Origin of the sequence: Fibrobacter sp. UWR4 (assembly GCF_003149045.1) — a bacterium.
In the GTDB taxonomy this organism is placed as follows: domain Bacteria; phylum Fibrobacterota; class Fibrobacteria; order Fibrobacterales; family Fibrobacteraceae; genus Fibrobacter.
In genome coordinates this window covers 1-115,343 of sequence record NZ_QGDU01000006.1, presented here as the reverse complement: position 1 = coordinate 115,343, position 115,343 = coordinate 1, and the positions used below count along the sequence as shown (strand labels likewise).

Here is a 115,343-nt window from a genome sequence, read left to right as displayed (position 1 = left end):
ACCGTATTCGACATGAACGGCAACATGGTCAAGTCCGCAAATGTTTCTGCCGGTTCTTCCATGGATGTCTGGAACCGTGTAAATGGCAGCCTTTCCGCAGGTATGTACATCATGCGCTTCGGTCAGGGCAAGTCCTTGCAGACAGTTCGCGTTCGCAAGTAATAAACGATCTTCTCTCTCTATATCCTCCTATGAAAAACTTCCGGGTTTTAGGACCCGGAAGCTTTTTTATAAGAATTTTTGTAATTTATGCGGGATTTTTTAAAGAAGGTTAAGATTATGAAAAAATTTGCAGTTGCAGCCTTATTTGCGTTGAGCGTATTTGCGCAGAGTTTTGCCACCACATCCGTTTCTGTGGGCACGGGCTTTTCCGGCCGTGGTATGGTGAATGTTGAACAAACATTTATGAATGATCATCTTTCTGTAGGGGCGGGCTGGAATGGCTATTCGGATGATTTCCTGCTTTTAGGTGTTAATGTGGCGTGGCATCCTATGGGCTTTAATGGTCCTTACTTGTATCATTCTTCCCAGTGGGTCCACGGAATGGATAATATCTGGAATAAGCACCACGGACATTACGAAGACCATCCTAACTATTGGCGTCTTATGTTCGGTGCAGGCTTTCAGCAGAGGTTCTTTACTCACTTCGGTGCGTATGCTGAACTGGGCTTCCAGTTTTACGCAGGGCAGGGCGGCTACTACACCAACCTGGACTTGGACCACGCGAACTTGGACAACGATTACATCGAATTACCCATCGGGGTTGGCCTGATGTTCCCGTTCTAAAAAGAGTGCTGCCTGAGCTTCTGTTCTTTGGGGGATTTGTCTTGAAGAAAATTTTGGTTTTGTTGTTTGTCGCGGTAAGTCTGTGCTGTGCACAGCTGATGCCTGCGAGTTCCGCCGGCGTAAAATCCTCTGCACAAACATCTGGTATCTCTAAGACAATGAACGCAAAAGATTCCCTGAAAGCAGTTAAAGTCAAGGCTCCCGTAGATTACAGTATGGCGGTGCCGGCAGAAGGCAAACAGGCTGAATCCCGTAGCCATGCTATGAGTCCGGATGCTATGGGGCCTAATAAGCGGGATCTTTTCTCCATCAAGAATTCTCTTATAGCGACAGGAACTGTGTTTGGGATGGCTGCATTGGCTGTCATGACGGGGACAACATATATTCCTCCCCTGAATATAGGGCCAGTGATTCTCCTAGAGGAGGAAGAGCAGGTTCAAGATGCTGTGAAAAAGGAATTCCTGAGTCCCAAGGAACAGCGTTTGCTGGAAATGCAGAAAACTGAAATGGGATCGTACGAACCATAACGGTACAAATAAAAAAGGCACGGTTTAACGCCGTGCCTTTTTTAGCGATGCTGACCTACGTCAGCATGACTGCTGTAAATTAACCGAGAATGTACTTCGGCGCTTTCAGCGCGAAGTATATCGCCTCGGTAATGCCCGAACGTAAACGTTCTGGCGCTACACTCGGCTCAGATACTTCTCGCCGCTTTCCACGCTCTGGTAGATGAGGGTGTTGATGGTCATGGGGCCAACGCCGCCCGGAACCGGGGTGTATGCGCTGGAAACTTCTTCCATGCCCTTTTCGCAGTCGCCAACGCCACCCGGATGGTAACCGGCATCAACCACAACTGCACCCTGCTTGATCCATTCCTTCTTGATGAATTCCGGCTTGCCGACAGCGCCCACGACGATGTCTGCCTGCTTCACCAGTTCCGGAACGTTGGGAGTCTTGGAGTGGCAAATGGTAACGGTGCAGTTGGCGTTCAGCAGCATCATGGCCATGGGCTTGCCGAGGATTGCGGAGCGGCCAACCACTACGGCGTGCTTGCCGGAGAGTTCGATGTTGTAAGCCTTCAAGAGGCGCATGATGCCCTGCGGGGTAGCGCAGCCATAGGCCTTTTCGCCCATGGACATACGGCCGAAACCGAGGCAGGTCACGCCGTCAACGTCCTTGCGGGCGTCGATAGCTTCGAAAGCGGCACGTTCGTCGATCTGGCGCGGAACCGGGTGCTGCAAGAGGATGCCGTGAACGTCCGGATTGTTGTTCAGTTCCTGGATCTTGGCCAACAGCTGTTCGGTGGTGGTGTCCTGGGGCATGATCACCTTGATGCTTTCCATGCCCACGCGAGCGCAGGCGTTGCCCTTCATCTTCACGTAGGTTGCGGAAGCGGGATCGTCGCCAACGAGAATGGTTGCAAGGATCGGGGTCTTGCCGGTCTTTTCTTTAAGCTTAGCCACGCGTGCGCTGAGTTCTTCTTCGGTAGTCTTGGCAAGAGCCTTGCCATCCAGAACGAGAGCTGCCATATTTATCTCCAGGTTTGATTTTTATGGCCTAAATTTAAAAAATGGACACGGGCTTTTAAATAGTGAAGCAAAAAAATAAAAAGCTCGTAAGGGAATAAAAAAAGCCGCCTTTTACACGGGCGGTTTCATTTTCATTAGATGAAAAAGGCGGAAGTTAACCCGCGATTTCCTAGAAGACTTCCTTGATTGCCGGGACGATGCTGCAGATCAGTACCCAGGGGTAGGAAAGGCTGCCCTTGAGCCAACCAGTCTTGGGGGAGGGGGCCACGAAGACTTCTTCGGAACTGTTCACGGACTGGCTGAGACTTACCTTCAGGCTGTTCAGATCGGAATCGAACTTTTCCTTGTTTGCGGCTGCTTCAGCGACCATGTTCATGAAGTGTTTCATTGTTTTTTCTCCATTTCTCTTTCTTGAGCCCAAAGTTAATAACTTTTGTTTACAAATCAAAGGGCTATTTGGGAGGTTCTTACAAAAATCTTATTTTTCTATGAGCTGAATCACAAATGGCGTTTTTGGGCAAAAAAAGCCGTTTTTCTCTATAGAATTTCCAAAAAAGAGTGGTCTTCTGGCCATTTTTTCGCTATTTTGGGGCTAAAGATGCGTCAAAAAGAGTTCTCCAGGTGTTCTTTTGGGGCGCAAAAACCTATTTTAGGGGCAAAAATTTGACCCCGAAGGATAAAAAAATGGCTATTAAGTTGACAGTCAAGCAGTTAGCTTTGTTTTCCACTCTGGCTCTGACCGGTTTCCTGGTCGCCTGCAGCGGCTCTCCCAAGCCGGCTGTGGAACCTGCGGCCGCTCCCGCGGCCCCTGCGGCTCCCGCCCGCGTTGTTGCCGACATGAACGATCCGGTAAACCGCTATAGCTATGCCCTGGGTATGGATCTGGGTAAGGCTGTGGCCAATATCAATGTCCCGCTGAACATGAAACTGGTGATGGATGCCATTAGCGACCAGGTGGATTCCACCCGCCCTGCATTGCTGACGGATTCCGTCGCTGAATCCGCCCTGCAGGAACTTCTCCTGAAGATGCAGGCCAAGAAGGATGCGGATGCCAAGGCTGCCGCCCAGAAGACTCTGGATGAACAGGCCCAGTTCCTGGCAAAGAACATTATGGACACTACCGTGAAGGTGACTCCCAAGGGAGTCCAGTACAAGATCCTGAAGGATGCCGAAGGTATTTCTCCCAAGGCCGACGACAAGGTGCTGGTCCATTACGTTGGCGCCCTGCTGGATGGTACCGAATTTGACAACAGCGTCAAGCGTGGTGAACCGCAGGAATTCCCCGTAGGTGCGGTCATCGAAGGGTGGCAGGACCTGCTCCAGGTCATGAAGGAAGGCCAGAAGGTGAAGGCCTGGATTCCTAGCGCTCTCGCTTATGGTGAAGAAGGTGTTTCCTCCATCATTCCTGCAAACTCCATGCTGGTCTTTGAAGTGGAACTGCTGAAGGTAAATGTGACCAATCCGGAACCTGCTCCTGAAGCAGCCCCTGCCGAAGCCCCGTCAGAAGCCCCGAAGGCAGAAGCCGCCCCGCAGAAGTAATCAAAATCAAAAACTTTTCAAAGAAGGTGCTGTCCCACGGATGGCACCTTTTTCTTTCCCCTTCCTACTGTCTACTTCCTACTACCTACTACCTACTAATATCCCCCATTTCCCCCTGTCTACTTCCTACTTCCTACTTCCTACTAACATCTCATTATCTATCTTTTTCCCCATGAACCCAAATGATTTTACATCCCAGCATTTTGAAGTTGCAGGTTTCATTCGCGAAGTGTTCGGCTATATGGAACGCTTCAAGGGCCAGCTGTTTGTCCTGAAGATCGAAGACGACCTGATGAGTCACCCGCTTTTCCCGGTGCTCATGCGAGATATCGGACTTCTGCACAAGTCCGGGATTAAGATCATTATCGTGCCCGGCACCCGTAAATCCATTGACGACCAGCTGAAAGCCTGGGGCCTGGAATCCAAGTTCCATGACGGTGTTCGTCTTACTTGCGAAGAGGCCCTGCCCCATGTGGAACAGGCTTCCTTGGGTGCCGCCCAGCATATCATGAGCCACTTGACAGCTAGCGGCCTCCGTGGTATTCAGGGCAACTGGATTTTGGCCCGCAGCATGGGTGTGGTGAACGGTGTGGACTATATGCGCACCGGCCGCATCGAACGAATTCAGAAGGATATCCTGGAACAGCTGCTGGATGAGAATTTCGTGCCTATCATTCCGCCTATCGGCTGGAACAAGATCGGCCACGCCTATAACATCAGTTCCACGGAACTTGCCACTGAACTTTGCAAGTACATGAAGGTGGGCAAGCTGTTCTTCATCGGTAACCAGGACGGTATCAAGCTGGAAGGCCTGGTGACGGGCAAGAACACCAAGTACCTGGAACCGACAGACAACGGCCTGATTTCCGCTATGGATGTGGACCAGGCCCAGGAACTTCTGGAACTGAATTCCGACACGCTGAACTTTGCCCAGATGGACTACCTGATGAACGCCATTCACGCCTGCAAGGCGGGTGCCAACCGTGTGCATTTGCTTAGCGGTGAATTCCAGGGTAGCCTGCTTCAGGAAGTGTTCTCCGCCCGCGGTGACGGTACCATGGTGTACGCCAACCAGTACTCCAGTATCAGGCCTGCCAACATGGAAGACATTCCCGATATCCTGCGCATTATGCAGGACTACATCGACCAGGGCTTCCTTGTGGCGAGAACTCAGGAAAGCATTTCCGAAAAGCTCAAGGACTATGTGGTGTACAGCATCGATAACAGCATTCACGGCTGCGGCGCCCTTCACGAGTTCGAGGACGGCATGGCGGAAATCGCAGGCATCGCTGTCAGCGCCAACTACCGCAAGTCCGGCATCGGCGATGCTATCGTGCGTCACTTGATTGACGTGGGTCGCATGAAGGGCTACAAGAAGTTGTTCCTATTGACTACCCAGGCTCTGGACTGGTTCTACCATTTCGGCTTCGTGGATGGTACCATCGAGCAGTTGCCCAAGACCAAGCGCGACCATTACAACTATAGCCGCAAATCCCGCGTGCTCATGCTTCCGCTGGAAAAGTAACGTACCTTTGGTACGTCATCCTGAACGAAGTGAAGGATCCAGCCCTGCGAATCAACGCGTCATCCTGAAATTTCTTTATCTCATCGTCTGGTCTCGGCCAGACGTTTGTTTTGATGGATTGAAAATTATATTTTTGATACAAGAACTTAATTGTTCAGGGGTGAAGAGATGAAACTGTATTTTAGATCGTTCGTAATTTTTTTAGTGGCTCTGTCCCTATCGTTCCTTTTTTCATCCTGTTCCGATGAAGAAAGTGGAACAGTTGTAGGAAGCTATACTTCTGATGGGAGGTTGTTTTCCCCCAATACGGTGCAAGTTGAAGTCATGCTTCCGTATTTAAAAGATCTAAAGGTAAAGGTTGTTCGCCTGAATTACGGTTTTGAACCTATGGACACCTTGGAGGCTAAATCTTCTCGCGAGTATCCGGAGGAACACAGCTCTTATTTCCAGACGGATAATGTGGATTTCTCATCGCCGTACGTACGGATTGTCGTGACGGGGGAAATTGAAAGTCAAAAGCAGGAAGTGACTTTTGAAAATCTCTTGGACATTTCAAGAACTAATTATCTTGTGGTGGACTTTTTTGCTGCAGTTGCGTCACTCCGTGTAGAAAAATTAATGAAGAGCGGCGTTTCGTGGGCTGATGCTTTCGAGCGGACGAAATCGCGGATGGCTCAGCAAGTGAAACCTCTGAGTTTGGACATGGATTGGGGTTTTATTCTGTGTGAAGGCTTTGTTTCGGATTCTGCCTATTACAGGAATTTTTTGGAATTGCGCGATGAGCTCGCCAAGGATTCCCTTGATTTTTCCACATTGCAGGTCCGTGCGGCAGATGCCATGCTTGAACGGTATGTGGGTTTTAAATGGACGGGTGAATTGCCTTATACCCTTTGGTCTGACGTAAGCTTTGACTTTATGAAGAACGTCTACAATTTCAAGACCTGCAATTATGAATCTAAGGGAACCTACGATACCGTTAAGGTTTCAAAAAGCAAGTTTGCGGGAACGGTTCTGATGTGTGACGCATTTGAGCTGAATTATTCCTACGAAATAAAATATGGCTATCGAAATATTCTTGAAAGAGAAAATGAACTGGCGGTCTGTTTGTATTCCGGCGTGGTTCAGGATACCTTGCTGGTAGGTGACTCCGTCTATTATTGCAGAAAGGGCGAGTGGGAATTGGAGAAGGACAAGAAGGTCGCTGATGGGGTCAGGTACAACCGCATCTTGAATGAAACTTATGGCGGTTGCGGTGATAGTGTTCGGCATGGTATTCTTCGCTTTTATAATGACACCCTGTTTAGATGTCTGGGAAAATACGGAACAGATGGTTATCGTCGAATCTGGTCTTTTGATTCTTCTGATGTAGCTTACTACGAAACGCCAGAGGGCATGAAGTCGGACTCCTACAAGGATGCACGAGCTGCCTTGGAAAATGGAACTTGCAATAAATCACGAGAAGGCGAGAAAATCAAGCTGACGGAAGATGAATTCTTTATTTGCAAATCCATGGCGTTGCTATTGGGAGGAGAATGGTCCAATGGATGGTCTCCTATAAATAGAATTGACTATTACGCGGGAACTTGCAATGAGGATAATATAGGACGTTCCGTGGATGTCCCTACGGATTCAACGACGTTGAGTCTAGTCTGCGACTATCAGCCGCCTCTGGACGTGGCCTACAATAAGTTGAATAACTATGGATGGGTGCCCCTGGAATGGTACCTGAAAGAACATGAATAAGAATATTTTTGCAATACTTGCTTTTTTAGCTGCACTACTTTTAGGGGCTTGTTCGGAGGGAACCGAAGAGGTTGTTGCCGGCTACAATAAGGATGGCATCAAGTATTCTCCTAACTCGCTGAATTTTACCGTATCCATGTATGAAAATTTGGATGCGGTTCAGATAAAAGTGATTCAACTGGACCATGGCTATGATCCTGTGGATACGGTGTCTGCGGGTCGGGATGAAAATGATGACGAATCAAGATTCGTAACGGATACATTGGAATTTCCCTCGCCCTATGTGAAGGTATTGTTGTCCATTGATGGTGATGTCAAGATGGACTTTGAGTACTACATGGATATTGCCAGGAGCAGCCGCAAACGCCTGAATCTTGTCGAGGCTATCGCTGTAGATCGCATTGAGCACTTGATGTTCGACAAGAAAAAATCTTTGTATGTGGCAGTAGATTCTGCGGTCGGTGAAGTACAAAATGCATTTGACAGTAAGGCGTCGAATGACCCCGTATTTCTCTACTGTAGGTTTGAACCTTCGGATTCCGTATTCTACGGTGATTTCATTGAACTGAAAAAAAGTTTTGCATTGGAACCGGAGATTCCTCATGAATTTTTAGTCCGTACTGCAGATGATTTACTGAAGCATTTTAATGGCTTGGAATGGACCGGTACTCGCCGGGCTGGTTCTGATGAATGGCGTGAAGATGCATTCCGCCTTGTGAAAGAGGCTTATTCTCTTGGTGCTGCAGGAAAAGGAAATATAACGACCATCAAGGACTCCCACAGCGAATTCCGTGGAGACACTCTTGTTTGCGATCAGTCTGCTGGACGTGACGGCATGATATGGGTGTGGCATCGTGTTTCTGATGATGAAGAAAAAAGTGGAGATACCGTATCCGTGGACAGTGTGCTGTTCGAATGCGATGGTAAGCAATGTGAAACGGTAACGATTGAAGATCATTACAAGGAGGGATGCAACGAAGGAAAGACTGGTCAAATGTTGAAGTTACCCAAGGCCTCTACTATGGAGTATTTCATTTGCGCCTTTGATTCCACTAAGGATGTTTATGCCTGGGATACCCTTAAAGTCTGGGAATACTATGGAGACGTTTGTAATGACAGTTCCTATTTAAAGGTGACTCAACGGGATGGCTTATCCTACCTGTGTCAGAAAGATGGGACCATGAAAATCCTGAAGGAAGATCAGCTGATTCCGCCCGTATTGAATATGGATACCTGTGATGTTGGAAATGAACTTGTAAAATACGATGATGTCTATTATGTGTGTGATAAGAACTCCATGACATGGCGAAAAGCTGAAAGTGTGGATCTTTCGCCACCTGCCCTGCAGGGATTGTATTGCAATGGCAAGAATTATAGGGAAGTCTTGAAACTTGATGATAAGTATTACTACTGCTATTCGTACGGTTGGGGAGAGGCTTCTATCGCGGACGTAGAAAACTTCCTGATGAAACAAAAGAACAAGGATTACTGTGCCAATGGTCTTGTGGGAACCTCCATATTGTTGACGGATTCTCTGAAGAGATCCTATGGTTGTCGGACCAATGTTAATGGTCCTGATACTATCGGAACTTATGGGTTTTTCTATGGAACGTATGATTCTCGATTGGCTGGTGGAATCTTTACAGAGGATACCCTCTATCAGGTGAAAATCAATAATTTTACCTATGTGTTTACGATGCCGTCAGGGGGATTCCTGTATCCGTCAAAAGTCTATGACGGTGAAGTTTTACCAGAGAACTACAAGTATGATGCTTTTTCCAATGACAATGTGCTGTACTTGCACAGCAAACGTTCCGAGAACAACGTTGCTCTGGAAACCATTGAGAATAAGTCCGAAAGTTTCGACGCCTTCTATTTTAACTGGCTGGGTAAAGTTCGAAAATCTATCGTCTGTAACGGCACTCTCGTGACCGTATCCCTTGCATCTGCAGAAACCATGTGGTATACGGATGACAGCTATATGACATGGGAGCAGGCAAGGAATTATTGTCCCAAGGGTTATCATATTCCCGATACCTCTGAATGGAATTCCACGGCTGGGCTGAAATATAAGGCCACGGCGTTGAATCGCGAATATCGAAACGATACTCCCTTGAAGTTGACTTATGATGTGATTGGAAAGTGGTATGATTGCTCTTATTATCCAACCCGCTATTACGATATTTTCTGGAGTAGTACTGAAAAAGATTCCGAGAGCCAGTATTGCCTCGAATATGGATGGACTTCTGTAAAAGGTGAGTTGTCCCGACGGATAATATCATGCCCCAAGGACCTATATCCCATGGTACAGACTATGTGTGTGGAGGATTAAGGACATGAAGAATTTGGTTGTCATTTTACTCGCTGCGCTTTTCATGGCCGGCTGCTTCTTAGAAAGTAGCTCCGGAGTTGAAGAAGTTGTCTTGGAGCGCTTTAACGAAGAAGGCGTCCGATATTCACCAGGCTCCTATCGTGGAAAGGTGAAGTTTTCCTTACCCTATAGGACCGTGAAGAAAGCGAAAATCGTTTCTCTGGATTATGGCTTGACCCCCAAGGACACTTTTGATGCTGAAATAGGCGGGTATGGTAATTCAATTAGTGTTTCCTTCAGTAACAAGGAGTTGGGTTCTCCCTATGTGGAAGTCCATCTGTTTGTTGATATGGAAAAATCCAGTAAGATGATGGAGTTTACCCACTATGTGGATATTACAAATGAGGATGATCCAGAACTTAATCTTCTCAGTGCAATTTCTGCGGAAAGAATTGAACGACTGTATAAGGAAAGTAAGGGTAGATTGAAGGACGTCCGAAGGGATGTCCTGGAAGAAATGGAAAAGGTGTTTGCCCTTAACGGTAAACTTTATAATCCTTCCTTATTCAGTGCCCTGAAAAATCAGGCGGATGACAATGCCTATCTCTATTGTCTTTGGGAAGCTCCTGATTCTGTATTCTACGATGAGTTCAAAAAATTAAGGCATTATCTCAGGAATCATGATTGCTTAAGTGATTCCATCAAGATTCGTATTGCCGATGAAATATATGATTTGTCTCGTCAAGGAAGCTTGCGATATAAGGATCCTGAAATGGCTTTTTATCAGGCTGGCTATCAGCTCCCCTTGGATACGCTCCTCAATCCTCACAAGGGAAGCGTTGTTTTCATTGACGCAAAAGAGGGAAAATTTTATGGGGAAACCTGGATTTATGATGAAGGCTGGCGAACGGTTTCCTCGCTGGAAAAATCCATTGGGGTGTGCTATAAGCTTGATGTGTCCTATGCACAAACTGACGGAAAATATTACAAGTGTAATGTGGGTTCTAGTACATGGATGGAAATAGGCGTTAGTGAATGGCTTACGACGGCGATGGGAAAATGTGAAAGAAATACAGAACGTATTAGATCTTCCAATGGTGTAGATTATCTATGCCATAATGAAACCTGGATGGATTCCTTCACGAAATCGGATTTGACCTATTGGGCAAGCCTTGAGGAAGCGGAAATTGAAAATCGGGCTACTACAGAATTTGGCCCTTGTTCCATGGATTTGTTTCCGGACAACAAGAGAATTTTAGAAGATTCCATTTTTGTGGGCTGTACTGAAATGCAAACGAAGGTTTCCAATACCCGGTGGACTGTATGGCATCGCATCAGCTATGAAGAATATTACTTGCCCAGCAGCGGCAAGGAGGATGAATATGCGGAACTTCCGGATGGAAGATTCTATGTACGCACCAAAACAAATGGTTGCTTGCCGGTTTTAAATTGCTGGCAAGAAATCCAGGCTCCTCAATATTATAATCATTCATGTATGGGTGCTAACCCGGGCGAAATAGTGCATTATGAAGTGAACGGGGGAGACCAGTATTTTCTCTGCGAGGCCTTTGGACTGACTATGGGATCGTATGGGAAATGGCGTCGTATTCCCGATGAGGATGTTCTGCCGCCTGTGAAGGATGAACAAACGTGCTTTTTGCTGTATACCCTAAAAAAATACGATGATATTTTCTATGTGTGCCTGGAAGACGGCGATACTCGTAATTGGAAGGTTGCTCCCGATAGTCTTGTGATGCCGCCGGATTCTATAGGACATTTCTGTACAAACAGTATTCAGGATTCTGTGGAAAAATTTGGTGATGACTATTATGTTTGCAGAAATCGCCGATGGCGTAAGATGTCCGCGGAAGAGATTGTAAATGGAATTCCCTGCACTAGCAAGACAAGGGATGTCCTCGAATTGCAGGACGGCGTCTATTACTTGTGCTCCTCTCGGGGCTGGCGAGAAACCGAAGAAAACGAAGTTCTTGAGGGTGCTCGTTGTTTTGATCAAGTTGTGGATGATGTCAACAAGTTGGACGATGTCTACTATGTATGTGACGGTCGCAATATGAGATGGCGCGCATTGAATGAAAACGAAGTGATTGATGGAAAGGTCTGTAATTACGGAAACCAAAGTGTAAAAGAACAGATTATCTCTAAGGGATCCGACTTCTATATGTGTGATTATCGTAATGGCTGGCGTAAAATGGATGCGGATGAGTTTATCGATGGCTTAGCTTGCGTTGCGGTAAACGTTGATTCTGTTAGACAGTTGAATGATGATTACTATGTATGTGATGGACGTAATTATAAGTGGCGAATTCTGGAGGATGTAGAAATCAAGAATGGTGTTGCCTGCAATCATGGAAACTTTAGGATGAATGGCAAAGAAATCATTGTGGATGGCGTTCATTATAAGTGTGATTATCAACTTGGCTGGCGAGAAATGACGGCTGATTAAATGAGAGGTTCTGTAGTTTATGATTAGGACGTTTTTTTTAATTATGCTCTTGTTATTCGGGCTTTGTCTTATCTCTTGTTCGGAAGGGGAGGAGACGGTTATCGCCCGCTTTGATGAAAATGGAACGGCATTTTCTCCTGCGATTGTGCAGGGGGCTGTAGAATATGCAAGCACGATGACTCCAACGGGCGTACGTCTAGTGCTGTTAAACAGTGACCTGGATTCCATTGATATGATAGAATTGCCCGTAAAGGGAGGTATAATCTCTATAGGAGGAGTGGGGAGTTCCTATAGCTATTCTTTCCGTTCGGAGCCCCTGTATTTGGAATCCCCTTTAGTGAAGGTGGTTTCCATTTTTTCTGAGGATGGGGTAGATATGGAATTTTGTCAGTATCTGAACGTCGTCGGCGGATATGCTCAGCTTCAGCATTTGGTAGGTGCACTAGCTTTTGAACGGGAAACCTATCTGATGAAAAAGGAAGGATTCAAGTATGAGGATGCGAAAACTCTTGCGGAATCGGAATTGAAAGCCGCGTTCGGGATGGTTTATGGTTCTACCGTCGATCCTCTGCTGCCCTATTTCTATTGCCGCTATTTTGAATCCGATTCTGTATTCTACAGCGATTTTGAAGAATTGAAGAAACGTTATCAAAAGGGTGAATTGCTGGACTCCGCCATAAAGCTCCATGTGGCCGATGACGCCCTCCGTTTCCAGATGAAAATTTCCGATTCTGGCGATGACTATAAGATGAGTGCCCGTGATAGCTTGATGGATAAGATCACTGACACTTATGCAATTCTATGGGATGAAGTGTATGGAACTCACATGTATCGGAATTCGGATTCCATCGGGTCTCTTCAGACAGTTCAGAACGAGAAAAGCGATTTTGATGGTAGACATTTCTTGCGGGATGGCCATAAAGAAAGGTATATTTCCTCCCTATCCTGGACCATGTGGCGCCTGGTCTCTCCTCTGGAAGATTCCATAGGTATATGTCTGTATGACAGCTCTCATATCAAGCAGTATAAGGATGATTACTATGTTTGCGCCAAGGATTCGTACATCTGGCAAAAGACCAGCGAAAGAGATACTATCCTAAGCTATCTCTACGGTGTATGCGATCGCCATAGCAATACCTCCAGAGTACGCGTCTATCAGGATACCATGTACCATTGCCACTGCGAATCGGATGCTCATTGCGGCTGGACGGAATATGAACCTACGACGGATTCGTCCAATTCAACTGCCCTCCGCGAGGAATTTGTGGCTAGAGCGGTTTATGCCTTTGGAGAATGCGAGATTGGCTCCGAGAATGAAGGCAAGAAGTTCCAGCTGGACGATTCTACTTATGTTCGTTGCAACAGCACTTGGGGTATGTGGGAATCCATCAGTTACGAAGAATTCTGGATGCCCAGTGACGCTACGGTTGGTCAGGTGGGGGTTCTTCCCGACGGAAGGTACGTGAAGTATGAAGGTTATTCCAAATGGAAGGTGGTTGATCCTCCGGAGTATTACGGGAATGTCTGTAATTCAAGCCATGGCAGAGAAGTTGTATTCTGCGATAGCACTTATTACATGTGCATACCGGGCTGTTCTGGAAATTGCTGGAGTGGTTATGGGGACTGGAAAGTCCTTTCCGAGGAAGAAGCTAACCCGCCCACCATCCAGAATATTCGCTGTGACGGGTACTATTCCGGTCTGATGAGACAGTATGACAGTACGGTGTATGTCTGCGCAGATTCCGTATGGATTGTGGCTCCCGACAGTCTCCTGACATCTCCCGTAAAGGATGGACATCTCTGCAATGCGGAATTTCATGATTCCACCCTGATTTATGACGATGGATATTTTCAGTGTGATACTGCGGCCCATTGGAGCTGGAAAATGTATACCGCTCAGCAGGAGGCTGCCTATGATGTTGCCTTGAAAGCGGGTAAATGTAGCGAGACGGTGGGAACATCCGTTTATTTAAGTGATAAGGTAGAAGGTGTAATTGGTTGTTCAAGCTGGGGCTGGAAAGAAATGAAACTTCCCATTTCTCCTTACCAGTTCCCGGAGGAATTGATCCAGGAACTGCCCAAGGGAAAATTCATTAGCAACAATACCTATCAGGTGGATATTGGGGAGATGACCTATCTCCTGAAAACCGATGGATCGAATTTGCTGAATTACAGGATGATAATAGGGGAGACGGAATATGGATCCTATTTTTATAACAATCATCTGTTTGTACATGCCCTGAAGGGTTCCGATAAGGTTAAAGTCGACTTGACTAACACAACGGAGAAAAGTGAAAGCTTTGACGATTTTTACGCTCAATGGAAGACCCGTGTTCGTGAGACGAGCCAATGCGGCGAACGCAATGAAGCTCAAATGTGGTATTTGGCGATTTATGATTTTTCTCCAGAATCCTACGTGACCTGGGAGAAGGCTAGTACCTTCTGTCCTGCGGGTTTCCATGTTCCCAGTTCCGAGGAATTCATGTTGGAGGATTACTTGCGTTATATGGGAGATCATAACACCACAGATGGAACCGTCCTTGGTTATTCTCAGAACAGAAATGATAATCCCATTACGGTTGGCCGAGGAGATCTGTATAATGATTGCCGTTCTGTGGTCAATATGTATTACAACATCTTCTGGACCAGCGACGAAAAGGATGAAACAACCCACTACTGTGCAGAGCAGGCTAATCGCACAGATGATGAATATTTCAAGATGCAGATTGTAGAATGCCCCAAGGATTTGTTCCCCATGGTGCAGGTTGTGTGCGTGAAGGATTAGTAGTTTATGTACAGGAAGTTCTTTTTTATCGCAGTTGGAATTCTCTCGCTGATTCTTGCCTCCTGCTCCGATGACGGTGAAAAGGTTGTGGGTCACTATACTGCAGACGGTAAATATTTCTCCGAAGCGGAATTTCAGGGAAACGTGTCCTATTTACGAGGCATGGTTCCAAAGCAGGTCCTTGCCATTACGCTGGATTATGACTTGAATCCTGTGGATACGTTGGAAATGGAACTGAAGGATAGTCCTTCCGTCAGTGTCAATTATAAAGCCAATACGTACTTCTATTTTGAGGGGAAAGATCTAGCTTCGCCCTACCTAAAGATTGTGACGTTGTTCCCTATGGAAGGCTCTTCCAAGACCATGGAATTTTCCCAATATGCAGATGTCACTGAACCTACAGCCACCACATTCCTCAAAGATAACGGTAGCGCCCAGGATTTAGTTGCCGCTCTCGCCTTTGATCGAATGACAATCCTGATGAAGGATAAGAAACTGTCTTTTAGGGATGCCCGCCAACAGGCTCTCCAGGAAATTTTGAAAGGCATGGGTTATGATGATGAAACGGGTTACGCTGTTTTTAATGCTGCACTCTACCAAGGTGTAGAACAGTCCTTGGAACATGGGGTACCTTACTATTTTTGCCGCTACTTTGTATCGGATTCTGTTTTCTATAGCGATTTTAAAAACTTGCGCGAACGGATTGCAAAGGGCGTCCTGATGGATTCTATTGAGCAGGCGAAATTGGCAGACGCACTGTTTAAATCCATGATTCCGGATTCCGGCTGGTCCTTTACATCAAAAGGACTGAGGGAATCCAAGTATCTGGAAACATTTGCAAGGAGAACAAAGCTCTTTAATAAGGTGTATAACGATACTCTCGGGAAAAGTGTCAGCACGGAAACCATTATTGCCCTCAGGAATAAATACAGCCAGTATGATGGAGTAAGGCTTGTCAAAGATGACGAGGCCAGCCTGTGCAGCTTGTGGGGATATTGGCGAGTCTGGAATGTCATGGAAGACACCTTGGGGATTTGTCGCAATTCGCAATCCAATCTGGCACATATAGGGGATCGCGTATTCCGTTGTGAAAGGAAATCCTCCATGTGGATTTTGTCAGAAGATGGTGCCGACAAAATGACTGTTTTCCATGGCAGATGCAGCAGGCTTCATCCTGAAAATGGAGTGCAGTGGCTTTCGTATGAGGACAGTTCCTTGTGGGCTTGCCTCTGTTCCGAAAATGATTGCGTGTGGTCCAAGGAATTTAAGGACTCCGATTTTCAGGACAAGTCCGACACTCTTTACCTTCACAAGGATTTTCTCTATAGGGATGCTAGTGCGGCTCGTGAGCTAGGACGTTGTGAAGGAACTCTGGATAAAAAACGCTTCCCGCTGGATAGTTCCTATGTTCGCTGTGAAAAATTCGGCGTGTATAGGGATGGTATTTATTTCTGGCGAGAAATTGATTCCCTATCTTATGAACTAGGTGTATGTGCAGGAAACTCTGTATACAGTTCGGATTATTCCCTGGATAAAATGGTGAAGTCTTCTGCACTTGATTATTATGTATGTACCGATAGCGGCTGGACAGAAATTCTTCCTACCACTTACTATCATACAGAATGCAATTACCTGTCTCACAACAAAATTGCGCAGTATGAGGGACTCTACTATATTTGCAAGGCGGAACAACCGTGGCTTAGCACCAGTGCGGCCTCCTGGGAAAGGCTTTCTTCTAGGGATTCCATTCCTCCGATTTTAAAGCAGGACAAGTGTACTCTTAATCAGGTGGGCACGAAAATTTCCTATGATGGAATCGTTTATTATTGCAATATCGATGGTTGGGGTGTGGCACTTGATTATTTGTTGACTCCGCCAGAAAAGGAAGATGGCCTCCTTTGTGTGGATTCCCTGATTGGAAAGGAGTTTAAGTATGGTGACGATTACTATGCCTGCGAAAAGAATGGCTGGAAAAAGCTGGATGACAAGGCTACGGCCCTGAGAGATTACGAAGCTCTGTACGGGGTTTGCGAAGATGTGAAGGGCGGTTCCATTTACTGGAATGAACGTGCCGCAGGTCTATACAGCTGTATCTACATTTTTGGGAAATACCAGTGGGTAAACCTGTTTTTCAGCGGGGACATGAAACCTCCCGAAGGCATGACAGAAAAGGATGTCGCCGGGGGAATCTACGAAAGCGATTCTCTGTATGTAAAGGAAATGGATGGCGTCGTCTATGAGTTTAAACGGCGAGCCTACGTCATCTCCGTGGAATCGGTGACGCTTAATTCCAAGAAATATGATGCCTATTTCTATTCTACAAATTTGTTCGTCCGTGAAAAGGCCTCCGGCAAGGACGTGCTGATTACAGACGTGCAAGATGCAAGCGCCTGTTTTGAAAAATTCGTTGGGGACTGGAGCGCTCTGGCTCAGCAGAATAGTGTGTGCGGTGATAGCGAGTGGACGCTTGATTTGAATAGCGTCACTCTGGTGGGTGGCCAGGAAGGATATGTCACCTGGGATGTTGCCCGCGTATCCTGCCCTTCTGGATATCACATTCCGGACACTACGGAATTTATGGGCGAAAAATATCTGGAAATCCCCGTAGACAGTCGCTACATGAATACCAATCCGATCCAATGGACCTACGAAAATCCCTCCGACGAGTGTCACGAGAAAAATACATTCCATGCAAATATTTTCTGGAGCGCCACTGAAAAGGATAGCGATACCCAGTATTGCGTTGAACTGCTATCGGGCTCTTACGGAAAACTGCGGAGTAAACGTACGGTGGAGTGCCCCAAGGACCTGTACCCTCTAGTACAATCCCTTTGTGTCCGCAATCTGTAAAAACATACGTCGGAATGAGTCGGGATGGCGAACCTCCCCACGTCATTCCGAACTCGTTTCGGAATAGACTCAAAATTATAGCGGCTGCTATTTTCTAAATTGTTCGTCGCAATAACTAGAGGGCATTTATGAACTTAAAGATGATGGAAGACGGCTTCAAGATGATTCTTGAAGGAATGGGCGAGGATGTGAACCGCGAAGGTTTGCTGGAAACTCCCAAGCGTGTGGCCAAGATGTACGCCGAAGTCATGAGTAGCCTTTCTGGCGAACAGAAGGCCGAAGACATCCTCAAGACCCGCTTCCACGAAATCTACGACGAAATGATTGTGGTTCCTAACATTCCCTTCGCCAGCATGTGCGAACATCATTTCTTGCCTTTTACTGGTAAGGCTCACATTGCCTACATTCCTGGGGATTGTGTAGTGGGACTTTCCAAGATTCCTCGCGTGGTGGAATTCTATGCCCGCTATCCCCAGATTCAGGAACGCATGACTCGTCAGATTGCGGAACTGATCCAGAAGGAATTGCAGCCGAAGGGTGTTGCCGTTGTGCTGGAAGCAAGCCACATGTGCATGACCATGCGTGGTATCAAGAAGCCTGGCGCTACCATGGTGACGACTCAGCTTTTGGGACGTTTCAAGACCGACGAAAAGACCCGCGCTGAATTCATGGCCACTATTAATGACCGTCTTCGCTAGAATCTATAGATGAACGTTCGGTCGGCGAAGACTCTTGTAAACGCGCTCCGTTGATACGGGGCGTTTTTTTTGTTATGTTGTTGTAAAATTCAAGACCTTGAAAATTTGCGAATTTCGCCACTTTGTAAACTTTAGCCCATTGACATTTTGTCCACAGGAAGTTGTATACAGGTGTGTTTTTGACTCCTAAAACAAGGTACTTTATAGGTGTATGGGAAAAAAGAACAACAGGAGTTCAAATGAAATCACGATTCTTTAAGGGCTTTGCAGTTAAGGGGCTCATCCTCGCAAGTGCGCTTGCATTTGTTAACTGCGACGATTCCTCTAGTCCCAATACCGATAATGACCCGGTAGTTACCCCGGCTTCTTCTGCTTCTGCAGATCCGTCCGTCGATCCTACGGTTGATCCTACAATCGATCCCACGGTAGACCCGAGCATTCCCTCTGTGGATCCTATTACAGGTGAACCTGTCGTAGGCTCTTCTGCCTCTACCGATTCTTCTGTTAATCCTTCTGAGGGTACCGTAGTTGATCCTACTGTGGGCTCTTCTGCTTCCAATAATCCCGCAGAGACTCCCGCTTCCAGTGCAAGCGTAAATCCTGCCTCCAGTGCAACTGTTGCTCCGGCTTCTAGTGCTGCTGTCACTCCCGCAGTTTCTAGCTCCTCTGTAGCACAGGTTCCTTCCTCTTCTTCCGCCGCTCCTATCCAGGAAGCTCCTAAGGGTATTTTCCTGGTTACTGATACCGACGAAAACAAGAACTACATGGAAGTGGTTTACCAGACTCATACTGGCGATAACGGCGGTGGCGTCCTGGCTTACCCGAAGCGTCTTTCCGATACTCAGAAGCACGGTGTTGTGCTGTGGGGCCCCGGTGGCGGTACTGAACCTACTGCATACGAAGGTCTTATCAAGCGTCTTGCATCTCACGGTTTCGTGGTGATTGCAACCAGCGAATCTCCGGATGGTACTGGCCGCGGCAAACCCGCTCTCGATTGGCTTGAAAAGAAGAATAATACCCCGGGCGATCCTCTTTACCAGAAGCTGGACATGACCAAGGTGGGTGCATCCGGCCATTCCATGGGTGGTCTCCAGTCCGAACAGATGCTTATTAATGATTCCCGTGTGATTACTGCAGTATTGAATAACAGTGGCGCATTCAACCATGCTGAAGCAACCAAGATTTCCACTTCCAAGTCTTTCGCCATTGTCTATGGTGAAGGCGGTATGGAGCGTCCCAATGCCGAAGGCGACTACAACAACCCGAACGTCAAGGCTCCTGGATGCCTCATCAAGATGACCGGTGGTCAGGGCAATGAATGCCAGAATGGTGAATGTGGCTGGGGTCACGGTTCCGGTCCTTGGGGCGGCATGGCTGCTACCGTTGCCTGGATGCGTTGGCACCTGGGTGGCGAAGACTTCCGTAAGGCAGACTTCGTTGGCACTAGCGGCAAGTACATCAACGGTCCCATCATTGGCGAACGTGGTAACTGGAAGGGCCAGTGCAAGAACTTCTAGTCTAAAAAGATTCTCTACATAACACACTCCAAGGATTCCCCGGCGCATGTCGGGGAATCTTTTTTTCGTTTTTTTCTGTAAAAAGCGTCTTTTTAAAGGACTAAATTCGGGTTTTTCGTCATTTAGTCCTCTTTCGGCGAGACTCCGGAAGGACTATTATTCGTTTTTTCAGGAAATAGTCCTCTTTCGAAGAGAATCGCAAGGACTATTTTGGATATTTTCTGGTGTTTAGTCCTTGTCTAGGGTGTTCTAGTGAGGACTAAATTCTGTTTGCCGAGAATTTAGTCCTTTGCCGCTTCATTCCAGGCCCCATCCGTGTCTCTTTGGGCGCTGTAATCAGGGACAATTATTTTAGAGAAAGTAAAATGTGAGAAAGAGTCACGAAATTTTGTTATATATTTGGGGTGTAAGGCGGCCCAAACACCGCCTCTAGGAGACTTTTATGAACGCTGCTATCCTTACGAATGAGTTCCCGCCGGAAATTTATGGCGGTGCAGGTATCCACGTCAAGTTTTTGACTCAGGAACTGGCTAAACTTTGCCATGTGGAGGCCCGCTGCTTTGGCCCGCAGAACGAGGACGAAAATAACATCCGTGCTATCGGTTTTAACCGCAAGCTTGGCCTCTCCCCGAAGGATGACCGCTTCCAGAAGATTTTCAAGCCCCTGGACATTAACCTGCAGTGGGCTGCCACTATGGATGACATCGATGTCATTCATTGCCATACCTGGTACAGCCATTTTGGCGGCGTTCTCGCTTCCCGCCTGTTGCAGTGCCCGCTGATTCTTACCACTCACTCCCTGGAACCGCACCGCCCGTGGAAATCCGAACAGTTGGGCGATGGCGGCTATGCCATGAGCTGCTGGATTGAAAAGACCGCTTACGAAGCTGCCGACGGTGTTATCGCGGTAAGCCAGGGCATGAAGCGCGACGTGATGAAGCTTTATGGCGTTCCCGAAGATCGCGTGAAGGTGATTTACAACGGTATTGATCCGGATTTCTATAAGCCTACTTTCAGCGAAGCCATTCTCAAGAAGTGGGGCGTGGATCCTAGCAAGCCTTTCGTGCTGTTTGTGGGCCGCATTACCCGCCAGAAGGGTATCAGCCAGCTGATTCAGGCCATTCCTATGATCGACGAAGGCGCCCAGGTGGTGCTCTGCGCTGGTGCTCCCGACACTCAGGAACTTGCCGACGAATGCAAGAATCTGATTGAAGAAGTCCAGAAGACCCGCGATGGCGTAATCTGGATTCAGGAAGCGGTTCCTCACGAGGAACTGCGCGTGCTCTACAGCCATGCAACTGTCTTTGCAACGCCCTCCCTCTATGAACCTTTCGGTATCATCAACCTGGAAGCCATGAGCTGCGGTACTCCTGTGGTGGGTAGCGCCGTGGGCGGCATTCCCGAAATTATCGTGGACGGCGAAACCGGCTTCCTGGTTCCCCTGAAGCCAGTTTCCGAAACCAACTTTGAACCGGCAGACCCCAAGGCTTTCCAGACGGATTTCGCAAGCAAGCTGAATAAGATCCTGGCAAATCCTGAAATGGCAAAGAAGATGGGTGAAGTGAGCCGTAAGCGCGCTATCGATGTCTTCAGCTGGAAGGCTATTGCCCAGCAGACTTACGAATTCTACCAGGAATGCATCGAACGTTATAAACGGGAAGGCAAACGCTAATTCTCTGATGCCCCGGGCAAGTACGGGGTAATACAAAATGGAACAAAAAAAAAGAGCCTGCGGGAGGGAACCGCGGGCTCTTTTTCTGTAAAATAAAATTATCTTAAAATCAAGAAGAGAGATTTTTAAGATGAATAAGTTTCTGCTTGTATTGTTGGTGCTCTTTTTTCCGCTGTCGGTAGCGGCAACTCATGTTGCCGTGTTGGAGACTGTTGCCGCAAAGGAATCCCAGGTCAGTGTTCAGGAATGCCGTTACATGACGGATGAACTGCGAAATGCCGCCTTGAGGGTTCTTCCTGCAGAACAGAACTATACCATCATGACTCGCGAGAATATTTCCGTCATGCTTCCGCCGGGTGTAACTGTGGAAGACTGTGAAGGGGAATGCCTTGCAGAAACTGGCCGTAAGATTGCGGCCGACTATGTGGTCCAGGCCCATATTGCCGTATTTGGAACCCAGTTGACCCTTACTGCAGAACTTTATGCAACTGCTTCCGGCAAATTGGTAGGTAGCTTTACTGGCCGTGGGGATGACGTGAACGCCCTTCTCCAGGTTGTGGAATCCCAGTCCGAAGCCTTCTTCAGGAAGATCAAGCAGAATGTGAGCGGATTCGGTGGCGGTTTTGGTTTCATTCAAGACTATTCCTCCTTTGCGGTGGAAAAGAAAAAGTCCTTTATCATCAACGTGGTGACGGAACCTGCAGGGGCTGCCCTCAGTATTGATGGACGTCCTATTTCCAAGTGCACTAGTACGCCTTGTAAAATTCAGGTGGAAGAAGGTGAGCACCGCTTCCTGGCAGTAAGGGACCGTTACGATGATGCCGGGTCCGCTGTGGTTATTTCCGAAAATGACCAGACGGTCCTTCTGAAAATGTCCCCTGCATTTGGTTTCCTGAAACTGGATCCGGTCTATCCCGATTCTGCAGGAAATGATGATAACTTGAAAATCTTTGTGGGGGACTCCTTGGTTTCCAGAAATGAAATGGAACTGAATCCCGGAATTTACCCGGTCCAGATTTACCACTCCTGCTATAATCCGCTGGAATTTGAAGTGGCGGTTGCCAAGGCCCAGCATTATAATTTTGCTGAAAAGCTGGTTCGAGGCATTAGTGGTCTGTCCTTGACGGTGGAACAGGATGGTGCTCCTGCCATCGTGTCCGTTTACGTGGATGGCGTCGAAATCGGTCAGACTCCCTACGTGGGGCCGGTTCCCATGTGTTCCAAGATTTCTGTGGGGGATTCAACTCAGCAAGAAGTCCTGGATATCCCTCTGCTTTGGCACGAAACTGTGGAATACAAACATACCATGAAGCCCAAGCCCAAGCCGGCCAAGCCCGTTGTTCCTTATCCCATTCCCAAACCGTCTACCGATACCGCAAAGGTCGTGGCCCAGGATACCGTGCCTGCCAGGACCGAGGATAAGGATGATGTTGAGGAGGAACTAGAACAGGTAAAGCAGTACTTTGTAGAAAAGCAGGCCAAGGCAGAGGAACCTGTGCCTGAACCGGAACCCGAATCTGAACTGAAGACTGTCTCTGCTCGGGAAAATATGTGGCACCTGGGTATGTACGCCGCATTGACTTACAATGATTTCTGGGGAACCACCTTGGGATTGGACAAGATCGCTGGCAAGTATGATGGCTATACGATTAGGACTTCCCATGCAGAAGATTTGATGCAGAAGTTCTGGGCGATGGGCATCAATGCTGGTGTATCCTTCTTGTTGATGTTTCATCCTTATTGGGGAACCCATGTGGAACTGGGCGCATCATTCCGTCGCGGTCGTGCCAAGACGGATATGGGAATTTCCTTGATGTGGGATGATCCTTCTCTTCCAGATGAATACGACGACATTGTCATTGACTTCTACGAGAAACAGTGGAATATAGATGTGCCGCTCCTTTTGCGATTTAACGTTCCGGAATTTGCCTATGTGGAAGCGGGCCCTGTAGCTTCTTTCTGTGTAAAGTCCAGATCGGAATCCACAGTGGAAAGTGCCTGGGGAAATTCAAGTTACAGGGAAGCTAATTTTACCTCGGCAACAGAGGTGGATATGATGTTCTCTTTGGGAACCTTGCGCCAGGTCGGCTCCAATACCTTGGATTTAAGTATCCGTTTGATGTTGGGCCTTACAGCCTTGAATTTGGATGATAATGCTCCCAAGACATTCCAAATTCAGTTCCACGTAGGATATTGGTTCCTGTAAAGGCGAGGAGAATCGATGATGATTAGAAGATCTTTTTTAAGACCGCTGGTTGTTGCGCTCCTGGTATTTTTTGTACAGGAATCATTTGCCTTATGGTGTGATGGCACCATCTATATAAAAGCTCCTGCATCCTGGGACATGGTTACCCTGGAAGCGGGCGGTATGTTCCCCAAGCTTTCTGTCGGCCCTTCCGGTTGGTACGAAGCCAGGGCCATAGCTGTCGGTCAGGGCGAAACTTTCCGCGTCAACAGTGCAGGTGCTCATTATCCGGCCCAGTGGATTGATCGCAAAAAATACGATATTGGTGGTTACTCTGGAAGTTGGTCCGAAGATTCCTTTACTTGTGCTGATCTCGCTTCCGGCTCCCTGTACATTTACGAAGATCCGACCACTCCGGGTAAGACTGCTTTTGGACCCAATCCTCCCAATGCGAAATATTTCTATGTAATGATTCCGCCGGATTATGAAGAATGGATGTCGTCTGTTCCTATGATCAGCACGGATGGAGGCGTCACTGGAAAGCCTTTAATTGTGGATCCGGATAAGTGCGGATGGTATTATACGTTGTGGTTCAATGAACCTGTGCCGGAAAATGTGGTACTCTATCGTGGCGATGATATTCATCGTGAGGATATGATTGGCCTAAAGGGAAGTTGGGAAACTTCTCAAGTTGCTACGCCAATTCCGTTAAACATGATGTTTGAAGCTTTTAATACAGATTCCCTGTATTTCGTGCCGGATGAAGGCCAGCTTCTTTCTTTTGCTGATGATGGCTGGTATACGGAATATCCGGAGGGGGTTGAAGGTGCTTGTCAATATGACTTAGCCGCCATCATTTACGATACGGATGCCAGTCTCCATCCGGCATTCTCCTGCTATAGTACGTCATCACTCAGTGGAGGCGAAGGCTGTCAGCAAGGCGCTCAGGGCTTGACTGCCCAGCAAGCACAGGCCTATGTGAATAACTGTATCGGTGTGACTACAGGTATTGTTGAAAAGTATCTGGATCCGAACGTTCCCCAGAAGCAGCGTAAGCCCAAGCTTTCCGCTGCAGGTAAAAAGTGCTTTATCAACGAGTCTTTCTTCAATCAGTTGTTTAACTACACCGCAGGCGTGAACGAAAAGTCCTGCTACAATATGCCTTTTGGACGCTCTGCAGATGGTAAGTGGGAATTTGACTCTGACTTCTATCAGAGTGCAGGTACCAAGGCGCCTGGTGGCTTCTATCCTGTAGAAACCACCGACGATGCCGCAATTCTTGCGGCAGACCCCACCCAGACTCCGGTTAAGGCTGCTCGTATCAAGCGTGTTGCAGAAGGTCCTACTTTCTACGGTCCGGCTCTTCGCGAACTTGATCCTGTAGAACAGGAAGCCTTGATTGATGTGCTCTGCAATGGCCCTGGCTGGGATGGTGGTTTTGATTGTGAAGGCCAGTTTGCTAATGGAGAGAGTCTCTTCGATTTTGTTCAGGAAAAATTGAAACTAGATGGTGCTGGTTATGGTGCAATATGCGTGCTTGGCTGGTCCTGCCAGGAATTGGCTCCCAAGGGATGGACCTTCTTCAAGTCTGGTACAGAAACAATTGTTTCGTCAAATTCGTCAAGCTATGGTACGCCTCGTTGGGAAGGAGAACGCAATCAGCACTTCTGTTTTGAATCCCATGCCAAGTTTACCTATAAGCCGGGACTTACCTTTAATTTCCGTGGCGATGATGACATTTGGGTCTACATCGATAATACACTTGCGGTGGATTTGGGTGGAACTCATCTTGCAGCTCCTGCCTACGTGAAGCTGGATAATTTCAAGGGGTATGGCGAACGTAAATTGGAAGTGGGTCAGCAATACGATATTGACATTTTCTTCTGTGATAGGCGCACTACTATGTCCAATGTTCGTATAAAAACGAACATGTTCATCCAACAGAAACGTGGCTTGCAGTCAACTCCGGTTATGGATCCGAATACGGGTGCCAAGTCTTACCAGATGTGCTATACCAAAACTGGTGATGGTAGTTGCGCTAGCGCCATGACTGGTGAGGATGTAGAAATTCATTGCTGTGGAGATGAAATTCTTACTCGTTGTGGAGTGAGGATGGAGTATTTCCTTGTAAAGGGAATGTCCTTTAATTTGGACGAGGCGACTCCGTTGACCTTGGGCATGATTAATAGAGGTGGCATTGACCTTACGGACATTGCCGCTCCTAAGGTTGATCGAAAGAACATTACCATTCCTGCCGGAGTGTGGTCCCTGTTTGCTTATGTTGATGGAAAAACCAGGAGAATAACCACATTCCGTTCCCAGACAACTCCTGATGTGATGTATAGGACTCCAATAGGAGAAATGGATACCAATGGTGTAGTGGTCAATGGATCTAATTACGTTTATTCTGGCTCCGGTCTGGCAGGAGAATTGCTGCCTGTCTATATCACTTTCCTCTATCCGGATAACCAGAACCCTGAATTTGGACCTTTGTACATTTCTCCCTCCGAAGCTGCGGGAATGCCTTACACTCTCGAGACGGACGGCCTGACAATCTACGGAAATTCCGATGGCAGGTTTAAACGACTCGATCCTTCTGTTTCCCGCACGATTGGAACATCTGGTGTGGATACCCTTTACGTAATGGTGGACCCCTCCGCCCTGAAGGATGAAAAGTCCAAGATCTATTTCTTGAAGGTTGCGGGTACAACATCTGTTCCGGCGTTCTTTGAATTCTTCCTGGATCTGAAAGACTTGAATGCCGCTTTGGAGGCCGAAAAGGACTCGATTGAGGCTGCTGAAAATGGCAATGGCTCTAACGGCGAATCTGACGGCAAGCCTAATTCCTCCGGCTCTTCAGATAGGCCGAACTCCAGTAATTCTAATGGCCACGGCGTCAAGCCTAGTTTCCACATTGTAATGACCGGTCCATTCACTTTTGAAATTGTGGTGGATGGAGAGAAACCTGCGAAGCAGGCCTACGTGGTCACGGATTTAAATGGCAATGTGGTGGACCAGGGAATGCTGGGGTCTGATGATTCCCATGTATCGTTAAAGAATGCGGGTCACTACATTGTGAAAATCGGCCATAAGTATCAGATGGTGAAATTCAAGTAGCTACGGTGCAATTCTTTCCACGATTCCGCTGGTTGTCAAAAGTTCCGGCAATACAATCTGCTTGCTAGCATCGCCCTTGGGGTAGATTGCGTAGGCGGGAACGCCTGACTTGCCGAGGCTTCTTAACAGTGCGTTTACCTCAGGTGTTTCGCGGGTCCAGTCCGCTTTCACGCGGGCTACCTTTAGGCTGTCCATGGCGTGGGTAAATTCCTCACGGTTCAGGATGGCCGCTTCGTTGGCCTTGCAGGTCAGGCACCAGTCAGCGGAAACGTCCACGAAAACGGTACGTCCGGCGGCCTTGAATTCCTCCATGAGTTCCGGACTGTAGCGGTACCATCCGTCTTCCGTCATCTTTTCTGCCATGCGGGCGTCGAATCGAGCCTGCACCACGCCTTCGTACTTGGGGGCAAGAACGGCAAACCAGAGGGCTGCCATGACTGCGATGGCGCCTGCAAAAATACCCAGTTCACGACCGAAGGCGACTCCTGGCGGGGCGAACTTCCCGGCAATAAAACTGGCAGCTGCTGCAACAACTGCAACGACTGCGAAAATTCCGACGCCGGAAGTACCTGCCTGTTCGTTTACCACCCAGAGAAGCCATGCGACGGTAGCGAGCAACAGGATGCCCATGACCTTCTGGAGCTTTACCATCCAGGGGCCCGGTTTCGGGAAAACTTTCAAAACAGCGGGGAATACACTTACCAACAGGTAGGGGAGGGAAAGTCCCAAGGCCGCTGCCGTAAAGAACAGGAACAACACGGGGGCGCTTGCCGTAAAGGCGAATCCCATGGCGGTTCCCAGGAAGGGGGCGGAACAGGGTGTGCTGAGCAATACAAGGAGCGCTCCTGTAAAGAAGGCGCCAGCAATACCGGACTTACGTCCCGCTTCGTCCATCCTGGTGGTAGCACCCCACGGGAGCCATACTTCAAAGACCCCGAAGAAACTCATGGCGAATGCGGTCAGGATGACGACCATAAAGGCGATGAAGCCTGGGCTCTGGAATTGCATTCCCCAACCAGCGTTGCCCCCGCCGATCTTGACAGCGGTAATGACTGCGGCAAGAATCCAGAAACTAGCAAGAATTCCTGCAGCAGTGCTTATCCCGAGAACTATGAGGCGACCGCGGCTTTCTCCAGCCTGCTTGATCAAACTGAAAAGCTTCAACGAAAGGACCGGCAGTACACAGGGCATCAAGTTGAGAATAAGACCGCCTACGAAAGCGAAGAACAGAAGTGCCAAAGTGCCGGCAGCAGCTCCATCCTGTATTTTTTCTGCATCCGGGACGCTTACGTTCTGTGCTTCGGCTGTGACACTCGATTCTTCTGCAGGCTGTTCCGTCTTGGCGTCCTGTCCCATTACGGACGGATCCATCGGGATGGCAAAAGTTTCCTTGTTTTCCGCTGTGCCGTTGGAAGCCTGCGCGTCAGCGCCTTGTGCGCGACTCCCGTCTCCGAAAAAATCTGTGCCGTCCAGGGAAATGGTCTTTTCTGCAGGAGCAAGGCAGATGGAGTTGTCGCAGGCCTGGTAATGGAAGGTGGCCTTCGTGGTCAAGCTGTCATAATCGGCGGCGACGCTGTCGATGGGTAGTTCCACCTTGAAGGAGCCTCGGAATACGAGATTTTCCATATCCAGTGCTTCGCTATATTCCTTAATCGCCTCGGGCCACACAGGTTCCCCGAAAGTAATACCCTTTGCCGAAAGTTCTATGGAGGATGCCTTCAGAAATTCATCGGCGGCAATGTTTGCATTCACATGCCAGTTGTCTGGGATGGTGATGTGCACGGTCAGCTTGGAGCCTGTCTTCAATGCGCCTGCGGAATACTCCATGGACATGTCCGGAGGAGGCATGGAATTCATATTGAACTCTTCTGCGAAAGCCGTCAAGGGGAGCAATGTAAAAAGGGCGCAATACTTTAACGATTGCAAACACTTGATTGCAAAATTTTCAGAGGTCTTTACTTTATCAAATAAATTCATAATTTTACGCTCAACTGAAAGTCTGCTGTCAAAATTCTCGTTTAACGATATGCCTAAACAAGGAATTTTTTCAGATGGACCAAACGATTGGATTGGAAATGTCTGGTTAAAATACGCTCCTAAAATTTACAAACAATGCACCCGTCAGACAAAGTCGGAGGATGCTGCAAAGGATCTTTTTCAAGATGTCGCCTTGAAATTCTGCAGGAGTGCCCAGAACTTGGATATGGGCAGTTCCCTGGAGGGCTGGTTCCGGAGGGTGGTCCGCACTACGTATTGTGATCAGGTTCGCAAGGTTTGTGTGGAAACGCCCATGTCAAGCTTGATGGATGAACAGGGGGAGTATAGTGCCGTGCCTAACTACGCTGTTGCATTTTACAATGAAAATGCCAGACGTCAACGAATGCAGGACCTTGTTACTTTGTTCATGGAGGAACTTTCTCCTGCCGAAAGGATTGTGGTGGAGGGGTCCTTCATTGCGGGAGTGCCCCTATCAGCCATGTCCCGGGATTTTGGGATGCCACGTTGTGTTTTATGGAGAAGACGTAATGCCGCCCTAGTAAAATTGCGAAATGGTAGGAGTGCAAGGCTCCAGGATCTTGAAAATCCCGACATACCTATGTCTGTTTTAGAAAGTCCGTCCCATTTGCGTCCTTGAAATTTCGTAATTTTATGGAGTGAAGTTAAAACTCCTTACATTGCTTTCGGGTCTCATGTTGTCTGCCGCCTTTGCTGCGGACAAGTGGGAAAACTTTTCTAGCCCGCTGCCGATCTATAATGCGGTCCCTTTTGAAAACGGGGGCCTGATGGTCGCTACTGGTGGTGGGGTTCGCTATCGGTCGGTCTCCAGTGATTACGTGTACCATTCTGAACATGGTCTGGAGTCATCAGAAATTTATGCCATTGCCTCTTCTGACAAGGGCTACTTTGCGGTGTCTCGCGAAGGTATCGTTTCTGTGCTGAATGGTAATGCCTTGAGCTGGCGTGCGGTGAACAGGTCCTATGCCGCGAACAAGCGCGATGTGGTACCCGGTGCTGCAACTATGGGTAAGGACATTATGACCATCGGCTTCGAAGACCGATTGGCGTTCTTTAATGCACCTCTTTCCTATTCCGTCTTGACGATTAACCGCATTTGCGATCAGTCATTGGCTATTAACAAGGTGAACAAGGTCCTGGCGGATGGAGATACGCTTTTTGTCCAGCTGGATAAAGGCGCCTATGCCCGCAAGATGGACTGGGACCATATGGACTCCGACATTTCCCTTGTGGATCCGGATAGCTGGATCAAGCTTCCTGAAGAACGTGTCGTGAAGGGCATGGAACCTTGGGACTCCACTAAGGTGGTGGTAGACGGAAAGACCCTTGATGATCCGTCCTTGAAGGAACATATCTATGTGTTTGACGATAAGGGCCTTGTTGCGGGTGAATATGACCGTAGCATGATCAAGCAGGTTATCCCTGCAGATGGTGGTCATTATCTGGTGGGACCTAAGGCTCTGTTCTTCTACGATGGAACAACCCTTACGGACCTGGTGGATAACGCGTTCTTCCCTCTGACGGATACCTATGAGGTGGAGGCTTTCCCTGCAGGAGGCGTTTATGCCATATCCACGCAAGGTGAATTCAGTTTCTACGATGGCCACAACTGGACTAGCGAGCCCATTGCCGCGCCTGTGGGTAGCGGCTCCACAGGTTTTGCTTCTCGCTTAAAGAACTTCAGCTATCTACCGGATGGTCATGTCCTGTTCCATGCCTGGGGTATGGGCTACTATGGATATTCCGACTGGGGAACCCGCTGGGATTACGACACGAATAAGGACCGTGGCTTGTGTCTGGATCCCTATGACGGCAAGTCCTCCTACATCATTTCCCTATCCATTGTTCCCGCTCCGGACAGTTCTGGTTTCATCACGATTGCCGGCTCCTTTGAAGGGTATAGCCTTGCGTATTTCAGTAAGAGCGGAGATGTGGTCTGCGCTAATCATATAGGTAAATTCTTTAATGCGGCTCCTTTACATTCCTTTATTAACGACGATGGACGGTGGGTTGTATACGCTGCAACTCGTGGTGAAGATGGCCTTTCCTCTACGGGTAGCCTGGACATTATCACGTTCCCTTCCCCCAAGTCCAACGGCGGTGAACTTTCCCGCATCAATGTGAAGACGGTGACTAATTCCAGTATTACTGCTCCCATTGATATGGTCTATGAACCTGTCCAGAAACGTCTTTGGATGGTTACTGCGTCAAGTCTTGTGTATTACGATGAAGAACGCGATACCTTGCTTACGCCCACTTCTGTGAAGGGGCTTAGTGGAGCTGAATACACCTCCATTGACAGTGATCCTCATGGCAATCTCTGGGTGGGTACGGCTGATCATGGCGCCTATATGGTATCCCTTACCGGCAAGTCTCCCGACACCTTGAAGGCTGTAAATTTCTCTGCTCGTGCAGGCATGCTTTGCAATCGTGTGAGCGACTTGTCTGTTGACCCGGTTCAGGGTAAGGTCTGGTTCTCTCACGAAATGGGCGTAAGCTCACTGCAGCGTATGGAAGCCCGTGACGCATCCAAGTTCATGACCGACTCCGCGAAGGCCGTGAAGGCGTATCCTATGCCTTTCCGCCCCAAGGTCCATAAGAATTTCATTATTGATAACATTGCTGAAAATGCTGTAGTCAGTATCTTCAATCGCGGTGGCTCCCTCATTCGCTCTTTCTCCGGAAGCGAAATTATCGGAGGCCGTATGACCTGGGACGGCTGTGGCAAGGATGGTCGACTGGTTTCTCCAGGCGTCTATTACTATGTGGTCAAGACTTCATCCAAGGCGAAGAAGGGCAAGTTCATTATCATCCACTAAGGTTAACGATGGATAAGTTAGTCTGGTTATTTTTTGTACTGCTGGTGGCCCTGATCACCTCTTGTGCAGGTGAACGTCAGGGGCTTGTATGCGAGGAAATCGAATACCGTCTCAATACACAGACCTATTCTCCGGACCAGCGAGCCTATATCGAAGAGGAACTGCGTGTCTGCCGTGAAGAGGAGGCCCAGAAGAAGGGTGCTGATGCCCAGTCCCGCCAGAGTATTTATGATCGCTTTGCCGCAAGTGATTCCACCAAGTCTTCCAAGCAGGAAGTTTCTGTTTCCGAAGCTTTGAAGGATTCCTCCGGCCAGGAAACCGTAAGCATTCGCGACCGCTATAAAAACGTGTCGGATGAATCTTCCAAGGAACCTGAGCCAGCTGAAGAACCCACTAATGAACCTGCGGATGCATCCAGTTTCCAGTAGGTAGCGCATGGCTCAGGTGCAGACTCTTGATGGAAAGTTCTTCGAGCCGGATCTTCCCGGCCGCCTCCTGAAAATTGCAGGTGAAATTCGTGAAGCCGGCGGCCGTGCCTATCTGGTGGGCGGCTGGGTCCGAGACGCCATGTTGGGCGGCAACTGTCGCGACTATGATATCGAAGTATACGACATGGAGCAGGATTCCCTAGTGGCAATCCTCTCGAAGTATGGCCGCTGCAATCTAGTGGGCAAGGCTTTCGGTGTCATCCATCTGGCCATGAAGGGACTGTCTCTGGATTTTTCCTTCCCCCGTACAGAAAGTAAAGTGGGCTATGGCCACCGCGGGTTTGTTGTCCATACGGATGCAAAGCTGACATTCAGGGAGGCCGCCCTCCGTCGGGATTTTACCATCAATGCCATGGGCATGGAACTTCCGGATCTGACCCTCTGCGATCCCTACAATGGGGTAGAGGACCTGAAGGCAGGCCTCCTCCGTCACGTAGGTCCCGCGTTCGCCGAAGATTCCCTCCGCATCCTTCGCGGGGTGCAGTTTGCCAGCCGCTTCAAGCTGGCTCTCGCTCCCGAAACGGTGGAAATGTGCCGCACTCTTTCTTTGGATGATCTCTCCATCGAGCGTCTTTTCGAGGAATTCAAGAAGTGGCTTCTGAAACCGGGCAAGCCGTCCCTCGGGCTGAAGGCTTTCCTGGATATTAAACTGGATGAGTATTTCCCGGAAATTCGCCCCCTGTCCGTTGCCGGCGACGCCGCCAACTGGAACGCGTTGGGTGAGTTGCTGGACAACCTTTCCGCAGTCCAGGGCCTGAATGACGACGAACGTATGGTTCTCATGTTTGCTGGCCTCCTGGCAGGAAATCCTGCAGACACGTTGAAGTTCCTTGCCCGCATTACCAACGAGATTAAGCTTACCAAGGGAGTGCCCCTCCTGCTCTCTCGGATATTCAAGTATGAACCTCAGGCAAGCATTCCTACAGACGCCGAAATTCGCCGCCTGTCTGTAGAACTTTCCGGTCTCCGTCTGTACATTGCGTTCCTGCAGAGCAATCCTATGTATGCCACGGAATCTCGTACCGCATTCGCTCAGGCTTTCAAGGCCCGTGCAGAAGAACTAGGCGTCTACGAGAAGGCTCCTGCAGCCTATCTCACAGGCAAGATGCTGATGGATCTTGGAGTGAAACCTGGCAAGGAAATGGGTGAACTCATCAAGAAAAGTTTTGAACTGCAGCTGGACGGTGAAATTACCGATGCGGACACCGCCATCGTCTGGGCTCGCGGACAATTGCTGTAAGCTGCTGAACTACGTCATGCTGACGAAGGTCGGCATCAGCTGTTATTATTTCCATCTAAATGCGCCCGTGATTCCTGCAGGCACACAGAATACGATCATGGGGATCTGAATCAGTTCCGTGGGGATGAATGCAATCATCTTCTTCTTGCTGTGCAGCTTCCAGGAAGCAATACCCAGGAAAATGAAGTCGATGATAAACTTGGGCAGGATGCTGAAGGCACACCACTGCCAGGGACAGTCAAAGAATGCTACACACCAGGGACTGATGAACATCCAGATGTAGTAGGTGTAAATCAAAGTCAGTAACAGAATATAGGGCTTGCTTTCGTAACTGGTCCCGTTGCTGCTCCAGCGAGCGCGCTGGTTGAACAGTTGCTTCCAGGTGTGTACCGGTTCCGTTTCGATGACGGCGTCCTTGTCCAGGTTGTAGCAGACCTTGGTTCCTGGAATTTTCATCATCTTGTGGATGAGCATGTCGTCATCGCCGCTGCTCAGGTTGATCAGGTCGCCGAAACCGCCCACTTCAAAGAACAGGTCCTTCTTGTAGGCAAGACATGCGGCACTTGCAACAATCGGATGTCCCCAGCTGAATCCTGCGGCTTCCATGGCGGTGTAGCCCAAGGTTTCCAACTTCTGGAACAGGTGGGGCATAGTGCGGGTGCCGTTATTCTGTTTCGGTCCCTGCACGATGCAAATACCATCGGTGAATCGCCCTGCCATAGCGGTAATCCAGCTCTTGCGGGGAATGCAGTCTGCATCCATGGTCAACAGCACTTCGTTCTTGGCAATCTTGAAGGCGCTTTCCAGGGCTCGCTTCTTGGGGCTTGCAATCTGGGGGAGGTTCGGATCCAGGGAAAGCACGCGGAATTTCGGGTGGTCGGCGGCGAACTTTTCCAGAATTTCCCTGGTGGAGTCCGTGGAACGGTCATCTACGCAAATGACCTCCCATTCCCCGACATAGTCCTGGACCGCAAGCGCTTCCAGTGTACGCTGGGCGAATTCCTCTTCGTTTCGCATGGGGACCACTACCGTCACCGAGGGAGTGGCTTTGGGACCTCTGTAACGGTGCGTCCGGATAATCCCTATTATGAAAAATAGGAACAGCAAAGCATAAATCGCCGTAAGACATCCAATAATCACGCTACCCATGGTTCCGCCAAATCTAGAAAAAACAGTATACCCGTCTGTCTAAAATTGCTAATTTCGTTGCTATGATTCACCCATCTGCCTTTGTACATCCATCCGTGAACATTCCAAAGTCCGCAACTATTGGGCCCTGGTGCCTTGTGGACGAAGGCGCCGTGATTGGGGAAGGGGTCATCCTGGAAAGCAGGGTTCACATTTATGGCCATGTATGCGTCGGGTCCGGGACTCGCGTATTTGACGGAGCCGTATTAGGGGCTCCTCCTCAGGATCTTAAGTACAATGGGGAGCCCACCCGTCTTGAAGTGGGGGAGAACTGCACCATTCGGGAATACTGCACCTTAAACCGCGGGACGGTTCAAGGGGGAGGCTGCACCCGTGTGGGTAACAATGTCCTGATCATGGCATACTCTCACGTAGGGCACGATTGCCAGATTGGGGATGGAGTCGTCATCGCCAACGGCTGCCAGCTAGGCGGTCATGTGCGCATCGGGCGTTACGCTACCATCGGTGGCGTCACCGCGATCCAGCAGCGCAATCAGGTGGGCGCCTATGCCTTTGTAGGCGGTACATACAAAGTAGATAAGGACGTCCCCCCCTGTACCAAGGCCTTCGGGACGCCGATCCGCTATGGCGCATTGAATCTTCACGCTCTCCGCCTCCATCCGGAGGAATTCCCCGAGGAACGAATCCAGAACCTGGAACGCGCCTATCGGGAACTGTACCGCGGCAAACGCCCCGCTGCAGAGGTCGTCGAGGAACTTAAAAATAGCGGGGAACCTCTGTTCAGGGAGTTCTTTGATGAACATTGGGGCGGGTCGCTGGTAAGACCTTAATATGATGTAGGGGGGGGTACCCCCTAGACCCCCGAACAAGGTACTTCGTCATCACAGGCTAACGCCTGTTTGACTCGTCCCTTGTTGTTTGAGTGGAAGCGGAGCTTCCTACTCAAGTTTTTTTCATCTTAAATAAAAAAGCTCCAAGCGATGCTTGGAGCTGAATTTTTTGAGAAAGGGATTTCCTTTCGGTAAATTACAGTCCGAATGCAGCGGGGAAACCTTCCAACCAAGTATTGGTCTTCTTGTCATAGGCTTCGAAGCCACCTACGCCAGCGAGACCCCAGTAGTGCCAAGAAATGCCCAGTGCTTCGGCGGCGGCGATTACACCCTGTGCCCATCTAGCCTTGGCTGCGTTGGTAGGCGGATTTTCGCCAGACTTGCAGGAATTTCTATTTGCGGATTCTCCACCGGAAACACCGAATTCGCCCATGTTCATGGGTAGGTACAGACCTGCAACAACGTCCGGATAAAGCTTCTTGACGGTTGCTGCATAGGTCTTCAGGTCATTATTTGCCGTCATAGAGTATGCTGCATCACCTCTGCAGGCGTAGCTATGTCCCTGGTGGGTAAATCCATAAGGTTCATAGTAGTGGCCACTGTAAATGATGTTGCCATCAGCGGGCAGTTCCAAGTTGGTGATTTCAGCAAACTTTGCGGATTGCTTGGATTCAAACATGATGGTCTTGCCCGGGGCGGCTGCGCGGATGGCCTGGTAGCCTGCATTCATGACTTCGTTAAGCTTTTCTACAGAAGACATGGTGGGTTCGTTTAGAATATCGAAAACAATCATGTCGTCGGGGAAGATGTTGAGGGCTGTTGCCACTTCAGACCAAAGGCTGATGAAATGGAACAGTTCTGCCTCGTAAAGGTCCGGATGGGTCTTTGCGTGGTTGGCGGCGAACATGATTTCGTAGTACCAGTGGAAACTGACAACTACGGCCAGGCCTGCGTTAACAGCCAACTGGATGTCTTCCATGACTCCAGCCAGGCGTTCCGGGTTCACCTTGTGGGTGACTGGGTCGGAATTATGCTGCCAGCGGACCGGCAGGCGGATGGAATTGAAACCGGCTTGCTTTACCAGGGTGAAGTAGTCGTCTGGAATAGGGTTGCTCCAGCTTGCATCCAGTTTGTCTGCGCAATCGGAATTGTAACGGCTGGCGGGAAGATTGTTGAAGAACATCTGGTCGCTGGAGGCCAAAGTGATGGACTTTGATTCTCCATTCAGATTGACGTATTCCAAATCGAACCCTTCAGTAAGGGTTCCGCAGCTCCAATAGGCTGCGCCATCCCAGGCGTTGCCCAGGTTAATACCCTTGCCCAAACGTGCATTCATGGCGCGTCCCTTGGAGTAGTCCACCTTTGCGTGGGCGGAGGATGTGGCTCCGGTGGAACCCTTGTCTTCAGCCTTTGTAAGTCCGCCTCCGTCGGAGGAGCAGCTGCAGAGAAGGGCGGATGCTGCCAGGGCTGTCAAAATCTTTGAAATCTTCATAGTGAACTCGCTAAAAAAGGTTTACAAATAGAAATTTACACTTATTCTGAGAAAAATGCACGAACATAAAAAATACTTCGGTTACGTGAGTAAACGATGAAAAATGCACAAAATGGCACCTTTTGCGTTGTGCTTCTCTAAACTGAAAGGGAAAATAAGCGGGAATTTTGGTTACAATTGGAACCAATTTAAGAAAAGTACAAAACACAATAGGAAAAAAACAAGTTATATTGTATCACAATTGAATTTGGAGATTTTGTACCCTATGAAATCACATTTGCAGAACATCATCAGGACGTGTGCTGTTGGCACCCTCCTCCTTACATCTTTTTCCTTGGCGAGCTTTAGCGACTTTAGGGATAGAGATGCTTCCCGCTTCCAGACCAAGGAAGCTAAGCAGTTCCGCCCTGATAAGGACGTTGTAAGCGTCGTTATGCGTGAAGCCATCCCCCGTGGCGGTGGCTATACTTACCAGTATCCCCGTGAAAACCCCGAACCGATCCTCACCGACAAGTTCGCTATGGAAGGCGCCCTTTCCATGGAAATCGAACTTATTGCTAGCGACTACTCCGGTGTGGCTATTTGTATTGCTGGTTCTGTGGACCTGGAGCCCTACTACGAAGACGGTGTCCTGGAATTTTGGCTCAAGGGTGCTCAGGGCGGTGAAAATGCCCTGTTCGTGCTGGTGGACGACGGTGTGAAGTCTGGTGGTGAATCCATGCAGGTCAAGCTCCGTTCCAAGAGCCTTGGCGAAATTACCACCGAATGGAAGCGTTTCAGCATTCCTCTGAAGCTCTTCGGTAAGACCGGTGTGTACTGGGATGCAAAGAATACTCGCGAAGTGATGCTTCCCTTTGCATGGTCCAACTTCAAGGGCTTCCGTCTTGAAGTCCGTAAGGACGAAAACGAATCCTTCAAGGTTTGGATTGACGATATTGTGATCAAGAAGCACGGCAAGGCTTACGAAGGCCCGGCCTACTATCCGTTCCGCAACGAGATTTAAGAGGACTAGGATTATATGCGCAAATTACCTTTTATTGCAACAACCCTGCTCTGCTCCTCTCTAGCCCTTGCTCAAGAGGATGATTACAGCGAAAACAGCTACGATAGCGAAGTTGCTACCGAAGCTGCCGCTGAAGAATCTTCCTACGAAGCTCCTGCTGAGGAAGAACCTGCACCGGCAGTCGAAGAAGCTGCTGCCGAAGAAGCTCCCGCTGAAGAACCTTCTTACGAAGCTCCTGCCGAGGCCGAACAGGCTCCCGCAGTCGAGGCTCCCAAGAAGGAAATGGCAAGCGCCGCTCCTGCTGCAGTGCCTGCCGCCGTTCTTGATGCTCCCGCTACTCTGGGTGCTGAAAAGCAGCTGGAAACTATCGAAAACAATATCGATAACCTGGCAGAAAACATGGAATCTACCCTTATGGGTAAGGATGACGCACCTCTGGCTGTGTCCGGTTTCATGGCCTTCCGCTTAAAGAACTTCCACTATCCCGATGCGCCTGAACTGCTGTCTGCAGATAAGGCTCGTACCGCGGTAGATGCAGTCTTCAAGGCTAACATTGTGGCCATGCCCAACTCTTACATGACCTTGTGGACCAACATCACCATGCCGTTCGACCTGTCCGGCCTGTTTACCAACAAGCTGGGCACTAACCCGACAAGCGTTCCGACCTATAACGAACACGCTCTGTACGATCACTCCACTGACTACTACTCCACTACGATTGACGAAGAAATGAACTTCGGTGTGGATATCCGTGCTGGTGTGTTCGGTGCATACGTTACTGCTGGTGGCGTTATCTGGGCGAACTCTTCTCCCCTTACCATGTGGGAACGTGAAACCAACCCGCGTTTCGCATGGCAGTACGAATTGTTCGAAGATGAAAAGACTGTAAGTACCTACTATAAGGAAAAGGTCTTCAAGCCCGTTAAGGAAGGTGGTCGTGCATTCTGGACCAACCGCTCCTTTGGTGGTGTGTTTGTCAGTGCTTATCAGCTGCCCTGGAACTTGACCGCTCAGGCAATGGTTTCTCAGCCTGCTGATGCTGATATCGGTACCCGTGACGGTCTCCGTATGTACGGTGGCCAGCCCGGCGAACTGGAAATGTCCGGTGATTACGATTTCCGCGGCGCTATCTACCACGGTCGTTTGGCAAAGAACAAGATTGCCGACAACCTGACTGTCGGTTTGAACTACATGGGCATCACTTTTGACAATGCCCTTGTCTATGAACCTGAATTCTTCAGCCAGTACAATAAGCTGAGCGCCGATCCGACTATTGCCAACAACCATGTGGCATCTATCGACTTCAAGGGTAACATTACCCCGAAGTTCTACTTGATGACCGATGTGGCTGTAAGCATGCAGCAGAACCAGGACTACTATAAGGCCGAAGGTGCTGCAAACGAAAGTAAGTACGAAAAGGATTCCTACGAATCTTCCATGAGCACTCCGGCTGTGGGTGTTTATGTGAAGGCTCAGAGTAAGTATGTAGAAGGCTGGCCCATGACCTTGGAAGCCATCTTCCTCCAGAAGGATTTCTACTCTCCGTATTCTATGTCTAACCCCTCTCGTTTCGTTTCCTGGCGCAAGGATGAATTCGCCCTGAACTCCGGTTCTATGCGTTACACCCCGAACATGGCTGGCTTGAACCTGAAGGTGGAACCGGAATTCAACCGTGGTCACTTGGACCTGCAGTATGGCTTGCATCGCCAGGTTGAAGAAGGTATGGACGTGATTAACTTCAACTACCGCCTGAATGGTCGTAACCTTTGGGAATCCACCAATTCCTGGACCAAGCACAAGCCCCTGTTCTGGGCTGACTCCGGTAACGCAGGTTCCCGTGCAAACGGCTACGTAGAACGTGCTGGTGTGCAGAGTGCTGGCCTCGGCCTTAAGCACAACCGCCAGCAGGGTGGTCTCCGTGGCGGTACCTGGGAAATGTGGGAAACCTTCACTGCATACGAAAATGCGGGCCAGCTCAGGGACTCTGTCGTTCCGACTCACGCCAAGTGGTCTACCTACCTGTCCGTTGCAGGTGGTTATGACATCGGTCACTGGTTCGGTACCGACCGTAACATCGTGATGAGCGGTTATGCTGCTATTTCTGGTGTTTCTACCACCATCGCTCCCATCGCCTTTAGCGAATCCCAGAGCGACATGCTCATGTGGAGCTTCTACGGTCAGTTTGAACCTGCCGTGGCAATTACCCCGTCCTTCCACCTTGTGGGTATCCTCGGTCTTGAAACATTCCGTTCTGAATATGGTTATGTAATCAATGCAATGAGCAACCAGATTAGTGCTCCTACTTCCACCAAGCCCACTCATTATGGCGAAGTGAACTCCGCCCTCTATAGCAAGGCTCCCATTAACATTATGGAAACCGCAATTGGTCTTGGCTTCGATTGGGATTTCGCCGATCGCGCAGGTCTTCACTTCCGTTACAAGTGGGCAACCCACTCCGACGAAGTTCTGTCTGCTAACGACTGGACTGGCCATTACATCACCGCTGAAACTAAAGTTTGGTTCTAACGGAGGCGCGATAACAGTATGAAAATGAATAAAAGTGCTTCAAAGATGATTACTAGAACATTAGGTGCTATTGCGCTGACTTCTGGTGTGGCCGCTGCATCCGTGGCATCCAACCAGCAACTGCTTGAAAGCAAGGTCGATTCCGCAAATGCACATCGTGGCTTGGAAGTTACCGGTGCTATTCGTGGCATCGCCCAGGCATCCTATGTGAATACCGATCAGGACCCCTATGGAAAGGCTACCATGCCGGACGTGGAACGTAATGAGTTCGTTAATGCGGACTTCAACTTCGGCTTCCGTCCTTGGGAATCTGTTCGTGCAAACGCAATGCTCCGTCTTTACGCCGGTATGCAGGATTACTTCGCTGCCGCCGCAAAGATCATCGAAGTTCCTTGGTTGAATGTAGAAGGCCAGATTGGCAATAGCTTCTACTGGACTGTAGGTGACTTCCGTCAGCAGTATTCTCCGTTGACTTTGTTCAACCCGGATGTGGACGTTCTTTATGAACCCACCATTTTTGCTCGTCAGCGCCACATGGCTGAAAAGCAGCAGCTGCTTGAAGGCAACCAGCGAAACCTGCAGGGTGCTAACCTTCAGTTCCGTCATGGTTTGAACGACGTGCTTGGTGAAATTCGCGTAGAAGGTATGTTTGCTCGCGTAAATCGTGCTCAGCCCCTGGATTTCTCCGGTGCTGAAGGCAACATTCTTCCCAACGAAACAATCGCTGGTGCAACACAGGCTTCCAATACCGATAAGTTCGTCCTTGCCGGTAACCTTGAACTCTTCCCGCTGAAGAGAAATGCCTACGTTGCCGCAACTGCAATGTACATCTTCGATAACGAAGATTCCAAGACCGTAACTTACCGTCATCCTGACAACGACCCGAACGCTTCTCTGGAAGATGAAGAAGGTAACGTCATTGTTGAAACTGGTTACTACCGTCAGGAAGCCATTAACCCCTTCGATCTTTCTACCCAGAAGACTCTTATTCTTGGTGGCCGTTTCGGTGGCGATGTGGCTGGCATGATGGGTAATTCCAAGTTGATCCTGGATGCAACTGCTGAATTGGCCTTGTCTTCCAATGATGCTTATGTTATCGTTCCCATGGTTAACGAAGATGGCGATATCGATTCCTACGTCGCTATCAATGATCCTGAAAACGAAGGCGTTAGCGGTGTTGGTTTCAATGCTAACTTGAACGTGGGTTACACTGGCGATTCCTGGAAACTGAAGGTTTCCGCTGACCTGGTCTTCAATGACAGTGCTTGGTTCAACAACCTGGCTCAGTCTCCCAAGTTCTTCGCTCAGCGTGTTTTGAACTCCGACTATGATGGAAATACTGTAAAGTTTGGTATCAATTCTCCGCTTTACACTACTTTCGACGCTCTCTATAACTTCGCTCCGAAGTTCTCTCCTGTGACTGCTTCCATGAAGACCGACGATAACGGCTTCAAGAAGCACCTGGATAGCTATGACTTCGCTCCTTATAGCAAGAACTCCTACAGCTCTACCGTTTACAGTCAGGCTCAGCTGGAACTGCTTGCTGCAATGGCTGATCCGGCAATCCAGATGGTCCTCCCCAACGGTCTTGCTACTGCAAACCGTCAGGGTCTCCGTGCAAACGTGACTTTCGATCTCAGTGATTGGCTGGAAGTTCAGGGCCTCTTCGGCATGTTCTCCCAGACTAGCCCTCTGGCTGGCCTCAGTGCTGTGGATTACACCGATTTCGGTGGTGGTCTGAAGGTTGACGTGTTCAAGGCTCTTGGTTTCAGCAAGCCGCTGGAAATCTCCGGTTCTTATCGTCATACCGAACGTTCTATGGATGCCTCTGATGGCTCTGGTACTGCAGAAATGAAGACTGACTTCATTAACGCAGGCCTCTACGTTCAGTACCTGCCTCGTCTGGGCTTCACCGCTGGTTTCCAGATGGTGAACATGGAGATGAACGATATGCAGCAGCTTTACAGCGCAGCTCAGTTTGCAAATATCGCAACAACTGCTCCGATGGTTACAGGTAAGCAGATGCAGTGGATGGTCGGTCTAGACTATTCTCTGGATAAGAATGTTTGGTTGTCCCTGAACTTCGGTATGGTATCTGTGGAAAACACCTACAATACTACAATTAGCTCTATGCTAGGTGGCAACGCAGTGAACCTGCCGGTATATGCCGATGCATCTCTGGCTGAGTTTACCAGCGAGTTTACTCAAACTGTTGTAGAAGCCTCCATTAACGTGGAATTTTAATGGGAGGAATGAAAAATGAAGAATATTAAAAAGACCTCTATCATTCTGACTACCGCGCTGATGTCTGCTGCAGCAGCATTCGCTGCCGAAGACGGTGCAATTGTCGAAAAGCAGTCCTCTCTGCTCCAGAAGCTTGATTCCCTGAATCAGTCGATTCTTGGCCTTCGCCTCAGCGGTACCGCCAAGGCGGGTGGTTCTACCTCCATGGCAACTTCTGATCAGTTCGCAGAAAATTCCGCAACTCAGGAAAACCAGGCTTATACCGATGTGAATTTGAAGTTCCTCGCTCAGCCTAGCTCTGAAACTCGCATTAATGTTCAGCTCCGCCTCCATAAGGATTGGCAGAGCGGCTACGAAGAAAACAATAACCCGGCTGTGGGTCACTGGTTCTCTTACGATGGCAATATCCTGAACAAGCATGTGGACTTCAACTTGGGTTATATGCGTGTGGGTTACACTCCGCTCACCATCAATACCCCGCAGACTGAAATCCTTCAGGAACCGGAAATCTTCGCCCAGAATCGCGTAAATGCTCTTGCTGACCGCAACCTGGACACTACTTCCCGTCGTTTGATGCAGGGTCTCAATGTTGCCTACAATAGCGGCTCTGTTGGCGCTGTTGACAACATCTACGCTCAGGCTACTGGTTCTCGTATGCGTAACACCGCTAAGAAGAACGACCAGGTCTTCTTTGACTTTGACTGGTCTGACCGTTATGCATACGGCCTCCGTGCTGGTGCAGAAATGATGGGCGCTTCTGCTGGCGTGAACTTCGTGAACATCTTTGATCGTCGTTTGAGCACTCGTTCTCGCGACATCACTACTGATGATACCCTGATGTATGACGACAATTCCGTTCTGTCTGCTCAACTGTCCTTCGATTCTAAGAAGTTGATGCCGAGTCTGCCGGTTAATTTCGGCTTGAATGGTGAATTCGCCATGTCTTGGTGGGATGTTGACCGTGAATACTATGTCACTACCTATTCCAACGAGCATGCCATTAAGGAATTGCCCTACCCGGTAGATGGAAGCACCATGATTTACGTGTCTTCCTATGCCAAGCCGAACAACTCCTTGGAAACGGTTGACTATCTGGAAGAAGATGGTGTTGCTTTCAACATTCAGCCCTATGTGGAAGGTTCCTTTAGCGGTCTGAATTTCAAGTTGAATGCAATGTACCTCCAGAACGATGAAAAGTTCTGGTCTGACTTGGCATCCTCTCCGACCTACACCAACAATACTGTGGTGTTGAACTCCAATGCCCTGTATAGCAATGTGGATGACGCTCTGGTTTCTAGCTTTGCTTCTGGCAACCTGGAAAACCTGTACTTCGCAGTGTATAATACCAATATCCTGAATGCCACCAACTTGATGACTTCTGGTGAAGCTACGGTATTGACTGAGAAGTATTCTGAATCCGTCAACATGTACAACCGTCTGTTCAATAACTTCAAGCTGTCCCACTTCTACCGCAATGGTTATGATGCCAATGCAATGAAGGGTCTGGAAGCTGCAGAAGCTATGTACCTCATGGATCCGTCCGTAAATCTGGCTTTGCCCTTTGGCATCGCTACTCCGGACCGTAAGGGTTTCGCAGTTTCTCTGGATGCAGACTGGAACGAAGCTATTTCTCTGAATGTTCGTTTCTCTCAGTATGAACAGTCTGTCATGGACAACAAGTACACCACTATCGGAGCAGGCGTAGGCATTGACCTTGGCCTTCTGGTTCCTTCTCTCGGTCGCGATATCAAGATTCAGGGCTCTTTCGAAATGGCTTCCGAATCTGATTACCTGAAGCGTTCTACTCAGCGCATTGTTGCTGGCTTCAATGCTGATATCTGGGGTCCCATTGCTCTCCAGGCTGGCTTCCAGATGCTGAACAAGAAGTTTGAAGGAGATCTCTTCGGTATTGGTATCGGTGGCCTCCTGGTCGGTTCTTCCCTGGTTCAGAATGTGGACGAAATGTTGATCCTGGCTGGTCCTCGTATTCGTATCGCTCCTGAATCCTATCTCACCGTCCGCTATGGCATGCTGAACAATAGCGTCGACTACTTCAACACTGCAACCGGTGTTGCAAGCAACCTCTCCATTGACAAGTCTCTTGTCACTGCCGAAGTAACTGTTAATTTCTAGTGAGGTTTAAAATGAAGAAGCAAATTTCTCTTTTACTCTCTGCCTCTGCCCTGGCATTTATGGCATGTTCCTCTCTGGAAGTTTCTAATCCGGAAGAGGAAAACTTCCCGGCTGACTGGTCTGCCGCTGCTTATATGGCTGTGAACCCTGATCTTCGCGCTATGCAGATCATGGACCAGGTGGCAATTATGAACCTCAAGTCCGGTGTTGCCGCCGATGCTGCTGATGACGCTGCTTTTGAAGCTGTTATGGGTGATATCGCTGTGACCTATGCTGGCTTTACCGCTGCTAACTGGGATGTCGCTGATGCTTCCAAGGTTAAGCACGTGAAGTCTTACAATGTGCATGGTGTTACCAACGAAATGGAATTGTTCGCTACTATGGAATTGGATACTGCCGCTCTTGCAATGCAGTATGTTTCCTACGGCAAGCGTGAAGGTCGTCCCTATCGTGCATGCGCTGCAGGTGAAGGTTCCATTGTTAAGGGTGATTGCCAGTCTGTTGATTTGGAAGGCGCCCTGTTCCCCACAAACTTTGACAACCACCTGTACTGCAGCAGAGAAGGCGTAACCTATTGCATCGATTGCACTGCATCCGATGAATGTCCGGTTATCTCCGCTCCTGTAACCACTCCCGCCGAAGCAGAACCCGCCGCCCCGGCCGAAGGTGAATAATAAAAGGTAGGATGAATATGAATCTCAAACTTCTTGCATCTACTATGATTGTTGCCTGTGTGGCTATGTCCCAGGCTGCATCTGACAAGGTTGTTGGCTTCTATCCTTACTGGAGCCAGTACTCTCAGTTCTATCCGAAGGATATCCGCTATAATACCGTGACCGATATCCACTACGTGGGTCTCCTCCCGGCTGAAGACGGTTCTTTGGCTTTCGCAGACGAAAATGACGCTGAAAACTTCAAGACCCTGGCTCAGATGTCCAAGGAAAACAACGTGAAGTTGATTGTTTCCGTTGGTGGTATGGAAGCTGAAGGCAATCTGAAGGCTATAGCCTCCTCTGATGAATCCCTGTCTTCCTTCGTTTCCAACGTAAGTAGCTGGATTTCTGAAAACGGTGGCGATGGCATTGAACTTGACTGGCAGAATGTTACTGCCGATGACAAGGAAGCCTACGGCAAGATGGTGAACGCTCTGGTGGATGGCCTTTCCGGTTCTATCGTTACCGCTGTAGTTTATCCCTCTGCTGGCATGGATGTCTATGACGCTGAAGCCCTGAATCGCACCGCCTATGTGGATGTGTTCATGGCTGACCAGATGACCGAGGAAAGCTCCGAAGTGGTTCCTAACCAGAGCGCAAGCTTTGTTAAGAGTACTTTGGATCAGGTTTCCGGTGCTGGTATCCAGAGCGACAAGCTGGTTCCCATCATCTTTATGTATGGTAAGACCTTCTCTGGTGCACAGGGCCTTGGCACTGCTCATAAGGGTACAGGTAGCGGTAACGATGGCTACGTTCCCTACGCAGAACTGATGAGCAAGTTCGATACTCCGGATTACAAGGTGACTTTCGATGAAGGTTCCCAGTCCGAAGTCGCTGTTAGCAAGGATGAAACCATCGTGTTCATGGGTATTCCTTCTGTAAAGGCTGTTGCCCAGCAGGTTAAGAATGACGGTATGGCTGGTGTGGCCGTTTACGACCTCTCCCAGGATCATCACGAACCTATCGTTTCCCTTCTGGTCACTCTTGGCCTTGAACTGCGCCCTGGTGTAGATTTCAAGCCTAAGAAGAAGTAATTACTCGCCTATAGAGGAAACTCTTTAAAGAAGACTGCGCAAAAAGCGCGGCCTTCTTTTTTATTCCCGCAACCCTGCTGGGTCACGCTCTGCAGGCCTCGTCATGCCGAACTTGTTTACGTTGACCACTTAGTGCTTCAGCACTTACGTGGGCATGATCCCCGGAAGGGGATGGCATCAGCTATCTTATTCCGTACCCATACCCAGCAGGCAGGCCCATATCATTGCTATACTACGTCATTGTTGTACTACGTCATGCTGACGGATGTCAGCATCGGCAGTCCTGTTCCATAGCCATGCTCAGCTAGGCTACGTCCTGCAGGATTATGCCTGCTGGTGAATGTCAGTATGGCTGTACGGACTACAGGAGACAAAAAAGCCCGCCGTTACCGGTGGGCTTTTTAAAGGATTTATTTCAGCTTCTTAATTACTTCTTTTCGAGAGTGTAGAGCTGGACGTTTGCCTCCTGGCTGAGACGTACGATGTAGTGACCTGCACGGAGACCGGAAACCGGAATCCAGTTGGCGCCTGCATTGATGTTGGTCTCGATGGACCGGAGAGCCTTGCCCTTTGCGTTGAAGATTTCAACAGTAGCGAGACCACTGTTCATTGCTTCCAGGGAAATACCTCCCTTGCTGAACTGGGCCTTGAGTGCGCCTGCATTCATCTTTTGAGAGCGGATAGAAACGTTGCCGCTATTGATTGCTGCAAGGCTATCGCCAACAACCACGGTAATGGTCAAATCCAGAGGTTCGCGTTCATCGTTGCCAGCAGATGTTGCCTTGATGGTGACGATTGCATCCTGGTTACCTGCGACCAGAGCGTTGTTCACATTGCTCAGGTAGGTGGAGGTGGGCTTGCCATCAAAGGTGTAAGTCACAGGCTGCTTACTGTAATAGGTGGTGGCGGGGAAGAAGTCTGCAACCATCGCGCCCTTTGCCACGGTAGTATTCTTGAACACGTTGCCCGGCAACTTGTCGTCACCCTTCTTATAGGTGATGGTAACAGTATCGCTATAGGCGTTATAGCCGGCAATAGCGGGGGCTGTTGCAACAACCTTAGCTTCTCCAAGAGTGCCTGTGAATTCGTACATAGGAGCCTTGGTGTTCTTTGCCGCATAGCAGAACTGGCTAGTGCACATGGCTTCCTTGATAGTCAGAATTTCGGGGTTCAGGGACCTGAGAGTTACCTGTGCTCCTTCTACAGTTTTTGTGCTACCGACAATAATCACTTCCAACTTGCCATCGCCATCCATGTCCTTGAGAGCCTTGCTCTTGGTGCAGGATCCGCCGATGAAGCAGGTTACGTCAGAGAAGCCGGAGAAGGTTTGGTTTGGTTCTTCCTTGATGGTTGCAACGGACTTGGAACCGTCACTGCCAGTAAGAATTGCAAGACCGGGCTTAAGGATGGTTCCGTCGTTAGCTACGACAGTGGGATCGCTAGAGGTATAAGTACAGCCGGACTTGAATACGTTTGCCAGGGTACCTGCAGAAGCAGTGACTTCTGCCTTAAAGCCGCAGGCGCCTGCAGCACCAGCCATAAGGCTATCTGCCCAGGAACTAGCGTGACTTGTGAGGTACTTGCTTACAATCTTACCAGAGTTGGAGTAGGTTGCTCCGTTTAGCTTAGATGTAGTATTCAGGAATTCTTCGCCAGAGAAAAGTGCGGAACCTTCAGTGGACTTTTCACCGATGGTGCTGACTTCATTACGGAGACTCCAGTTGCAGTTACTGATCTTGTTGGTTTCCATGTAGGAAGTCCAATCGTTGGTATTGCCTTCGCTTGCGCCACCCTTGCCATCGGCAGTGGTGGTGCCCCATTCGGTAATGAACACGGCATTGCCTTGACTACGGCATTTGTCAATGTTTCCGCTGTAGCTGTTCTTGGTGTGGGTTGCTGCGTAGAAATGGAAAACGTAACCGACGTTGTCGCCAGAAACTCCGCCGCATTCACCCATCTGAGACCATCTGGGTGTACCCACCAGAGCCAGGTTCTTGGAACCTGCTGCGCGAATGCCGCTAATGACGGAATTTGCGTAGCTAGCGATGGTGCCCATGCTCTGGTTCACCGGTTCGTTAAACACTTCCCAGATGATGTTGGGCACATTGGCATATTTCTTAGCCATTTCGGAGAAGAAGTCAGCTGCGAGAGCCTGTTCCTTATCGGCGCGATGACTATGCCAGTCAATAATCAGATAAATATCGTTTTCGATGGCAGCTTCTACCATCTGGTCAATGATGCCTTTCTGCTTATCGGGATTACCCTTGTAAGAGTAGTTGACGTCCATTTCGCCGCTGGTACCGCCCTGGCTATCGTAATACTGGATACCCATGGCATAACGGATTACGTCTACCTTCAGATTTTCTGCAGCCCACTTCATCACGTTCTTGTTGTAGTACTGCAGGCCTGTAGCGTCAGACCAGAACATACTCATGCCACGAAGCATGACTTCTTTCTTGTTGGAAAGGCTAACGATTTTATTGCCGCTTGTTCCAAGAGTACCGTAGTTAGAAACGGGGCCGACACGGAGGGGCTTTGCGGTGGCAGCGCTTGCGTTTGCCAGGGTGGTGCCCATGAGAAGAGACCCGCCTAGGACCAGGGCCTTCATAGATTTGCTGAAAAATGTCATAAATGACTCCTTTCTAACAAAGATAATTAAAAATGGAGGTCGCAATTGTAAATATATATATAGGGGTTGTTTACGTTAGCAACCTAAGTGCGGGGATAATTTTAGATTTATGGGGATAAATATGCGGTAATTTTTTTTTTACAGTGATGATGCTAACACAAAAAGAACGCGAAAAAAACGATTTTGGGGGTTAAAGTGTCGATTTTTGTGATTTACGCCATATGGAGACGGCTGTATACGAAAAAAAAAGAAGGGGGGTTATTGCTTATTCGAAAAAAAAAGATATATTTGCAGCAAACCCTGTCCCCTTTTTGGGGATTAACAAAAAAAAGAGAGAGATACTATGAATAAGAAACTGACTCTTGCTGCTCTTGCTGCTGCTGCTGTTGCAGCATCTGCATTCACCTCTACCTCCATGTCTTGGGATGGTTCCGATACTGAAGGTAAGGTTATTACCGGTTCTGATGAAGAAACTGCCGGTTACTGGTACTTCTACGACGACAACGCTGCACCGAACAATGGTGACTCCAAGATCGTTTTCCCGTCTGACGTTGAAGAAAATACCTACGGTAACTTCTTTGGTCCCCTCTGCGAAGCTTACGGTGGTATCAAGGCTACCATTCAGATCGGTACCGCTTACGAATATCCGTTCGTAGGTTTCGGTTTCAACATCGTTTCTGAAAACCAGGAAGGTGCTGACATCTCCGCTTGGGGTGGCATCGCTCTGGCTTACAACTCCACCGGTGGTTTCGCTGTGGAACTGGGTGTTGAAGACGAAGCAAACGTTACCGAATACAACAACTACAAGGCTACCGCTGCTAAGGGTAGTCAGTCTACCTCCATCGCTTGGGCAAAGTTCAAGCAGGAAGCAGGCTGGGGCCAGAAGGTTGACCAGGACGTCGTTCTTTCCAAGACTGCAGCTATCAAGCTGAAGTTCACTGCTGATGCAGACTTCCTCCTGACTTGCATTGCTGACGCTAAAACTGGTTGCGGTACTGGTGCTATCAAGGCTGCTTCCGCACAGGGCGCTCTCAATGCTCAGCTCAACGGCCGTACCCTCTCCTTCGGTAAGACTGTTAAGGCTGAACTGGTTAACCTCCAGGGCCAGGTCATTGCTTCCGTTAACGCTTCCTCCATGGACCTCTCCAAGGTTCAGGCTGGCGTCTACATGGTCCGCGCAGAAGGCCTTTCTCAGCGCATCATGGTGAAGTAATTTTACTCCGGTAAAAAGACTTTAAAAAAGGGTTGCGGTTCACCGCAGCCTTTTTTTGTATTGTAAATCACAAACGCCCCTTGGGGGCTTTTTTTTTGGTTACGTAAGGAAAAAACCGGCTGTTTCTAAAGTATATTTAAGCAAAAATATTTAGAGGTTTTTATGATCTTGAAAAAACTACTTACTGCTGCATTGCCGCTGGGCTTTGCTTTCGGATTGAACGCCTGTAGTAGCGATGAAACTTCTTCCCCGGTGATTCCGGATACTCCGGCTCCGGTTCCTGCATCCTCTGCAGCTGCAGTGGATCCGCTTCCTTCTACTCCGGTTGTAACACCCTCTGCAAAGACCTATGGTTCTTTGCCTGCTACCGCCAATGCAGCAGGTGCTATGAATTGGTATGCCCTTTGGAAGGGTATTTACTTTAAGACTTATGAAGAAGAGGCTACAAAATATCCTGCTGCAGCCGCTTCCATGGATTGGGCCGCAATTTTTGCCCCCTATCTTGCATCTGGCTTGATGCCTGGCCGTGTGGTCTGGGATACCAATAGCGACTCCTATTGTGAAATTGAAGGTGCTACCGACTCCTATAAGAAGCGTGGCTGTACCGTCTCCGAAGGTGTGGGTTACGGCATGCTCCTTTCCTATTTCGCAGGTGACTATGCTACCCTGAATTCTCTGTGGACTTATAACAGAGGTTATCGTGCCTATCTGGGTACTTCTAATCTGATGCCCTGGAGAACGGGTACTTATTCTTACGAATCCTTGGGTTCTGCTGCTAATACCTCTTCTGCAACGGATGCGGATTTGGATATTGCAACCTCCTTGATTCTGACTTACTATGCAACTGGTAGTGAAGCATATAAGAACGATGCCTTGCTGATTGTCAATGATATGTGGGATAAGGAAATTAGCCCCACTAAGATGATCTATTCTGGTGATACCCCCACCTGGAAGAAGGAAACCAGTGCTTACAACTTGAGCTACTTCTCTCCGGTGGCCTTGAGGCTCTTTGCTTTGATCGACCCTGCCCATGACTGGACTGGTGTCCTTAACACCATGTACGATTTCATGATCAATGTTCAGGCTGCTGGTACGGGCGTGTTCCCGGACTGGGTGGATTACACGGGTAAGGCTATCAATCCTAACAACCATAGTGCCGATAAGACCTACTGGATGTTCCATCAGGAATCTGTCCGTATTCCTTGGCGTATTGCTTGGGACTACTATTGGACTCAGGATCCTCGCGCTCTGCAGGTGCTGACCACCTTGAACAACTTCATTTCTACCAAGTCCGGTGGTGATCCGGCTAACCTGGAAACGACTGGTAAGGTGATGTATTCTGCTGTGCCGGGTATGGCTGATGGTTCTGTGAACTCCCTCCATCCGCACTGGCATGGTGCATGGTGCTTGACCGGTATGGGCGCAAATCAGGCCTGGCTTGATGCTTGTACTGCAAGCTTCAACGCAAGAACCATTGCAAACTTCAACTACTTCCCCCATATTCTTCAGACGATGTATGGCGAACTGTTGAACGGTCTCTTCGTGAAGCCGGCTGGCCTGCCGTTCTAATTCAGATAAGAATTGCAATAAAGCCCGATGCCTAAGGTATCGGGCTTTTTGTATATTCAGGTCATGGAAAATGATTCTTCACTTGTTGTTCTTCCGGCTGATTCTGCTAGTAATACAAACGTAGCCATGGATACGGCTGCACCTGCAATCCAGATGCCGACTCCGGAACAGTTGGGAATAGCTGTTTCTGCTGGTGTAAAGGATGCCTCTGGTACTGTTATGCCCATTACGGTTACGGTAGGGGATACCATTCAGTTCCCCGTAACAGTAAGCTGGAGTGTGCAAGGCAGTGCCCTGTTGGTGGTTCCTACAGGAACAGCATCCGCGAAGGGCCTTACCCAGGTGGGGGTGAGTCAGGAATCTGCTCGCAGCGTGAAGGATGGTAAGGAAGTTGCTTCTATTACCTTTAATTACAAGATTGTGGCCCAGGATACGGGTAACTTGAGCATTCCCGTTATGAAATTCGAGATTCCTACCCAAATGGGACAATCCTTAACCTTGCGTACGGAAAGCGTGCCGGTCCGTGTGGACGGGCAGGTGAATGTGTTGCCTGCTATTGTAGGCGGTGCGGTTGCTGTAGTTGTGTTGTTGGCGGGCTTGTGGCGTCTAAAGCGTAGGGCTGCCGCCAAGGCTGCTACCGCCGCCAAGAATGCCGCTGTAGACGCGCTTCGCGAACAGATGCAGGTGTTGAAGCGCCGAATCAATACGGCGGATTGCCGCGAATGGTTGCTGGACCTTGAAAAGGTCTGCAAGGCCTATGCCGCGGATCGCTTTGGTCTGGATGCGGACAAGGTCAAGTTGGAAGTTCTTTTGAAGCAGGGCGACCTGGAAGGCTGGGAGTCCTTGCTGGAAAAGTTTGCCGATGCCCGCTATGGTGGCGGAAAGCGGGACGCCTTCGAAAATAAGGAAACCTGGAAGGCTGCCATGAAGCTGATGGGGATTGAGGAAGAGCTTTAGGGGCTAGAGACTAGGATCTAGAGGTTAGGGCTACAGGATGCAAGCGCCTGCTTCTTTTAAACGAATGTGATTTTTTTCCGCAGCATATTCCCGACGCCCCTAGTTTCTAATTTCTAGTTTCTAGTCTCTATTACCCCCTGTACCCTACCCCCTATCCTCTCTACAAAATGGTTTAATTGGAAAAAAATTTGTAAATTCAAGTCGTAAGTAAAACGAGGATTTAAAAATGGATATTCAGGAACTTTCTGAAAAGATTCGTCAGCAGAGTGCTTTCTGCCAAAATTTGTTGCGTGAAGTGGAAGATACCGTCATTGGCCAGAAGGGCATGGTGGAAAGTATTTTGACCGGCATCTTGGCCGATGGCCATGTTCTTCTGGAAGGTCTTCCGGGCCTTGCAAAGACTACTGCGGTGAAGGCTTTTGCCGATGCTGTTTCCCTGGACTTTAAGCGTATCCAGTTTACCCCGGACCTTTTGCCGGCTGATTTGCTGGGTACCACCATCTATAACGCCCGCGAGGCAAAGTTCGAGACCCGCAAGGGCCCGCTGTTCACCAACCTGGTGCTGGCTGACGAAATCAACCGTGCGCCTTCCAAGGTACAGAGCGCCCTCTTGGAAGCTATGCAGGAACGTCATATCACTATCGGTGACGAAACCTTTAAGCTGGACGAACCTTTCCTGGTGCTTGCAACCCAGAACCCCATCGAGCAGGAAGGTACCTACCCGCTGCCTGAAGCCCAGGTGGACCGTTTCCTCTTGAAGGTGAAGGTTAGTTACCCCAACAAGGCCGACGAAATGCGCATTCTTGACGCTGTGGCCGGTGCTGGCCTTCGTCAGCCCAATGCTGTGGCTACCAAGGAAGATATCTTGAAGGCTCGTGAACTTGTTAAGCAGGTCTACGTGGACGAACGCGTTCGCGAATATATCGTGAACCTGGTGCTGGCCACCCGCGATCCGGGCAGCATCAAGCGCGCCGACTTGGTGGGCTTTATCGAAGTGGGTGCGTCTCCCCGAGCCTCCATCGGTCTTGCCCAGGCTGCTAAGGCCCACGCATTTATCCAGGGCCGCGCCTACGTTACCCCGGAAGATGTGAAGGCTGTTGCCATGGAAGTGCTGCGTCACCGTATCATCCTGAGCTACGAAGCTGAAGCCGAGGAAATCACCGCAGAAACTGTGGTCCAGAAGATCCTGGATTCCGTGGAAGTGCCGTAAGGCGAGAGCCGCGGAAATGAACTTGTTCATTTCCATGGCCGAGCCGCCCTGTCACTGCGCTCGAAGAGCGCAAGTGCCGTAAGGCTTTATCCTTTAATTTTAAAACTCCCGGCAGTATGCTGGGAGTTTTTGCTATTTGCCGAGTGCTTTGGCCTGGATGCCGATTGCGAATGCGAATACGATCAGGCCTATGGTGATTGCGGATACGATGATTCCCTTGATGTCTCGGTTTTTGACACTCATGAGAAGGTACGCAATGGGCGTGATATAAGGGGCGAATAAGATGGAGAATATGCAACCCTCGCTGTCGTCCGATGTCTTATTCTTTCGGACTTGGTCGAGCATGTATCCCCAAAGACCCAATAAGGGAATGCCTAAAAGAAAATAGAAACCTATGAGGACATGCTGATTATTGAACATGGCGAAGTCGAGCATATGTGTACCCCCTAATATGTTTTTGAATGTAGCAATTTTTTTGGGGGAAAGGACGCGCTATGCGGCTCAAAAAATGTTAATTTATGCGAAATTTGAAGAGGGGTAAGTCTACGGAATTTTGCCGCGTATCCTGGGGCTGTTGGGGCGTTGTAGGGTGTTGGATGGGTATTTTGTCCCCAAAAAACCTCATACCTCAAAGCGTAGCGACCTCATACCTCGCTGCTCTTTATTATCTTTTAGGCGAAAAAGGGCTCAGGGAAACTCCTTGGGTAGCTTATTTCCTGTTTAACAATCAATCGATCTGCAGAACGCCTGTGAGGCTTAGTCTGCTGGATCACAAAAAACGAAGGATATATGGCAAATCGTGTTGTAATCGGCTCCCAGTGGGGTGACGAAGGTAAGGCCAAGGTAGTTGACTTCTTGACTCTGGACGCAAATATCGTTGTGCGTTTCCAGGGCGGTGCAAACGCCGGCCACACTGTGGAAGTAGGTGACAAGAAGTTCGTGTTCCACCTGATTCCGTCTGGCATCATGCACGACGACAAGATTTGTGTTATCGGTAACGGCGTTGTGCTGGATCCGATTCAGACTCTCGCAGAAATCGCTGACCTCCACACCAAGGGCATCAACCCGGAAGGTCACCTGTTCATTGCTGACAACGCTCAGGTGGTGCTGCCGTACCACTCTGCTCTTGACAAGGCCAAGGAAAAGAAGGCTGGCAAGGCTGCTATCGGTACTACCGGCCGCGGTATTGGCCCCTGCTACAGCGACAAGGTGAACCGTATCGGTGTTCGCGTTGGCGACCTCATGGACGAACGTGAACTTCGCCCCCGCGTCGAAGCTATGGCTAAGGTCCATAATGAAGAATTTAAGGTCATGTACGATGTTCCGGAAATCGATCCGGAAGTCGTCATCAAGGATTACCTGGAACTGGGCCAGAAGATCAAGCCTTTCGTTCGCGATACTTCCGCTCTCCTTTTCAAGGCTGTGAAGGAAGGCAAGAAGCTGGTGTTCGAAGGCGCTCAGGGTACCATTCTTGACGTGGACCAGGGTACCTACCCGTACGTGACCTCCAGCAACACTGTGGCTGGTTACGCAAGCTGCGGCGCAGGCATTGGCCCCACCGCTATCGACCAGGTTGTTGGTGTTGTTAAGGCTTATACCACTCGCGTTGGTAACGGTCCGTTCCCCACTGAACTTCTGGACGAAATGGGCGAAACTCTCCGTAAGATCGGTAACGAATACGGTGCGACCACCGGCCGTAACCGTCGTTGCGGTTGGTTCGATGCTCCGGTGGTCCGCAAGGCTGCTATCGTTAACGGCCTCACTCACTTGGCTATTACCAAGCTGGACGTTCTGGATACTTTCGACACCATCAAGATCTGCACTCACTACGAATGCGATGGCGAAAAGATCGAAGTGTTCCCGAACCAGCTGTCCAAGGTCGGTCGTTGCGTGCCGGTTTACGAAGAAATGCCGGGCTGGAAGTGCGATACTACCAAGTGCCGCAAGATGGAAGATCTTCCGGAAAATGCTAAGAAGTACCTGAACCGTATGGCAGAACTGGTTGGCGTGAAGATCGGTATGATTTCTATCGGTGCTAAGCGCGATCAGAGCATTATCGTTGACATGGACTAATTGAAGCGGAAGGAGAAGTTCTTATGGACAATAACGTTGTTGGTTTGTTGAAGGGTGTTGAACTCTTTTCTGAATTGAACGAGGATCAGCTGGCTATGCTGGCTAACCTGGTTGTTGTCCAAAACTTCAACCGTGATGAAACTGTGGTGCTTGAAGGTGACAGTTCCATGCAGGCTCTGTACCTGATTGCTTCCGGTTCCGTCCAGGTCTATATGACTGGTATGGATGGTCGTGAGACCATCCTCTCTTTCCTGGAACGTGGCGACTTCTTCGGTGAAATGTCCCTGATCGACGGCGAACCTAGGTCCGCCTCCGTTCGTACGGTGACCGATGCTCAGATGATGATTATTCATCGAGAATCCTTCATCCAGTTGCTTCGCCAGACTCCGGAAATTTCCATGGCTCTCTTGAGCGAGATGAGCAAGCGTTTGCGTAAGGCAAACAAACAGATTGGTTCCTTGTCCACTATGTCCGTCAGCGGCCGTGTGGCTGGTACTCTTCTGAACTTGATGGAAGAACGTGGTGTTCGTATCCATACGGATAACGGTTCCATGGTGACGGTGATTCACAATCGTCCTACTCAGCAGCAGTTGGCTGATATGTCCGGTACTACCCGCGAAACGGTGAGCCGTATTTGCTCCATGCTGGTAAAGGCTGGTGCCATTGCCATGACGGGTAAGGATATCGTTATTTTCGACGAAAACGTACTGCAGGAAAAGGCCACCAAGGGTTAGTCCTTGAGGTGATTACTTTCGTCTTATGAATAAATTAAAGAATATTTTGAATAAAGTCCGTAAAGCAGCGGCTTCCAAGGCCCTGTTGATTTGGGCTGTTTCTGTCGTGGTGCTGGTTTTTGCTGTAGACAACATTATTATGCCTGCATTCTCTGGTGCCTTTGCAAGTACGGGCGCAGTTCCTAACCTGGAAGGTATGGATCCGGCTACTGCAGAAAAAACTCTTGCCGATGCAGGATTTAAGTTTGAATGGCTGGAAGAAGGCCGTTACAATTCTACAATTCCTGCAGGAAAGGTCCTGGTGCAGATGCCTGCAGCAGGTCGCACGGCAAAACTTGGCCGTACGGTTCGCCTGACTAAGAGCTTGGGCCTTCGTGAAGTGGAAATTCCGGATCTTCGCGGAAAGAGCCAGAAACAGGCTAGCATTTCCTTGTCTCGTGCAGGCCTTGTTCAGGGGGAAACTGTTAAGGGCGCTCATGCTAGCATTCCTCGCGGCGTAGTGATTCGTACTGTTCCCGAGGCTGGCGAAAAGGTTCGCGTTGGCGATACCGTCAAGGTTGTGATTTCTGCGGGTGCTACTACGGGTAAGGTTCTCCTTCCGGATTTTGCAGGCCAGCAGCTGGATGACATTTATGCTCAACTGGAAAGCCTTGGCTTTAAACTGGGCAAGGTTACCCGTAAGAAGGATTCCGAAGGTCTTCGCCCGGGGACTATCCTTGAAACTTCTCCCAAGTCTGGCGACTACCTGACTCCTGGTTATAAGGTTAACTTCGTAGTTGTGGACTAGAATGCTGAAGGCTCGTTTTCTTTTCGTGTGCTTGATTCTTGCGGTGTTCTTTTTGAACGCCTGTAGTTCGGCGCCTGCAAAGAATGGCCTTGCTCTCACATCTGCGGATTCCATGGCTATTGCCGTTGCTGTGGCAGGCCAGAATAAAAAACTTCAGCCGGAAGTTCCTCAGTTCCCTGTCAACAAGGATGCTGCCCACGAGGCTTTTTTGCATGCGCAGGAAGCGGAGCTTCGTGGTGACAAGGCCTTGTCCGCTGAATATTGGCAGCGCGCTGCCGAATTTGATCCGTACAACCGTTATCTCGGTTTTAAAATCGTAGAAAAACTCATGGCCGAAGGTAAGGATTCCTTGGCCCTTGTTCAGGCGAAGTGGTCCAATGCCCAGAAGGGTAAGATCACTTCTTCTCAGTTGGGGTTGCTTGCTCGTCTTTACGTGCGTGAAGGCCTGGTGGATTCCTGCCGTAAGTACTTTACCGCGGCGCTGGATTCTTCCCGCAATCAGGATACGGGTCTGCTTTATGATTATAGCCTTTTCCTGGAAGCCATTAAGGACCAGAAGGAATTGGTTCGTGTCTATGACCTGCTGCTTCCTCATGTGAACTATATGCCGTCTCTTTTCCAGAGGCAGGTGTCCTTGCTGGTTGACATGCAAAGGGATTCCGCAGTGATTGAACTGTTTGGAAAGGCCCATGAAGTGACTGGGGACAAGAAGCAGCTTTCCCATCTGGTGGAAATGCTGAAATACCAGAGGCGATTTGCTGAGGCCTATGCCATTGTGGATACCTTGACGGGTTCTACGGAATTTGATGACAATATGGTTTTGAGCATGGTGCAGCACTATGCCCAGGGATCTTCCGATACGGCCTACAATTTGCTAAAGAAAAAGTATTATGAGGATGGGATCCATACGCCGATGGTTTCCAATTTCCTGGGTCATTATGAACATATGGCTGGCAATAACGATAGTGCCAAAGTTCATTTGAAGGTTGGCTTGAATCAGGTAGGCGGCCCCCAGAGTTATGTACTTGGAGCCTATCAGAGCCTGGTCAGCATCGCTATTGCAGAAGAGAATTATAATGACGCCATTAAGTATGCCGAAGCATTGGATTCCATTTCTGGAAATTCCGACCTGAATGTGATTTCCCTGGTTTACGCCATGGCTCATCAGTACAAGAAGGCTTATGCCAAGTTTGATTCTCTGATCGCTTTTTGGGATAATTGGAAGCCTATGGAAGATGTGGTTGATTCTGCTTCCATGCTGAAGATGATTCAGACTGCTGAACTGAAGAAGGTTGAAGTTCGTTTTTGGTATGGTCGAATCCTCTGCACTGAAGCTCAGGATTTGGAACATGAAGGTCCCTTTGATGCGGCGACTGTCGCCCGTGCCGAAAAGAACCGTACTCTGGCAAATCCGTATTTTGAATACGTGATGCAGCGGGCTCCTGGTTATCAAAATGTGTTGTATTATTACGCCTCCAACCTGGAAAGGTTAAAGCGTACAGATGAGTCCTTTGGCCTCTTTGAAGAATTGCTGAAGAAAGGCAATCTCCAGGGAAGCGATCTTGTGTCTGCCCTGAATTATTATGGTTATTCCTTGATCGATTTGAATAGGAATGAAGCCGAAGTGGTAAAAGGCTTGGAATTGGTGACGAAGGCTCTTGAATTGGATCCGAATAATGAAGCTATTATGGATTCCAAGGCATGGGGGCTTTATCGACTGGGTAAGTTTGAAGAGTCCATGGCCTTGATGCTTCTACTGAAGGATCCGGGCCTGCAGAAGGACCGTGTTTACTGGGAACATTTGGCCGCTCTCCAGGAAGCTTTAGGCAAGAACGCCGATGCAGCCCAGTCCTATAAGAAACTCCTGAAAATCAAGCCGAACCATCCGGAAGCCTTGCGGTTTCTGAAAAAGAAAAAGTAGGCCAGGATGTTGCGCTTGCTTTTGCTCGCTGCCTTTTGCTGCGCACTGCTGGCAGGATGCCATGGCGGTGCCAAGCCTTCCGTAGAAGTTTCCCCGAAAAAGTCTGACAATGCTGTTGTTGCTCCCCAGGATAGTCTGCGGGCGAAGTTCCTTTTGACCTTGAAGGATGCGGAAGGCAATACGCAGGAACTGGATGCGGTGCTGTTCTCCGTTCCAGGGAAACGTTACCGTATGGAACTTACTGGCCCTATGGGAATCGGCGTTGCCTCCTTATTGTGGACGGAAGAAGGCTGGACCATGACATTCCCTACGGAAAAACTTTATGTCAAGGGATATGGCTACATGGTGGGGCTTCTGATGGATAACACGATCCCGCTGGTCCATATCCATCAGGTGGCAGGTCTCTTTAATGGAGTTCTTCTTCCGGAAAAATATGAAGTGATGGACGATGGGGTGGACATTCCGGAAAACCTGATGGATTCCTCTCTCCAGGTGACTTATGCTCGTGAGGCTACCGGCAAGAACTTCGCCTTCGGGAAAAGAGGGGAAGAAATTGCGTGGCTTTGCAGGACAGGCCGTGATGGGAAACTGGAAACATTGAAATTCCAGAACTTTAAGGAATTTGAAGGGAAGACTCTTCCCGGCGAAATTGTTTTTGAAAGAGATGGAGCCACCTTCTTGAAGATTAAGATGAAAAAGGTGGCTCACAACAAGTCCTTTAGCCTGGGGACATGGCGATTGAACGTTCCCCGTAGTTTTACCCAGGTTGGAATCTAGCATAGGTCTGCATTTTTTGTAGATTGAGGATGTGATGAAAAAGTTCTTGAATTTGTTTTTGCTGATGGCTTTTTTCCTGGCTCCTGCAGCTTTTGCTGTGGATACTCTGGAAGTATTTGCCATGCGCGTACAGTTTGCTAAGGAATCTCCTGATAACTCCTTGACTACGGGCTTGGGTATTTTTGATTCGGATTCTTCTCACAAGAAGGATTATAAGCTGGATCCTACAGGCCGTCGAGGCTCCGCTTCTTACTGGAAGAAACATTTTGAGTTTGCGAATTCCTATTTCAAGACCGCAAGCCATGGCAATCTGGTCATTAAGTACAGAATTTTCCCGGAAGGGGGCAGCAATGCCTATGAATTGAAAAAGCAGATTATTGACTACAATCGTACCAGTAAGCTGAAGGGTGAAAAAACGGCTGAGTTTGATGAAGCCCGCAGTCGTGACTATTTGCAGTTTGTGTATGACGCCGTTATGGCCGCTCATAAGCCGGGTGATTCCCCCTTTGAAATTCCTCTGTCCGAAAATCCTAATACCAAGCGTGCCTTCATGATTATTCATGCAGGTGCAAGTCGACTGGTTGATGGTGGTAGCATGGGTACAAACCATGCAGATACTCCTGCAGATTTCATGGATGTGTATATCAGCAGTGATGTGTGGGAATACTTGCCTACGGATCAGGACTTTGTGCCTACAGTCCAGGATACGGTCAAGGATAGAAATGGCAGGGATTCTGTTCGCACCGTTGCCAATGGCATTGTGTTGGAAGGTGCCACTATCGATACATTACGTTCAATCATGGTCGTGAGTGAAACTGCTTCCCAGGATGGTCTGAATTGGGGCGTCAACGGAATTTTAGTGAACCAGATTGCTCGCGAGTTGGGCTTGCCCAATACCTATGATGTGGTAAAGGGAATCTCCCGCCTGGGTTATTATGATTTGATGGACTTTGCCGGCTATAACGCCGGTAACGGTTTCTTGCCCGCTATGCCTGCAGCCTGGGAGCGCGCCTATATGGGATGGTCCAAGGTGAAGGAGGTCCGTCCCACGGCAGGAAAGGCGGTGACTGTCGATGTTGTGGCCGCCGGTAGTTCCGAAGAGGGTGTGGAAATCGTAAAGGTGCCCCTGAATGCATCGGAATACTTGCTCATTGAAAACCGTCAGCGTTCCTGGAATAAGGACGGTACGGTAAGTGTTACCACTGGAGAGTCCGATGATGGTGACGAAACGGACATGACCACGGTGCCGGTGGATAGTCTGCACTTGGTATTTGAGGATAGCGTTTGCGTAAAGGGCAAGTGCTCTGTAAATAAGAACAAGGCTAGTGGTATTATTCTGGATGTCAGTTCTTTCGATGCCGGTATTCCTGCTAGCGGCATTGTGGTATGGAAGGTCAATGAATGGTTCCTGAGGGAAAACCTGCAGTATGGTGTTGCCAACTTCTGGGGGGGCGATACTCTTCGTGATCACCAGTTTGGTATTTCCATGGTGGAATCCGATGGTGTGTTGAGTATTGGCAAAACATTCAAGAATGCTCTTGGCGAAGATACCTATGATTATGGTGCTGGTACGGATTTGCTTCCTCACCAGCGCATTGCGGATAGTTCAAGTTCCAAGAAGTATGACGTGGTGGATTTCATCGGTGCTACGGGTTATGCAAATACCATGACGACGCAAGGCGGTTACACAGGAATCAAAATTTCCGTGGCTGTTCCTGAAGATGCCCGAAAGGAAAAAACGTCCAATGCTTTCTTGGGTGATAGCGTGGTCAACTATGGCGCCTTGAAGCTCTCTGTTACCATTTCCATTGATGACGGTAGCATTGACGGTAGTCAGTTCCCTCGCGAAATTGGCCTGAATTCTGCTGTACGTGGAGCTGTGTTCGTGAATCATCCTGATCAGGATGGCGAAAAGATTGTTGTGGTTGGTGCGGAAGATGGAACTTTGCAGGCCTTTAGCGCCCTGGGCGATACCCTTTTTGATGCTGATTCTGTGGTCAAGAAGATTGAACTTTCCGATAAGAAGATGGAAAAGGACATTCCTCTGTATCGCGTTGCTCCTAGTTCCGGCTCCTTGAAGGGCTTGGTTAGCGATGGCAAATATGTGTATAGTCTCCATGATGGAAAGCTGGTTCGCACGAAGTTTGAAACGGGCCTTTCTTTGCAGGAAACTCTGGACTTGCCTAAGGGTGAAAAGTCTAGCCTAATGATTGTAAATGGCAAGCTCTGGTTTGGCATTGATGCGGATGTTTATTCTGTAAGCACGGAAAAGTTTGATAAGGTTTCCAAGGAAGTTTCAATTGCTGCGGGCCACGTTTCTGATTTGGCCTATTGTGGCTCCGGTGAAGGATTCTATGGTCTTGCAATTGCTAGCGATGATGGCCATGTAATCGCCTATGATACTAAGGAAAATTCCATCGGTGTAAATGTTAAGGATCCTGTGGTTCGCCTGGCCTGCACGGACTTGGATAGGGACGGGACTTCCGAGGTGGTTGCTGTAGGAAGCCGTGGAAATGTGGCTGCCATCAGCCGAAAAGACGGTAAGGTCCTGTGGACCAAAAACTATAAGCGCGGCGCTGCTGGTTCTAGCGGCCTTAAGGATGAAACTTCCGGAATTGCCCTGGGTGACATTAACAATGACGGTTATCCCGAAATCGTATTCCTGGGCGACAACCTGGTGTACGCCCTGGATCGCTTTGGCTTGCCGCTGTCTAGTTTCCCGGCTGTGATTAGCCGCGGATCTCCTGTTTACGGATTCTTTAGCGATCCCTTGATTGTGGATGTGACTGGCGATGATGTTCCCGAGATTCTTGTCTCCAGTAGCGATGGCCTGGTGTATGCCTTTACGGGCAAAGGCAAGCAGGTGACGGAGCAGTTCCCTCTTTCTGCGGGATGCTTTGAATATGCGGAAACCGTTTCCGATTTGCAGCCCATGAGCATTTTTGTGACGGACGCTGTTCCTAGCAAGAAATCCAAAGGACCTGAAATTTATGCACTCCATCGCAGTTCCTTGACCGCACTTCGCTTGCAGAAAGCTTCTGAAGACGCTTCTGAAAGTGCTGCAGCCTGGACTCTTCCCGCTGGCGGTAACGAACGTACGGGTTATCTGGACGCATCCAAACTGAAAGCCCCGGAAGAAGTGAATGCGAAGGATGAAATTTCCGAATTCTTCATGTTCCCTAATCCGATTCGCGGTGGCATTGCCAAGGCCCGCTTTGAGGTGGGTGCCGAAGCGAAGTCTGCTGTTCTCGAATTGTTCGATATTACCGGACTTTGCGTCTTCAAGCAAAAAATGACCGATGTCGCTGCGGGACGTAATCAGTTTGAAAACCTGGATCTGACAGCCCTAGGTTCTGATGTCTATACGGCTCGCCTGCAGGTAAAGTTCAAGTCCGGAAAGACCAAGAAGAAGCTGTATCGCGTGGGTGTGGTCCGCTGATGAACTGTTTTGGTGGAAGGACGTTTCTTGCATGGACTGCCTCGTTCCTTGTTGCAGTTCTTGTGGCATGCTCTACACCGACCGATAGCTCCGTGGAGGAGAATGACGACGATGTCCCTGGCTCAGTAGTGACCCGTCCAAAATCCTCCAGTAGCGTTGAACGGTCCTGTTCCAGCGAGGCTCCCGAATCTTCATCTGCTGTGGCAGAAGACCCAATGAAGGTGCTTGAATCTCTGGTGACTTTGGTAAATGTTCCTAAACAGGAACTGAACCGCGACAAGACGGTTATGTCCGTCAGTTCTTTTTCCATTTCCAGAACGGAGGTGACTCAGGTTCTTTATAAGACCGTCATGGGGGAACTTCCTGATGTGTTAAAAATAGGGGATAGCATCGCTGTCGCCAATGTGAATTGGTTCGAAGCGGTTTTATTCTGTAACGCCTTGTCAAAACGAGCTGGCTTGGATACTGCGTACGTCTATGAAGAGATTGGCCAGTCCCGCTACCTAAAAAATTTGACGGTGAATTACGATGTGAAGGCGGTGCGCCTGCCTACTGAAACGGAATGGGAAATCGCTTGCCGTGGAGGGACCTCCACGACCTATTACTGGGATGTGGCTGTTGCGTCCAAGTATGCTTATTACGCACAAACTAAGACTAACGGTCCTACGGAAGTGGGACAGTATCTGCCCAACGCTTTTGGATTGTACGATATGAGTGGCAATGTGGCGGAATGGACCAATGATTGGTATGGTGATTATCCTGTACGAAGTACCAAGGATTATAGGGGTCCTGAAGAAGGCGAACGTCGCGTTGTTCGAGGTGGAAGTTGGTCTGACAAGGCTCCTGCCTTGGCTTCGGCGGAACGAGAGAAAAAAGATCCGCTATATCAAAGTCATATGGTGGGCTTCCGTATATCCATTACGAGGTAAATTGCTAAATTGCGGGCATGAGTATTTTTCACGCCCGTTCTTTTTTGAGTGGGGTGGCTGTCTTGATGGCTGCCCTATTTGTGTCAGCCTGTTCCGAAGAAAAAAAGGAACCTCTTCCGGATTTGCCGCCTATCGAACTTCCGAAGGATGTGCCGGCACTTTATTCGGGTTCGCTTCCTTGCGATGATTGCAAGGCCAGGATGGTGCAGATGACGTTGAAGGAAGATATGTCCGTAGTCGCTGTCCAGACGATTATCAAGGAAACTTCCGTGATGGACACCTTGAAGGGAACTTATGTAGTGACGGATTCTACAATCAAGGTTTCCCTCTCCGATAATTCCACCCATTGGGACTTTAAACGCATTGGTTCTGGAAATTTGAGCTATATGACAAGTGCCGGAACTGTTTATGAAGATGCGGACGGCATGACTGCCGATTTCATCAAGATCTATAGGCCTGTTTCCAAAAAGGTTGCTGAATAATGGGAATGCGTTGTACTGCCTTGATTGTGGATGACGAGCCGCTGGCCCGCCGTCGCCTTCGTGCTTTGTTGGAAGAAAAGTATTCCTCCGAAATTGAAATCTTGGAAGAAGCGTGCTCTGGCCAGCAGGCGATTGAGCGCATTAAGGATTACGCTCCGGACGTCGTGTTTCTGGATATCCAGATGCCGGACATGGACGCCTTTGATGTGCTGAATGCTTTGGATAAGGATGATGTCCCGCTGATCATCTTTACCACCGCCTACGATAATTTCGCTCTTCGCGCCTTTGAAGAGAATACGGTGGATTATATCCTGAAACCCATCGAGGCAGAACGTCTTGAAGTGGCTGTGGAAAAGCTTCGCAAGTTCTTCCCGGAGTCGGAAGAAACCTTGCCGGAAGGTGGCCTTACTTGGGAAAAGTTGCGTGAATTGGTTGAAGCCCATACTTCCTACTTGAATCAGATTTTTGTGAAGATCGGCGATAGGACCATTCTCGTGAAGGTGAAGGATATTATCCGTTTCCATAGCGAAGACAAGTTTACTGCGATTTATACCAAGTCTAACCAGTATTTCATTTATACATCTTTGTTGGATCTGGAAAAGCAATTGGATCCCCGTCGTTTCGTACGTATCCATCGTTCCAATATTGTGGCCTTGGACCATGTGCTGGAATTCCGTCGTTCCGCCAGCGGAAAGCTTGTGGCGATTATGGATGACGCAAACAAGACGGAATTGCTTGTAAGTAGAAACATGTTCAAGAAGATTCAGGAAACCTAATTGGAGTCCCCCATGGAGTCTCAGGAAAAGAAACCGTTTTCGTTTAAGATTTTTGCTAAGGGCCTTTTGCGGGAAATTGTAGTCCCCATTTTCCTTGCCCTCATTGTGATTCAGTATGTGATTCAGGCGTTCCAGATTCCCAGTGGATCAATGGAAGATTCCTTGAGGACTGGCGACTTCCTGCTGGGTCTGAAATTTACCTATGGGTCTCCCGTTCCTTTTAGCAATAAGAAGTTCCCTGGCTTTACTCTGCCTGAGGCGGGAGATGTGATTATCTTCCGTTATCCTGGGGAGCCTGAATACCCGGAAGGAAATCCGGAACGTTATACCCATCTATTTAATGCTCTAATGTTCGGTAACTATTACTGGGATCATGAGCCGCTGAAGGGTCAGCCTCATCTAGTGCATTTCCCGGATGGTCCCAAGGATTATATCAAACGTTGTGTCGCAGTGAGTGGTGATACGGTGGCTGTTCACCAGGGACGACTTTTCGTGAACGGACAGAAACAGGAATATCTGCCGGGAAAGGGTAAGTACACTGCCTATTATCGCACAAAGTCTCCTCGCGATGAACGTAATGAATTTGTGGTGCCATCTGTGGGTGACACCTTGTACGTGGATTCTCTTCCTCTGGAAATGGCCTGGTGGCTCCGCTCCATCATTGCTCAGGAAAATCCGGACGAAGCGGTGGAGCTGGACTTGACCCTCCTGAAGGATGGTCAGGAAGTGAACAATCACATATTTGAAGAATTCCGCATTCCCCTGGAAAATGATCGTCGCCTGCTGATTGATGAAGTCTATCGTAGAAACAATATGATTCTGCAGCACGCCACCCAGGGCGATACTATTTCTGCACCGGTGCCGTTCAGTTTCATTCGTGAATTGACCCGCATGGCATATCTCCCGCTGATTGATCCTATGGCCCCCTCCGGATTTACCCGTAAGGTCAGCTATACCGGTTTTGATGGCTCCCTCCTCCAGGACCTGGAAGGAAATGTCAATTTGCTGAATGCTCCCGAAGAAGTGGCTGCACCCGCAGATTCCGCTATCGCAGATTCCGCTATCGCTGATTCCTCTGCCCCGGCAGTGACAAAGCCGAAGTTTGAAATTCGCCGCAAGATGACCTTAGGGGGCAAACCGCTGGATTACTACGTGGTGAAAACTCCCCAGTTCTTCATGATGGGGGACAATCGCGATAACTCTCTGGATAGTCGTTACTGGGGTGTCGTTTCCCTCCGTAATATCAAGGCAAAGGCATTTGTCATTTACTTCTCCTTTGACAATGATGATGCGACCTTCGCTCTCGCCAATCCCTTCACCTGGTGGCGTCTGCCCTTGAAGATTCGCTGGAGCCGTCTGGGAAAGATTATCCATCTGATTGACTAAATCATTAGGTTGTGTTGAACTTGAAAACGGGAAGTAAAAAAACGTGGTGGCTTTTGGCGGCGATGAGCATTCTGCTTTTCGCCTGTGCCACCCAGGAAGCGCCCAAAGGTGGTCCGGAGGATAAGCATCCTCCGCGAGTAGCTGGTGTATACCCTGCTCCCAACACCACGAACCATCCCAACGAACTTTACGTCAAGCTGGAATTTGACGAATGGATCAATGGAGCCATTCCTAGAAGTGCTGTGTCCATTTCTCCACCCATTGAGAAGAAACTTCGTTTTGAAGTGACGGGAAAAACTCTTGAATTGACTTCCCGTGCAGAACTGGATACAGGTACTACTTACACGGTTACTTTTGCAGGAGGCATTAAGGACCTGCGTGGGAATGCCTTGGCCAAGCCTTTCCAGGTGGTATTTTCCACGGGTGCAGTTATTGACTCTCTGACGGTTCCTGGCCGAGTGTTGGTGACGGAAGCCATGGCCAAGAAGAAGGAGTATCCCAGTGTTGGACTTTTCCTAATGGGGGAGGAACGTAAGGGTCGCCGCTATCTGGAAAAGTACAAGGATACGACTACCAACCAGCTGGATTCCCTCCCGCAGTTGCTGAAGGAACCTCCTCTCTATGTGACTCGTGCTGATAGCGTGGGTAACTTCCTTTTGACAGGGCTTAAACCGGGTCGCTACCGTGTGGTTGCCTTTGCCGATGGAAACGGTAACCAGAAAATCGAACTTGCTACGGAACATGTGGGAATCTGGACCGGGGATCTTGTGTTGACTGAAGATTGGAAGGATACAATCTGGATTGCCATTGCCGATATGGATTCCACCCATCTGGAAATGGAATCGGTGAGCCAGCCTTATGCCAATATTCTGGAAGCGACTTTTACAAGGCCCGTGTATTTTGACTCCCTTTTTAAGGATACGTCCAACTGCTATTTGCAGGGCCCGGATAACACGGAACTATACCCCCGCCTGGTCTACAAGTCTCCTAAGTCCGAAAAGCCCCAGTTCTTCTTCGACCCCGCCCCTGTAAAGGAAACCCAGTATAAGTTTATATGCAAGTCCGCAAAGGATTCCTTGTTCCGTACGTTGGATACTTTGCGTAACGAGGCTCAGCTGGAATGGCAGGAAATGAAATCTGATACGATGCCTTCCGCCGTAAGCGAGGCTAGATTGTTGTCTTCTGCCAAGAATCCATTCCCCGATGATTCCTTGGTGGTGCTGTTCAATAAGCCTAAGCTGGACTCTGTTGAACAGACCTTCTATTTCGCCATTGGCAAGGATACTAGTCAGGTGGAAATTTCCCAGGTGGATCCTGTTCGCTTCATGATCGATAAGAAGGATCCCTGGCCTACGGACGCTGTCATAAATTTCCTGATGGGCTATAAGGATACGACTCTTGCCGCTGCCGATAGCAATGGTATCCGAGATACCGTGATAGAATTGAAGTATAGGAATCTGCTCCGTTTCGAAACTGTGAAAAAGTTGAAACAGGCGACCTTGATGGGGGCTATTCCTGCTGGCCGCCCGGGAGCTGTTGTTCGTCTTTATTCTCCTGAAACGGGTAAGTACATTGTTCGCGAGTGTACTGAGGCGGGCGGATTTATTGTGAGGGAATTGGTAGAAGGTAATTACTTTATGGATTATTTCTATCCAGAAGAGGGCAAGCTGATTCCAGATGGTGGCTCTGTAAATCCCTTTAGATTTGGTTCTGCATGGCGCGCCTATAATGATACGTTGAAGTTGAAGAATGGTGATAATAACCTAATAAGAATGAACCTGAAATTGCCGGCTTTGCCTTAAGTTTTGGTTGTGAGGATATGATGGAAAAGATTCCCAGTTTTGTGGCGATTGACTTGGAAACAACAGGCCTTGATTTTGAAAAGGATGAAATCATTGAGGTGGCCCTTGTTCGTTTTGAAAATGGCGAGCCGACAGAATCCGTGGACTATCTGGTAAAGCCGACAACAGCAACGCTTCGTCCCTTCATTGAAAATTTGACCGGAATTAGTAAGGCTGACTTGGAAACCGCCGAACCGTTTTCTGCACTGGCTGCTAAAATCTTCAATTTTATTGGAGAACTTCCCGTTGTTGCCCATAACGCCAATTTTGATTCCAAGTTTTTGACCCAGACATTCCAGAAGGTCGGCGTGTCCTTTGAGAATCACATGGTATGGGATTCCCTGACGGTTTCACGCATTGCCTATCAGAACATTCCTAACCACCGCCTGGATACCTTGGTGCAGGAATTGGATATTCCCAGAAGTCGTGCACATCGTGCCTTGCCCGATGCGGATGCCTGTGGACGTCTTTTTGTCATGTCCATCCAGAAAATCGCTGCCAGTGATGAATGGCTCCTGAATGCCTTGGGTAAAATTGCGGTTGAATCACAATGGTCTACTCTCTGGCCATCTATGGATGACGCCCAGGAAAAGCCGAACTATCGTTTCCCTGTTGTCCCTCAGGAATTGGTTCCTGTAAAGGATAAGACACCTCGCGTTGGCGAATTTTTCAAGGAAGATGGTTTCCTGGCAAAGTCCGTTCCCGGTTTTCTGGTTCGAGCAAATCAGCAGGACCTCGCCTCAGCTGTAGAACGTAACATGCACAAGGGTGGCCTTTGCGTGATGGAAGCTCCTACGGGTTCTGGCAAGTCTATGGCCTATCTGGTGGCCGCCGCGAATAAGGCTGTCTCTGGCGAGCGCGTAGTGATTAGTACCGCTACTCGCGCCCTCCAGGAACAATTGTGGAATCACGACATTCCCAAGATTTCGGGACTTTATCAGGATAAGCTTAAGCCTGCTGTATTGAAGGGCCGCGAGAATTATCTGTGCATCCGCAAGTTTGAGGAACTTCTTGCCGCCCCCAACAAGTTGCTGCTGCCGGAAGAACGAGATTCCTTTATGGCCATTGTCCCCTGGGTCTATACGTCCACGACTGGAGACATAAACGAATGCACTTCCTTTAGCCAGGGCCGTAATCGTGTGCTTTGGTCTAAAATGGCAAGTTCCGCAAAATCCTGCCTGGGGGAAAAGTGTCCCCATTATGCTCACTGCCCGGCCCTGGCAGCAAAGCGTAGGGCGATGAATTCCAACCTCCTGTTGGTAAATCATTCCCTTTTCCTGGCGGATATGTCCTTGGATTTCGCACTGCTTCCGCTGTACGAACATATTGTATTTGATGAAGCTCATCGCCTGCCGGATATCAGTACCCAGGCTTTGGGGCGTATGGTTTCCTTCTTTGGTTTGCGCAACGCCATGAAGACGGTTCTTCCGTCTCGTAACAGGCAGGACGGACTCCTGGCTGAAATTGCGTCCCAAATTCCTGTGGAAGAAACGGAACTGCACGAAACTTGCGCCAATTTGACGGAACGTCTATCCGAAACGGAAAAGAGCCTGCATCGCTTCTTTATGAAGATCGGCAAGAAATTGACGAAGCAGAAGAATGGTAAGAACGGATTTGTCTACACTTCAGGCATAGCTGCGGAATATGATGCTGATCCTTCTGCATTCCTGGATCAGAGCCTTAAGTCAGTGAAGCTTGCGGATAAGTTGCTTGAAGACATTAAGAATCTGAGGAATGAAAATCTGGTGGGCTTGGTAAGTGACCTGAGTGGTCGTATGACGGAACTTTCCAGATTTGTTTCGGATTTTGAATTTTTGACCAAGGCGTCTCGAGAAGGTTGGGTGTTCTTTATGGAAGAACCTTTCAACCCGCACACGATTAAGCTTCACGCTTATCCCCTCAGTTCTGGTAGCGTTTGGAAGGAAAAGTTCTATCCCTGGATTAAGTCTGCAACTTTCGTCTCCGCTACACTTTCTGTCCAGGGGGACCTGGGATATTTCGTCCAGAAGATGGGTATGGACTCCTTGGACGAAAAGAAACGTCCCTTCCTCAGAGTCTATAATGAATCCGCAAGCAAGGACGAACGCCAGTCTGTCATGGTGGCGAAGTATTTGCCCAAGCCGTCCGCTCCTGAATATAACGAGGCTGTGAACGAAACCTTGGCACAGGTTCTTCCGGATGTTTCCGAAAATACCATGGTCCTGTTTACCAGCATCTCTGCCATGGTCAAGGCCCAGGCTGCCTTGGCTCCGCTCTTTGCACAGAAGAATAAGCTTCTGCTTTGCCAGAATGTAGATGGCTCCCTGGATGGTCTGGTAGCCATGTTCCGTAAGGAACGTGGGGCCTGTCTTTTGGGCTGCCAGAGCTTGTGGGAGGGGGTGGACTTCCCGGGAGATGCCCTTAAGCTTCTAGTGATTCCTAAGCTGCCATTCCCCAATCCCACGGATCCGCTGGTAGCAGGTATTTCCTCCAAGATGAAGGAAGAGGGAAAGAATTCCTTTAAGGATTACTTTGTTCCGGAAGCCTACATGGAGTTGCGCCAGGGGCTTGGCCGCCTTATCCGTTCCGACGAGGATACGGGCAAGGTCCTTATTCTGGATAATCGCGTTGTTCTTGAACATTACGGCAAGACCTTCTCCAGGATCTGGAACATGAAGCAGAAGGTGGCGTCTAATGTGGATGACATCAAGAACTTCCTCTGATTTTTTCTAAATTTGTCCTCCCTAGTTGGTAGGATGCTTGTTTAGGAAATTTGATGTACGATTTAAATTCGTTTTTTGATGGAATGTCTAAACCCCTCCTCCGCAATGTGCATGCGAAGGCGTTTGGACATAAGGGCTTGTTGAACAACGCCCTGATTCAGTCCGAAGCTTTGGATTTTTACAAGGATAGGGACAGGGCTATTGACCTGTTCGTCAAGATGAATCCTTGGCAGCGTCGTTGTCTGAATCTTCTGTACCATAGCGGTTCCAGAGGCTTGACTTATAATGAACTGCGTCTGACGGTGCCCGTCAGCGAAAGTCGACAGCTTCAGGATTTTCTGCTTTCCATTTGCAAGGAATTTCTGGTCTGGCGAACTTCTTCCGCTGGCACCATGGTCTACTATGGCTTTTCGGATTTTGCCGGATGTTTTGAAATCCCCGACGAAGTAGATTCCGTCCCTAAGGCATCCAGTTTTCAGTCTTTTGGCAATCTGATTGATTGGCATATCTGCCTGGTACTTTCCTTTGCCATGCGTAAGGAATTGAAGGTTAACACCAACAATACCATCCACCGTCGCAGCTACCAGATTTGCCTGGATTGCCTTGCCGCAGCAAAGCAGCTGTCCGAAAAGGCCGCAGAAAATGAACTGTCCCTGATTTTCCTTTTCCTGACGGAAAATGGCTGGCTGGAACAGGAAGATGCTTGCCTGGTTCCTTCTGAAAAGGCTTTGGAATTTATCCGCAAGAATGGCTTTAGGCTTCACCAGGATGTTGTTTCCTGGTGGGTCAAGGAACGCTTCCGTGGAGACCGTAGCCATTGCGTTCAGTTGCTGAAGGAACTTGAATCTCCCAGGTACGCTTTGGATGCATCCTATCGTTTCTGGGTCATGGATCCTGCTTCCCGCTTGTTGGAAAAGAATAAGGAAATGGCGTGGGATTACTTGCCCCGTCCTCTCCGCGAGTTGTGGCTTCTTGGTCTTGTGAAGTTTAGTGTTGTTCGTGGAAAGGTGGAAACGGTGACGCTGGACCAGTCCGGCCTGGATTGGATTCAGAACGCCATCGCCTCTATTCCTGAACAGAACATTTCCTGCTTGCCCAACTTTGAGCTGATTGTTTCCACAGGAACGAATCCCCGTGTGCTTTTCTCCCTGGCATGCCTTGCCTCTGTAGAAAACGATGAAACCTTCCTCCGCTTCAACCTGAACCGCGAATCCTATATTCAGGGCTTGAAGAGTGGCCTTTCGGAAACGGAAATTGAACATTTCAAAACTTGGATCAAACCGCCTGTAAATGTGGCTGATACCCTCCAGGAATGGAATTCTTCCTTCTATGGAGCTCGTGTCCATACCGTCCGCTTGCTGAAGATTGAGGACTTGAAGATCCTTACGGAACTTTCCCGCTTCCCGCAGTTTACTGAATGCACTGAGGAATACATTCCTGGCTACGGCTTTATTCTGAAGCCCGAAATGGAAAAGCGGGTTTTTGAAATTTTGGAAAACTATGGTTTCAATCCCTTCGTGGAACGCCGCGATGTGGAACGTACCAAGATGTCTTCCGAAGAATGGCGTAAGGATTTTGCTGTGGCCTGGCCCGAGGCAAAGGCTCCTGATTACGAATTGAAGAACGACGCCGATGAGGGGACTATCCAGACGGCCCTCAATTCCACCAAGTATGGCAGTAACTATCAGCAGCTGGCGATGTTTGACCTGGTGAAGGTCCTGCGCTATGCAAAGACTGTCGGTACTCTGGTGGGTGCCAAGGTAAAGGATCCTGCAAAACGTTTAGCCAAGGAAGAAGAAAAGATTTTCTTCGTTCACGGCCTTCGTCTTGCAAAGCCTCCCCAGACCATTGAAATCCAGGTGTATGGACAGGAAGAGAAAACCAGTCTCGACCTTTCCTTCATCAAGGAAATCAAGGTCATCGGCAAGAAAGAACTTTAAGGATGCATAAACAAGGTGGGGTTATGAGAAATAAACTATTAGCTGTTGCGTTACTTTCTGTAATCGCTTTTGCGAGAGATGACTATGCTGAGGCTTTTAAAAACTTTAAGTCTTATCCGTCTAGTACGACTGTGGAAGTGGGGGAGTGGGTGGAACCTTATGACCAAACATTCTTGCCTTATGCCACGTGTGGGGAGGTGAAGGATTTTGAGGTTGTATCAGTTGCCGATTTAGTAAAAGATTATTATGATGACAAAGATAAATTAATAGATTATTTCACTAATGGTCACTATTTTTGTGTAGCAAGTGTTGTACGCATTACGTATCATGTGACATGCCAAAATAAGTTGAAATATAAAGGGATTTATTACCTTTTTAGTGATCCCTATAAAGAAAAAGACCCCGTGATAGGGGATAAAGAAGCTGTTGATAAAAAGTTTAAGGCATGGGCACATGACTGGAAAGAAAGAAACCTTGCATGTTTAAAAGAAGACGGTACATTTGATGAGTCGTGTTCAGAGTATAATGGTCGTACATATTCTGGATATGATGGAAAATTTGATGAGAAAAAACTGAAAGAGCAGTGGGTAAAGCAGAAAGTTGCGTATCCTGCGTGGAAAAATTTGGGTGTTCCGGGGAAAAAACTTGCTAAACCAGTTCTGTTTGTTCATGGTTTGGGGGATGACTATAGATCCTGGGGAGTTGCGTCTAGTGTAGATGCAGATGAACTGTGTGAAAAAGACGCAATCTGTTCAGGAATGAGGCCGTCCATTTGCGTAGAAAAACTTGTTCCTTCTTTTATAAAAGAGACTGTTTGTACTGAAAAATTAAAGAAAAAGCTCAATAATTATAAGGAAGCTCTATTAAGAACCAATGATGAGTTTCAAAAGGGCTTAGTGAAAAAATATAGCTCTGGATCAGCTCCCGATATTATAGTTCGCAATCAAAATATTTATATCACGGATGATAACATTAATAGTGATGGAATATATTTTTTTCAAGCTCCAGGGAAAATAAATGACGATAAAAGATGGGAAGAAGCGCCGCTGGATTGGAATGGAGTAAACGATCAAACTACTCAGTCTGGTAGATTATATAAAAAATTGGAAGAAATATTAGACGATTTTTCTAGTAGCACATCAATTAATTGGCGAGAAACACCCGAGGTGTCTGTTGATATCGTCGCTCATAGCCAGGGTGGACTTGTTGTGCGAGAAATGCTTCGCGGACTTAGGGCTGAAAATGTCTCTAAAGGTAGCGATAATCCGGCGAATCATATTGGACGAGTTATCACTGTTGATACACCTCATTTTGGGGCGGCAACTGCTGCAGAAAATTCAAAATCGGAATCCATAGCAGGATATTTCGGTTTGGGAAAAATAGTGGATGATTTAAATAATCCGAAAAAACATGGCCTAGCGAATGTCAAGGTCAATCTTGATTACACAAATTGGTTGACTGATTTGGGACTCATGGCTGTTGACGCACTCCTTGGCTGGTCAACAGCAACTCTTGTGGCAACATCTGATTATGAAGTGAACATGAAGGGACCTTACCTTGGACCTTATACGGTATCGCTAAATGTTGACCCACTTGGTCCAGGTAGTTTTGATGTTGATATTATGGATTTGGATCCACTTGAGGATTCGCGAGAACAAGCGGAAAATACAAGACGCATTGGAAAGCATCTTGAAAGAGAAAGTGATTTCCTACAAAACTTGAACTATGGAACAAATGGAAGGTCGTATCCAAAGAAACCGAATGACGAAAATCTTGAAATTGTGCCGTTGTATTCGGGAAGTACTAAAACCGTTGTTTCCGCGGCTCTAGAATCCATTGCTGATAATCTAAAGATTTCCTGTCCCGAATTAGATGATGAAGATTCAAAGGTTGCGTGTGTATCTCTTGAGTCGTACCTAGAGTCAAAATCAAACGATTTTAAGGATTCGTTGTATGGCACAATTAATATTGATGACGTAAATTTGAATCAAAATTTGTTAAGCATTTTAAATAGTTTGATGGATGATTGGCTTGCAAATAGTGATTTGATTGTGGAATCGGAGAGTCAAAGGTATGAAAGTGATGAATTTGGAATAACTAGCAGTACTATACCAGAATTAAAAGAACCTCGTAAATTTGAATTACATGATGCGCTGGCTCCATGGGAAACGGTCGCCCATCTGGATCTAAAAATGGGCAATATGGCTGCATCTGCCCGACAGGGACTAGATATTGCATGTGCATTGCATGTTTATTGTGATGAATTGCTTGTCCAAAAAGCTGGTGTGAAGTTAGTATATCTAGAGGATGGAACTGTTGGCTTAACTGGAGACTTTGATTTGTCTCCTTTGTATCTTGTAACTGGCAAGCAGGGATCTCGTGCTTCTGATGGAATAAACTATCTGGAAGCTATATATGAACCAGGTGTGGGATCTTATGTAAATTACACCGATGCGGATGGAGTATTACGACAGGATGTTGTGCTGCCTTCCAGTATTGCGACCAACCCGCGCCTTCTGAGAAACGGTTCTATTATTACGGCTAGCTTTGATAACCAATCTGGCAAGACATTCTCTAAAGATTATGCTATGCCTAATATGTCCTCACAAACAACCTTCTCCATTATTGCAGAGGAGGGGACTTTGCTTCCTAAAGTTGTTGTTGGTACAGCCACTGCTAGCGATTTAAGTTCTCAGATTGCACCAGTTTCGCCAACTGCTTGGAAAAAAAATAGAGATGTTTTCGTTATGCATCGTGAGGCGCGGGGCGATAACGAATCCAATACATCGAGACCTAGAATACTTATTGCTAATTCAACTGATAAGGATGTCGCAGGCTTTAAGGTTGCTTATTATTTCACGGCGGATCCAGCAAGGAATCCTGTAGTTGAAGTAGATTATCCCAAAACTACTGCTGTCCTTGAAAATCTTGGTGGCGACCAATGGCGATTTATGTTGGATGTAACAGATTCCGTATTGAAGGCTAAGTCCGTTTTTCCGAGTTTGGATGGATGGCAGATTCGTTTATACTATAACGATTGGACCGACTTTGATCATTTTGATGATTGGTCTGCGAATTATAATATCGGTATCCCTCAAAACAATAAGAAAATAGTTGTTTATGATGTGGAAGAGCGTATTCTGTGGGGACAAGAACCCCCTATATACAAGAGCGTAGACGATGGTGTGATTGCTTCTCCGAAGGGAGTCTTGTCCTGGAGTGATGCGGCTTCATGGGAAGACAATGCGTTTAAACCTCAGGTTTCCGTTAAAAATACAGGATCTGTTGCCTTGAAGAATTACCATGCAAAACTCTGGTTTCGTGTGCCTAATGGGAAATCGCTTTATGTTCCTGTTGATGATTGGTACACACCGGTATCTAAGCCTAGTCTTCATAGTATTGGCGAAAATGTATGGGAACTGGATATGTATTTTGATCGGTATATTCTATATCCGAACGAGTCTGTTGTTGAAGGAAACATCGGTCTTCATCTAACAGATTGGAGTACTTTTGACAAATTGGTCTGTGGAATAGCCTTATTTGATTCTGAAGATGATGTGATTTTTGGAAAGGTCCCTTCTGTTGACGAGTGCAAGACCTACAGTTTGCCCAGCCTCTTGAATGCCCAATACGTATGGAGCCTCTAGCATGAAAAAAATTTTACTCCTCTATCTTAGTTTTTTTCTGTTCGCTTGTTCCGATGAACCTTCTGTTTCGCAGTCACCTAAAAATTATGACGATCGTCCGGACTTTGGCTGGCGCAAGGGTGATTTCATTCCTGTGCTGCATGATTCCAAGATGTATGGTGGCTTAAAATCCATCTATCATGTTGGCGATAGGATTGTTCTGGTTGACAACCATTGGTCAAGCAACCAGTACACCTCCCCAGGGGCTGTGACTTACACCCCAAGGGTATTTGCCTCGAGGATTGGATCAACTCATTGGGACACTCTATCCAGTTCTGAATGGATTCGTTATGTGCATGGAGACTCCACGGGGCTTTACGCGGGAACTCAGCTTAGTGGAAAAGTCCTGAAATACGACTTCGATCACAATGCATGGAACGAAATATACGCGTTGCCGTTTGATTCACTTGGTTATTACAATGTTTATGGGATTGCAACGTACAAAGGCCGCCCTGTTGTATGTTTTGCAGGATATGAGGATAGCACGGATAGGCGTAGCGAGGTTATAAAACTTGCGTTTAAAATGCAGACGGATACCGGTTGGATCGACATTACTTACGACTACGATTCCACTAAGGAATATCCGATGCAATTCCATAAGGGTGTTGAGTTAAATGGCAAATTGTACACCATTAGCGGAGATCGTGGAATGTGGCGCTATGACGGAAGCTGGAAGAGGATGGCGAAAATTCCACATCCTGATTGGGCTACCTGGATCCCCACTTATGATACAAGTGATATTGCGTTGGACATTGTGGTTCATAAGAAAAAAATATATGTGATTGGTGAAAAATCTTCATCTGATGTGCTGGAGTATGACGAAGTTCTTGACCGTTGGAACCCTATAGACAGTGTTATTGAAACCTATGACGAAACTATTGACACGACGGATTCTTTTGCCGATTCCTCTCGCGGACACAAGACTTATCGCAATACGCCGTTTAATCGTTTTTCTCTGGCATCGGATGGAGACCATCTCTTTGTTGCTGGTAGTTTGCCCTGGCCTAGTGTCTACATGGGTGACTATGGAGCTCCGTATGGAAAGGAAGAAAAGGGCTGGCGAGAGGTTAAAGGTAACTTTTGCCCCAATTATATTTGCCTTGCCCATGGTTCGACTTATGATATGATTGCGGTAGGGGATACCCTGTATGTGGCGAACAAAGAAGCTCTTTTGAAATTTCCACTAAGAGATTTGGACGAGACCATTTCGGATCAGGATTCATATCCGTCGGTTGAGTGAAAAGTAGGGGTTCCCAGAGTCCCCGATTCAACGTATTGAATCTTTTGAGTTTTAAGGCAATGTCTGTGCGTAGCCTGCGATGTCGATCATATCCTCTAGGGGGATTTCATCGTAGTAAGCTTCCATGGAACGGCCTTCATCGCCGAAGTTCATTTGGTACCAGAAGGTTGGCATTTCTTCTCTGGCGCGCTGTCCTATGTAAGCCGGTCTCCTGCTCATGGGATTGAAATTCACTCTCATGCCGTCTTCACCGTGACAGGGCCTGCAGTTCTGGTAAAATAACTTGGCTCCCTTTTCCAGATTCGCGCCTATAATTTTTCCGTCCTTGTCCAAAAGCTTATAGACAAGAAATGCCATTCGGGCGTCTTCCCTGGTGAGAGTGTCCGCTTCGGAGCCAGGGATGGGCTTGTCTTCTTCCGACTGGGCGATGGCATTGACGCCTAGCAGTAAACCGTAGGTTACTAGGGCGAAAAGACCAAAAAATCGGAACTTGTGACTCATTGTAACGAATTTAGCATTTTTTATGGAAAGTGAGTTTTCTTTATTAATTTATTGAAAAATGTTATTAGATTTAGAACATGGGTTTTTTGAGATTTTTCGCCGTAATGGCACTGGGCGCAGTGTGCGCGGAGGCTTCCATGGGTTTGGATTCTAGCCACTTCCTTTTCAGTGGTCGTTGGGACCACACATCTTCCTTTAGTCGTACATCTGCCCCTGCGGCAATGGTCCAGTTCAATGCTGTGGCCAGTTCTTTGGATTTTGAATTGGAAGGACACGCTCGTTGGCGAGTGGATCAGGATGGTAAACAGCTCGCAATTTTTGTAACTGACGGCAAGTCCGTGGAACATGTAAAGGTGGCTGGGGATGGCAAAACCCATCTTTATCGTCTGATCAAGATTAGCGAAAGTAATCCGGGGGGAGTCATTCTCCATGGCATTTCTACGGATAAGAAGGGCAAGCTGATGGATGCGCCCAAGTTCACCAATCGTCGAATTGAGTTCATTGGGGACTCCTTTACTGTAGGGTATGGCTGTGAGGGAAATGTGGCCGACCAGGAAGATCATGTGTTCGAAACAACCAACTCTTCCAAAAGTTACGCCTTCCTGCTGGCGGATGGATTCAAGGCTGATTTCCAGATTAACGCCTTTAGCGGCCGTGGCCTTGTGAGAAATTACGACAATATTGTGCCGGAATGGAAAATTCCGCGCCTGTATAACTATACGGCCCCCGGTTTTGCTCCGGGGGATGTGACTAAAACGTCTGATGAGTCCTCCCTTCTCTGGAATTTTGACAGTTTCCATCCGCAGGTGGTGGTGATGTTCGTTGGAATTAACGATTTTCAGGGGAATCCTCCCTACGGAGATAAGCAAGAATTCAAAAAAGCCTATGCAAAAATGATAAATGACTTGCGTTCTAAGCATCCGGGTGTGAAATTCTTGCTTGTTTCTACCAAAATTTGGCCAAATGACGATTTGACTCCTACTGTAAAGTCCGTTTATGATGCCGAAATTGCCCAAGGACACCAGGATTTGGAGTTCTTGGAGGTGCATACTACCAATGAGGGGCTCCATGGACATCCTACGGAACGTTCCCAGGTGGACCTGGCCAATACTATACGCCCCATTGTAGGTCGTCTGGGCAAGTGGATGAGCCGTTAGCGCATCAAATTTTTATATTAGGGTTGTTGGATTTTTTTGCGATTGCAGGAAAAATATGTCTAGGGTTATTGAAAAACTTTACGTACTGTTTAGGATGAACATCCTTATTTTCGCGCTGTTGGCCATTACGGTCATCGCACTCTTGGCCTATAAGCACGGCCTGAACGAAAGTAGGGACATCATGTTGTCCGACTACCCCTATGTGAAGGTGGTGGGTGACTCCGCTGATGGCGGTTCCTCTGTAGTCGTGCTGAATAAGACCGACTCCTCTGTGGTCTTGGACTATGAACTGCGTGAAGGATATGCATATCCGTATGCCAGTGTGAAAATCTATCTGGGCGATGGCAAGTCCCGTGGTTGGGACCTTTCCAAGTACGACAGTATTTTCGTGTGGGTCAAGCCCCGCGGTGAAGGCTCCGTCCGTCTGTACCTTCGTGGCTTCGATAGCTCGTTCTCCCGTGCGGGTGACGAAGGCAGCTGGAAGTATAACGAAATTGAATTCTTCCCCCTGGAAGAATCCTATCCTGCGATCTTTGTCCCCCAGGAATTCCGTCTGGCAGGCTGGTGGGTCGCCCAGAACAATATTAACGTCCATCAGGCCCGTGTCGACCTGAGCAATGTCCCCCTGATTGAAATCCAGACGGGAACGAATGCCGCTTATGGTTATGGTACCTTGGAAATCAAGGGCGTACGCTTTAAGGGTAAAACCATTTCCTGGGACAACCTGGTGACCTCTCTGGTGGTCATGTGGTTTGTGACCTTCTTGATTATCCTTGTGATCCGCTTCTTTGACTATAGCCGTGAACGTGCTGCAAACAAGAAGAAGCGTGAAGAACTGGAAAAGAACTTGCTGGCTCTGGAAATTGAAAAGTCCGAATATGAAAAGTCCAGCAAGGAAGACCCGCTGACGGGCTGCCTTAACCGAGCTGGCTTCAGCAGCGTGCTTCTCCGCGAACAGGAAAACCTGAGCAAGAATGACAGCCCTGTCTCCTTCGTGATTTTGGACATCGACCACTTCAAGAAGATCAACGACGCTTATGGCCACAATGTGGGTGATGAAGTGCTGGTGAACCTGACCAAGCTTATCCAGAGCAAGATTCGTAATACGGATGCCCTGGTTCGCTGGGGTGGCGAAGAATTCGTGATTCTGTGTGGTGATACCCCCATCCAGAATGCACAGTTCTTGGCAGAAAAGTTGAGAATGGCTATTGAAAGTACTCCGCTGATCAAGCAGCAGCAGGTAACCTGCTCCTTCGGTATTGCCGAAATGATCGCGGGCGAAGACCCGAAGCGTCTGTTTGAACGCGCTGACAAGGCTCTCTACGCTTCTAAGGAAGGCGGTAGGAACCGTGTCACTAGCGCTACATTCAAGCGCAATCCGTTGAAATGAGAAAGGTCCTCTATCCATTTCTTTTTCTGACATTTATTTGCCTTTTGGCGGGATGCGCCAAAAAGGTTCAGCCGGTGGAGTTCCGTCCCTTGCAGCTCCACTGGTTTGTTGTTCCCGGACAAAACGAGGATGAACTGCCTAACAAGGACGCCTGTGTGATAAGACTCACAGGTCGGCTTATGGGCGAACCGGCGGTGCAGGCTTCCCCTGTAGAAGAACTGGAGTATCGGGTTGTCTATGGGAAATCTGCAGAAACGGCTGAAATCCTTGAATTTAAAGGGATTTGCGAGGATGAAAGCCTCCAAAAGAATCCGGAATGTAAGTGGTCCGCCACCTGCGATTCTCAGTTGAATATCGTTGTAAAGTTCCACAACGGAGAATAATGGATGCCTGTAGGAATTTCCAAGGTGTCTATGTATCTTTTTGTTTATGAAACCGATATTTGAATATACTGACTACCGCGAATGGCTGAGAGACGCTTTTGATGATTTTAAACAGCGCAAGACTGTAATCTCCTGGCGTTATATGGCTATGAAGATGGGTGCCGACCCCGGCAACCTGCTTCGCGTGTCTCAGGGTAAGATTCATTTGTCGACTGGCCTTATTCAGCCTGCTGCTGAATTTTTTGAACTGGATGAAAAGGAAGCCGCCTACTGGACTGAAATGGTTTATTTCGGTCGTGCAAAGACGGATGCGGAAGCCTTGCAGCATTACGAACGCATGCAGGCCCTGAAGGGTGTATCCCTTAAGCTGTTGGCGAAGAAGGAGCTGGAATTCTATCGCCATTGGTACTACAACGCGATTCGTTCCGTTATCGGCATCTGCAAGTTCAAGGATGACTACGAAGGCCTGGCGGAATGCTGCACTCCCCAGATTACGGTGGAAGAGGCTCGCGCCGCTGTTCAGCTCTTGCATGAACTGAACATGATTTCTGAAGACAGGGACGGCTACTGGAAAGTGAATGACACTTTCGTAAGTACCGGCGGAAACTGGCGCTCTGCCGCCGTCCGTCAGTTCCAGAAGGATACTATTGCCCTGGCTGGTGAGTCCCTGGAGCGTCATGCCCCTCATCTCCGTGATATTAGCACGGTGACCATGACTTTTAATATGGATGATATCCAGTTAATCCGTGAAAAGATTAACGAATTCCGTTCCGATTTACTACGTTTATCCCAGGATGGTTCTGGAGATAACACAGTGTTCCAACTCAATATTCAATTGTTCCCGTTGGCCTTTGTAAAGCCTTTGCAGGAGAAGAAAAAATGAAAAGATTACTTTTCCTTTTGACTCTCGCGTCGGCCTTTATTGGTTGTTCCGAGACGAATGTTGCCGGTGGACCTGGTAGCATTACGACGAATGGTCGTGCAAATGTGGATGGTGCGCCTGCTCCTTTTGCAAGTGTATCCCTTCGCGCGCTTGATCACATGGCTCTCGCAACTCAGGCTGAAAACGACGTGGTCGTTGCAGATACCTATACCGATGACCAGGGTGACTTTAAGCTGAAGATTCCCAAAGACGGCTCTTTCCGTTTGACAATCTCCTATAACGGTCATGCCTTCACTAAGGTGGTGGATGCATCCAGCAAGGAAACTCTTGAATCTGTGGACCTGGTTCCTACTGCTGTAATGCAGGGTGAACTGGACGTTCCTAAGGGATCCGAGACCGTGTGGGTCGGCGTCTATGGAACAGACATTATCGTTCCCGCAGACGAGAATGGCGTGTTTGTCATTCCTGCCCTGCCGGCGAACGACTCTCTCCAGCTGTATTTCGTAAATGAATCTCTGGAAGACGTTCTGGAATCCAAGTCTGCGTTCTTCTCTCCCACGGAATTCGTTTATGAGAACTACAAGGAGATGCCGGAAATTCCTGCCGATACGACCAAGCCGGAAGATAAGGATACTGTAGAAACTCCTGTGGATACGGTGAAGAAGGTGGTCGTCCTTCAGGAAGATGGTTCTGTTGCTGCCTATGCTGCGGTGGCTCTCCGCGAGAGTGATTACAAGGCCGAAAAGTTCGTGTTGCAGAACAGCCTGGTAAAGGCCGACTTGCGTACAGATGCCGAAGGTAAGTTTACCATGGAATGGCCTAGCTCCGGACGCTATCGACTGACTGTCCTTGCTGGTAACAATTCCTTCTCCAAGATCTACGATGCAGATAGTTTGTCTGTAATCGACACTCTAAAACTGAGCGTTTCCTCTTCTGTCGCAAGCAAGGTGACCTTGAATAGTGAAGAAACCTATGCCTGGGTGGGCGCTTACGGATTTGACATCCTGGTGAAGACGAATTCCCTGGGAGCCTATGTGCTACCTGCTGTTCCTGCGGGTGAAACTCTGGACCTGTATTTCGTTCATGCCGATAGCAGCGAGCCGTTTGTAGAATGGTCCGTGAAGTCACCTAAGGAAGGGGCGGCTTGCTTGAATCCGTCAAGGCTTCTGTTTGACTTTGAAGAGAATAGCCCGCTGTGGTATATGGATGTGGATACCTTGTACAAGGGTTCTACCTTCAAGTTCGTTAATGGAAAGGTGGATGCGAAGCATTTGTTGGCTGATCATCTGATGGCAGATGAAAGCCGCGAATCCAAGGTGTTCAGCACAAAATATGAACTAGCCAAGGATCCGTATGCTTGGGCTCTTCTGGGCAGCAAGCTGGAAGAACTAAAGAACTTTACCGCTATTGACTCCATCGAGTTCTTTGCGAAGGGGAATGGCAATGTTCGTGTCGCCCTGGAAAATTGGGAGTCCTACTCCAAGAATGCCAAGGCCGCTTCCGAATGGATGAAGGTGGATAGCGTGTGGACCAGAATGGTGGTGAAACCCTCTAACCTGTGCGTGAATAGCTCCGAAAAATGGGCCTGTGACGAGGCATGGGATGGCGTCAAGACGCAGGTCCGCCAGCTTCATTTCTTCTTTGCCGCCGGCAGTGAAATTTCCATTGATGATGTGAAAATCCACGGCGCCCTGTTCTAAGAGAAAATCCTGTTTTTTGAGCCCTTATAAGGGTATTATAAGCTTTGAGCCCCTTTATTAGGGGCTCTTTTTTAAGTATCTTTGGTCTATATGGAATCTCTTGAAAAAGAAGCGGCTCTTGCCCTAGATTATCTGTCCCGCATCTCTAAGGAAGCGGAAGCAAAATTTGACGAATTTCTCCCTCCGGTAACGGATAGGCCTGAACGCCTCCACGAGGCGATGCGCTATTCCATGTTTGCCGGTGGCAAGCGTTTGCGCCCGGCTCTGGTCCGTGCCGCATTCGATATGTTTAACGGAAAGGGTAATTCTGTGGATTACGCCATGAGCGCGTTGGAAATGCTCCATACCTTCTCCCTGATCCACGATGACCTGCCCTGCATCGACAACGACGACTTCCGTCGCGGCAAGCCCACGAACCATAAGCAGTTCGGCGAAGCCACTGCTGTGATGGCTGGTGACGCCCTATGCATTCTTGCCTTTGAACTGATGGGCAAGACGGGCAACGCCAAGGCTCTTGAAATCCTTGCTCACCTGCTCGGTACTTATGGCATGATCGGTGGCGAAATGATCGACATCGAAAGCGAAGGCAAGAAGGTGGACCTGGAACTGGTGGACTATATCCACTATCACAAGACTGCCGCCCTCATTGAAGCTTCTCTTGAAGTAGGCGCACGCCTGGCAAATGCTTCCGAAGAAGATATTAAGACCATTCGCGATTACGGCCGCTCCATTGGCCTTGCCTTCCAGATTGTGGACGATATCCTGGATATCGTTTCTACTACCGAGGAACTGGGTAAGGATGTGGGTTCCGACGTAGAACGCGGTAAGGCTACCTATCCTGCCTTGGTGGGCCTGGAAAAGTCCCGCGAATGCGCCCGTAAGCTGTACGAAGATTCCATTCGCGCTCTGGACGCCCTGAAGTGCGATACCAAGATTCTTCGCTCCATTGCTGCATTTATCATTACTAGGGTTAAATAATGGACCTTAAAGACATCAAGTCTCCCCAGGACATCAAGCATCTTTCTCTGGAAGAACTGTATCGTCTTGCTGCCCAGATCCGCGAGACCATCATTGGTCAGGTATCTAAGCACGGCGGTCACCTCGCTTCCAGTCTTGGTGTGGTTGAGTTGACTCTTGCTCTTCATTATGTGTTCAATGCTCCCGAGGACAAGATTGTTTGGGATGTGGGCCACCAGGCCTACGTACACAAGCTTCTGACCGGACGCTTTGACCGTTTCTCCACACTGCGCCAGCAGAACGGTATTTCGGGCTTCCTGAAACGCCATGAAAGTGAATACGACTGCTTTGGCGCAGGTCATGCTACCACGTCTATCTCTGCTGCCTTGGGCTTTGCTGTTGCTCGTAACCAGCTGAAGAAGAACAACAACGTGGTTGCCGTCATCGGTGATGGTTCCATGACTGGCGGTATGGCATACGAAGCCTTGAACAATGCGGGTCTTTCCAAGCAGAATATGACCATCATCTTGAACGACAACAAGATGAGCATTGCGCCTAACGTAGGTGGCTTCAGCAAGTATTTGAACCGAGTCATTTCCGACCCGGTGTACAACAAGATGCGTACGGACCTGGACCGCCTGATGAAGCGTCTTCCGGGTATTCTGGGTTCACGTTTCCGCGACTTGTTCCTGCAGGTGGAAAGTGCTGCCAAGACCGCTGTAAAGCCCGGCCAGTTCTTCGAGGACATGGGCATCCGTTACTTTGGTCCTGTGGACGGTCATGACATCAAGGAATTGATCCTCCTGATGAAACGCGTCAAGGAACAGCCGGGGCCTTGCCTGATCCATATCCTTACGGAAAAGGGTCGTGGCCTTCCGGCAGCTGTTGCGAACCCGACCAAGTTCCATGGTTGCAGCCCCTTTGATCCTGAAAGTGGCCTGCCTCTTGCTCCTGGTAGCGTAAAGCCGTCCTTGACCAGCGTGTTCGGTAAGACCTTGCTGGAAATCGCACGTAAGGACAGACGCGTGCTGGGTATTACTGCCGCTATGCCTACTGGTTGCGGTCTTGATATTGTTGCGAAGGAATTGCCCAACCAGGTGATCGACGTAGGTATCGCCGAAGAGCATGCCCTGACTTTTGCTGCAGGTCTTGCCTGTGATGGCATCGTCCCTGTGGTTGCAATTTATTCGTCCTTTATGCAGAGAGCTTACGACCAGATTTTGCACGATATCGCTTTGCAGAATCTGCACGTAGTGATGGTTCTTGACCGTGCAGGCCTTGTGGGTGCAGACGGTCCTACTCATCATGGCTCTTTTGACTTGTCTTTCCTTAGAACGGTGCCGGGTCTTACCATCATGGCTCCGTCTAACGAAAATGAACTGAGGGATATGATCCAGGCTTCTATCGGTATGGAAGGGCCTGTGGCTATCCGCTATCCCCGCGGAACCGCTCTGGCTGAAAAGCTGGAAGAACCCACTGGAACCTTCGATCCGAAGCTTCCCAAGGTCCTTCGCCAGGGTAAGGACATCCTGCTCCTTGGAGCGGGCTTCATGACAAATGAACTGAAGAAGACGGTCCAGGTTCTCTCCGAAAACGGATACGACCCCACGTTGGTGGACGCCCGTTTGATCAAGCCTCTTGATCCCGAATGCTACCGCAAGCTCTTTGAAAGCCACAAGGTGATTGTGACTTTGGAAGACAACACACTGGTGGGTGGCTTCGGCTCGGCTATCGGCGAAATGCTGATGGATTTCGGAATTACGGATAAACGCCTTATCCGCTTCGGACTTCCTGACAACTTTGTGGAACAGGGCGAGATACCTGCTCTCTATAAACTCTTGAAAATTGACGGTGAATCCGTCGCCAAGCAGATCTTGGAAAAGATCCAATAATGGGAAAACTATGAGCGAAGAAAATAACGAAAAGCGCACTGTAAAGTCCACATTGAACCGTAAGTTCGGCGTTAGCGTTGCTACTGACCGCCGTGATCCTCGTGCCGATGGCGAACGCGGCGAACGCAAATCTTTTGGCGACCGTAAGTCCTTCGGTGATCGAAAGCCCTTTGGTCGTCGTGATGACCGTCCTTTCCGTGAAGATCGTTTCCGTGGTGAACGTTCTGACCGTCGTGATGGCGAAGGCTTTAACCGTGAAGGCGGCGAACGCTCTGACCGTCCCTTTAACCGTGACCGTCGTCCCCGTAGCTTCGGCGATCGTCCCTTCCGTGGTGATCGCAAGCCCTTCGGTGATCGTCGCCCCCGTCGTGAATTTGCTCAGGCAGGTGCTCCTGTCTACCGTCAGCGTCCTGAAGAACAGCAGGTGGAAAACGTTGAAGAAGTACTAGATGAAACCGCACTGGAAGCACGCGTAGCCCAGGCGGAAGCAAACAACGATGCAGTTTCCAATCCGCCTTGGTTCAGAAAGCTTCTTGCCCTCACTACCGAAAAGGGCCGTGAACGTGAAGGCCGCTTTATTGGTGAAGGCATCCATGTCGTTCATGAACTGGTGTCCCATCATCGCGAATTGGTGATTGGTGTTTATGCTGTTGAAGGCTTCGAAGATGAAACCTTGATGGAAGCCATTAACGAAGCTGAAATCCGTCTGAACGTTTTGACTGAATCCCAGATGAAGCAGCTTTCCTCTACGGTTGCAACTCAGGGCGTGATCGCTGTAGCTCGTATTGCTAGCAAGAAGCCTGCTTACGAAGCTAGCCGCAGCATCCTCACTCTCGTGGACGCCGTGCAGGATCCGGGTAATCTGGGTACCCTCTTCCGTACCAGCCTTGGTTTCAATTCCGCTGGTATGATTCTCGGTCGTGGTACCGTGAGCCCCTTCAATCCCAAGGTTGTTCGTGGTTCATCGGGTACTTTCCTCCGCGTACCCTTCGAATTTGATGTGGATCTGATTGACCAGATCAACTTCCTCCGTAGCAAGGGCTATACCATTATCGCTACTGACCTGCATGCAAAGCAGAGCCTTCGCGAAATCCCTGCTCACAAGCTCCGCAAGATGGCCTTCCTCGTGGGTAACGAAGGTGCCGGTACCAATCCCTATTTCATTGAACTTGCCGATGAAACCGTCAAGATTCCTATGAGTAGCGATCTGGAATCCCTGAACGTCGCTGTGGCTCACGGTATCCTTTCTTACGAAGCCGCCCTGATTCAGGACGAACTGAAGTAATCGGAGGCAATGATGAATTTTCATGATCGTCTAGAACAGCGCATTGCAAAGTGTGGCAACCCGGTCTGCATGGGAATGGACCCTGTCCTGAAACTCATTGACCCTTGCTGCCCCGATGGCACTGCCGAAGATAAGATCAAGCGTTTCTATTCCGAATTGCTGGAATGCTGCCTGAAGCGTAATGTGATGCCTGCCGTGGTAAAGCCTAACAGCGCTTACTATGAATGCGTCAGCGTGCAGGCTATGCTTGTTCTTCAGCAGCTCATTGCGGATTACCGCAGCGCAGGCATTCCCGTGATTCTGGATGCAAAGCGTGGCGATATCGGTAAGTCCAGCGCCGCCTATGCCGTTGCCGCATTCGATGTCTACAAGGCTGACGTGGTGACCGTTTCTCCCTGGATGGGTTCTGATTCCGTGAATCCTTTCCTTCGCGAAAATTCCGAGAACGGTGCCTACGTGCTGCTCCGTACCAGCAACAAGGGTGCTCATGACTTCCAGGACATGCAGGTCATTGGTAGTGACGATCCCCGCGACGTAAACGAAGCCTTCTACAAGGTTGCCGACAAGATCTTTGAATGGGATGGCGACAAGGGCTTCTTCGGTGCGGTGGTTGGCGCTACCCATCCGGAAGAACTGGAAAAGATTACTGCCTACTGCGTTGCCCACCAGCATGAAATTCCCTTCCTGATTCCAGGTGTGTCCATTCCCGGTGTTCCGGGCGGTCAGGGCGGTGACGCCAAGACTGTTCTTACCGCAATCAAGAATGGTGGCGGCAAGCGTCAGTTCCATGTGCTGAACAGCTCCAGCGGTCTGAACTTCGCTTACCAGCGTAGCGGTAAGCCGGAAGCATTTGCAACTGAATGCGTTGACGCTCTGGAACGTCTGGCAGAAGCTTGCCGAATCTAAGGTAAAAAGGACGTCGAATGAAGTCTTGGCTCTATATTGCAGTACTTGCTGTTGCCGTGGCCATTGTGGCTGTGGCTTTCCGTAATGCAAAACCTCTGCCTAGCACAAACTTTGACGAATCATTTTTGCCGAAGGCTTCTTCTGTTCGCTACATTGCTGCAGGTAATGATGCCGCAGTGGCTGGATTGTTCTGGATCAAGGGCTTGACCGAATTAGGTGAAAGTTTCCTGTCGGGAAAGGAATATGGCTATCTGGGTCATGTGGCAAATCTGTCTACGGAACTGGATAGTCTTTTCTACACCCCCTACTATTTTGTAGGTGGCGTATCCGCCATTGACGCTCCTGATACTTCCGATTTCGTGGTGCTGCGTAGAGCGACCCGCATATATCCGGAACAGTGGCGCCTGGCTCTCTATTATGCCCTTCGTTTGGCAAAGGGACCTTATCCTGATAGGAAGGCTGCTGCTGAGGTGATGCGTCCTTATTTCGATAGTCCGGATACAACCATTCCGGATCACATCCGTACCATCTATCGCAGTTTTGAATTGGATACCATGCAGACGGAAGTTGCCCTGGAAGCCTTGCTGAACGACGTGATGCAGCCTCGCTTCAAGAAGTTCCGTACAGGTTTTTGTACAAAGGTGCTTCGACTCCTTGGATATCGCGGCCTGATTCCCGACTATGACAAGGACGAAAATTTCCAAAAGGTAAAGTATCTGATTGATGGCATGGCCGATGGAAAAATTCATCCTGCGATTGTGTACAATCAGTTGCTGGCCATGAAAAAGGAAGACGAACCTAAGGAAGAAGCCAAGGATTCTACAGTCGTGGATTCGCTGAAGGTCGATTCAGTTCCTGCGGATACTGTGGCGGCTGCTGTAACGGACTCTTCTGCCGCAAAATAAAAACACGGACATTTTTAAAGCCTTCCCAACGGGAAGGCTTTTTTTGTCTCAAAATGATAGAAGAAATTATTCAGCGCAGCGCTTGGCGTTGTTGGGTAGCCCCATAAGGTCGAATGCATTCTTGCAACGCATCTTCAAGTCTTCCGCTTCGTCCTTGGAGGTGGTCTTCAGGTTGGAACGGATGTAGAGAATGGTTGCGGTATTGTAGGGCTTGTTGCCTTCAATGGCTTTCTTTTCTGCAACCTTGTACAGGGAATCCGCTTCGTTCGCATTGCCGTTCAGTTCTGCAACGCGGGCTGCAGTAAATGCGTAGAAACCGCCACTCTTGTCGGATCGCTTGCCTGCCATCTTCAGGGATTCTTCGGCATCCTTGTGAGTGGCTGCCTGGGCAATGGCGCATTCGCCGTAGAATGCTGCCTGGGTGGATTCCTCCGCCTTGGAAATGACATCCTTGTCGAAGGAGGAACAGATGCTGGCGGCATCCTTGTAGTTGCCTCTTTCGTTGGCGATGGACATCTTCACTTTACCCAGGAGGACCTTGGTGCTCTTGTCCAGAATGTCTTCGCGGACTGTGGCGACCAGGGAATCCGCCAGGTCAAGATCAAGGCTCATGGTACGGATCTGAGCCATGGCGAGAAGCACTCGGCCTTCGGAAACAAGGTCTGCTTCCTTGCGGCTGGCGAGTAGGGCTCGTTCCAGCTGGCCGTAGCCACGGGCGAATCTCCCTGCGTTAAAGGAATTCTGCGCTCTGTAAGACAAAATGCCTGACTCGGATGCCATCACGTCGGTGGTGGCGGAGAGAGCCATCGTTGCTGCCATAGCGAGCACGCTAATCTTGGGTAGGCGGATTACCATAGGGTCTCCACCATGAAGGGAACGGAATCCTTGTTAGGCAAGGACCTGCGGATGATCCACATGCTGGAGAGTCCGTTCATCAAGTCGTCTGCGCTCTGGAGAGTCTGTTCGGTGGCTTCCATGAAGTCGCCCAGACCGGAAGTAAGTTCACCCACTTCCTTGAGCATATTGTCAGCCTTTCCGAGGGATGCGTCCAGTTTGCCCATAAGGCCACCGACGTTGTCCATGAGTCCTTCCACATTGCCCATGAGGTTGTCCACCTTCTGGGGGAGCGGCTTAAGTTCTGTGACTAGACCGCCTACGTCATCCGTGATAACGTCCACCTTGCCCAGCAGCATGGGCATCTGGACCTGGAGGGTGTCCATGATGGTTGCGGTCTGGAACAGAACCCTCTTGCCTACGTAGGTCATGTCGTCGATACGGTTCAGCTGGCGGTTCAGGTTGTCGTAAAGGGCGCGGGAACCGAACATGGCGCCGATGGTGGTACCTGTGTCCATCGCCATGGTCAGCAGGGAGTCTGCTGCATCGACCAGCGTGTTTACACGGCCCAGCAGGATGTTTGCGGTTTCAAGAACGGTTTCGATATCCTGAGCCTGTCCAGGAGGAAGGAAGTCTCCATCTTCCAGAATACGGCCTTTCCCGCGACGGACATCAATGTTGATGACTCGGGCCGAAATCATGTTCTGGTCACGGATGGCGAACACCTTGGCGCTATCTGTAATCCAGGGCTGGTACTGCTTGCGGATAATAAATTCAATAAAAACGCCGTCGCCTTCCACTTCCACTTCGCCAATCTGGCCAATGTCCACACCGCTAATCTGGACACGGGTGCCCGGACGGAGGCCGAATGCCTTTTCGAAGGTACTGTGGAGTCTATATTCTTCCACGCCGATCATGCCGGTGGAGAATAACTTTGCGTAAAGAACGATGGCAAACACCATAACGGCAACGGTAAGAAACACGCCGACCAGGAGGCCGGAAATTTCCATCCAGTTAATGCGTTTTAGAGGTTTAAATGCCATGGTAAGAAATATATAAATATTTATTTACTTTTACGGAGGCCCCCTAAAAATGGTGTTGAAAAACGTTGTACTGTTGCATATTTCTATTTTGGGGTTCGAAAGGCCGGAGACTTTATGAAATTTTTCGATTTTTTGGATCATTCCGTAACACCCTACCATACTGTAGACTGCCTAAAGAAGGCTTTGTTGGACTGTGACGCCCAACTTTTTGAACGTAATGGGGCGTTGATTGCGGTTCGTTTCCCTAAAAAGGCGACTCGGGATTCAAGGTTCCGTATTGCCTTGGCCCATACGGATTTCCCGGCATTGAAAATTTCCCCCAATCCAGACAAGGCAAGTTCCGGCGTGAATAAACTTCATGTGGAAACTTATGGAGGTCTGCTCTATACCAGCTGGCTGGATCGTGACCTGGGCTATGCGGGTATGCTGGCCTTTGAACGTAATGGCCAGGTGCATACGAAACTGATCCGTGGCCAGAAGTTGTTCAGGATTCCCCAACTTGCGATTCATCTGAACCGCGGTGTGAACCAGGATGGCCTGACGGTCAATCCTCAGACGGACCTGGATGCGCTCTGGAGTGCTGCGGGTGAAAAGAAGTTTGTCGATGTGCTCAAGGCTGAACTGGGGACAGACGAACAGCTTCTGGATTTTGACGTGCAGCTCTTTGATGGTCAGGCGGCCAATAAGGGCGGCTTTAATGACGAGTGGATTTATTCCGGACGCTTGGACAACTTGAGCAGCTGCCATGCCATTGCGGAAGCACTGCTTGCTTCTAAATCGCTGGAAAATGATTTCATTGTGGCTGCCTTTATGAACAACGAGGAAGTGGGTTCTGTCACTCGCGAAGGTGCTGGTGGAAACTTCCTGCAGGTAGTCCTGGAACAGGTGTGGAATGATGCATGTGGCTCTACTGCAGGTCTGTCTGCTGCACTGGGTGAATCTCTGGCATTGTCCATCGATATGGCTCATGCGGTTCATCCTAATTTCCCGCAGAAGCACGAATCTAACCACGGTCCTGTTTTAGGCGGTGGCGTTGTCCTCAAGAGTAATTCCCAGAAACGCTATGCCAGCGATGTGGTCAGTTCCGCAAACTTCAAGCTGCTCTGCAAAAATTCGGGAGTGCCTTGCCAGACGTTTATCGCCCGTAACGATATGCCCTGCGGTTCTACGGTGGGGCCTACCATCTCCGCAAGCCTTGGAATTCCTACAGTGGATATTGGTGAACCCATGCTCAGCATGCATAGCATCCGTGAAATGATGGCTGCGAAGGATCATGAAGATATGATTCTGGTCCTGAAGAAATTTTTTGTGTAATCAAGGTCTAGGTTTATTTTGAAAAAGTCGCAGGCTACGAAATATTTTTTGATGTGGGGCGTCATTTGCCTTCTGGCAAATCTGTTCTGTACTCAGGCGTCCGCTTTTGCGGGTGACCAAGGTTATTGGGCTAACTGGGTGAAACAGCTGGCCAACAATGGCCTTGAGCATTTTAATGGAAATTATCCGCCGCTGTATGTGTTCTGGCTCTGGGTGGTGGCGCAGATTCATAACCTGTTTAACCTCCCCATCGAGAAGGGAACTCTGCTGAAGTTCTTCTGCCTGTGGCCGGTGTATTTTGCTCATGTAGGCCTTACGGATTTTGCGAGCCGTATGGTTGCCCGCTTTAAGCTGGAAAGTCGCGACGCCCACCTGGCTCTTGCCTTTGTGGCCTTGAACCCGGCGTTGCTTTTGGATGGACCTGTGTGGGGGCAGGTGGATTTGTTCCCCTGCATGTTTGGCATTGCGGCCTTGTACTGCATTCATTTCCGAAGCAAGATCAAGTATGCCTCCATGTTCTTTGCGTTGGCATTGCTTGCCAAGTTCCAGATGATTTTACTGCTGCCTATTTTCGGAGGATTGTTCCTACGCCGTTACAAAACATCCTGGCGCGGCCTCCCTCTGATGGCAATTGCCATTGTGCTGGTATTCCTGCCGTTCCTGCTTGCGGGTAACTTGTCCGGCATGCTGACTCACGCTTATCTGGACACTACGGAACAGTATCCATACTCTACCTATAATGCTGCGAACTTGTGGATGTTCCTGGTGGGAAATACCAGCAGGGATACGTTGCCTCTGCTTGGACTTTCTGGCGATGGAATCGGTTTCCTGCTGGCACCTACCTGGCTTGGAAAAATTCTTTTCGTGATTGTTTCTGCATACGTGCTGAAATGTGCCTTCTTCGCAAAGTCCCTGCGCAGGACTTTTGAACTGGCCTCCTGGAATGCGTTTGCGTTCTTCCTGCTGTTGCCGGGCATGCACGAACGTTACCTGATTTATGCCGTGCCTTTTGTTTGCGTGTGGATGATTCTCCACATGAAAAAGGCCTGGTTGTGGTGCATCCTGATTACAGCGGTCTGTGCCATGAATATTTCCATGATCAACGGCTTCAAGGGTGCGGATCTCTGGACTTGGGTTTCCGGAATCGCGGTGGTTGGATTTGCGGCGGCTATCGTCAACAACTTTGCGCCTAAGGCGTTCCCCTTCGTTATTGAAAAGCTGAAGGCGGTACCGTTCCCGCACTTCACTCCTTACGTTGCCATGGGCGTTTTGTTGCTGCCCATTCTTGCCAGCGAAATATCCGGACTGATGCCCTTGAAGGTGGACCTGAAAGACAATCAGTTTTTCCTGACAGACTTGCGTATGGACCATTATACTCAGCAGTATGGCTCTCCCAGGATGAACCGCTCTGTAGATGGAAATACCCTGACGGTAAAGGGACAGCAGTTTGAAAAGGGCATTGGTACCCATGCCGCTTCTGAGCTGTTCTTCAAGCTTCCTGAAAATGCGGAGTCCATGGAATTCGTGGTGGCCATCGATGATGAAAGCGGTGGAGGCGGTTCCGTGAGGTTTAGCGTGGAAACTCCTAATGGAGAAACCTTGTGGCAGAGCGGTATGGTCTACGGCAATAAGGGCGCGCAAAGAGGTAGCGCCAATGTGGCTGGCCATCCTGTGATTATCCTGAAGGCTGATCCTGATGGAGACAATTCCTACGATCACGCGGACTGGCTGAATATTGTGGTGACAAAGAAGGAATAAGAATGCAGAAAGTCGTTCCCGTCCTGTTGCAAGTCGCTGGCTGGCTGAAGTGCAATCTCCGCACCCGTCCGGTTTTCTGGTTGGTGCTGGTTCTTGGCGTCTATGCCCGCTTCTATATGTTCGGCTCTGTTCCAGGCGATATCAATCAGGACGAAGCTTTCGCAGGATACAACGCCTTTACGTTGCTCCATCATGCCGCCGATTCCTATGGCTATCGCCTGCCGGTGTATCTGACTGCATGGGGCTCCGGTATGAATGCCCTGGAATCCTACTTGATGATTCCGTTTGTTGCGGTCTTTGGACTTCATGTGTGGACTATCCGGCTGCCCATGGTTTTAGTAGGCCTCCTCTCCCTGGTGGCGGTGTACTTTATGGTCCGTCGCTTTTACAATGAGAAAACTGCTGTGGGTGCCATGCTTTTGCTGGCTATTTCTCCATGGCATGTGATGCTTTCCCGCTGGGCCCTGGAATCCAACATGGCGCCTGGCTTTGTTCTGTTCGGGATGTTCTTTTTCGTGAAGGGAATGTCTAAGCCGAAGTTCCTTATTCCAGCGGCTGCATTTTATGGATTGTCCCTTTATGCCTACGCAACCATCTGGGCGGTAGTTCCCTTTATAATTCTAATGAGCGTGGCTTATGGCCTGTGGACAAAATCCATCGGCAACAATCGCTATACATGGATTTCCCTCGGGGTGCTGGCGGCTCTTGCCTTGCCCTTGCTTTTATTCCTGCTGGTGAACAAGAATGTGATTTCTGAAATTTGCCTGCCTTTCATGAGCATTCCCAAGTTGGTGTATTTCCGCGATAGTGAGATTTCCTTCGAGAAGATTCCGGAAAATTTCATGAACTTCTGGAACATTCTGAAAAATCAGTCCGATGGACTACCCTGGAACTATATGGAAGGTCACGGCCTGTTTTATTCCTTCACCTTGCCTTTTGTATTTGTGGGACTTGTGTTGAACATGTATCACGCAGTCCGTGATGTGATTGCCCGACGTGTAGGGCTTTCATTCTTCCTGATGGTCTGGCTCATTGCAGGCTTTATGATCGGGATTCTTATTAATGTGAATGTGAATCGTGTGAATCTTTTCTTTATCCCGGCCATCATGATGGCCGCCCAGGGAATCCTCTTGACCTTCAATTTTATTCACCCTAGGACCATTGTGATTCCGCTTGTGGCTTATCTGCTTTGCTTTGCAAATTTTGAAAGGGAATACTTTACCACTTATAAGGATCGCATCGGTGAACATTTTTGCGAAGGTGTGGGGGAGGCCATAGCCTTTGCCCAGTCCAAGATGCCTGCGGGAACGAAACTGTATGTGGATCCCAACGTGAATTACACTCGTGTACTTTTTTATGGCCAGGTGGATTTGAATTCCTATTTGTCCACGGTGGCTTATACCAATTTCCCCAGCGCATTCCTGTATGTCCATCGTTTTGACAAATATGAGTTTACCTTTAATGAGAATCTGGCGGATGGTCGTTCCGTATATCTTCTGGAAAATAAGGGTGATCGCCTGAATCGGATGGAACGGAAGGGTTATGGTGTGCAAAACTTTGGAAAATACATTGTGGCCTACCCCCAGTAAGTACTCTCAAAAGTTGAAATTTCATATATTGACGGGCAGAAAAGTTTGAAAGATCTGATTATGCGTTTATCGAGTTCTAAAGTTTTTGTTGTGGTGCTGATGGCGGCTATGGCCTCTTTTGCCCGCCCCATTAACGATGGGAATAAGTTGTTTGCCGCAGGCGATTATGCCGGCGCTCTTGAAAAGTATATGAAGGCCCGCGAGGCGGAGCCGGCTGAACCTATTCTGTTCTATAACATCGGTACTTGCCAATACAAGCTTGGCAATTATGAGGAAGCCAAGAAGGAATTGGAAAGTGCTGTTCGCATGCCGGATAAGAAGCTGGCTGCAAAGGCCGCCTATAATCTTGCCAATACCCATTTCCGCGTGGGAGAAAAGGCTAGTGAACCGAGTGAACGTATTGCAGCCTGGCGAGAATCCGTTGCCTATCTGAAGAAGGCGATTGATCTGAACGAGGATTTTGAAAACGCCAAGAAGAATGTGGAAATAGTCCAGCGCAAGCTGAAGGAAGAAATCGACAAGCAGAAGGAAAACAAGGACCAGAACCAGAATCAGGATAACGACCAGAAGCAGCCGCCTTTAAGCGAAAAGGCCAAGGAAGCCCTGGCTCGCGCCCTCCAACTCAGTAAGGATGGCAAGTACGAAGAAGCCAAGTCCGTTCTGGAAAATATCATTGCCGAGGACGAAACCGCAGGTCAGCTGAATTCCTATGTGCAGCGCATGGATGACGTCATCGAAATCAAGGCCGGACGTAAGCCCAAGGCAAAGATTGACGCCAGCAACACCGACAACGATCTGGAGGTAATCTAATGCTCCATAGTGTCATTCTGAACGCAGTGAAGAATCCAGTCGTTGTCGTATTCGCTTTGCTCTGTGCGGGGATGGCTTTTGCGGCTCCTAAGTCCGCTAGCGCTTATTACAGCGATGCTGCTTTCCAGTATATCGAAAACCGCTTGCCTACTGCAGAAATTACTTGTAACGAAGGCTTGCAGTATTATCCTAATGATCAGAAACTGCAAATGCTCCTGGACCGTATTAAGGAAGCCAAGGACGAGCAGAAGAACGAAAATAAGAAGAATGATCCTAACCAGGACCAGAATAACGATCAGAACCAGGATCAAAATAAAGATCAGAATCAGGACCAGAACAAGGACAATCAAGACCAGAACAAGGACCCGCAGGATCAAAATCAGCAGGACCAGAATTCTGGCGAAAGCAGTTCTAGCCAGAGCGACAATCAGAGCTCTGATTCCAATGGGGGCGCAGATCAGCAGCCACAGCCTGAGCAACCTCAGGATCAGTCCAGCGACAGTCAGGGTGATGACCAGCAGCCGGATGAAACTCCTGCCATGATGAGTCCGGAAGATGCTGCCCAGCTGCTGAAGGATTTTGACGAACAGAATGGCGAACGCAAACCCTGGAAGCCCATTCGCGGTCAGGCAAGACCTGCTAAGGATTGGTAACTCGAATGCATTTTATGCGTGGGCTAGGAATTGCTGGAATAGTGGCTGCCTTGATGGTGGGCTGCAGTTCCGATAGTACTTCTAGTGCGCCTAGTTCTGTGGATGCAGAATCCAGTTCCTCCGTAGTTGCAAAAAGTTCATCCAGTTTAACTGTAAAATCTTCCAGTTCCGAAGCGAAATCCTCCTGTTCGTCTGCGATTCCAGCAAGTTCAGCGGCGGAATTTGTCAGTTCTTCCAGCGTTGCGATTGCACCTGCAAGTTCTTCCGCGGCGGAATCTCCCGAAAGTTCCGCGAGCGAATCCGACGCCTGGTATTTTGACGATGCCGATGGCGAATGCAAGGGCTGCGACAGCTATACGGCTCAAGATCCTGTTCTTACGGAAATTGGCGGTAAGGGTTCCATTACAACCTACGGCAGCATTACGGAAAAGGAAACTAGCCTGGGTGGCGCCTGCAATTATGGCCAGACCAACATTCAGTATTATGCTGCAATCCATGTGAACGTCTCCAGCGGGGACGATAAAGGGCCCTGGAACGGGGGCCTTGCCTGCGGAGGTTGCGTTCGTGTAAAGGCGAAGACGCCTGAAGGCTGGAAACGTGTGACGGTTCGCATTACGGACCGTTGTCCCGATGAAAGCTGCGGTGTGGACTTGGGCGGCGCGCCAGCCAGCGATATCATGGGCATTACGGTGGGCCGCTATTACGGCGAATGGGAATTCGTCTCCTGCGAAGGCGTTGAAGGCGTCTGGGATGACTCCACCAGCATCTGGGTAAAGGAGGGGGCCAGCGCCTACTGGAGCGTAGTGCAAGTTCGCAACCCGAAAGATGCTGTGAAAAGCATTTCCATGAACGGTCAGGAACTTAAAATCTTCAGCGGTGCAGAAAACTTCTGGGAAGTTCCTCAGGAAATTCTGCAGTCCGGTTCCGATGTAAAAATCCAGGTGGAATACCGCAGCGGAACGCCTGATGTCTGGACATTGGCAAGCTCCGACTTGACGAAGAGCGAAGGTAATTATTATCTCTACGAATATCGGGAATAATCCCAAAATTTGATTGCAGACTCGTGGCATTGTTGTGTCAGTAGGAAATGCTATATTGTTCCTGTGGGTCGAGAAAATCGTACATTCATCGCTATTGACTTGAAGTCTTTCTTTGCCTCCGTGGAATGTGTTCTGCGGGGGCTTGACCCGCTGAAGACGAACCTTGTAGTGGCTGACGAAAGTCGTACCGAAAAGACCATTTGCCTTGCGGTGACACCCAGCTTAAAAGCCTACGGGATTCCTGGCCGTGCCCGCCTTTTTGAGGTGAACCAGAAGGTGGCTGAAGTCAAGCGTCAAACCGGCAAGGAAATCAAGTTTATCATTGCGCCGCCTCAGATGGCGAAGTACGTGGAGTTTTCCACCAAGGTCTATAATGTTTACCTGAAGTACGTGAGCCACGATGACATTCACCCCTATTCCATTGATGAATGTTTCATCGACGTGACCCGCTATTTGTCGCTTTACAAGAAGACTCCTCGGGATCTTGCAAAGACCATGATCCAGGATGTTTTTGAAACCACAGGAATTACCGCTACGGCGGGCATCGGCACCAACTTGTATCTTTGCAAGATTGCCATGGACATTATGGCAAAGCACGTAGAGCCCGATGCAGATGGTGTGCGCATCGCGGAACTGGACGAAATGAGCTACCGCAAAAACTTGTGGAGTCATCGACCTCTCACCAGCTTTTGGCAGGTGGGTCGCGGTATCGCCGAGCGTCTGGAAACTTGTCGCCTTAACGATGGCCGCGGAATCCTTACCATGGGCGACCTGGCCCGAGTCAGTATTAAGCGCCCCGATGATCTCTACAAGATGTTCGGCGTCAATGCGGAAATTTTGATTGACCACGCCTGGGGCTATGAACCTTGCACCATTGCTGAAATAAAAAAATACAAGCCGAAATCCAACAGCATTGGAAGTGGTCAAGTTCTTCAACATGCCTACGACTGGAACAAGACCCGTATTGTAGTTCGCGAAATGGTGGATACTCTTGTTATCGATTTGATTGACAAGAATCTTGTGACCAACGGAATTACGCTGCACCTGGGCTATGACCGCGAAAATATTGACAAGGGAATTTATCACGGCGAGACGGTGGTGGATGTCTATGGACGCACCCTTCCCAAGCCTGCCCACGGCACTGCAAATTTGGGACGTTACACCAGTTCCCTGACGGTCATAGCAGATGCTGTCATGAAACTCTATGACCGTATTACCAACAAGGCCCTGACTTTCAAGCGGTTGAATATTGTAGCTAACGATGTATTGGATGCAAGCTATGATCAGCCCGATATTTTTACGGATGTACAGAAAGAGGAAAAGGAAAAGAAACGCCTGAAGGCGGAAATCCTTATCAAGAAACGCTTCGGCAAGAATGCCATCATCAAGGGCATGGACCTGCAGGAAGGTGCCACTACGGTGGAACGCAACGGACAGATTGGAGGTCATCGTGCCTAGCTTTAATTACGACGACATAATCAATTTGCCGTACCCGCGAAACGACTGGAATACTTTAATCAAGCATCCCAGAATGTCCATTGAGAACCGTGCGAAGATTTTTGCCCCTTTTGCGGCCCTTCGCGGTCATAGTGATGCCATTGAGGAAACTGCTGAAAAGAGACTGACCATCCGGCAGGATGAACTGATGGAAGATTCTCGCCTGGAACTGGACGAGGTCTTGGGAACCCTCTCAGAACGATTGCAGCAGGGGGAACATCCTGTTGTAAAGGTAAGCTACTTTGTACAGGACCGTGTCCTTGCCGAAGGTGTGGGCACTTACGAGGAATTGGAAGGAACTGTTGCCAAGCTGGACGCTGTGACTCAGACAATTCAAATTGTCGATAAAATAATTTTTCTGAAGAATGTAAAAACGTTATCCCTCCTTTAGGTGGGATAACGTGTAAAGATCAAGTGAAGAAACGGTTAGGCGTCAAAGAAATCGATCAGGAACTTGCATGATTCCTCGGCTGCTTCGCATCCGCAGTGCCAGTTATGGGAAAAATCGTTCTTGTAGTCAAAGGTTGCCTTGGTTAGGTCTTCTTCGGAATCCACTAGGAAGAATATTCCTGCTCCGAATATTTCTTCGGTGTCGTGGCATCCATACTCGGTGTTGTCTTCTTGCGTCTGGAAGGTGTACATGACGGTGATGCTTTCCGAGGATACTTTTGTAACGGCGTTGATATAGCCCCAGGAATCTATAGGGGCGTAGATCAAGTAGTAGTCATCCTTTAGCGAAATACCTTCTTCCTTCAAAGTTTTAATGGTGTTGGGGAATCTTTTTTTCGCATCTTCAAGAGAAATCTTTGTGATGGGATCAAGATCTCCTTTTCGTCCCTGGACTAAACCGAGAACTTCCTTGGGCATGAGGAACGTGCTGTCGGAAGACAGTTTCTGCATCTGGGTATTGTACTGTTCTCTAGTAGCATCTCCGTTGGAGAAGGCAGGCGGGATCACAGTGGAAGATGAAATGGCTACATCTGTTGCACTGGAGGAACTTGCATTGACTGGAGGGGGGACGTCTTCTGTTTCAAGACGACCTGTTGATGAACTTGCTCCGATTCTTATGATGTTGCATCCGTAGGACATAACATCGCCAAGAACTTTCATTGTCTGCCCATTCATCCCGGCTTCGCTTGTCTTGTAAAGACAAGCGTATTCAAATTCTCCGTCATTGACAAAAAGCGTGTCCGTAAGGAGATCAGGATTTGTTGCTAAACAACTTGTTTTAGCGAATGCGGTAATCTTACTCAAGTCACCAGAAAGCTTTGATCCGGAGAACACTGTGGCTAGAGTGTCGCCCAAAATTTTTACGGCACCTTCTAGCTTTTTGGAGTCTCCGGTACATTCGCTGTACGCTCCATTCTCAGCTTCGTATGGAATGACAGAGGCGTGTCCATAGTCCATCTTTTCCGAAGGAGCGCTTGTAAAATGCATAACTTGTGACAAGTACGAAACCTTGTAAACAGGCTGCACTTCATCTACCGAGGAGGAACTTGAAATGTTTTCGTCGCTAGTTCCTTCGACGTTCACTGAATTGCTGGAGGAATCGTCGGAACATCCTGCCAGAGCCATAAGAGGCAAAAGATATTTTGCAAGGTATGTTTTCATAACAGGGCTCCTGTCTTTATGGTTTGTAATTAATAATTAATATGCTATCCCATCGCCTTGGTCACGTTCTTGGTGGCAAGTACAATCTTGTCCGGGTCGGTTTTTAGACGGTAGAAGTAGAACTGGCTATAGCTTACGTCCTTGGTATTATGGAATTCAGGAGTGGTCCTGAATAGGATGGTACATTCATCCTTTTCCATCAGCTTTTCCTTGACGTTGTCGAATTCCAGGAATGTCTGGACTCGAGCTTTGTCTTCGGGCACCACGTACTTCTGGACAAACCATTTCACAACTGCGCCGTAATCAAGCACCTTCATGGCGGTGGTAATGGATTCCAGCAGACTCAGATTCTTGTACAGCAAAAGCTTGTGGGTGGAAATTTCGATACGGCAGATCATGCTGTAGTTCTTGCTGAGCCCCTCAATAATCTGATGCTCAATAAGCAAGTCACGATGCTGTTCCAGCTTGTCGGCACGGTTACGGTCCACACTTTCCAGGATGAACAGTGCCTTGGATGGCTTGCCGTCCAGAGTTTCAATAATCTTGAAGGTGGCCTGGTGCCAACGGCCGCGAAGGTTCTTGTATTCGCAGACCAGAGTCTGGTTTTTCATGAATTCGCGGCTGAGATGTTCAATGCTAAAGAAATCCTCCACCAGTTCCTGATAGTCGGGATCCACCATGGGGATCATCTCTTCCAACATGGTGGAATATTTTTCGGCAGTAGGATAATGACCTGTCCCTGCAATGGACTTCAAAACTCGGTAGGAATTCCTAATCAAGTCAATGGTAGACATGATGGCGTAGGAATTGGAAAGTGACTGCAGGATGGCGTCAATTTCGCGCTTGTAGTTCAGTTCTGCAATGCCTCGCTTGTACTCGGGATGTTTCTCGTAGAATGTTTCCTTGCTTTCGTACATGTGGGTTTCCGCATCGCGGGCCACATCCTCGATATGCATGGGATGTTCACTCCAGGCAAATCCGATGGATGCCTGGGGTACCTCTTCCTGGTTCAAATAGGCGGCAAAGTTGTCGCTCATGAACCCTACGGTTTCCCTAGAGGAATTCTGGATGACAATGAGAAACTCATCACCGCTGATTCTGTAGATGGTGTCCTTCTGGAAGTTGTCCACCAGCTTGCGGGTAAAGCTACGGAGGAAATCGTTACCTGCAGCATGGCCGCGGGTGTCGTTTACCAGCTTAAGGCCGTTCAGGTCTGCAAAGATGACTCCAACGGAAGACTTGTTGTCGCCTGCGGCAAAGTTCCTGCACAGAGTCTGGTAGGAATAGTAGTTGTTCAGTCCTGTCAGGGTGTCGTACTTGCAGAAATGTTCCAATTCACGCTGCACTTCCATCTCGTGGACGTAGGAATCGTGAATGTCCTGGACGTAAAGCCAGACGGACTGGTTGTCCCTGGTGAAGTTTTCGTCGGGAAGGATTTCCAAAAATACCCAACGGAATACACCATCGGTCTTTCTGCGGTAACGAAGTCTAAAACGGTCGTTTTCGTTAAAGTGCTTGCGGAGGGCGTCCAGGTGCAGACGGGTTCTGTATATGTTGGCGTCCCCCTCGTAAACGTTGCCCATATCGGCAAAGTTCATGATCCACCTAGAGAAACACTTGATTTCATTCACCTGGGCCATTTCGTCAGAGCGTACCTTGACGGTTTCGTAGGTGTCGTTCGTCAGGTTAACCTTGAGAATCTTGTGGTAAGTTTTCGCAAGGACGTTAATTGCTTGAGAAATGGTGGAGGGCTGGGTCATATAACCTAATATAATGTTTTTTTACGAGTTTTACTAATTTTGTTTCATAAAGGTTGGTTAACATGGTGCAAAATTCACAACAGTCCATTCGAAATATTGCAATTCTTGCCCACGTTGACGCTGGCAAAACGACCTTGTCCGAAAGAATCCTTTTTGCGTCCGGCGAGGTCCGTCGCCCGGGGAAGGTGGAAGATGGTCTTGCCACCATGGACTACATGCCCGAGGAAAAGGAACGTGGCATTACCATCGAGAGTGGCGTTGCCCATTTCGAGTGGAAGAATACCTGGTTCAATTTTATTGATACTCCGGGCCATGTGGATTTTGGTGCCGAAGTGGATATGGCCCTGACTGCAGTGGAAGGGGCCGTCCTGGTTGTCAGTGCCGCCAGTGGTGTCGAGACCCAGACCGTGGCCGCCTTTAAAAAGCTGCGCGAGGCTGGGGTCCGTACCATTTTGTTCATAAACAAGCTGGACAATCCCGACTATTCCCTGGACGATACTCTCATCAACATTGAGGAAGTCCTGGGAGTTCGTCCCGTATTGATGACAGTGCCGGAATACAAAGACGGAAAGATGGAAGGCGTGCTGGACGTGTTGAGCAAAAGCCGTCTTGTCCATTCCGAAAATGGTCAGGAAGTGGTTGACCCGCAGGAACATTCCGATAACACCCATCGTCATTCTGAGCGTAGCGGAGAATCCAGTGACGATCTTCTCGTGAAGCATTACAGCGAAGCCGTAGAATGCGCCAGCAATTTTGATGACGAAATTCTGGAACTTGCCATGGACGGAAAGCCCGTGGCTCCCAAGATCCTTTTGCGAGGCCTGAAGGAACTGGCCAAGAGTAGCGACTACGCCCTTTGCTATGCGGGATCCGCCATGGCTGGCTTTGGTGTCCGTAGCCTTTTGACTGCACTATCCTTCTTCTTGCCGGAAGTCCCCCTGTTTAATGAAAATGAATTGGGGCAGGTGATTCGCCTGCGTCACTTCAAGGGTGTCGGTGAAATTTCCCTCTTTAGAAGCCATGTAAATCTGGAACGGAAGGCCTGGCCTGCTGGCTATGAATTTTCCCGCCTGAAGGCAAACCTGCTTTTGCCTGTGGAAGAAATCCGCGTTGGCGATATTTATGCGGTTCGCGCCCCTATGGAAACGGAACTGGGCCAAGTCATCTTGCTGGATGGTTCTCCGACATGTCATCTTGGCGATTCCCCGCGTCATCCTGAGCGGAGCGAAGGATCCAGCATCCGCGACCGCTACCAGCCCCTGCTGCAGACCCGTGTGGAATGCCTCAGTATGGATGACTACCATCATGTGGAAAAGAGCCTTGCAACTCTTTCCCGTATGGATCCTTCCTTCCGGGTGCAGCACGATGAGGATGGTGGCTTCTGGTACTTGCATACGGTGGGGGAGGTTCAGCTGGATGTTCTCCTGGCTCGTCTTAAACGTGAGTTCGGCTGCGAAGTCCAGGCGGGCAATCCGGAGGTCCGCTGGCAGGAACGCCTGAATACGGCGGTAGGTCCGGTGGAGAATTCCTTCCAGTTGGGACCGCACAAGATTTCTATCAAGCTGGCGGCTAGTCCCATCGAAAATGACGTGGTGGAAAATGCAAGCGAACTACTGCAGAATCACGATATCCGCCTGTCGGCTGAGTTTCTGGAAAAGGCTCCCCGCGAGATACTTGCGGGTGTACGGTCTGCCCTGCTGGAATCTGCTGAAATGGGCGTGCTTGGAAAGGGACCTCTTGTAGGAATCCGCTTCGAAGTTCTGGACTTTAGCTGGACGGAAGACGCCCTCCCGCCCATGATCAAGAAGGCCTGTGCTGACGCCGTGACAAAGCTGATCAAGCCTGCGCATGTGACAGTGTTTGAACCCGTCATGGAACTGTCCCTGGAATGTCCGGTGAACTTTGCCGGAAACATTACCAGCGATATTCAGTCCCGAAATGGAAAGGTGAAAGAAATTGGCGGCGATGGCCGCACTCACTTTTTGAAGGCGGATATTCCCCTGAAGGAAATTTTTGGATACGCGACGAACGTTCGTAGCATCAGCAAGGGCACCGCCCTTTATAGCTTGAAGTTGCTGGGGTATCGCCCCTTCGCAGGTTAATTGCGGGCCATTTTGGCGCGACGTCTAAAGTGTTCAATCAGCGGTGCCACTGTATCCTTGAAATCGTCGTGGGTCTCGATTCGGACGAAATCAATAGACATGCGCTGGAAAAGCTCCTTGACGGCCTTGCCCTGACGTTTTGCCTCGCGAGCGAATGCTTCGCGGAATGCCACATCCCCAGTATCGATCAGCAAGGTCTCGCCTGTTTCCGGATCTTCCAATTCTACAAGACCTGCAGGAGGCAATTCCATTTCGCGGGGGTCCACTACGGAAACCGCCAGAACGTCGTGACGCTTGCGCAGTACCTTGAAGGCGTTTTCGAAACCTTCATCCAGGAAGTCGCTCATGACAACCACCACAGCCTTTCGGTTCAGGATCTTGCCGGCGTATTCCAATGCCACCTGGGTGTTGGTGCCGTGGTGCTGGGGCTTGAAGTAAAGAATTTCACGGATGAGGCGCAGCACATGCTTGCGGCCCTTTTCGGGAGGAATGAAAAGTTCCACCTGGTCCGTGTAGATGAGCAGCCCCACCTTGTCGTTGTTCTTGATGGCAGCAAAAGCCAGAAGTGCGGTGAGGGTTGCCATCACTTCGCCCTTCATCTGCTTGCCACTACCGAACTCGGAACTGCTGGAGGCGTCCACCATGAGGAGCATGGTCATTTCACGCTCTTCGATGAACTTTTTCACATACGGAGTGCCTGTACGTGCGGTAACATTCCAGTCAATGGTTCTAACGTCGTCGCCGGGCATGTATTCGCGAACTTCACTGAATTCCATGCCGTTGCCCTTAAAGGAGCTATGGTAGGCACCGGTCATCACGGTGTCCAAGGTGCCACGGACAGAAAGTTCAATACGGCTGACAGTCTTTAAAACTTCTTTATCAAGCATTTTTGATTCTCTTTTCGTGGCTTAATATACAAAAAATCGTTTTTTAGAACTTTTTATTTGACATTTTCCGGGTAATCTCCGATAAATATAAGGAAGAAAAAGGTCAAAAACGATGAGAGATAATCTAGTTGAAATATTTGAAGACACCCTGTCTATGATTGTGGAGAACACCACCCTAAAGAAGGTTGTCGAGGTGTCCTCCAAAGGAGCGAAACTCTACCCAGAAGGCGAAGACGTTCCTGGCTTTAATGAAGCCTGTAACAAGGTCCCGGATTTAATCCAGGAAGGCGCGGTGCCCGAAGTGACTGTTACCAGTCACCGTACTTTTGAAGCCGCCAGGAAGTTGCATGGAAAATATCCTGGAAAGCGTATTGGGGTGCAGAATTTTGCTTCCGCTACCAATCCTGGTGGAGGTGTGACGGATGGGGCTGCCGCTCAGGAAGAATGCCTGTGTCGTTGTTCCACCCTCTATCCAGTCCTGAAAAGGGACGATTTTTTCCAGAACTATTATCGTTTTCATCGTAGACGCCATGACCATATCTATACGGACGCCTGTATCTATGTGCCCCATGTGGCAGTGGTAAAAAGCGATGAGCAGGAACCGAAACGCGTACCCAGCAGGGACTGGTTCGCTGTGGATGTGATTACCTGTGCCGCACCCAATTTGTGGTTTGATGCCGACGCCCTGAATGCGGAAGAACTGCTGAAAGTCCATTTAAAGCGTGGAGAGAAAATTCTCCAGGTAGCCATCGCAAACCATGTGGATGTTCTTGTTCTGGGAGCTTTTGGATGTGGTGCTTTCCGGAATGATCCGAAGATTGTTGCTGAAGCCTACCGTCAATTGATGCAAAAGTACGGAAAGTATTTTACGGCAATCGAGTTCGCTGTGTATTGCAGTCCCTATCATGGCACGGATAATTATGACGCCTTTAAGGACGCCATGACGTGATTTGAAAACCGCAGGTGTGTTGTGTTGTGACTGCGTGGGCCGTCGGGGGAGTAATCCTCCGACGGTTTTTTGTGTATATTGATGATGAAAGAAGAAGGCTCGTATGAAAAAAGAAAAGATTTACGAAGGCGAAGTCCATGACATGAAGGACATGGAACGCAACCAGCGGGAAAGAGATAGTCGTAAAAATGAGTTTTGTCGCGACTCTGCTTCGCGCAATTTGCAGAATGGAGTATCTCCCGTATGGAAGGCCTTGTCTGTACTGATTACGTTAGCCGCCCTTGCCTATGATGTGTCGCCTATCGATGCCGTTCCCGATGGAATTCCTGTATTGGGCTGGCTAGACGATTTAGGCGTTACTTTGATTGCGGCTCTCAATATGTACCAGCAATTTGCGAAGGATCAAGGTTCCCTGCTGGTAAAACTGGCGAAGTATGTGAAGTGGAGCATGGTCGCTCTAGTAATTCTTGCTGGAGTTGCTGTGGGAGGCCTGATTGCTCTGATCGTGCAACAGGTGACTCAGCTTTAATTACGCTTTTTTCCTTTAATCAAGATTCCTAAAGCGATTGTTCCCATAAGAGCCAATATTTGAAAGTATTTGCCATAATTTGAAACTCCATTTTGATGGGACGTTACATCTAAAAATAAGATAAGATTTCATTCTTTTGATGTAATAAAGAAAAGAACCCCGCAGGATTGCTCCTGCGGGGCCTTTTTGCTTTAGGAGGTTATATGGTTAAGCTTTTTAGAATCCCATGGTGCGGCCGGCGTGACTGTCCTTGTTACGCAATTCCTTGCGGAGTTCCGCTTCGATGCGTTCAGGAGTCTTGCTGCTTGCGGGGAAGTAACGCAGGCGGCCGTTGACGGCATTGAAATCACCGGGGGTGAGCATGGGCAGGTTTGCCACAGAGTCGGGGCAGAAGGTATCCGGGAAGAATACGTTCCAGATGTGGCGTACACCTTCCGGCTTCAGGTAGTCAAAGCCGAGCTTGAGGGCGAAACGTCTGGAGCTTGCCGGATCCAGGTTCTTCTCGAAGTTGGTTGCCGCGATGAAAATGCCCTTGAAGTTTTCCATCTGGGTCAACAGTTCGTTGACCTTGGAAACTTCGTGGTTCTGGAAAGCCCCGGCACGATTGTTCAGGAAGCTGTCTGCTTCGTCAAAGAACAGGATGGACTTGGTGCGATTGGCTTCCTCGAAGGCGGCGGCAATCTGGGCTTCCGTCTGGCCGACGAACATTCCCAGCAAGTCGCTTGCGCGCTTGATAATCAAGTTACGGCCCAGGCTGCGAGCCAGATGGCGGACGAATTCGGTCTTGCCGGTGCCCGGGGGACCGTACAGAAGGATGTTCAGGGAGTTGGGAGCGTCGTCTTCTTCCAGGGTGCTCCAGACCTGATCGTAATTGCGGACTACTTCCATAATTTCGCTGGTAGAACCTTCGATGTTGAGCCCTTCCAGAGAGTAGCTGGGGGCGTGACTTTCCACTTCCTTCAGGCTTCCGTTCTTGATGCCCATAAGGCGTGTGTGCGCCTTCAGGAGGCGAGCCATGGTCTTGTAGTTTTCCTGAGGGGCGGTGGCGCCACATACCTGCAACTGTTTGGCGTGCTGCAGGGCGAGAGTGAGACCTCCTGCCATGGCAGGATATTCTACCACAAGTTTCAGCTTTTCTTCTTCTGTCAGGAAGTCTGCGGCATCCTGAGTCTTAAGGACGGAATTGAGGACGCTGAGACGTTCGTCCTTTGCCAAGGGCTTGAATGCCATGGAAAAATCGAAACGACGTCGGGTGCTGTCTTCCACATACTGCATGCTGTTGGAAATCCAGATGACCGGAGTCTTCAGGGATTCGAAGAACTTGTTGAGGATTCCCTTTTCTGCTCCGTTCAGGACCAGGTCCGCTTCGTCCACCAGGATAATGCCGGGATGATTTTCACAGTGCCAGTCGGCGAGGGTGATTGCTCGGAGGCGGTACTGTAATACGGAGACGTTGCGGTTTTCGTAACGGCGTGGCATGGCAAAACGGCCGCTGGAACCGGGATCTTCATCCATGTCGATGCTGATTTCCCACAGGGGAACCTTCAGCTCCTTGGCGACGGCCTTGGCCAACTCGGTCTTTCCAGTACCCGGAACGCCGTACAGCAAAATGTTCAAGGGAATGTCGCGCTTATGGTTCTTGAGCATGGTCAGCATAAGTCTTGCGTCGGCGTTCTTGCCCTGAAGCTGCTCAAAATCTACAGTCGGGGCGGGAGCCTGCTTGAATGCCTTCATCTGAGTGCCGTCGCTGAAACCGCTGAGGAAGCGAGCCACTTCCTGAGGAATATCCAGCTGGTCGTCCACCAGGTTCAAACGCTTGAGGGAACTGTCCTTGCCCATCAAGGTGCCAAGTTCATCCAGGCTAAAACCGGTGGCGCGGGAAATGTTTGCAAGACTGTTTAAATTGGTGTCGTTATCGCGGAAGCGATGATGGCGGATAAAGCTGCGCTGGGATTCTTCTACTTCCAGGTCCGGGCTTTCGCGGAGCCACAGATAAAGAAGCAGTTCCAGCTCGTCATCCTTAAGGCGGTAGGTTTCCTTCACGCGAAGTACGCGCTTGAAGGAGGGCTCGTCATCGGGGAGGCCGGTAGAGAGCGCCTTATTAATATAGGCTATAAAGTGGTCGCTGGCGATACGCTGCAATTCCTGGTAGAGGTGGGGTGCCATATCGTCGGAGTCCGTGGTGTTGATGGCCTTGATCAGGTTGTTGGCTGCAGACTGTCGGCAACTGGGCTTAGATTCTTCGATGTAACGATTGACTGCACGGAGGAATCGGGGGCTGCAGACGTCGGAACGCATTTCCGGTTCGTCGTCTTCGTCCATAGGGACATCCATGATGTTTTCGGGCAGCGCATTGATTTCTTCTTCGTTCAGCGGCGGTACCATTTCTTCGGTTTCGTTTGCAATTGCAGCCTTAGGCTTCTTTGCACACTTTTTCTTGGGACGTGCGTAATAGCGGAATTTCTTAACCACTTCGTTGACGAAAGCCATGGTATGTTCTTCGTCCATGAGGCGGACCGCAACGTCGCGGTTGACGCATTCCGGATTCTTGATGAGAATACGAGCCCAGTATTCCAGAATCTTGAGAGACGAAAAGACCATACCGCTCTGCTGAGGCTTAACTTGAGCGTAGAGATCCAACTTCTTGGTGATGTTTTCGAAATAAGTATTCATAGCACTTATTTTATCGCTTTGAAAAATGAAAATGTCAAAGGAAAAAGGAAAAGAAATTTGAGGGGGTGCCTTTAGAGTTACTAAATTGTGGATATGCAGAAAATTGATACTTGGTATAAGGCTCAGGGCTATTGCCCCATTGAAGAATTTGAAATTGCAAGTTATTTGCTCTTTGAAGCAGGTGTTGCAACCCTCGAAGAATTGGACCCGGTAGAAGATAACCGCACGGATTTTTGTTTCTACACAGGAGATAAGGAAGAACGTGACCGCATCGTGGCTCAGTTCCCCCAGTATCATTTTACCGTGGAAGAGGAAGCCGCCAAGGATTGGGACAAGTGGTGGCGTGATCGCGCTCAGCCCGTTTCCGTAAGCCCCCGCCTTGTGGTGCGCCCCCCTTGGGTGGAATTTACACCGGAAGATTCCAAGACTGTCGTGCTGGAACTGGAAGCGAAGACTGCTTTCGGTACTGGTGAACATGACACTACCAGCAGCTGCGCCCATTTGATGGAATCCGTAGATTTCGAAGGCAAGACTGTTCTTGACATCGGAACGGGTACCGGTATCCTGGCCATGTTCGCCCGCCGCATGGGCGCTCGCCTTGCCGTGGGTACCGAAATTGACCCTCTGACCATTCCCTGCATTGCCGAAAATTTTGAACGAAATGGATTCGACGCAAGTAATTGCGTCCTGGGTTTCCTGGATTCCTTTAAGGATGGGACCAAGTTTGATGTCATTCTCTGCAATATGATTCGCAGCGAACTGTGGCCCATGCGTGATGATATCGAGGACCTGTTGGCTGAAGGCGGCAACCTGATTATTTCCGGCCAGCTCCTTACGGAAAAAGCCTACATCCTCAAGTGGTTTGAAGAGGCAGGCTTCTCTGTGGTGCTGGAACGCATCAGTGGAGAGTGGTGGAGCGTGCTTGCAAAGAACGGGTAACCGCAGCGGTGCGCTGAAAGAATCAAACAAATGAAAAAAGACCTGCGAAAATAACGCAGGCCTTTTTCTATTCTAAATGTTTATCTTCCGGGGCGGCGCCTGGAGGTGAACTGCACCGGAGAATCGTTTCTCTTGCCCTGGGAGGATCCGCGGTTGACCTGCGAATTGGAACTGCGGCGGTCATCCCTGCCGGTCATTCCGAACTCGTTTCGGAATCGGCTGTTGCGAGAATCGCCCTCACGGTGAAATGATTTGCGGTTGTCATCGCGACGATCTCCTCCCGATGTCACCCCGAACTCGTTTCGGGGTCGGCTTTCATGACGCTGTTCATGGCGTGGGGTCCAGGTCTTGTCGCCGAATTCGGCCTGACGGCGTTCCCGACGTGCGGAGTTTTCCCAGCGGCCTTTTTCGCCTGACTTCTGCGGGACAATGGAGATGGCGCTGCGCTCGGCACGCTTCTGCAAATCGCGTTCACGGAATTCCGGATTCTCTTCACGTTCCTTGCTGGGGCTGAAGTTCTTGCCCTCGGCAATGGCGCTGCGGGAGAGCAGCAGGCGGCCGATCTTGCCCAACTTCAGGCGTTCCAATGTGGCACGGATCTGGGGACGGTTCTCGGGAATGTACCAGAAGAAGAACTGTTTTTGGCTCTTCTTTTGTTCCGGAGTCTTTGCCACGTAAAGCGGTGTTCCATCCGGTTTCATTTCGGCGTAGAACATTTCCGTGGCAATCGTCATGGGGGTGGGCGTAAAGTCCTGAACCTGCTCCAGCTGGAATCCCAACTGCTTGGTTTCCAGGGCAAGTTCAGCCATGTCGGCCTCGGTACATCCCGGATGGCTACTGATGAAGTAGGGGATGATCTGTTGCTTCTTGCCAATGCGAGCGCATTCGGCGTCAAAGAATTCCTTGAACTTGTGGAACAGAGTAAAGCTGGGCTTGCGAATCAAATTCAGGACAGATTCCACCGTATGTTCGGGGGCAACCTTTAAGCGGCCGCTGACGTGGAACTCAATGAGGTCCCGGGCGTACTCTTCGTGTTCCTTGCGAATGTTTTCGTCGCAGTTTTCCTGTAGCAGCAAGTCATAACGGACGCCACTGCCAATGAACAGATGCTTCACCTTCGGATGGTTGCGGACTTCGCGATACAAGTCGATCAATTCGCGATGACTTGTATTCATGTTGTCGCAAATCTTGGGGAAGCAGCAGCTGGGGCGGGCGCACTTGGCGCAGCGATTACGGTCCTTGCCACGCATCTTGTACATGTTGGCGCTGGGGCCTCCCAGGTCCGTAATGGTGCCAGCGAAACCTTCCATGTTCACCACCTTCTCCACTTCACGCAAAATGCTTTCGCGACTGCGGCTGGCGATGAACTTTCCCTGCTGGGCGTTGATTGCGCAGAAACTGCACCCGCCGAAACATCCGCGGTGGGTGTTGATGCTGAACTTGATCATCTCGAAGGCGGGAACGTCGCCGCGTTTTTTGTAACGCGGGTGAGGAGCTCTCGCATAAGGATATTCAAAGCTTTCGTCCAGCTCGCCGTATTCCATAGGCGGATAGGCGGGGTTGATCACAACAGTCTTGTCGCCTACATCTTGTAGGATTCGACGCTGGAACATCTTGTTGCATTCGATGTCCACCTTGTTGTAACTCTGGATCTGAGTCTTCTTGCTTGCCACACATTCTTCGTGGCTGGGGAGGCGCAGGTCTTCCCAGGAGGTTCCCAGTTCCTTGTGCTTGCCGGGAGCGGGAACCTTGTCCTTGTTCACAAGAACTGCGGTCTGGGGAATATTCTTCAGGCTGGAGAAGGGAACGCCCTTCTTCAAGAGGCGTACAATTTCCTTCAGGGGCTTTTCGCCCATGCCGTACACCAAAATATCCGCTTCCGTTTCTGCCAAGATGCTGGGCTTCAGACGGTCACTCCAGTAATCGTAATGGGTGACGCGACGAAGGCTGCTTTCCAATCCGCCAATCAGAAGCGGCACATCGGGGTAAAGCATCTTGACGATCTTTGCGTAAGTGTAGGTGGCGTAATCCGGACGAAAACCTGCCTTGTTGCCTGCGGTAAAGGCGTCGTCGTGACGAAGGCGTTTGCCCGCGGTGTAGTGATTCACCATGCTGTCCATGCCACTACTGATGGCAAAGAACATGCGGGGCTTACCCAGCTTCTTAAAATCTCGTAGGTCATCGCGCCAGTTGGGCTGGGGCAAGATTGCCACACGCAGGCCTTCGTGCTCGAAAAGTCGAGCCACCACGGCGTGGCCAAAACTGGGATGGTCCACATAACAGTCCGCGCTGATTACCACAACGTCAACATAGTCCCAGCCAAGTTCGTCTAGGTCTTCTTTGCAAATCGGTAAAAAGCGCGGATCGTACATAATTTACAAGATAGAAAAAGTCGAGTGCCGCAAAAAATAAGCTTGCTTATTTTTATGGTTGAGACGTACTATCTGCACGCGTAGCGTGCCAGATAGAAAAAGTCTAACGGTCTATCCTAAGTTCCGTTGCAAATTCATCGCTTTCTGAATTTCGGCTATATGTTTTTTTTCGAACGCCGCACTCTTGGACTGTCCAAAGTCCCCAACCCGTAAAAAATCACCGAAAATAAGAGGCATCATCAACATGTGTGGAAGCATTTAGGCAGCCTTGCTAGATGATTCTCTCGATTCCGATTCCCATTCGTAGGCTATCTTTACATCTACA

At 49.1% G+C, this 115,343-nt stretch carries 81 protein-coding genes and 1 pseudogene (1 of these 82 running past the window's edge); 67 read left to right on the top strand and 15 right to left on the bottom strand.

Annotation, left to right across the window (positions count from 1 at the left end; translation table 11 throughout):
• The 3 genes from BGX12_RS03935 to BGX12_RS03925 all read left to right on the top strand — a co-directional run.
• Positions 1-162 carry the 3' portion of a carbohydrate-binding protein gene (locus BGX12_RS03935; protein WP_109734785.1) on the top strand. It extends 1,617 nt beyond the left edge of the window, so only the last 162 of its 1,779 coding nucleotides appear in the window; its start codon lies off the left edge, out of view; it ends in the stop codon at positions 160-162.
• 117 nt (positions 163-279) lie between these two features.
• A complete protein-coding gene (locus tag BGX12_RS03930; RefSeq protein ID WP_146196242.1) occupies positions 280-786 on the top strand; it encodes a hypothetical protein in 507 nt (168 codons plus the stop codon).
• Positions 787-827: 41 nt separating this feature from the next.
• Complete coding sequence (locus tag BGX12_RS03925) at positions 828-1,313, top strand: hypothetical protein (protein ID WP_146196241.1); 486 nt, start codon at positions 828-830, stop codon at positions 1,311-1,313.
• 156 nt (positions 1,314-1,469) lie between these two features.
• Here BGX12_RS03925 and folD read toward each other — a convergent pair whose 3' ends face one another.
• Positions 1,470-2,315 carry a bifunctional methylenetetrahydrofolate dehydrogenase/methenyltetrahydrofolate cyclohydrolase FolD gene (gene folD / locus BGX12_RS03920; RefSeq protein ID WP_109734782.1) on the bottom strand — a complete coding sequence of 282 codons (846 nt, stop codon included), beginning with the start codon at positions 2,313-2,315 and terminating at the stop codon, positions 1,470-1,472.
• 169 nt (positions 2,316-2,484) lie between these two features.
• Positions 2,485-2,703: a hypothetical protein gene (locus BGX12_RS03915; RefSeq protein WP_109734781.1), complete on the bottom strand. Its 219-nt coding sequence runs from the start codon at positions 2,701-2,703 to the stop codon at positions 2,485-2,487.
• Positions 2,704-2,999: 296 nt separating this feature from the next.
• Here BGX12_RS03915 and BGX12_RS03905 point away from each other — a divergent pair, with 296 nt between their 5' ends.
• From BGX12_RS03905 to BGX12_RS03850, 12 genes are all read left to right on the top strand, one after another.
• Entirely contained in the window at positions 3,000-3,854 is an 855-nt protein-coding gene (locus tag BGX12_RS03905; RefSeq protein WP_109734797.1) for an FKBP-type peptidyl-prolyl cis-trans isomerase, read from the top strand.
• Between the two features lie 172 nt (positions 3,855-4,026).
• Positions 4,027-5,379, top strand: coding sequence for an amino-acid N-acetyltransferase (gene argA, locus BGX12_RS03900; protein WP_109734779.1), 1,353 nt, complete (start codon positions 4,027-4,029; stop codon positions 5,377-5,379).
• Between the two features lie 324 nt (positions 5,380-5,703).
• Entirely contained in the window at positions 5,704-7,122 is a 1,419-nt protein-coding gene (locus BGX12_RS03895; protein WP_146196240.1) for a hypothetical protein, read from the top strand.
• Positions 7,115-9,454 carry a hypothetical protein gene (locus tag BGX12_RS03890; RefSeq protein ID WP_109734777.1) on the top strand — a complete coding sequence of 780 codons (2,340 nt, stop codon included), beginning with the start codon at positions 7,115-7,117 and terminating at the stop codon, positions 9,452-9,454. The genes BGX12_RS03895 and BGX12_RS03890 overlap by 8 nt, the downstream gene beginning before the upstream one ends.
• A gap of 4 nt (positions 9,455-9,458) precedes the next feature.
• Positions 9,459-11,897, top strand: coding sequence for a hypothetical protein (locus tag BGX12_RS03885; RefSeq protein WP_109734776.1), 2,439 nt, complete (start codon positions 9,459-9,461; stop codon positions 11,895-11,897).
• A gap of 376 nt (positions 11,898-12,273) precedes the next feature.
• Positions 12,274-14,682, top strand: coding sequence for a hypothetical protein (locus BGX12_RS03880; RefSeq protein ID WP_146196239.1), 2,409 nt, complete (start codon positions 12,274-12,276; stop codon positions 14,680-14,682).
• Positions 14,683-14,688: 6 nt separating this feature from the next.
• Positions 14,689-17,532, top strand: coding sequence for a hypothetical protein (locus tag BGX12_RS03875; protein ID WP_109734774.1), 2,844 nt, complete (start codon positions 14,689-14,691; stop codon positions 17,530-17,532).
• A 128-nt stretch (positions 17,533-17,660) separates the two neighbouring features.
• Positions 17,661-18,230 (top strand): GTP cyclohydrolase I FolE, encoded by a 570-nt coding sequence (gene folE / locus BGX12_RS03870; RefSeq protein WP_109734773.1) that lies wholly within the window; start codon positions 17,661-17,663, stop codon positions 18,228-18,230.
• Positions 18,231-18,469: 239 nt separating this feature from the next.
• Positions 18,470-19,747, top strand: coding sequence for an alpha/beta hydrolase (locus tag BGX12_RS03865; RefSeq protein WP_109734772.1), 1,278 nt, complete (start codon positions 18,470-18,472; stop codon positions 19,745-19,747).
• A 442-nt stretch (positions 19,748-20,189) separates the two neighbouring features.
• Positions 20,190-21,419, top strand: a complete 1,230-nt coding sequence (glgA, locus tag BGX12_RS03860) for a glycogen synthase (RefSeq protein WP_109734771.1) — start codon at positions 20,190-20,192, stop codon at positions 21,417-21,419.
• A gap of 130 nt (positions 21,420-21,549) precedes the next feature.
• Positions 21,550-23,625, top strand: coding sequence for a PEGA domain-containing protein (locus BGX12_RS03855; protein ID WP_109734770.1), 2,076 nt, complete (start codon positions 21,550-21,552; stop codon positions 23,623-23,625).
• Positions 23,626-23,640: 15 nt separating this feature from the next.
• Positions 23,641-26,721: a fibro-slime domain-containing protein gene (locus tag BGX12_RS03850; RefSeq protein ID WP_109734769.1), complete on the top strand. Its 3,081-nt coding sequence runs from the start codon at positions 23,641-23,643 to the stop codon at positions 26,719-26,721.
• Here BGX12_RS03850 and BGX12_RS03845 read toward each other — a convergent pair whose 3' ends face one another.
• A complete protein-coding gene (locus BGX12_RS03845; RefSeq protein WP_233246246.1) occupies positions 26,722-28,578 on the bottom strand; it encodes a thioredoxin family protein in 1,857 nt (618 codons plus the stop codon). It lies immediately after the preceding gene.
• Here BGX12_RS03845 and BGX12_RS03840 point away from each other — a divergent pair.
• The 4 genes from BGX12_RS03840 to BGX12_RS03825 are packed head-to-tail and all read left to right on the top strand — an operon-like array spanning position 28,568 to position 33,284.
• Complete coding sequence (locus BGX12_RS03840; RefSeq protein ID WP_158278157.1) at positions 28,568-29,356, top strand: RNA polymerase sigma factor; 789 nt, start codon at positions 28,568-28,570, stop codon at positions 29,354-29,356. The genes BGX12_RS03845 and BGX12_RS03840 overlap by 11 nt on opposite strands.
• A 19-nt stretch (positions 29,357-29,375) precedes the next feature.
• Positions 29,376-31,556: a gliding motility-associated C-terminal domain-containing protein gene (locus tag BGX12_RS03835; RefSeq protein WP_146196237.1), complete on the top strand. Its 2,181-nt coding sequence runs from the start codon at positions 29,376-29,378 to the stop codon at positions 31,554-31,556.
• An 8-nt stretch (positions 31,557-31,564) separates the two neighbouring features.
• Positions 31,565-31,984 (top strand): hypothetical protein, encoded by a 420-nt coding sequence (locus BGX12_RS03830; RefSeq protein WP_109734766.1) that lies wholly within the window; start codon positions 31,565-31,567, stop codon positions 31,982-31,984.
• 7 nt (positions 31,985-31,991) lie between these two features.
• On the top strand, positions 31,992-33,284 hold the full coding sequence (locus BGX12_RS03825) for a CCA tRNA nucleotidyltransferase (RefSeq protein ID WP_109734765.1): 1,293 nt from the start codon (positions 31,992-31,994) through the stop codon (positions 33,282-33,284).
• A 45-nt stretch (positions 33,285-33,329) separates the two neighbouring features.
• Here the strand turns inward: BGX12_RS03825 and BGX12_RS03820 are convergent, their stop codons facing one another.
• The gene (locus BGX12_RS03820) at positions 33,330-34,433 is read right to left on the bottom strand and encodes a glycosyltransferase (protein ID WP_109734764.1); all 1,104 of its coding nucleotides are present in this window, start codon (positions 34,431-34,433) and stop codon (positions 33,330-33,332) included.
• A 62-nt stretch (positions 34,434-34,495) separates the two neighbouring features.
• On the opposite strand from BGX12_RS03820, the gene lpxA reads away from it, so the two are divergent.
• On the top strand, positions 34,496-35,263 hold the full coding sequence (gene lpxA, locus BGX12_RS03815; protein WP_109734763.1) for an acyl-ACP--UDP-N-acetylglucosamine O-acyltransferase: 768 nt from the start codon (positions 34,496-34,498) through the stop codon (positions 35,261-35,263).
• Between the two features lie 196 nt (positions 35,264-35,459).
• On the opposite strand, the gene BGX12_RS03810 is transcribed toward lpxA, so the two are convergent.
• The gene (locus BGX12_RS03810; RefSeq protein WP_109734762.1) at positions 35,460-36,755 is read right to left on the bottom strand and encodes a glycoside hydrolase family 5 protein; all 1,296 of its coding nucleotides are present in this window, start codon (positions 36,753-36,755) and stop codon (positions 35,460-35,462) included.
• A gap of 265 nt (positions 36,756-37,020) precedes the next feature.
• On the opposite strand from BGX12_RS03810, the gene BGX12_RS03805 reads away from it, so the two are divergent.
• The 6 genes from BGX12_RS03805 to BGX12_RS03780 are packed head-to-tail and all read left to right on the top strand — an operon-like array spanning position 37,021 to position 46,408.
• Positions 37,021-37,758 carry a carbohydrate binding domain-containing protein gene (locus tag BGX12_RS03805; protein ID WP_233246244.1) on the top strand — a complete coding sequence of 246 codons (738 nt, stop codon included), beginning with the start codon at positions 37,021-37,023 and terminating at the stop codon, positions 37,756-37,758.
• Between the two features lie 15 nt (positions 37,759-37,773).
• Positions 37,774-40,284: a hypothetical protein gene (locus tag BGX12_RS03800; RefSeq protein WP_109734761.1), complete on the top strand. Its 2,511-nt coding sequence runs from the start codon at positions 37,774-37,776 to the stop codon at positions 40,282-40,284.
• Between the two features lie 18 nt (positions 40,285-40,302).
• On the top strand, positions 40,303-42,528 hold the full coding sequence (locus BGX12_RS03795) for a hypothetical protein (protein WP_233246243.1): 2,226 nt from the start codon (positions 40,303-40,305) through the stop codon (positions 42,526-42,528).
• A 15-nt stretch (positions 42,529-42,543) separates the two neighbouring features.
• Positions 42,544-44,661 carry a hypothetical protein gene (locus BGX12_RS03790; RefSeq protein WP_109734759.1) on the top strand — a complete coding sequence of 706 codons (2,118 nt, stop codon included), beginning with the start codon at positions 42,544-42,546 and terminating at the stop codon, positions 44,659-44,661.
• Positions 44,662-44,672: 11 nt separating this feature from the next.
• The gene (locus tag BGX12_RS03785; RefSeq protein ID WP_109734758.1) at positions 44,673-45,335 is read left to right on the top strand and encodes a hypothetical protein; all 663 of its coding nucleotides are present in this window, start codon (positions 44,673-44,675) and stop codon (positions 45,333-45,335) included.
• Between the two features lie 17 nt (positions 45,336-45,352).
• Positions 45,353-46,408, top strand: a complete 1,056-nt coding sequence (locus BGX12_RS03780; protein ID WP_233246242.1) for a glycoside hydrolase family 18 protein — start codon at positions 45,353-45,355, stop codon at positions 46,406-46,408.
• 427 nt (positions 46,409-46,835) lie between these two features.
• Here BGX12_RS03780 and BGX12_RS03775 read toward each other — a convergent pair whose 3' ends face one another.
• Positions 46,836-49,037: a cellulase family glycosylhydrolase gene (locus BGX12_RS03775; RefSeq protein WP_109734757.1), complete on the bottom strand. Its 2,202-nt coding sequence runs from the start codon at positions 49,035-49,037 to the stop codon at positions 46,836-46,838.
• Between the two features lie 343 nt (positions 49,038-49,380).
• Between BGX12_RS03775 and BGX12_RS03770 the strand changes: the two genes are divergently transcribed.
• The 4 genes from BGX12_RS03770 (at position 49,381) to BGX12_RS03755 (ending at position 53,986) form a co-directional block, all read left to right on the top strand.
• Positions 49,381-50,250, top strand: coding sequence for a T9SS type A sorting domain-containing protein (locus BGX12_RS03770; protein ID WP_109734756.1), 870 nt, complete (start codon positions 49,381-49,383; stop codon positions 50,248-50,250).
• Between the two features lie 162 nt (positions 50,251-50,412).
• Positions 50,413-51,819: a glycosyl hydrolase family 8 gene (locus BGX12_RS03765; RefSeq protein ID WP_109734755.1), complete on the top strand. Its 1,407-nt coding sequence runs from the start codon at positions 50,413-50,415 to the stop codon at positions 51,817-51,819.
• Between the two features lie 63 nt (positions 51,820-51,882).
• A complete protein-coding gene (locus BGX12_RS03760) occupies positions 51,883-52,776 on the top strand; it encodes a BatD family protein (protein ID WP_146196236.1) in 894 nt (297 codons plus the stop codon).
• A 226-nt stretch (positions 52,777-53,002) separates the two neighbouring features.
• Positions 53,003-53,986 (top strand): MoxR family ATPase, encoded by a 984-nt coding sequence (locus tag BGX12_RS03755; protein ID WP_109734753.1) that lies wholly within the window; start codon positions 53,003-53,005, stop codon positions 53,984-53,986.
• 132 nt (positions 53,987-54,118) lie between these two features.
• Here the strand turns inward: BGX12_RS03755 and BGX12_RS03750 are convergent, their stop codons facing one another.
• Complete coding sequence (locus BGX12_RS03750; RefSeq protein ID WP_109734752.1) at positions 54,119-54,421, bottom strand: hypothetical protein; 303 nt, start codon at positions 54,419-54,421, stop codon at positions 54,119-54,121.
• A 354-nt stretch (positions 54,422-54,775) separates the two neighbouring features.
• On the opposite strand from BGX12_RS03750, the gene BGX12_RS03745 reads away from it, so the two are divergent.
• From BGX12_RS03745 to BGX12_RS03675, 15 genes are all read left to right on the top strand, one after another.
• Positions 54,776-56,059, top strand: coding sequence for an adenylosuccinate synthase (locus BGX12_RS03745; RefSeq protein WP_109734751.1), 1,284 nt, complete (start codon positions 54,776-54,778; stop codon positions 56,057-56,059).
• A gap of 23 nt (positions 56,060-56,082) precedes the next feature.
• The gene (locus BGX12_RS03740) at positions 56,083-56,793 is read left to right on the top strand and encodes a Crp/Fnr family transcriptional regulator (RefSeq protein WP_109734750.1); all 711 of its coding nucleotides are present in this window, start codon (positions 56,083-56,085) and stop codon (positions 56,791-56,793) included.
• Positions 56,794-56,818: 25 nt separating this feature from the next.
• Positions 56,819-57,580, top strand: a complete 762-nt coding sequence (locus BGX12_RS03735) for a PASTA domain-containing protein (RefSeq protein WP_109734749.1) — start codon at positions 56,819-56,821, stop codon at positions 57,578-57,580.
• 1 nt (position 57,581) lies between these two features.
• Positions 57,582-59,501 (top strand): tetratricopeptide repeat protein, encoded by a 1,920-nt coding sequence (locus tag BGX12_RS03730; protein WP_109734748.1) that lies wholly within the window; start codon positions 57,582-57,584, stop codon positions 59,499-59,501.
• A gap of 6 nt (positions 59,502-59,507) precedes the next feature.
• Positions 59,508-60,278 carry a hypothetical protein gene (locus tag BGX12_RS03725; protein ID WP_109734747.1) on the top strand — a complete coding sequence of 257 codons (771 nt, stop codon included), beginning with the start codon at positions 59,508-59,510 and terminating at the stop codon, positions 60,276-60,278.
• 34 nt (positions 60,279-60,312) lie between these two features.
• On the top strand, positions 60,313-63,717 hold the full coding sequence (locus tag BGX12_RS03720; RefSeq protein ID WP_109734746.1) for an FG-GAP-like repeat-containing protein: 3,405 nt from the start codon (positions 60,313-60,315) through the stop codon (positions 63,715-63,717).
• Positions 63,717-64,646, top strand: coding sequence for an SUMF1/EgtB/PvdO family nonheme iron enzyme (locus BGX12_RS03715; protein WP_233246241.1), 930 nt, complete (start codon positions 63,717-63,719; stop codon positions 64,644-64,646). Before BGX12_RS03720 ends, BGX12_RS03715 begins: the two co-directional genes overlap by 1 nt.
• A gap of 17 nt (positions 64,647-64,663) precedes the next feature.
• Complete coding sequence (locus tag BGX12_RS03710) at positions 64,664-65,128, top strand: copper resistance protein NlpE N-terminal domain-containing protein (protein ID WP_109734745.1); 465 nt, start codon at positions 64,664-64,666, stop codon at positions 65,126-65,128.
• The gene (locus BGX12_RS03705) at positions 65,128-65,904 is read left to right on the top strand and encodes a LytTR family DNA-binding domain-containing protein (RefSeq protein ID WP_233246240.1); all 777 of its coding nucleotides are present in this window, start codon (positions 65,128-65,130) and stop codon (positions 65,902-65,904) included. Before BGX12_RS03710 ends, BGX12_RS03705 begins: the two co-directional genes overlap by 1 nt.
• A gap of 12 nt (positions 65,905-65,916) precedes the next feature.
• The gene (gene lepB, locus BGX12_RS03700; RefSeq protein ID WP_109734744.1) at positions 65,917-67,290 is read left to right on the top strand and encodes a signal peptidase I; all 1,374 of its coding nucleotides are present in this window, start codon (positions 65,917-65,919) and stop codon (positions 67,288-67,290) included.
• Between the two features lie 62 nt (positions 67,291-67,352).
• Positions 67,353-69,092: an Ig-like domain-containing domain gene (locus BGX12_RS03695; RefSeq protein WP_109734743.1), complete on the top strand. Its 1,740-nt coding sequence runs from the start codon at positions 67,353-67,355 to the stop codon at positions 69,090-69,092.
• A gap of 17 nt (positions 69,093-69,109) precedes the next feature.
• Positions 69,110-71,833 (top strand): helicase C-terminal domain-containing protein, encoded by a 2,724-nt coding sequence (locus tag BGX12_RS03690; RefSeq protein ID WP_233246239.1) that lies wholly within the window; start codon positions 69,110-69,112, stop codon positions 71,831-71,833.
• Positions 71,834-71,916: 83 nt separating this feature from the next.
• Positions 71,917-73,773, top strand: coding sequence for a hypothetical protein (locus BGX12_RS03685; protein WP_233246238.1), 1,857 nt, complete (start codon positions 71,917-71,919; stop codon positions 73,771-73,773).
• 23 nt (positions 73,774-73,796) lie between these two features.
• Positions 73,797-77,420, top strand: coding sequence for a triacylglycerol lipase (locus BGX12_RS03680; protein WP_146196235.1), 3,624 nt, complete (start codon positions 73,797-73,799; stop codon positions 77,418-77,420).
• A gap of 1 nt (position 77,421) precedes the next feature.
• The gene (locus BGX12_RS03675; protein ID WP_109734740.1) at positions 77,422-78,699 is read left to right on the top strand and encodes a hypothetical protein; all 1,278 of its coding nucleotides are present in this window, start codon (positions 77,422-77,424) and stop codon (positions 78,697-78,699) included.
• 51 nt (positions 78,700-78,750) lie between these two features.
• Here the strand turns inward: BGX12_RS03675 and BGX12_RS03670 are convergent, their stop codons facing one another.
• Positions 78,751-79,200 carry a cytochrome c gene (locus tag BGX12_RS03670; protein WP_109734739.1) on the bottom strand — a complete coding sequence of 150 codons (450 nt, stop codon included), beginning with the start codon at positions 79,198-79,200 and terminating at the stop codon, positions 78,751-78,753.
• Positions 79,201-79,337: 137 nt separating this feature from the next.
• Here BGX12_RS03670 and BGX12_RS03665 point away from each other — a divergent pair, with 137 nt between their 5' ends.
• From BGX12_RS03665 to BGX12_RS03620, 10 genes are all read left to right on the top strand, one after another.
• Entirely contained in the window at positions 79,338-80,357 is a 1,020-nt protein-coding gene (locus BGX12_RS03665; RefSeq protein WP_233246237.1) for a GDSL-type esterase/lipase family protein, read from the top strand.
• Between the two features lie 94 nt (positions 80,358-80,451).
• Positions 80,452-81,747 (top strand): GGDEF domain-containing protein, encoded by a 1,296-nt coding sequence (locus BGX12_RS03660; RefSeq protein WP_233246236.1) that lies wholly within the window; start codon positions 80,452-80,454, stop codon positions 81,745-81,747.
• A gap of 44 nt (positions 81,748-81,791) precedes the next feature.
• Positions 81,792-82,130, top strand: a complete 339-nt coding sequence (locus BGX12_RS03655) for a hypothetical protein (protein WP_146196234.1) — start codon at positions 81,792-81,794, stop codon at positions 82,128-82,130.
• Positions 82,131-82,176: 46 nt separating this feature from the next.
• Entirely contained in the window at positions 82,177-83,013 is an 837-nt protein-coding gene (locus BGX12_RS03650; RefSeq protein WP_109734735.1) for a TIGR02147 family protein, read from the top strand.
• Positions 83,010-84,713, top strand: coding sequence for a hypothetical protein (locus tag BGX12_RS03645; RefSeq protein ID WP_109734734.1), 1,704 nt, complete (start codon positions 83,010-83,012; stop codon positions 84,711-84,713). The genes BGX12_RS03650 and BGX12_RS03645 overlap by 4 nt, the downstream gene beginning before the upstream one ends.
• Positions 84,714-84,803: 90 nt before the next feature.
• Entirely contained in the window at positions 84,804-85,691 is an 888-nt protein-coding gene (locus BGX12_RS03640; protein ID WP_109734733.1) for a polyprenyl synthetase family protein, read from the top strand.
• Positions 85,691-87,562, top strand: a complete 1,872-nt coding sequence (dxs, locus tag BGX12_RS03635; protein WP_109734732.1) for a 1-deoxy-D-xylulose-5-phosphate synthase — start codon at positions 85,691-85,693, stop codon at positions 87,560-87,562. The genes BGX12_RS03640 and dxs overlap by 1 nt, the downstream gene beginning before the upstream one ends.
• A 10-nt stretch (positions 87,563-87,572) precedes the next feature.
• Positions 87,573-88,847, top strand: a complete 1,275-nt coding sequence (locus BGX12_RS03630; protein WP_109734731.1) for an RNA methyltransferase — start codon at positions 87,573-87,575, stop codon at positions 88,845-88,847.
• A gap of 9 nt (positions 88,848-88,856) precedes the next feature.
• Positions 88,857-89,753, top strand: coding sequence for an orotidine-5'-phosphate decarboxylase (gene pyrF / locus BGX12_RS03625; RefSeq protein ID WP_109734730.1), 897 nt, complete (start codon positions 88,857-88,859; stop codon positions 89,751-89,753).
• Between the two features lie 17 nt (positions 89,754-89,770).
• Positions 89,771-90,658, top strand: coding sequence for a hypothetical protein (locus BGX12_RS03620; protein WP_109734729.1), 888 nt, complete (start codon positions 89,771-89,773; stop codon positions 90,656-90,658).
• A 66-nt stretch (positions 90,659-90,724) separates the two neighbouring features.
• Here BGX12_RS03620 and BGX12_RS03615 read toward each other — a convergent pair whose 3' ends face one another.
• Positions 90,725-91,513 carry a hypothetical protein gene (locus BGX12_RS03615; protein ID WP_109734728.1) on the bottom strand — a complete coding sequence of 263 codons (789 nt, stop codon included), beginning with the start codon at positions 91,511-91,513 and terminating at the stop codon, positions 90,725-90,727.
• The gene (locus BGX12_RS03610; protein ID WP_109734727.1) at positions 91,507-92,535 is read right to left on the bottom strand and encodes an MlaD family protein; all 1,029 of its coding nucleotides are present in this window, start codon (positions 92,533-92,535) and stop codon (positions 91,507-91,509) included. Before BGX12_RS03610 ends, BGX12_RS03615 begins: the two co-directional genes overlap by 7 nt.
• 114 nt (positions 92,536-92,649) lie before the next feature.
• On the opposite strand from BGX12_RS03610, the gene BGX12_RS03605 reads away from it, so the two are divergent.
• The 8 genes from BGX12_RS03605 to BGX12_RS03570 all read left to right on the top strand — a co-directional run bounded on the left by BGX12_RS03605 (position 92,650) and on the right by BGX12_RS03570 (position 101,587).
• Complete coding sequence (locus tag BGX12_RS03605) at positions 92,650-93,849, top strand: M18 family aminopeptidase (RefSeq protein ID WP_109734726.1); 1,200 nt, start codon at positions 92,650-92,652, stop codon at positions 93,847-93,849.
• Positions 93,850-93,900: 51 nt separating this feature from the next.
• Positions 93,901-95,607 (top strand): NPCBM/NEW2 domain-containing protein, encoded by a 1,707-nt coding sequence (locus tag BGX12_RS03600; RefSeq protein WP_233246235.1) that lies wholly within the window; start codon positions 93,901-93,903, stop codon positions 95,605-95,607.
• A gap of 2 nt (positions 95,608-95,609) precedes the next feature.
• The gene (locus tag BGX12_RS03595; RefSeq protein WP_109734724.1) at positions 95,610-97,196 is read left to right on the top strand and encodes a glycosyltransferase family 39 protein; all 1,587 of its coding nucleotides are present in this window, start codon (positions 95,610-95,612) and stop codon (positions 97,194-97,196) included.
• 45 nt (positions 97,197-97,241) lie between these two features.
• Positions 97,242-98,006, top strand: coding sequence for a tetratricopeptide repeat protein (locus BGX12_RS03590; protein WP_233246234.1), 765 nt, complete (start codon positions 97,242-97,244; stop codon positions 98,004-98,006).
• Positions 98,006-98,659: a hypothetical protein gene (locus tag BGX12_RS15445; protein WP_109734722.1), complete on the top strand. Its 654-nt coding sequence runs from the start codon at positions 98,006-98,008 to the stop codon at positions 98,657-98,659. The genes BGX12_RS03590 and BGX12_RS15445 overlap by 1 nt, the downstream gene beginning before the upstream one ends.
• 5 nt (positions 98,660-98,664) lie before the next feature.
• Positions 98,665-99,699, top strand: a complete 1,035-nt coding sequence (locus BGX12_RS03580; RefSeq protein WP_146196232.1) for an expansin-like protein — start codon at positions 98,665-98,667, stop codon at positions 99,697-99,699.
• A 63-nt stretch (positions 99,700-99,762) separates the two neighbouring features.
• Entirely contained in the window at positions 99,763-101,157 is a 1,395-nt protein-coding gene (locus tag BGX12_RS03575) for a DNA methylase (protein WP_109734720.1), read from the top strand.
• A complete protein-coding gene (locus BGX12_RS03570) occupies positions 101,150-101,587 on the top strand; it encodes a hypothetical protein (protein ID WP_109734719.1) in 438 nt (145 codons plus the stop codon). Before BGX12_RS03575 ends, BGX12_RS03570 begins: the two co-directional genes overlap by 8 nt.
• Before the next feature lie 35 nt (positions 101,588-101,622).
• On the opposite strand, the gene BGX12_RS03565 is transcribed toward BGX12_RS03570, so the two are convergent.
• Positions 101,623-102,807, bottom strand: a complete 1,185-nt coding sequence (locus BGX12_RS03565; protein WP_146196231.1) for a hypothetical protein — start codon at positions 102,805-102,807, stop codon at positions 101,623-101,625.
• 44 nt (positions 102,808-102,851) lie between these two features.
• Positions 102,852-104,567 carry a GGDEF domain-containing protein gene (locus BGX12_RS03560; protein ID WP_109734717.1) on the bottom strand — a complete coding sequence of 572 codons (1,716 nt, stop codon included), beginning with the start codon at positions 104,565-104,567 and terminating at the stop codon, positions 102,852-102,854.
• Positions 104,568-104,629: 62 nt separating this feature from the next.
• On the opposite strand from BGX12_RS03560, the gene BGX12_RS03555 reads away from it, so the two are divergent.
• Positions 104,630-106,669: a translation factor GTPase family protein gene (locus tag BGX12_RS03555; RefSeq protein ID WP_109734716.1), complete on the top strand. Its 2,040-nt coding sequence runs from the start codon at positions 104,630-104,632 to the stop codon at positions 106,667-106,669.
• Here the strand turns inward: BGX12_RS03555 and BGX12_RS03550 are convergent.
• A complete protein-coding gene (locus BGX12_RS03550; protein ID WP_109734715.1) occupies positions 106,666-107,556 on the bottom strand; it encodes a DUF58 domain-containing protein in 891 nt (296 codons plus the stop codon). The genes BGX12_RS03555 and BGX12_RS03550 overlap by 4 nt on opposite strands.
• 112 nt (positions 107,557-107,668) lie before the next feature.
• Here BGX12_RS03550 and BGX12_RS03545 point away from each other — a divergent pair, with 112 nt between their 5' ends.
• Positions 107,669-108,505, top strand: a complete 837-nt coding sequence (locus BGX12_RS03545; protein ID WP_109734714.1) for a TIGR02452 family protein — start codon at positions 107,669-107,671, stop codon at positions 108,503-108,505.
• Positions 108,506-108,608: 103 nt separating this feature from the next.
• On the top strand, positions 108,609-109,034 hold the full coding sequence (locus BGX12_RS03540; protein WP_109734713.1) for a YkvA family protein: 426 nt from the start codon (positions 108,609-108,611) through the stop codon (positions 109,032-109,034).
• Between the two features lie 216 nt (positions 109,035-109,250).
• On the opposite strand, the gene BGX12_RS16000 is transcribed toward BGX12_RS03540, so the two are convergent.
• Positions 109,251-111,707: an AAA family ATPase gene (locus BGX12_RS16000; RefSeq protein WP_109734712.1), complete on the bottom strand. Its 2,457-nt coding sequence runs from the start codon at positions 111,705-111,707 to the stop codon at positions 109,251-109,253.
• A gap of 93 nt (positions 111,708-111,800) precedes the next feature.
• Between BGX12_RS16000 and BGX12_RS03530 the strand changes: the two genes are divergently transcribed.
• A complete protein-coding gene (locus BGX12_RS03530) occupies positions 111,801-112,646 on the top strand; it encodes a 50S ribosomal protein L11 methyltransferase (protein WP_109734711.1) in 846 nt (281 codons plus the stop codon).
• A 488-nt stretch (positions 112,647-113,134) separates the two neighbouring features.
• Here the strand turns inward: BGX12_RS03530 and BGX12_RS03525 are convergent.
• Positions 113,135-115,018 (bottom strand): annotated as a pseudogene (locus BGX12_RS03525) (YgiQ family radical SAM protein); the annotation flags it as partial.
• Positions 115,019-115,343: the final 325 nt, after the last annotated feature.

What these genes read in the sequence shown, in the direction of transcription:
- BGX12_RS03930 (WP_146196242.1), top strand. Translation starts at nt 280, where the DNA reads ATGAAAAAATTTGCAGTTGCAGCCTTATTTGCGTTGAGCGTATTTGCG.
- folD (WP_109734782.1), bottom strand. Translation starts at nt 2,315, where the DNA reads ATGGCAGCTCTCGTTCTGGATGGCAAGGCTCTTGCCAAGACTACCGAA.
- BGX12_RS03915 (WP_109734781.1), bottom strand. Translation starts at nt 2,703, where the DNA reads ATGAAACACTTCATGAACATGGTCGCTGAAGCAGCCGCAAACAAGGAA.
- BGX12_RS03905 (WP_109734797.1), top strand. Translation starts at nt 3,000, where the DNA reads ATGGCTATTAAGTTGACAGTCAAGCAGTTAGCTTTGTTTTCCACTCTG.
- argA (WP_109734779.1), top strand. Translation starts at nt 4,027, where the DNA reads ATGAACCCAAATGATTTTACATCCCAGCATTTTGAAGTTGCAGGTTTC.
- BGX12_RS03895 (WP_146196240.1), top strand. Translation starts at nt 5,704, where the DNA reads ATGCTTCCGTATTTAAAAGATCTAAAGGTAAAGGTTGTTCGCCTGAAT.
- BGX12_RS03890 (WP_109734777.1), top strand. Translation starts at nt 7,115, where the DNA reads ATGAATAAGAATATTTTTGCAATACTTGCTTTTTTAGCTGCACTACTT.
- BGX12_RS03885 (WP_109734776.1), top strand. Translation starts at nt 9,459, where the DNA reads ATGAAGAATTTGGTTGTCATTTTACTCGCTGCGCTTTTCATGGCCGGC.
- BGX12_RS03880 (WP_146196239.1), top strand. Translation starts at nt 12,274, where the DNA reads ATGGAATTTTGTCAGTATCTGAACGTCGTCGGCGGATATGCTCAGCTT.
- BGX12_RS03875 (WP_109734774.1), top strand. Translation starts at nt 14,689, where the DNA reads ATGTACAGGAAGTTCTTTTTTATCGCAGTTGGAATTCTCTCGCTGATT.
- folE (WP_109734773.1), top strand. Translation starts at nt 17,661, where the DNA reads ATGAACTTAAAGATGATGGAAGACGGCTTCAAGATGATTCTTGAAGGA.
- BGX12_RS03865 (WP_109734772.1), top strand. Translation starts at nt 18,470, where the DNA reads ATGAAATCACGATTCTTTAAGGGCTTTGCAGTTAAGGGGCTCATCCTC.
- glgA (WP_109734771.1), top strand. Translation starts at nt 20,190, where the DNA reads ATGAACGCTGCTATCCTTACGAATGAGTTCCCGCCGGAAATTTATGGC.
- BGX12_RS03855 (WP_109734770.1), top strand. Translation starts at nt 21,550, where the DNA reads ATGAATAAGTTTCTGCTTGTATTGTTGGTGCTCTTTTTTCCGCTGTCG.
- BGX12_RS03850 (WP_109734769.1), top strand. Translation starts at nt 23,641, where the DNA reads ATGATGATTAGAAGATCTTTTTTAAGACCGCTGGTTGTTGCGCTCCTG.
- BGX12_RS03840 (WP_158278157.1), top strand. Translation starts at nt 28,568, where the DNA reads ATGGAATTCATATTGAACTCTTCTGCGAAAGCCGTCAAGGGGAGCAAT.
- BGX12_RS03845 (WP_233246246.1), bottom strand. Translation starts at nt 28,578, where the DNA reads ATGAATTCCATGCCTCCTCCGGACATGTCCATGGAGTATTCCGCAGGC.
- BGX12_RS03830 (WP_109734766.1), top strand. Translation starts at nt 31,565, where the DNA reads ATGGATAAGTTAGTCTGGTTATTTTTTGTACTGCTGGTGGCCCTGATC.
- BGX12_RS03825 (WP_109734765.1), top strand. Translation starts at nt 31,992, where the DNA reads ATGGCTCAGGTGCAGACTCTTGATGGAAAGTTCTTCGAGCCGGATCTT.
- BGX12_RS03820 (WP_109734764.1), bottom strand. Translation starts at nt 34,433, where the DNA reads ATGGGTAGCGTGATTATTGGATGTCTTACGGCGATTTATGCTTTGCTG.
- lpxA (WP_109734763.1), top strand. Translation starts at nt 34,496, where the DNA reads ATGATTCACCCATCTGCCTTTGTACATCCATCCGTGAACATTCCAAAG.
- BGX12_RS03810 (WP_109734762.1), bottom strand. Translation starts at nt 36,755, where the DNA reads ATGAAGATTTCAAAGATTTTGACAGCCCTGGCAGCATCCGCCCTTCTC.
- BGX12_RS03805 (WP_233246244.1), top strand. Translation starts at nt 37,021, where the DNA reads ATGAAATCACATTTGCAGAACATCATCAGGACGTGTGCTGTTGGCACC.
- BGX12_RS03800 (WP_109734761.1), top strand. Translation starts at nt 37,774, where the DNA reads ATGCGCAAATTACCTTTTATTGCAACAACCCTGCTCTGCTCCTCTCTA.
- BGX12_RS03795 (WP_233246243.1), top strand. Translation starts at nt 40,303, where the DNA reads ATGAAAATGAATAAAAGTGCTTCAAAGATGATTACTAGAACATTAGGT.
- BGX12_RS03790 (WP_109734759.1), top strand. Translation starts at nt 42,544, where the DNA reads ATGAAGAATATTAAAAAGACCTCTATCATTCTGACTACCGCGCTGATG.
- BGX12_RS03785 (WP_109734758.1), top strand. Translation starts at nt 44,673, where the DNA reads ATGAAGAAGCAAATTTCTCTTTTACTCTCTGCCTCTGCCCTGGCATTT.
- BGX12_RS03780 (WP_233246242.1), top strand. Translation starts at nt 45,353, where the DNA reads ATGAATCTCAAACTTCTTGCATCTACTATGATTGTTGCCTGTGTGGCT.
- BGX12_RS03775 (WP_109734757.1), bottom strand. Translation starts at nt 49,037, where the DNA reads ATGACATTTTTCAGCAAATCTATGAAGGCCCTGGTCCTAGGCGGGTCT.
- BGX12_RS03770 (WP_109734756.1), top strand. Translation starts at nt 49,381, where the DNA reads ATGAATAAGAAACTGACTCTTGCTGCTCTTGCTGCTGCTGCTGTTGCA.
- BGX12_RS03765 (WP_109734755.1), top strand. Translation starts at nt 50,413, where the DNA reads ATGATCTTGAAAAAACTACTTACTGCTGCATTGCCGCTGGGCTTTGCT.
- BGX12_RS03760 (WP_146196236.1), top strand. Translation starts at nt 51,883, where the DNA reads ATGGAAAATGATTCTTCACTTGTTGTTCTTCCGGCTGATTCTGCTAGT.
- BGX12_RS03755 (WP_109734753.1), top strand. Translation starts at nt 53,003, where the DNA reads ATGGATATTCAGGAACTTTCTGAAAAGATTCGTCAGCAGAGTGCTTTC.
- BGX12_RS03750 (WP_109734752.1), bottom strand. Translation starts at nt 54,421, where the DNA reads ATGCTCGACTTCGCCATGTTCAATAATCAGCATGTCCTCATAGGTTTC.
- BGX12_RS03745 (WP_109734751.1), top strand. Translation starts at nt 54,776, where the DNA reads ATGGCAAATCGTGTTGTAATCGGCTCCCAGTGGGGTGACGAAGGTAAG.
- BGX12_RS03740 (WP_109734750.1), top strand. Translation starts at nt 56,083, where the DNA reads ATGGACAATAACGTTGTTGGTTTGTTGAAGGGTGTTGAACTCTTTTCT.
- BGX12_RS03735 (WP_109734749.1), top strand. Translation starts at nt 56,819, where the DNA reads ATGAATAAATTAAAGAATATTTTGAATAAAGTCCGTAAAGCAGCGGCT.
- BGX12_RS03730 (WP_109734748.1), top strand. Translation starts at nt 57,582, where the DNA reads ATGCTGAAGGCTCGTTTTCTTTTCGTGTGCTTGATTCTTGCGGTGTTC.
- BGX12_RS03725 (WP_109734747.1), top strand. Translation starts at nt 59,508, where the DNA reads ATGTTGCGCTTGCTTTTGCTCGCTGCCTTTTGCTGCGCACTGCTGGCA.
- BGX12_RS03720 (WP_109734746.1), top strand. Translation starts at nt 60,313, where the DNA reads ATGAAAAAGTTCTTGAATTTGTTTTTGCTGATGGCTTTTTTCCTGGCT.
- BGX12_RS03715 (WP_233246241.1), top strand. Translation starts at nt 63,717, where the DNA reads ATGAACTGTTTTGGTGGAAGGACGTTTCTTGCATGGACTGCCTCGTTC.
- BGX12_RS03710 (WP_109734745.1), top strand. Translation starts at nt 64,664, where the DNA reads ATGAGTATTTTTCACGCCCGTTCTTTTTTGAGTGGGGTGGCTGTCTTG.
- BGX12_RS03705 (WP_233246240.1), top strand. Translation starts at nt 65,128, where the DNA reads ATGGGAATGCGTTGTACTGCCTTGATTGTGGATGACGAGCCGCTGGCC.
- lepB (WP_109734744.1), top strand. Translation starts at nt 65,917, where the DNA reads ATGGAGTCTCAGGAAAAGAAACCGTTTTCGTTTAAGATTTTTGCTAAG.
- BGX12_RS03695 (WP_109734743.1), top strand. Translation starts at nt 67,353, where the DNA reads ATGAGCATTCTGCTTTTCGCCTGTGCCACCCAGGAAGCGCCCAAAGGT.
- BGX12_RS03690 (WP_233246239.1), top strand. Translation starts at nt 69,110, where the DNA reads ATGATGGAAAAGATTCCCAGTTTTGTGGCGATTGACTTGGAAACAACA.
- BGX12_RS03685 (WP_233246238.1), top strand. Translation starts at nt 71,917, where the DNA reads ATGTCTAAACCCCTCCTCCGCAATGTGCATGCGAAGGCGTTTGGACAT.
- BGX12_RS03680 (WP_146196235.1), top strand. Translation starts at nt 73,797, where the DNA reads ATGAGAAATAAACTATTAGCTGTTGCGTTACTTTCTGTAATCGCTTTT.
- BGX12_RS03675 (WP_109734740.1), top strand. Translation starts at nt 77,422, where the DNA reads ATGAAAAAAATTTTACTCCTCTATCTTAGTTTTTTTCTGTTCGCTTGT.
- BGX12_RS03670 (WP_109734739.1), bottom strand. Translation starts at nt 79,200, where the DNA reads ATGAGTCACAAGTTCCGATTTTTTGGTCTTTTCGCCCTAGTAACCTAC.
- BGX12_RS03665 (WP_233246237.1), top strand. Translation starts at nt 79,338, where the DNA reads ATGGGTTTGGATTCTAGCCACTTCCTTTTCAGTGGTCGTTGGGACCAC.
- BGX12_RS03660 (WP_233246236.1), top strand. Translation starts at nt 80,452, where the DNA reads ATGAACATCCTTATTTTCGCGCTGTTGGCCATTACGGTCATCGCACTC.
- BGX12_RS03650 (WP_109734735.1), top strand. Translation starts at nt 82,177, where the DNA reads ATGAAACCGATATTTGAATATACTGACTACCGCGAATGGCTGAGAGAC.
- BGX12_RS03645 (WP_109734734.1), top strand. Translation starts at nt 83,010, where the DNA reads ATGAAAAGATTACTTTTCCTTTTGACTCTCGCGTCGGCCTTTATTGGT.
- BGX12_RS03640 (WP_109734733.1), top strand. Translation starts at nt 84,804, where the DNA reads ATGGAATCTCTTGAAAAAGAAGCGGCTCTTGCCCTAGATTATCTGTCC.
- dxs (WP_109734732.1), top strand. Translation starts at nt 85,691, where the DNA reads ATGGACCTTAAAGACATCAAGTCTCCCCAGGACATCAAGCATCTTTCT.
- BGX12_RS03630 (WP_109734731.1), top strand. Translation starts at nt 87,573, where the DNA reads ATGAGCGAAGAAAATAACGAAAAGCGCACTGTAAAGTCCACATTGAAC.
- pyrF (WP_109734730.1), top strand. Translation starts at nt 88,857, where the DNA reads ATGATGAATTTTCATGATCGTCTAGAACAGCGCATTGCAAAGTGTGGC.
- BGX12_RS03620 (WP_109734729.1), top strand. Translation starts at nt 89,771, where the DNA reads ATGAAGTCTTGGCTCTATATTGCAGTACTTGCTGTTGCCGTGGCCATT.
- BGX12_RS03615 (WP_109734728.1), bottom strand. Translation starts at nt 91,513, where the DNA reads ATGGTAATCCGCCTACCCAAGATTAGCGTGCTCGCTATGGCAGCAACG.
- BGX12_RS03610 (WP_109734727.1), bottom strand. Translation starts at nt 92,535, where the DNA reads ATGGCATTTAAACCTCTAAAACGCATTAACTGGATGGAAATTTCCGGC.
- BGX12_RS03605 (WP_109734726.1), top strand. Translation starts at nt 92,650, where the DNA reads ATGAAATTTTTCGATTTTTTGGATCATTCCGTAACACCCTACCATACT.
- BGX12_RS03600 (WP_233246235.1), top strand. Translation starts at nt 93,901, where the DNA reads ATGTGGGGCGTCATTTGCCTTCTGGCAAATCTGTTCTGTACTCAGGCG.
- BGX12_RS03595 (WP_109734724.1), top strand. Translation starts at nt 95,610, where the DNA reads ATGCAGAAAGTCGTTCCCGTCCTGTTGCAAGTCGCTGGCTGGCTGAAG.
- BGX12_RS15445 (WP_109734722.1), top strand. Translation starts at nt 98,006, where the DNA reads ATGCTCCATAGTGTCATTCTGAACGCAGTGAAGAATCCAGTCGTTGTC.
- BGX12_RS03580 (WP_146196232.1), top strand. Translation starts at nt 98,665, where the DNA reads ATGCATTTTATGCGTGGGCTAGGAATTGCTGGAATAGTGGCTGCCTTG.
- BGX12_RS03565 (WP_146196231.1), bottom strand. Translation starts at nt 102,807, where the DNA reads ATGAAAACATACCTTGCAAAATATCTTTTGCCTCTTATGGCTCTGGCA.
- BGX12_RS03560 (WP_109734717.1), bottom strand. Translation starts at nt 104,567, where the DNA reads ATGACCCAGCCCTCCACCATTTCTCAAGCAATTAACGTCCTTGCGAAA.
- BGX12_RS03555 (WP_109734716.1), top strand. Translation starts at nt 104,630, where the DNA reads ATGGTGCAAAATTCACAACAGTCCATTCGAAATATTGCAATTCTTGCC.
- BGX12_RS03550 (WP_109734715.1), bottom strand. Translation starts at nt 107,556, where the DNA reads ATGCTTGATAAAGAAGTTTTAAAGACTGTCAGCCGTATTGAACTTTCT.
- BGX12_RS03545 (WP_109734714.1), top strand. Translation starts at nt 107,669, where the DNA reads ATGAGAGATAATCTAGTTGAAATATTTGAAGACACCCTGTCTATGATT.
- BGX12_RS03540 (WP_109734713.1), top strand. Translation starts at nt 108,609, where the DNA reads ATGAAAAAAGAAAAGATTTACGAAGGCGAAGTCCATGACATGAAGGAC.
- BGX12_RS16000 (WP_109734712.1), bottom strand. Translation starts at nt 111,707, where the DNA reads ATGAATACTTATTTCGAAAACATCACCAAGAAGTTGGATCTCTACGCT.
- BGX12_RS03530 (WP_109734711.1), top strand. Translation starts at nt 111,801, where the DNA reads ATGCAGAAAATTGATACTTGGTATAAGGCTCAGGGCTATTGCCCCATT.